This window comes from Bdellovibrionales bacterium (genome assembly GCA_018266295.1).
Taxonomy (GTDB): Bacteria; Bdellovibrionota; Bdellovibrionia; order Bdellovibrionales; family Bdellovibrionaceae; genus JACMRP01.
The window spans coordinates 800,869-916,211 of record JAFEAQ010000011.1; the positions used below are offsets into that span (position 1 = coordinate 800,869).

At 46.9% G+C, this 115,343-nt stretch carries 113 protein-coding genes, 3 tRNA genes and 3 rRNA genes (2 of these 119 only partly in view); 30 read left to right on the forward strand and 89 right to left on the reverse strand.

Annotated features, from left to right (window positions below; translation table 11 throughout):
- On the forward strand, positions 1-145 hold the final stretch of the coding sequence (locus tag JSU04_12615) for a TIGR02147 family protein (protein MBS1971148.1). It extends 605 nt beyond the left edge of the window; the window shows 145 of its 750 coding nt (coding positions 606-750); its start codon lies beyond the left edge, outside the window; its stop codon occupies positions 143-145.
- Positions 142-1,434, forward strand: a complete 1,293-nt coding sequence (locus JSU04_12620; protein ID MBS1971149.1) for a hypothetical protein — start codon at positions 142-144, stop codon at positions 1,432-1,434. The genes JSU04_12615 and JSU04_12620 overlap by 4 nt, the downstream gene beginning before the upstream one ends.
- Positions 1,435-1,623: 189 nt before the next feature.
- On the opposite strand, the gene JSU04_12625 is transcribed toward JSU04_12620, so the two are convergent.
- The 3 genes from JSU04_12625 to JSU04_12635 are packed head-to-tail and all read right to left on the reverse strand — an operon-like array spanning position 1,624 to position 4,879.
- Positions 1,624-4,020: an RNA-binding transcriptional accessory protein gene (locus JSU04_12625; GenBank protein MBS1971150.1), complete on the reverse strand. Its 2,397-nt coding sequence runs from the start codon at positions 4,018-4,020 to the stop codon at positions 1,624-1,626.
- Positions 4,021-4,062: 42 nt separating this feature from the next.
- Entirely contained in the window at positions 4,063-4,281 is a 219-nt protein-coding gene (infA, locus tag JSU04_12630; protein ID MBS1971151.1) for a translation initiation factor IF-1, read from the reverse strand.
- Positions 4,282-4,333: 52 nt separating this feature from the next.
- Entirely contained in the window at positions 4,334-4,879 is a 546-nt protein-coding gene (locus JSU04_12635) for a hypothetical protein (protein ID MBS1971152.1), read from the reverse strand.
- Positions 4,880-5,023: 144 nt separating this feature from the next.
- On the opposite strand from JSU04_12635, the gene lpxD reads away from it, so the two are divergent.
- Together lpxD and JSU04_12645 are read left to right on the forward strand one after the other, a co-directional pair.
- Positions 5,024-6,067, forward strand: a complete 1,044-nt coding sequence (gene lpxD / locus JSU04_12640) for a UDP-3-O-(3-hydroxymyristoyl)glucosamine N-acyltransferase (GenBank protein ID MBS1971153.1) — start codon at positions 5,024-5,026, stop codon at positions 6,065-6,067.
- Positions 6,068-6,089: 22 nt separating this feature from the next.
- Entirely contained in the window at positions 6,090-6,455 is a 366-nt protein-coding gene (locus tag JSU04_12645) for a hypothetical protein (protein MBS1971154.1), read from the forward strand.
- Here JSU04_12645 and JSU04_12650 read toward each other — a convergent pair.
- From JSU04_12650 to rpmB, 12 genes are all read right to left on the reverse strand, one after another.
- Entirely contained in the window at positions 6,452-7,690 is a 1,239-nt protein-coding gene (locus JSU04_12650) for a hypothetical protein (protein ID MBS1971155.1), read from the reverse strand. The two genes, JSU04_12645 and JSU04_12650, sit on opposite strands and share 4 nt — an antisense overlap.
- Positions 7,680-8,876 (reverse strand): hypothetical protein, encoded by a 1,197-nt coding sequence (locus JSU04_12655; protein MBS1971156.1) that lies wholly within the window; start codon positions 8,874-8,876, stop codon positions 7,680-7,682. The genes JSU04_12650 and JSU04_12655 overlap by 11 nt, the downstream gene beginning before the upstream one ends.
- Complete coding sequence (locus JSU04_12660) at positions 8,873-9,715, reverse strand: TIGR02147 family protein (GenBank protein ID MBS1971157.1); 843 nt, start codon at positions 9,713-9,715, stop codon at positions 8,873-8,875. Before JSU04_12660 ends, JSU04_12655 begins: the two co-directional genes overlap by 4 nt.
- A 138-nt stretch (positions 9,716-9,853) precedes the next feature.
- Positions 9,854-10,399 carry a hypothetical protein gene (locus JSU04_12665; protein MBS1971158.1) on the reverse strand — a complete coding sequence of 182 codons (546 nt, stop codon included), beginning with the start codon at positions 10,397-10,399 and terminating at the stop codon, positions 9,854-9,856.
- Entirely contained in the window at positions 10,396-10,992 is a 597-nt protein-coding gene (locus JSU04_12670; protein MBS1971159.1) for a GNAT family N-acetyltransferase, read from the reverse strand. The genes JSU04_12665 and JSU04_12670 overlap by 4 nt, the downstream gene beginning before the upstream one ends.
- Complete coding sequence (locus tag JSU04_12675) at positions 10,962-12,086, reverse strand: RNA methyltransferase (protein ID MBS1971160.1); 1,125 nt, start codon at positions 12,084-12,086, stop codon at positions 10,962-10,964. Before JSU04_12675 ends, JSU04_12670 begins: the two co-directional genes overlap by 31 nt.
- 42 nt (positions 12,087-12,128) lie before the next feature.
- Positions 12,129-13,859, reverse strand: a complete 1,731-nt coding sequence (locus JSU04_12680) for an electron transfer flavoprotein-ubiquinone oxidoreductase (protein ID MBS1971161.1) — start codon at positions 13,857-13,859, stop codon at positions 12,129-12,131.
- Between the two features lie 27 nt (positions 13,860-13,886).
- Positions 13,887-14,156 carry a hypothetical protein gene (locus tag JSU04_12685; protein MBS1971162.1) on the reverse strand — a complete coding sequence of 90 codons (270 nt, stop codon included), beginning with the start codon at positions 14,154-14,156 and terminating at the stop codon, positions 13,887-13,889.
- Positions 14,157-14,272: 116 nt separating this feature from the next.
- Complete coding sequence (locus JSU04_12690; protein MBS1971163.1) at positions 14,273-15,106, reverse strand: carbon-nitrogen hydrolase family protein; 834 nt, start codon at positions 15,104-15,106, stop codon at positions 14,273-14,275.
- A 77-nt stretch (positions 15,107-15,183) separates the two neighbouring features.
- A complete protein-coding gene (locus JSU04_12695) occupies positions 15,184-15,462 on the reverse strand; it encodes a hypothetical protein (GenBank protein MBS1971164.1) in 279 nt (92 codons plus the stop codon).
- Positions 15,463-15,537: 75 nt separating this feature from the next.
- The gene (locus tag JSU04_12700) at positions 15,538-15,798 is read right to left on the reverse strand and encodes a KOW motif-containing protein (GenBank protein MBS1971165.1); all 261 of its coding nucleotides are present in this window, start codon (positions 15,796-15,798) and stop codon (positions 15,538-15,540) included.
- Between the two features lie 18 nt (positions 15,799-15,816).
- Positions 15,817-16,107, reverse strand: coding sequence for a 50S ribosomal protein L28 (rpmB, locus tag JSU04_12705; protein ID MBS1971166.1), 291 nt, complete (start codon positions 16,105-16,107; stop codon positions 15,817-15,819).
- A 158-nt stretch (positions 16,108-16,265) separates the two neighbouring features.
- On the opposite strand from rpmB, the gene rpsR reads away from it, so the two are divergent.
- The gene (gene rpsR, locus JSU04_12710; GenBank protein MBS1971167.1) at positions 16,266-16,535 is read left to right on the forward strand and encodes a 30S ribosomal protein S18; all 270 of its coding nucleotides are present in this window, start codon (positions 16,266-16,268) and stop codon (positions 16,533-16,535) included.
- A gap of 83 nt (positions 16,536-16,618) precedes the next feature.
- Here rpsR and JSU04_12715 read toward each other — a convergent pair whose 3' ends face one another.
- Positions 16,619-16,999 (reverse strand): hypothetical protein, encoded by a 381-nt coding sequence (locus tag JSU04_12715; protein MBS1971168.1) that lies wholly within the window; start codon positions 16,997-16,999, stop codon positions 16,619-16,621.
- 140 nt (positions 17,000-17,139) lie between these two features.
- Between JSU04_12715 and JSU04_12720 the strand changes: the two genes are divergently transcribed.
- Positions 17,140-17,337 carry a hypothetical protein gene (locus tag JSU04_12720; protein ID MBS1971169.1) on the forward strand — a complete coding sequence of 66 codons (198 nt, stop codon included), beginning with the start codon at positions 17,140-17,142 and terminating at the stop codon, positions 17,335-17,337.
- Here the strand turns inward: JSU04_12720 and JSU04_12725 are convergent.
- Positions 17,334-18,002 carry a hypothetical protein gene (locus tag JSU04_12725; GenBank protein MBS1971170.1) on the reverse strand — a complete coding sequence of 223 codons (669 nt, stop codon included), beginning with the start codon at positions 18,000-18,002 and terminating at the stop codon, positions 17,334-17,336. The genes JSU04_12720 and JSU04_12725 overlap by 4 nt on opposite strands.
- Before the next feature lie 107 nt (positions 18,003-18,109).
- Here JSU04_12725 and JSU04_12730 point away from each other — a divergent pair.
- Positions 18,110-18,186, forward strand: a tRNA-Pro gene (locus JSU04_12730).
- A 79-nt stretch (positions 18,187-18,265) separates the two neighbouring features.
- Here JSU04_12730 and JSU04_12735 read toward each other — a convergent pair.
- The 4 genes from JSU04_12735 to JSU04_12750 all read right to left on the reverse strand — a co-directional run bounded on the left by JSU04_12735 (position 18,266) and on the right by JSU04_12750 (position 21,290).
- Positions 18,266-19,588, reverse strand: coding sequence for a hypothetical protein (locus JSU04_12735; GenBank protein ID MBS1971171.1), 1,323 nt, complete (start codon positions 19,586-19,588; stop codon positions 18,266-18,268).
- A 4-nt stretch (positions 19,589-19,592) separates the two neighbouring features.
- Positions 19,593-20,210 carry a YceI family protein gene (locus JSU04_12740; protein MBS1971172.1) on the reverse strand — a complete coding sequence of 206 codons (618 nt, stop codon included), beginning with the start codon at positions 20,208-20,210 and terminating at the stop codon, positions 19,593-19,595.
- A gap of 11 nt (positions 20,211-20,221) precedes the next feature.
- Positions 20,222-20,764 carry an ester cyclase gene (locus tag JSU04_12745; GenBank protein MBS1971173.1) on the reverse strand — a complete coding sequence of 181 codons (543 nt, stop codon included), beginning with the start codon at positions 20,762-20,764 and terminating at the stop codon, positions 20,222-20,224.
- 100 nt (positions 20,765-20,864) lie between these two features.
- Positions 20,865-21,290 carry a BON domain-containing protein gene (locus JSU04_12750; protein MBS1971174.1) on the reverse strand — a complete coding sequence of 142 codons (426 nt, stop codon included), beginning with the start codon at positions 21,288-21,290 and terminating at the stop codon, positions 20,865-20,867.
- Positions 21,291-21,531: 241 nt separating this feature from the next.
- Here JSU04_12750 and JSU04_12755 point away from each other — a divergent pair, with 241 nt between their 5' ends.
- The 4 genes from JSU04_12755 (at position 21,532) to JSU04_12770 (ending at position 23,714) form a co-directional block, all read left to right on the forward strand.
- Positions 21,532-21,747 (forward strand): hypothetical protein, encoded by a 216-nt coding sequence (locus JSU04_12755; GenBank protein ID MBS1971175.1) that lies wholly within the window; start codon positions 21,532-21,534, stop codon positions 21,745-21,747.
- Positions 21,748-21,782: 35 nt separating this feature from the next.
- Positions 21,783-22,421, forward strand: a complete 639-nt coding sequence (locus JSU04_12760) for a hemolysin III family protein (protein MBS1971176.1) — start codon at positions 21,783-21,785, stop codon at positions 22,419-22,421.
- 11 nt (positions 22,422-22,432) lie between these two features.
- The gene (locus JSU04_12765) at positions 22,433-22,819 is read left to right on the forward strand and encodes an OsmC family protein (protein MBS1971177.1); all 387 of its coding nucleotides are present in this window, start codon (positions 22,433-22,435) and stop codon (positions 22,817-22,819) included.
- A gap of 298 nt (positions 22,820-23,117) precedes the next feature.
- Positions 23,118-23,714 carry a YceI family protein gene (locus JSU04_12770; protein MBS1971178.1) on the forward strand — a complete coding sequence of 199 codons (597 nt, stop codon included), beginning with the start codon at positions 23,118-23,120 and terminating at the stop codon, positions 23,712-23,714.
- Positions 23,715-23,758: 44 nt separating this feature from the next.
- Here JSU04_12770 and JSU04_12775 read toward each other — a convergent pair whose 3' ends face one another.
- On the reverse strand, positions 23,759-24,442 hold the full coding sequence (locus JSU04_12775) for a lytic transglycosylase domain-containing protein (GenBank protein MBS1971179.1): 684 nt from the start codon (positions 24,440-24,442) through the stop codon (positions 23,759-23,761).
- Positions 24,443-24,802: 360 nt separating this feature from the next.
- On the opposite strand from JSU04_12775, the gene JSU04_12780 reads away from it, so the two are divergent.
- From JSU04_12780 to JSU04_12790, 3 genes are all read left to right on the forward strand, one after another.
- The gene (locus JSU04_12780) at positions 24,803-25,621 is read left to right on the forward strand and encodes a TIGR02147 family protein (protein ID MBS1971180.1); all 819 of its coding nucleotides are present in this window, start codon (positions 24,803-24,805) and stop codon (positions 25,619-25,621) included.
- Between the two features lie 321 nt (positions 25,622-25,942).
- Positions 25,943-26,818, forward strand: a complete 876-nt coding sequence (locus JSU04_12785; GenBank protein MBS1971181.1) for a VWA domain-containing protein — start codon at positions 25,943-25,945, stop codon at positions 26,816-26,818.
- A gap of 93 nt (positions 26,819-26,911) precedes the next feature.
- Entirely contained in the window at positions 26,912-29,311 is a 2,400-nt protein-coding gene (locus tag JSU04_12790; protein ID MBS1971182.1) for a hypothetical protein, read from the forward strand.
- Between the two features lie 5 nt (positions 29,312-29,316).
- On the opposite strand, the gene JSU04_12795 is transcribed toward JSU04_12790, so the two are convergent.
- Positions 29,317-29,907 carry a hypothetical protein gene (locus JSU04_12795; protein ID MBS1971183.1) on the reverse strand — a complete coding sequence of 197 codons (591 nt, stop codon included), beginning with the start codon at positions 29,905-29,907 and terminating at the stop codon, positions 29,317-29,319.
- A gap of 52 nt (positions 29,908-29,959) precedes the next feature.
- On the reverse strand, positions 29,960-30,208 hold the full coding sequence (locus JSU04_12800; GenBank protein ID MBS1971184.1) for a hypothetical protein: 249 nt from the start codon (positions 30,206-30,208) through the stop codon (positions 29,960-29,962).
- A 170-nt stretch (positions 30,209-30,378) separates the two neighbouring features.
- Between JSU04_12800 and JSU04_12805 the strand changes: the two genes are divergently transcribed.
- Positions 30,379-30,795 (forward strand): hypothetical protein, encoded by a 417-nt coding sequence (locus JSU04_12805; protein ID MBS1971185.1) that lies wholly within the window; start codon positions 30,379-30,381, stop codon positions 30,793-30,795.
- A 71-nt stretch (positions 30,796-30,866) separates the two neighbouring features.
- Here the strand turns inward: JSU04_12805 and JSU04_12810 are convergent, their stop codons facing one another.
- Complete coding sequence (locus tag JSU04_12810) at positions 30,867-31,574, reverse strand: hypothetical protein (GenBank protein MBS1971186.1); 708 nt, start codon at positions 31,572-31,574, stop codon at positions 30,867-30,869.
- Positions 31,575-31,830: 256 nt separating this feature from the next.
- A complete protein-coding gene (locus JSU04_12815) occupies positions 31,831-32,997 on the reverse strand; it encodes a hypothetical protein (protein ID MBS1971187.1) in 1,167 nt (388 codons plus the stop codon).
- A gap of 311 nt (positions 32,998-33,308) precedes the next feature.
- Between JSU04_12815 and JSU04_12820 the strand changes: the two genes are divergently transcribed.
- Entirely contained in the window at positions 33,309-33,854 is a 546-nt protein-coding gene (locus tag JSU04_12820; protein MBS1971188.1) for a hypothetical protein, read from the forward strand.
- Positions 33,855-33,911: 57 nt separating this feature from the next.
- On the opposite strand, the gene rrf is transcribed toward JSU04_12820, so the two are convergent.
- The 6 genes from rrf to JSU04_12850 form a co-directional block, all read right to left on the reverse strand.
- Positions 33,912-34,028: ribosomal RNA gene (gene rrf, locus JSU04_12825) — 5S ribosomal RNA — on the reverse strand.
- Between the two features lie 103 nt (positions 34,029-34,131).
- Positions 34,132-37,065, reverse strand: a 23S ribosomal RNA gene (locus JSU04_12830).
- A 90-nt stretch (positions 37,066-37,155) separates the two neighbouring features.
- Positions 37,156-37,232 (reverse strand) — tRNA-Ile (locus tag JSU04_12835).
- 119 nt (positions 37,233-37,351) lie between these two features.
- Positions 37,352-38,865: ribosomal RNA gene (locus JSU04_12840) — 16S ribosomal RNA — on the reverse strand.
- The 16S, 23S and 5S rRNA genes sit together here with 2 tRNA genes alongside, the layout of an rRNA operon.
- A gap of 283 nt (positions 38,866-39,148) precedes the next feature.
- Positions 39,149-39,224: transfer RNA gene (locus JSU04_12845), tRNA-Ala, on the reverse strand.
- A 164-nt stretch (positions 39,225-39,388) separates the two neighbouring features.
- Positions 39,389-39,907 (reverse strand): hypothetical protein, encoded by a 519-nt coding sequence (locus tag JSU04_12850; GenBank protein ID MBS1971189.1) that lies wholly within the window; start codon positions 39,905-39,907, stop codon positions 39,389-39,391.
- Positions 39,908-40,117: 210 nt separating this feature from the next.
- Between JSU04_12850 and JSU04_12855 the strand changes: the two genes are divergently transcribed.
- Positions 40,118-40,423, forward strand: coding sequence for a cupin domain-containing protein (locus JSU04_12855; protein MBS1971190.1), 306 nt, complete (start codon positions 40,118-40,120; stop codon positions 40,421-40,423).
- Positions 40,424-40,504: 81 nt separating this feature from the next.
- Here the strand turns inward: JSU04_12855 and JSU04_12860 are convergent, their stop codons facing one another.
- From JSU04_12860 to raiA, 20 genes are all read right to left on the reverse strand, one after another.
- Positions 40,505-41,836 (reverse strand): replication-associated recombination protein A, encoded by a 1,332-nt coding sequence (locus JSU04_12860; protein MBS1971191.1) that lies wholly within the window; start codon positions 41,834-41,836, stop codon positions 40,505-40,507.
- 38 nt (positions 41,837-41,874) lie between these two features.
- A complete protein-coding gene (locus JSU04_12865) occupies positions 41,875-42,459 on the reverse strand; it encodes a hypothetical protein (protein MBS1971192.1) in 585 nt (194 codons plus the stop codon).
- Between the two features lie 2 nt (positions 42,460-42,461).
- Positions 42,462-44,729 (reverse strand): type IV pilus secretin PilQ, encoded by a 2,268-nt coding sequence (gene pilQ / locus JSU04_12870; GenBank protein ID MBS1971193.1) that lies wholly within the window; start codon positions 44,727-44,729, stop codon positions 42,462-42,464.
- 25 nt (positions 44,730-44,754) lie between these two features.
- Entirely contained in the window at positions 44,755-45,477 is a 723-nt protein-coding gene (locus tag JSU04_12875) for a pilus assembly protein PilP (GenBank protein MBS1971194.1), read from the reverse strand.
- Between the two features lie 32 nt (positions 45,478-45,509).
- Complete coding sequence (pilO, locus tag JSU04_12880; GenBank protein ID MBS1971195.1) at positions 45,510-46,133, reverse strand: type 4a pilus biogenesis protein PilO; 624 nt, start codon at positions 46,131-46,133, stop codon at positions 45,510-45,512.
- Positions 46,130-46,744: a PilN domain-containing protein gene (locus JSU04_12885; protein MBS1971196.1), complete on the reverse strand. Its 615-nt coding sequence runs from the start codon at positions 46,742-46,744 to the stop codon at positions 46,130-46,132. The genes pilO and JSU04_12885 overlap by 4 nt, the downstream gene beginning before the upstream one ends.
- The gene (gene pilM, locus JSU04_12890) at positions 46,744-47,799 is read right to left on the reverse strand and encodes a type IV pilus assembly protein PilM (protein MBS1971197.1); all 1,056 of its coding nucleotides are present in this window, start codon (positions 47,797-47,799) and stop codon (positions 46,744-46,746) included. Before pilM ends, JSU04_12885 begins: the two co-directional genes overlap by 1 nt.
- A 132-nt stretch (positions 47,800-47,931) precedes the next feature.
- Entirely contained in the window at positions 47,932-48,723 is a 792-nt protein-coding gene (locus tag JSU04_12895; GenBank protein MBS1971198.1) for a prepilin peptidase, read from the reverse strand.
- Positions 48,716-49,435 (reverse strand): ABC transporter permease, encoded by a 720-nt coding sequence (locus JSU04_12900; protein ID MBS1971199.1) that lies wholly within the window; start codon positions 49,433-49,435, stop codon positions 48,716-48,718. The genes JSU04_12895 and JSU04_12900 overlap by 8 nt, the downstream gene beginning before the upstream one ends.
- Before the next feature lie 38 nt (positions 49,436-49,473).
- Positions 49,474-50,217, reverse strand: coding sequence for an ABC transporter ATP-binding protein (locus tag JSU04_12905; protein MBS1971200.1), 744 nt, complete (start codon positions 50,215-50,217; stop codon positions 49,474-49,476).
- 30 nt (positions 50,218-50,247) lie between these two features.
- On the reverse strand, positions 50,248-53,445 hold the full coding sequence (gene carB, locus JSU04_12910; GenBank protein MBS1971201.1) for a carbamoyl-phosphate synthase large subunit: 3,198 nt from the start codon (positions 53,443-53,445) through the stop codon (positions 50,248-50,250).
- 27 nt (positions 53,446-53,472) lie between these two features.
- Positions 53,473-54,120, reverse strand: a complete 648-nt coding sequence (locus tag JSU04_12915; GenBank protein MBS1971202.1) for a hypothetical protein — start codon at positions 54,118-54,120, stop codon at positions 53,473-53,475.
- Positions 54,117-55,184 (reverse strand): glutamine-hydrolyzing carbamoyl-phosphate synthase small subunit, encoded by a 1,068-nt coding sequence (gene carA / locus JSU04_12920; GenBank protein MBS1971203.1) that lies wholly within the window; start codon positions 55,182-55,184, stop codon positions 54,117-54,119. Before carA ends, JSU04_12915 begins: the two co-directional genes overlap by 4 nt.
- Positions 55,181-56,083 carry an aspartate carbamoyltransferase catalytic subunit gene (locus tag JSU04_12925; GenBank protein MBS1971204.1) on the reverse strand — a complete coding sequence of 301 codons (903 nt, stop codon included), beginning with the start codon at positions 56,081-56,083 and terminating at the stop codon, positions 55,181-55,183. The genes carA and JSU04_12925 overlap by 4 nt, the downstream gene beginning before the upstream one ends.
- Before the next feature lie 51 nt (positions 56,084-56,134).
- Complete coding sequence (gene lepB / locus JSU04_12930) at positions 56,135-56,821, reverse strand: signal peptidase I (protein MBS1971205.1); 687 nt, start codon at positions 56,819-56,821, stop codon at positions 56,135-56,137.
- Between the two features lie 4 nt (positions 56,822-56,825).
- Positions 56,826-57,527 (reverse strand): signal peptidase I, encoded by a 702-nt coding sequence (lepB, locus tag JSU04_12935; protein MBS1971206.1) that lies wholly within the window; start codon positions 57,525-57,527, stop codon positions 56,826-56,828.
- A 24-nt stretch (positions 57,528-57,551) separates the two neighbouring features.
- Entirely contained in the window at positions 57,552-58,319 is a 768-nt protein-coding gene (gene lepB, locus JSU04_12940; protein ID MBS1971207.1) for a signal peptidase I, read from the reverse strand.
- Positions 58,320-58,322: 3 nt separating this feature from the next.
- The gene (gene lepA, locus JSU04_12945; GenBank protein MBS1971208.1) at positions 58,323-60,122 is read right to left on the reverse strand and encodes an elongation factor 4; all 1,800 of its coding nucleotides are present in this window, start codon (positions 60,120-60,122) and stop codon (positions 58,323-58,325) included.
- Positions 60,123-60,177: 55 nt separating this feature from the next.
- Complete coding sequence (locus JSU04_12950; protein ID MBS1971209.1) at positions 60,178-61,341, reverse strand: methionine adenosyltransferase; 1,164 nt, start codon at positions 61,339-61,341, stop codon at positions 60,178-60,180.
- A gap of 177 nt (positions 61,342-61,518) precedes the next feature.
- Positions 61,519-61,893: a ribosome-associated translation inhibitor RaiA gene (raiA, locus tag JSU04_12955; GenBank protein ID MBS1971210.1), complete on the reverse strand. Its 375-nt coding sequence runs from the start codon at positions 61,891-61,893 to the stop codon at positions 61,519-61,521.
- A 387-nt stretch (positions 61,894-62,280) separates the two neighbouring features.
- Between raiA and JSU04_12960 the strand changes: the two genes are divergently transcribed.
- On the forward strand, positions 62,281-63,279 hold the full coding sequence (locus JSU04_12960) for a ketoacyl-ACP synthase III (protein ID MBS1971211.1): 999 nt from the start codon (positions 62,281-62,283) through the stop codon (positions 63,277-63,279).
- A 17-nt stretch (positions 63,280-63,296) separates the two neighbouring features.
- Here JSU04_12960 and JSU04_12965 read toward each other — a convergent pair whose 3' ends face one another.
- Entirely contained in the window at positions 63,297-64,745 is a 1,449-nt protein-coding gene (locus JSU04_12965) for a hypothetical protein (protein ID MBS1971212.1), read from the reverse strand.
- Positions 64,746-65,007: 262 nt separating this feature from the next.
- On the opposite strand from JSU04_12965, the gene JSU04_12970 reads away from it, so the two are divergent.
- Together JSU04_12970 and JSU04_12975 are read left to right on the forward strand one after the other, a co-directional pair.
- Entirely contained in the window at positions 65,008-65,448 is a 441-nt protein-coding gene (locus JSU04_12970) for a hypothetical protein (protein MBS1971213.1), read from the forward strand.
- A 74-nt stretch (positions 65,449-65,522) separates the two neighbouring features.
- Positions 65,523-66,329, forward strand: coding sequence for a hypothetical protein (locus JSU04_12975; protein MBS1971214.1), 807 nt, complete (start codon positions 65,523-65,525; stop codon positions 66,327-66,329).
- Positions 66,330-66,331: 2 nt separating this feature from the next.
- On the opposite strand, the gene JSU04_12980 is transcribed toward JSU04_12975, so the two are convergent.
- Complete coding sequence (locus JSU04_12980; GenBank protein ID MBS1971215.1) at positions 66,332-68,029, reverse strand: acyl-CoA dehydrogenase family protein; 1,698 nt, start codon at positions 68,027-68,029, stop codon at positions 66,332-66,334.
- Between the two features lie 94 nt (positions 68,030-68,123).
- On the opposite strand from JSU04_12980, the gene JSU04_12985 reads away from it, so the two are divergent.
- Positions 68,124-68,849: a transporter substrate-binding domain-containing protein gene (locus tag JSU04_12985; protein ID MBS1971216.1), complete on the forward strand. Its 726-nt coding sequence runs from the start codon at positions 68,124-68,126 to the stop codon at positions 68,847-68,849.
- Here the strand turns inward: JSU04_12985 and rpoN are convergent.
- From rpoN to JSU04_13080, 19 genes are all read right to left on the reverse strand, one after another.
- Entirely contained in the window at positions 68,846-70,267 is a 1,422-nt protein-coding gene (gene rpoN / locus JSU04_12990; protein MBS1971217.1) for an RNA polymerase factor sigma-54, read from the reverse strand. The genes JSU04_12985 and rpoN overlap by 4 nt on opposite strands.
- A gap of 30 nt (positions 70,268-70,297) precedes the next feature.
- Positions 70,298-71,020 (reverse strand): LPS export ABC transporter ATP-binding protein, encoded by a 723-nt coding sequence (gene lptB, locus JSU04_12995; GenBank protein ID MBS1971218.1) that lies wholly within the window; start codon positions 71,018-71,020, stop codon positions 70,298-70,300.
- Between the two features lie 7 nt (positions 71,021-71,027).
- Positions 71,028-72,032 carry an LPS export ABC transporter periplasmic protein LptC gene (gene lptC, locus JSU04_13000; GenBank protein ID MBS1971219.1) on the reverse strand — a complete coding sequence of 335 codons (1,005 nt, stop codon included), beginning with the start codon at positions 72,030-72,032 and terminating at the stop codon, positions 71,028-71,030.
- A gap of 85 nt (positions 72,033-72,117) precedes the next feature.
- Positions 72,118-72,708 carry a biopolymer transporter ExbD gene (locus tag JSU04_13005; protein MBS1971220.1) on the reverse strand — a complete coding sequence of 197 codons (591 nt, stop codon included), beginning with the start codon at positions 72,706-72,708 and terminating at the stop codon, positions 72,118-72,120.
- Position 72,709: 1 nt separating this feature from the next.
- On the reverse strand, positions 72,710-73,186 hold the full coding sequence (locus tag JSU04_13010) for a biopolymer transporter ExbD (GenBank protein MBS1971221.1): 477 nt from the start codon (positions 73,184-73,186) through the stop codon (positions 72,710-72,712).
- A gap of 41 nt (positions 73,187-73,227) precedes the next feature.
- Positions 73,228-73,866 carry a MotA/TolQ/ExbB proton channel family protein gene (locus JSU04_13015; GenBank protein ID MBS1971222.1) on the reverse strand — a complete coding sequence of 213 codons (639 nt, stop codon included), beginning with the start codon at positions 73,864-73,866 and terminating at the stop codon, positions 73,228-73,230.
- Between the two features lie 109 nt (positions 73,867-73,975).
- Positions 73,976-76,177, reverse strand: a complete 2,202-nt coding sequence (locus JSU04_13020) for an AgmX/PglI C-terminal domain-containing protein (GenBank protein MBS1971223.1) — start codon at positions 76,175-76,177, stop codon at positions 73,976-73,978.
- Positions 76,174-76,503: a hypothetical protein gene (locus JSU04_13025; GenBank protein ID MBS1971224.1), complete on the reverse strand. Its 330-nt coding sequence runs from the start codon at positions 76,501-76,503 to the stop codon at positions 76,174-76,176. The genes JSU04_13020 and JSU04_13025 overlap by 4 nt, the downstream gene beginning before the upstream one ends.
- A gap of 20 nt (positions 76,504-76,523) precedes the next feature.
- Entirely contained in the window at positions 76,524-77,441 is a 918-nt protein-coding gene (locus tag JSU04_13030) for a tetratricopeptide repeat protein (GenBank protein MBS1971225.1), read from the reverse strand.
- Entirely contained in the window at positions 77,438-80,662 is a 3,225-nt protein-coding gene (locus JSU04_13035) for a tetratricopeptide repeat protein (GenBank protein ID MBS1971226.1), read from the reverse strand. Before JSU04_13035 ends, JSU04_13030 begins: the two co-directional genes overlap by 4 nt.
- A gap of 51 nt (positions 80,663-80,713) precedes the next feature.
- Positions 80,714-82,303 carry a tetratricopeptide repeat protein gene (locus JSU04_13040; GenBank protein ID MBS1971227.1) on the reverse strand — a complete coding sequence of 530 codons (1,590 nt, stop codon included), beginning with the start codon at positions 82,301-82,303 and terminating at the stop codon, positions 80,714-80,716.
- Positions 82,300-83,136 carry an outer membrane beta-barrel domain-containing protein gene (locus JSU04_13045; GenBank protein ID MBS1971228.1) on the reverse strand — a complete coding sequence of 279 codons (837 nt, stop codon included), beginning with the start codon at positions 83,134-83,136 and terminating at the stop codon, positions 82,300-82,302. The genes JSU04_13040 and JSU04_13045 overlap by 4 nt, the downstream gene beginning before the upstream one ends.
- Positions 83,137-83,147: 11 nt before the next feature.
- A complete protein-coding gene (locus tag JSU04_13050) occupies positions 83,148-83,918 on the reverse strand; it encodes an outer membrane beta-barrel domain-containing protein (protein ID MBS1971229.1) in 771 nt (256 codons plus the stop codon).
- The gene (locus JSU04_13055; protein MBS1971230.1) at positions 83,919-84,431 is read right to left on the reverse strand and encodes an HAD hydrolase family protein; all 513 of its coding nucleotides are present in this window, start codon (positions 84,429-84,431) and stop codon (positions 83,919-83,921) included. It lies immediately after the preceding gene.
- Between the two features lie 76 nt (positions 84,432-84,507).
- Positions 84,508-85,491, reverse strand: coding sequence for a KpsF/GutQ family sugar-phosphate isomerase (locus tag JSU04_13060; protein ID MBS1971231.1), 984 nt, complete (start codon positions 85,489-85,491; stop codon positions 84,508-84,510).
- A complete protein-coding gene (locus JSU04_13065) occupies positions 85,491-87,152 on the reverse strand; it encodes a CTP synthase (protein ID MBS1971232.1) in 1,662 nt (553 codons plus the stop codon). The genes JSU04_13060 and JSU04_13065 overlap by 1 nt, the downstream gene beginning before the upstream one ends.
- Positions 87,152-87,889 (reverse strand): 3-deoxy-manno-octulosonate cytidylyltransferase, encoded by a 738-nt coding sequence (gene kdsB, locus JSU04_13070; GenBank protein MBS1971233.1) that lies wholly within the window; start codon positions 87,887-87,889, stop codon positions 87,152-87,154. Before kdsB ends, JSU04_13065 begins: the two co-directional genes overlap by 1 nt.
- Positions 87,886-88,464, reverse strand: coding sequence for a ribosome biogenesis GTP-binding protein YsxC (gene ysxC / locus JSU04_13075; GenBank protein MBS1971234.1), 579 nt, complete (start codon positions 88,462-88,464; stop codon positions 87,886-87,888). Before ysxC ends, kdsB begins: the two co-directional genes overlap by 4 nt.
- Before the next feature lie 17 nt (positions 88,465-88,481).
- Positions 88,482-89,891: an NAD(P)H-hydrate dehydratase gene (locus tag JSU04_13080; protein ID MBS1971235.1), complete on the reverse strand. Its 1,410-nt coding sequence runs from the start codon at positions 89,889-89,891 to the stop codon at positions 88,482-88,484.
- 164 nt (positions 89,892-90,055) lie between these two features.
- Here JSU04_13080 and JSU04_13085 point away from each other — a divergent pair, with 164 nt between their 5' ends.
- Entirely contained in the window at positions 90,056-91,084 is a 1,029-nt protein-coding gene (locus tag JSU04_13085; protein MBS1971236.1) for a sigma-54-dependent Fis family transcriptional regulator, read from the forward strand.
- On the opposite strand, the gene JSU04_13090 is transcribed toward JSU04_13085, so the two are convergent.
- On the reverse strand, positions 91,081-92,031 hold the full coding sequence (locus JSU04_13090; protein ID MBS1971237.1) for a flagellar basal body-associated FliL family protein: 951 nt from the start codon (positions 92,029-92,031) through the stop codon (positions 91,081-91,083). The two genes, JSU04_13085 and JSU04_13090, sit on opposite strands and share 4 nt — an antisense overlap.
- Before the next feature lie 107 nt (positions 92,032-92,138).
- On the opposite strand from JSU04_13090, the gene JSU04_13095 reads away from it, so the two are divergent.
- Positions 92,139-92,786, forward strand: a complete 648-nt coding sequence (locus tag JSU04_13095) for a hypothetical protein (GenBank protein ID MBS1971238.1) — start codon at positions 92,139-92,141, stop codon at positions 92,784-92,786.
- 397 nt (positions 92,787-93,183) lie between these two features.
- On the forward strand, positions 93,184-94,161 hold the full coding sequence (locus JSU04_13100) for an HNH endonuclease (GenBank protein ID MBS1971239.1): 978 nt from the start codon (positions 93,184-93,186) through the stop codon (positions 94,159-94,161).
- 148 nt (positions 94,162-94,309) lie between these two features.
- Here the strand turns inward: JSU04_13100 and polA are convergent, their stop codons facing one another.
- The 4 genes from polA to JSU04_13120 all read right to left on the reverse strand — a co-directional run bounded on the left by polA (position 94,310) and on the right by JSU04_13120 (position 98,573).
- A complete protein-coding gene (gene polA / locus JSU04_13105; GenBank protein MBS1971240.1) occupies positions 94,310-96,961 on the reverse strand; it encodes a DNA polymerase I in 2,652 nt (883 codons plus the stop codon).
- A gap of 28 nt (positions 96,962-96,989) precedes the next feature.
- Positions 96,990-97,298 carry a helix-turn-helix transcriptional regulator gene (locus JSU04_13110; protein MBS1971241.1) on the reverse strand — a complete coding sequence of 103 codons (309 nt, stop codon included), beginning with the start codon at positions 97,296-97,298 and terminating at the stop codon, positions 96,990-96,992.
- Positions 97,299-97,407: 109 nt separating this feature from the next.
- A complete protein-coding gene (locus tag JSU04_13115) occupies positions 97,408-97,713 on the reverse strand; it encodes a septum formation initiator family protein (protein MBS1971242.1) in 306 nt (101 codons plus the stop codon).
- Positions 97,714-97,760: 47 nt separating this feature from the next.
- Positions 97,761-98,573, reverse strand: a complete 813-nt coding sequence (locus JSU04_13120; GenBank protein MBS1971243.1) for an App1 family protein — start codon at positions 98,571-98,573, stop codon at positions 97,761-97,763.
- A 161-nt stretch (positions 98,574-98,734) separates the two neighbouring features.
- Between JSU04_13120 and JSU04_13125 the strand changes: the two genes are divergently transcribed.
- Entirely contained in the window at positions 98,735-99,310 is a 576-nt protein-coding gene (locus JSU04_13125; protein MBS1971244.1) for a hypothetical protein, read from the forward strand.
- 41 nt (positions 99,311-99,351) lie between these two features.
- The gene (locus JSU04_13130) at positions 99,352-100,695 is read left to right on the forward strand and encodes a chloride channel protein (GenBank protein MBS1971245.1); all 1,344 of its coding nucleotides are present in this window, start codon (positions 99,352-99,354) and stop codon (positions 100,693-100,695) included.
- Positions 100,696-100,702: 7 nt separating this feature from the next.
- On the opposite strand, the gene JSU04_13135 is transcribed toward JSU04_13130, so the two are convergent.
- A complete protein-coding gene (locus tag JSU04_13135) occupies positions 100,703-102,370 on the reverse strand; it encodes a protease-like activity factor CPAF (GenBank protein MBS1971246.1) in 1,668 nt (555 codons plus the stop codon).
- Between the two features lie 169 nt (positions 102,371-102,539).
- Between JSU04_13135 and JSU04_13140 the strand changes: the two genes are divergently transcribed.
- Positions 102,540-104,240, forward strand: a complete 1,701-nt coding sequence (locus tag JSU04_13140; protein MBS1971247.1) for a tetratricopeptide repeat protein — start codon at positions 102,540-102,542, stop codon at positions 104,238-104,240.
- Here JSU04_13140 and JSU04_13145 read toward each other — a convergent pair whose 3' ends face one another.
- Genes JSU04_13145 through JSU04_13155 form a run of 3 tightly spaced genes read right to left on the reverse strand, consistent with a single transcriptional unit; the run spans position 104,241 to position 107,009 of the window.
- Positions 104,241-104,711: a DUF421 domain-containing protein gene (locus JSU04_13145; protein ID MBS1971248.1), complete on the reverse strand. Its 471-nt coding sequence runs from the start codon at positions 104,709-104,711 to the stop codon at positions 104,241-104,243.
- Between the two features lie 20 nt (positions 104,712-104,731).
- Complete coding sequence (gene eno / locus JSU04_13150; GenBank protein ID MBS1971249.1) at positions 104,732-106,000, reverse strand: phosphopyruvate hydratase; 1,269 nt, start codon at positions 105,998-106,000, stop codon at positions 104,732-104,734.
- Entirely contained in the window at positions 105,993-107,009 is a 1,017-nt protein-coding gene (locus JSU04_13155) for a hypothetical protein (GenBank protein MBS1971250.1), read from the reverse strand. The genes eno and JSU04_13155 overlap by 8 nt, the downstream gene beginning before the upstream one ends.
- A gap of 221 nt (positions 107,010-107,230) precedes the next feature.
- Between JSU04_13155 and JSU04_13160 the strand changes: the two genes are divergently transcribed.
- Together JSU04_13160 and JSU04_13165 are read left to right on the forward strand one after the other, a co-directional pair.
- Positions 107,231-107,875, forward strand: a complete 645-nt coding sequence (locus tag JSU04_13160) for a chalcone isomerase family protein (protein MBS1971251.1) — start codon at positions 107,231-107,233, stop codon at positions 107,873-107,875.
- A 3-nt stretch (positions 107,876-107,878) separates the two neighbouring features.
- A complete protein-coding gene (locus tag JSU04_13165; GenBank protein MBS1971252.1) occupies positions 107,879-108,793 on the forward strand; it encodes a hypothetical protein in 915 nt (304 codons plus the stop codon).
- Between the two features lie 52 nt (positions 108,794-108,845).
- Here the strand turns inward: JSU04_13165 and JSU04_13170 are convergent, their stop codons facing one another.
- The 6 genes from JSU04_13170 to JSU04_13195 all read right to left on the reverse strand — a co-directional run bounded on the left by JSU04_13170 (position 108,846) and on the right by JSU04_13195 (position 113,686).
- Complete coding sequence (locus JSU04_13170; protein MBS1971253.1) at positions 108,846-109,190, reverse strand: glutaredoxin; 345 nt, start codon at positions 109,188-109,190, stop codon at positions 108,846-108,848.
- Between the two features lie 9 nt (positions 109,191-109,199).
- Entirely contained in the window at positions 109,200-110,927 is a 1,728-nt protein-coding gene (locus JSU04_13175; GenBank protein ID MBS1971254.1) for an ATP-binding cassette domain-containing protein, read from the reverse strand.
- 130 nt (positions 110,928-111,057) lie between these two features.
- Positions 111,058-112,167 carry a CpaF family protein gene (locus JSU04_13180; protein ID MBS1971255.1) on the reverse strand — a complete coding sequence of 370 codons (1,110 nt, stop codon included), beginning with the start codon at positions 112,165-112,167 and terminating at the stop codon, positions 111,058-111,060.
- A 9-nt stretch (positions 112,168-112,176) separates the two neighbouring features.
- Positions 112,177-112,632 carry a cupredoxin domain-containing protein gene (locus JSU04_13185; GenBank protein ID MBS1971256.1) on the reverse strand — a complete coding sequence of 152 codons (456 nt, stop codon included), beginning with the start codon at positions 112,630-112,632 and terminating at the stop codon, positions 112,177-112,179.
- Between the two features lie 7 nt (positions 112,633-112,639).
- Complete coding sequence (locus tag JSU04_13190) at positions 112,640-112,921, reverse strand: cytochrome (GenBank protein MBS1971257.1); 282 nt, start codon at positions 112,919-112,921, stop codon at positions 112,640-112,642.
- Positions 112,922-113,074: 153 nt separating this feature from the next.
- Complete coding sequence (locus JSU04_13195; protein MBS1971258.1) at positions 113,075-113,686, reverse strand: hypothetical protein; 612 nt, start codon at positions 113,684-113,686, stop codon at positions 113,075-113,077.
- A gap of 234 nt (positions 113,687-113,920) precedes the next feature.
- Between JSU04_13195 and JSU04_13200 the strand changes: the two genes are divergently transcribed.
- On the forward strand, positions 113,921-114,685 hold the full coding sequence (locus JSU04_13200; GenBank protein MBS1971259.1) for a thioredoxin domain-containing protein: 765 nt from the start codon (positions 113,921-113,923) through the stop codon (positions 114,683-114,685).
- A 58-nt stretch (positions 114,686-114,743) separates the two neighbouring features.
- On the opposite strand, the gene JSU04_13205 is transcribed toward JSU04_13200, so the two are convergent.
- Positions 114,744-115,343: the 3' end of a hypothetical protein gene (locus JSU04_13205; GenBank protein MBS1971260.1), read on the reverse strand. Its footprint extends 810 nt past the window's final position; the window shows 600 of its 1,410 coding nt (coding positions 811-1,410); its start codon lies off the right edge, out of view; it ends in the stop codon at positions 114,744-114,746.

Here is a 115,343-nt window from a genome sequence, read left to right on the forward strand (position 1 = left end):
CGATGACCGCAAATTGCACGAGGCGAAAATGCTCATCCGCCAATTCCGCCGCCGATTGGCTACAATGTTAACTAAGGGCAAAAACAATCAGGTCTATACATTAAATATTCAATTATTTCCTCTTTCCAAGGAGCCCGTAAAATGATGAAAGCCCTTATCGCGATTCTACTATCGGCCTCTGTCAGTCACGCTGGTGGAGACTGGTATGAAAAAGGCAACGGCGGATTCATCATTTCTTGTCCAAATAAGCCAACTCAGCTTCTCGATCTCTACGAGCTTCAGTATCGATTCAGAGATATTTCCGGCCTCCACAATATGAGTTTAGATACGACAGAGTTTAAAACTCTGGATGACCGTTTTCATTACTTGCTGAAAAAAATCTCACGCCTGAATCCCAATCGATCCAGTCTCTATGAGGGCTGGTACGAGGATTTCAAGCAAGAGGCAGAATTTCTTCCGGGTATTCACTTAAACCCGATCGGTGACGTAGGTTTGGTGACTCCAGAGCCTGACTGTGATTTGCGACAAGTTGTTTTCCAGCGCGACCCTAGTATTTTGAGCCCTCATCGCTATACAATTGATTTGGATAGCTGGAACTCCTTGACTGTCATTGATCAAGCAGCTCTTCTGATTCATGAATTTTCTTACCGCGAGTTTGCCCAGCCACCTAACTCACACGCAACTTCGGAATCAGCACGCTATTTCAATGCTCTTGTGAATTCACAAGAGCTTATCAATATGTCGACCTCTCAATATCTAAGAACTTTGCAAATGCTGAACGTCGTGCGCGCCGACTATCTGAGTAATCCAGTGTTATTAGCGGTCAAAGACAGAACGACCAGCACCTGGTATCACTTCCCTCTTAAGTTTGACTCAGACGACAATCTCGCAAGTATTACGTACGAATCCAGTGCGACTCTAGTCCAAGCCGACGTCACCATATTTTCGACTTGCTCAACAAGTAACAACGATCTTCTTGCGATGGGCGTAGCATATTACAACCCGCAAGGACTGATAATGAACCTGAGCGAAGTGCCAGATGGGATTCCTGGTTACAACCGATGCATGGTGAATATCGATACCAAACGACAATTCCTTGCCCGAGCCCACAACCTCAATTTTAATTTTGATGGAAATCTTAGAATCAGCAGTGGAACGTTTAAAATTAGCAACTACGGATTTTTCTCATACCCGCTCGTTCTCAAAAATCACAATTTTATTATCGGCTCTGACAGCATCAAAAATGTTCAGATTTCGGTTCAATACGATGCAAACCATGATATCGAATTCATCGACTACTGGGGAAAAGCCTGTCGAAATCCAAGCACAAGCGATGTTGTACTTAGCAACTGGGATGCAACCAAGACCCCAAGCACGTTCAGTGGACAAAATTTAGAGCAAGAGATTTTGGCTCTATCAGCCTGCCAAAACTAAAAGGCAAAAAAACAAAAAACCCTCTGGTTCTCAGAGGGTTTTAGCTCAGCTGAGGGCCAGCGGCCCTAAGCCTCTCCGCTATCGCGAATTATTTACGGATCTTAGCTTTGTACATTCTCTTCTTAGTAGCAAGTCTCTTAGCTTTGTGACGAGCACTTTTGTTTTTCTTTTTAGCTGCCATGTTGTCCCCTATTTTTTGTCGGTTACGTTAAGTAATGCTGCAAATGGATTATTAAATGGATTGCCGGCTGGTTTGCCGCCGCCTCCGCGCTGATCACGATCACCGCCACGGTCATGGCGAGGTTGATCACGGCGTGGACCACCACCGCCATGCTGAGGTCTGCCACCACCAGGGCCGTCCCGACGAGGACCACCGCCTTGAGCTGACTTCGTATCACGAGGTGCTCTTTGTTCAGGTGTGTCTTCCATTCTCATCGTCAAAGAGATTTGATTTTTCTCTTTATCGACCTTCAGAACTTTTACACTCACCTGATCCCCTGGATTCACCACTTTACGAGGATCATCGACGAACTTATTAGACAAAGCGCTGATATGAACCAAGCCATCTTGGTGAACACCAATATCAACGAAAGCACCGAAGTTCGTTACGTTCGTCACGATACCCGGGCATATCATGCCCTCTTTAAGGTCTTTCACTTCAAAAATATCATCGCGGAATTGGAAAACCTTGAACGGATCACGTGGATCGCGACCCGGTTTCTCAAGCTCTTTCACGATATCATCAAACGTAAAATCACCGATCAATGCGGCCCATTTTGTTCTGAGAGCCAACAATTTCTTCGCGCCATCGCCGACCACATCAGGAATAGCAACGCCAAGCTCATGAACCATGTCGCGAACCGCAGTGTAACGCTCAGGATGGATGCCTGTATTATCAAGAACAACTTTACCACCATGAATTCTCAAAAACCCAGCAGCTTGTTCGTAAACTTTTGCAGAGAACTTAGGAACCTTCAAAAGCTCCGACCGGTCTGTGAACAAACCTTTCGTCTTTCTATGCTCAACGATATTATTCGCTAGCGCCGGACCGATACCAGACACAAATGACAGCAAGGCCGTTGAAGCCGTGTTCAAATCAACGCCGACATTATTCACGCAAGACTCAACCACAGCTTCTAAAGATTTCTTCAATGAAGACTGATTCACGTCGTGCTGATACTGACCTACGCCGATCGATTTTGGATCGATCTTCACAAGCTCCGCCAAAGGATCCTGCAAACGGCGAGCAATCGAGATCGCACCTTTCACAGTGACGTCCAAATCGGGGAACTCTTGGCGAGCAACATCAGACGCAGAGTAAACAGATGCGCCAGACTCATTCACCATGACAACTGGGATCGTTGACTTCAAATCTTTCAAAATTTTTCTCAAGAAGACTTCTGTCTCGCGACCAGCAGTTCCGTTGCCGACAGCAATCGCCTCGATTTGGATTTGCTTCAAAACTTCTTTGAAAAGAACTTTCGCTTTTTCTTCAGCATTATCGCCCAAAGTATAAAGCACGGTGTGAGAAATGAAATTACCGCCCTTATCAATCAAGGCCACCTTACAGCCCGTACGCAAACCAGGGTCAACACCCAAGATGCACTTCGGACCGTACGGAGAAGCCAACAACAGCTTACGAACGTTCTCAGCGAAAACCTTGATCGCATCTTCGTCGCCTTTTTCTTTCAATAAACGATGAATTTCGTTCACCACAGAAGGAACAACGTAAACGTTCATCGCCAAACGCGCGCACTGGGACAAGAAATCACCAATCGCGTTGTCAGGATTTTTAGTCGCATAGGAAACGAAAGTTTTCAGAAGTGCTTCTTCATCACCTTTCACGTCGACAGAAAGCTCTTCTTCCTGCCAGCCACGTCTCATCGCCATGTACCGATGTGAGCTCTTAGATTCGAGCAAGCTCTTCACCGGCTCTTCGAACTCTTTGTACATTTCAAATTTTGAGTGTGGTTTAAAGCCTTTCGCTGCTTTCGCAATCACGCGGCCTTTTTCCATGTAGTTCGTGCTGACGATCTTGCGAAGATCCGCATCGTTGGCAATTTTATCAACGATGATATCTTGAGCGCCTTTAAGCGCTTCTTCGTAAGTCACGATTTTCGCCGTTGGATTGAGGAAGTTCTTCGCCTTCATCTCCATCGTCTCGGTGTCTTTCAACAGACCGTGGCCCATGTCCCAAATCCAGTTTGCCAAAGGCTCGAGCCCCGCTTCGCGCGCAATCGTCGCTTTGGTCTTTTTCTTTTTCTTGAATGGCTTGTAGATCTCCTCGAGCTCGCCAAGATCCCAAGAAAGATCGATACGTTTCTTAACTTCGGCCGTCAGATTATTCTGCTCGCCGATTTCTTTAATCAAGAACGCTTTACGCTTAACGATTTCATTGTAAGTTTCGTGCCCCTCGATCACCGCACGGATTTGAACCTCATCGAGGTTGCCAGTTTTCTCTTTGCGATAACGGGCGATGAAAGGGACGGTCGCACCTTCGGCAGCAAGTTCAATAACTGCTGCTGCAGATTTTGCGGGAACCGTTGGGACAATACGAGTTAAATAACTCTGAAGAGCTTGATCCATAATACCTCTATTTTGATGAACGAATGAGAGAGATCAAATGAATTATTTGTGACGGTACATGATAAGGCCATGGGTTGGATCGTATGGGGAAACTCCCACAGTCACGCGGTCACCAACCACAACACGGATATTGAATCGGCGCATTTTACCGCACAACTTTGCAGCAATTTCCACATTGTTGTCCAATTGAACCTTATAGATACCCCCAGCGAGGGCATCTATAACCTTACCATCTAATTGAGCTAAATCTTCTTTTGCCATGCTCCTCAATATTTAGGTGAGATTTGGAGGCTAAGCAATAAAATTTTCATGGCTACGACTTATAGTTACTGATGAGCATCTTAATCCCCTGCTCAAACAGCACTTCCAAGCGATCATTTTCATTCGACAATACATATCCCCAACCCAAAACCTTGTGTTGAATCGGTTTATTGGCTTCGAATTGAGCAGACATGTTATAAACCTGAGGTTTTTCAGACTTATATTTCTGATAAAGATCGGCCCAGCGAACTTGGCCCTCAGCCACCGCGAGTCTTTCAGCTTTTGCTTTTTTAGTTTCTTTAGGAACCTTTTCAGCTTTCGGCTCTTTTGCAGGCTTGGCTGGTTTTTCTTCCTCAACCGGTGCCGCTTTTACTGGAGCAACTGCCTTCGGAGCTTTCGGAGCCTTCTCAGCTTTTTCCGCCTTCACGGGCTTCGCAGCCGCAGCAGGTTTTGCCTTCGTAGGAGCCGGAGCGGGCTTTCCAGCCGCCTTAGCAGGAGCTTTCGCTGCTGGTTTTGCTGCAGCTTTCGCAACAGGTGTTTTAGCCTTTGCTTTTGCAGCAGGCTTTGCAGTTTCTTTTTTGGCAGCTTTCTTTGCCATCGAAAATGCCCTCCCTTTTTTCTCAAGAAGATCTACGAATGGTCAAAATACCTTAACATAAGCACACTTATACTACTTCCCCGTCCCTTGACATCAAAAAAATAATAGGATTCTCTTGTGCAAGGCATCACCAAAGAGGTGTTTATGATTAGCGCGGCAAAAATTCACGAAATTCCAGGCGGAGTTCTCACCTACGTTCAAGGTCCTCTCGGAGCGAAGGTTCTCAAAATCCTTCCACCAGAACAATCGAACGCTGAGTGTTTAGTCTTCGTCGGCAAGCAAGATCAACTGGAGCTCGCATTAAAGCAAAATGCCTCCATCATCATTGCCCACAAAAGCCTCAAAATTCCCGAGAAAGCCCACGCGTGCTTCTTTACGACACCCAATATCCAGTTGGGAATGGCGACGGTGGGACCTTTGTTTGACAAGAAGATCCAACGTTTCCAGCAAGAGGAGCACATTCACCCACGTGCCTGCGTTCATCCAACCGCGAAGCTTGGCAAAAACGTCATCGTCGGTCCTTGTGCGGTCATCGGTGCCGAGGTTCACATTGGCGACAACAGCATCATCGGCGCCAATTCCGTGATCGAGTCCCACGCCCACATTGGTCACAACACCATCATCCATCCGATTGCTTTTATCGGAGCGTACTGTGAAATTGGTTCGTTCTGCGAAATCCACCCACAGGTCACCATCGGTGCCGACGGCTTCGGCTTCGTCCCGCTTAAAGACTCCCATCCGGTGAAAATTCCGCAGATCGGCATTGTGGTGATCGAAGATCACGTCGAAATTGGCGCGGGCACAACAGTGGACCGTGCAGCTCTCACTGAGACTCGCATTCGCGCCGGAGCAAAACTCGATAAACAATGCCACATCGCTCACAATTGTGATGTCGGCAGCAACAGCTTGATCGCCGGCGGCTTCATGACCGCAGGTTCAAGTAAATTGGGCAAGAACTTTATGGCTGGCGGCAACGCAGTAGTTTCAGATCACGTGACTATCGCGGACAATGTGATGATCGCGGGGCTCTCGGGCGTCACAAATGATGTTACCGAGGCAGGTCAATATGGTGGCTATCCTTTACAACCTCTGAAAGATTCACTAAAAACTTTGGCAAGTTCGGTTCATCTCACGAACATGCGAAAGCAATTGAGCCGGATTATCAAACACCTGAATCTCGAAGATTAAAATTCTTCAGGAGGAGTCAACCATGTCCTATGAGTTCTACAAAGTTCTCCATCTCTGCGGCCTCATGCTTTTGTTTTTCGGTTTAAGCTCAGCATTGACCTTGAAAATGGCCGGCGTGCAATTCACCGGCAGCGTAAAGAAAATGGCTTTCATTACTCATGGCGTGGGTTTGTTGATCATGCTCGTTGGCGGCTTCGGTTTGCTTGCACGCATGGGCTTCATGGGCAATATGCCGAACTGGGCTATCGCCAAACTTGGCATCTGGGTTCTTTTGGGCGGAGCGATTGCTTTGGCTAAAAGAAAAGGCCAGATGGGCTGGCCTTTGATGGTTCTTTTTGTTGCTTTGGGCACAACCGCTGCATGGTTGGCCGTTACAAAGCCTTTCTAGTCTGCAGGAATATACTTCAGATTAAAGCGCGCCAGTTCCGACTGGCGCTCAGTATCGATATCGTAGCGAACTCCATATCCTAGAGCTCGTGGAAACAAAGCGAAGATAAAATCATCTGCAATCTCCACCTGTGTATCATTCGCAACATTCATTTCATGAGTTGCAACCACATTATCGAAATCATATCTTACAAAGTGACGGTTCTTCTTCGATGCATCGACATCGTTAAAGAAGAAATAGTCTGTGCGCTCTGTCGTGTCGACGAATGACCACGTGTTCTTCGTCAAATCCAAGTTCGAGCTCAAAAGATAATTCATCTCCAGCTTGCCGACGTTTGTGTAGAACGTCTTTACTTGAATCGCAGAGTTCTTTGCGTACGCCACTTTTACGACCGCTCCGGTTTGCATCACCACATGCGGATCATTGAACTTCGAAAGCTTCGTGACTGAGTCCTGAATATCATAACTTGAAACAATCGTCTTGGAGGTCAAATCCAGCAACGCAATTTTTCCGTAAGCTCTGAGCATCACTTGGCTTGGGGTCTTCGGGAGGGGCGCCAACCATTTGATGTCATTCAAGCCTGTTGCAATCGGTGTACTTGCAACCCAGCTATGGGCATCCATGCTAGCCTCAGGATCTGTGACAACCACAGAACCATCACTCAATGCTAAGATTAGCTTGCCATCAGCGTTCAAATCACCGGAAGCAATGGTGCCACCGTTTGCAATAGAGGCTCCACCAACCCATTTCTTAACAACTTCCCCGTTAGCATCTAGCTTCATCATCCCAACAGTCATCAAATCATCATAAACAATGACAAGACTCTTGCTGGGCAAAAAGGCCGCAGATACCGGCTTACCCAAGAACTTAATCGGATTGTGATTCGCCTGATTATAGCGATTGAAAATGGAGATGCCTTTTTCAGAAAGATCGACAATGTAGTTTCCAGCGTTGCCATACAAAACATAGTGAGGAATTTCAGGATTACGCACTTCGAAGGAGCGAACGTGCTTCATCTCCGTCAGATCGAACTGATGAATACGGCGAACTTTTTTATCAAAAATCACCAAGTTCTGGGACTGGCCTTCATCTGGGGTCGTCAACGCAGCGATATCTTTTGTCAGGTTACCGACATAATAATCACGGTCATCACCGAGACCCGAGTTAACCCCGCAGCCCACAAGACCTGCGCAATAGATAAATCCTAAGATGGCAAATAATTTTTTAGAATCCATAGGTCACTCCTAGAGCAAAAGTCGTTCCATTATCTTTGTATTTTAAGTCCACTTGATTATCCAAATTGTAGGTATAATTTAGTGTTGAGTAGCTTGCCCCCGCATAAGCCCAGAGACCAGAGTCGAACGGAATGAAATAGTTACAACCCACTGTAAAGCCAGTAGACGATGTTTTAGCACTGCCACCAACCCCTTGCTCGTCGTACTTGTAGGTTCCGCTCAGCAAATCAACCGTTGCACTCAAGACCAAGTGAGACTGTCCCCAACTCGTCAGAGGATTAGCGAATGGAAAGAATCGATAACTAGCGCCGAGCCCGAGCACATTTCTTTCCTCCTTTGCATTGATCGTCGACATCACGACTTTTTCGCCGCGAAGAAGCGACATCTGTCCAAGAACGCCAAACTCTGGAGTGAGTTGATAACGTACACCGAACTGCGCGCCCGTTGTTTTGTTTACATCAAAGGCCGTCGTTGTATCATTTGGCGTCGTCATTGCCGCATAACCGACACTGACATAAGTCTTTTTATAACTCTTTGAACGCTTCTGTGCGGCCGCGTATTCTCTCAGAACGCCGTAGTCATTTGCTTGCATCACAACAGTTGCAGCCATTGCATTGATAAATTGTCTGCCGCCGTCCGGTCCTTTAAACGGCCCAATCTCTCCTTCATCACTCAACGTTTTTCCTTGGTAGGTTGTCAGATGAAAAAGCTCGTGACTGAATAAAAAAAGTCTTTCGTTCTCATCCAGATCTAAGAAACGTTTCTGATTTAGTGTCATCGTCATTTTTTTAGGGTCTGTAACGGCGTCGGCTCCACGCAGACGGCCCTCTTCTTGAACTTCAATTTGATCATGAGTCCAAGACACACTGAGGTTGCCTTTTTCACTCAGAAGACGGTACAGATCACCCGCCTTCATACTCACAAAACGAGCGCAGAAACGTGTCTGTTCTTGATTTAATTTCTTTAAAATATCGCACACCGGACGCCCCTCGAATTGCGAGGAACAAGTGCAAAGATCGGCCGTGTAGTTATCTTTATTACCATCGATAAATGCCAAGCTCTTTTGCGCCTGGCCCATCGTGATTTGCATTTCGATATCGCCGGCATTTCCACCGTTTCCAACAAACGTTGATGCCATCACGTGCTGGGCTGAAATTAATCCGAAGATGAATATTAGTAATCTCATTCTACTTTTCCCCCTGTTGGGCTCAAGTTCACAATCAATTGGTACAAGCGATCTCCCGTTTCCTGATTCAGAGCTGCAAAGTTCTGCAGTTTTTCCGAGAACTCCTGGATGATCTCCAGAAGTTCGCCATAACTTTTTTCATTCAAAGGCATAATCAAAGTATTCGCCATGCGTTCTGTCGGCGGGAACATTTCCAAGGCCGTCTTTGCTACACCCAAAGCGCCCTTGTGGAACTGGCGAATTTGGCGACTTGGCACTTTCGGGTCAGCCACTGCCAAATTTGCTTCCACAACGATTTTACCGTCGAGAGTCCTGCGCAAGTGTCCTTCGCGCAGTAAGAACTCCACAGACTTTTCCAGGCGCTTTGGATGCGCGTAAGATGCTAAGTAACGATAAACGAGCTGTGGATTCTCTTGTACCTTCGGAAGCTGAAAGCAGTCCTTCACGTACACGTTAATCCAATCCGTCAGAATATGTGTGCCGACTTCCTTGCGGCGGTTCTGCGTCTGAAACTCCGGTTTTACAGGAACAGGCTCAGCACCTTCGCTATCCTCCAGGCGCGCAAGCCAGTTCTTGAAGTAGATTCTTTCCTGGGCATTCAGCTGCAACAGCTTCGCAAGCTCTTCCACGCGATCGATCGTGATCTTTCTTTTGCGCGCGATAATCAGCGACACCAAAGACGGAGACACACGACGAAGGCTCGCCGTTGCTGCGTGCACCGAGAAGCCTTTTTCAGTCTTCTTACGGTACTCGATCATCTGCTTTACAAAGTCCACTGGATCCGTGGATTCGCTGATGACCGGTCTTAATAGGGGTTTTTCTTTGTTCTCTAATTCCATAACTTGAATACAAACTTAAGATAATTATCGTCTGATTTCAATATGTTATGAATTTATTTTATTTACTTTGTAAAAATATTTAAAAGACCAATAAAAACCCTTACTTGGCTTTTACAAGGTAACAGAGGCACCACGGACCTATGGTTGGAGTTTTAAATAAGGTACAGACTCAGTACCGCGATAACGAGCAGAAACGCTCTTCCCATCTTCGCCCTGAGCCGAAGCCCCAAGATACAGAGCCACACTCTGATCAGGGTTCATTTGGAGTTTAAAATTAGAATAAAGAACTTCAGAAGCTTTCGGCACTTGAAACTCATCACACAGAAGCCCCGTCACATTTTTTTTCTCATGAGACTTCCAAGTCGTGAAACCGCAATACGCGATCATATTCAGCGCTTCGGAAACTTCATCACTCAAAGGAGTATACGAAGCCCTAGCCATCGCAAGATCTAAATCATGATCCCCGACTTTTACATTGTATTCTATTTGATAAATCAAATAAGGCGTCTTACATGCGCTGTCTTCAAAAGCGACATGGGTTTGTGTCCATTTATCCGCTTGAATATCAATGACCGATTGAAGAGTGTCGTCGTCATTTACGGTGTAACAAGAACGCAAGTAAGAACCATCCACAGGCGTCGCTGCGAAGGCCATATTTAGCAAAACTATCAAAGCTGTGGTCATTTGCGATATCTGATTTTAAAATCTTCGCAAGTTCCTGCAAAGATCAGCATGTCTTTCCACTTCTTCTGAACTAGAAGACGATGCTTACTCAGCCCTTCCTTACGAAAGCCTATGGCCTTTACAACTCGAATGGAAGCTTTATTGTGAGGCTCAATGCCAGCCTCAAGGCGATGGAGTTTCAAATCTTTGAACGCAATCTGGATAGCACCGCGGCAAGCTTCAGAAGCATAACCTTCGCCCCAGTAATTATTAAAAATGCGATAGCCCAGATAAGCATTCTGAAAAATCATGCGCGAAACGTTCATGAATCGCACAAAACCAAGAAACACGCCATCGTCTTTACGAAAGACAGCATAATCATGCAACTCATCGCTTTGTCGCATCTTCGCAAGTTTCTTCAATAATGCTTTGTATTTTGGAAGAGTCAGTTCGCTGTCTTTCCATGCACCTTCGTCCCACTCGTTTTGAGCAGGACGAAGCATAGAATAAGCCTGGCGCCAATTCTCATAGTCATGGAGCTCCAGCGGTCTGATGATCAGTCTCTTTGTCTGGCGCATAAAACCTAGAACATCGAGTACTTCAACCAACGGCATTCGATATTGCCATTGAAGACAAAGTGCTTACGAGTTGATTTCAACTTCAAATCGCCAATCAAATCTTTGTTGCCAGAAAGAATCCAGCAATCCCAACCTTTGAAACGATGCTTAAGAGTGAAGCCAAGGTCACGATAAACGTCACGAAGATTGTCCTCATCACCGATACGAGTCCCGTATGGAGGATTGACCACCGCCAAACCTTTTTCAGCTGGCGGAGCGACTGTTGCAACAGGCTCACGCTTGAATTCGATCACGTGATCTACACCGGCGCTACGAGCATTGTCTTTAGCAACAACGATCATACGGCGGTCGATATCGTAACCGTGGAATTTAAAATCAAGGTCTTCTTTTTCTTGGTCCATAGCTTCTTGAACAAGCTTTTCCCAAACTTCTTTGTCGTAGTTCAACCAACGTTGGAAACCAAAGCGTTTACGGTGCACGCCCGGAGCAATATTGAGCGCCATCATCGCGCCTTCAATCAACAAAGTCCCAGAACCCGCCATGAAATCAACAAGCGTGCTCTTGCGATCCCACTCAGTCAGAGCCAACAAGCCCGCCGCCAAGTTTTCTTTCAAAGGAGCTTCACCCACTTCTTTACGATAGCCACGCATGAAGAGACTGTCGCCAGAAAGATCGATGGCTACCATGAACTGATTTTTCATAGCGCGAACATGGATGCGAAGATCTGGATTGTTATTATCAACGTCTGGACGAACACCAAACTTGTCACGGAACTGATCCACGACAGCATCTTTGATTTTCATCGCAACAAAGCGCTGATCGCGCATCATAGATTCTTTGATCGTAGCATCGATGCAAATCGTTTGATTTGGTTTGATGTACTTCGTGAAATCGTGCTTCAGAATATTGTGATAAAGTTCATCAGGCTGATAAGCCACGAACTCAAGTACCGGCTTCAAGATACGGCTCGCAATGCGCGAATGAAGATTGGCTTTGTAAGCCCCTTCCCAGCTGCTTTCAAAGAAAACACCGCCGGCGGTTCTTTCTAGGACATGTAAATCTAATTCTTGTAGTTCTTTTTCGAGAGCCTCAACGAGGCCTTTAGGCGTGGATGCGAAAAACTCTGGCATGGGAACGTCTCCTGTCTAAGAAACGTTCCTCATCCAAAAAGATTACGTTTCTCTGTATTGTGGGCCGCCGCCTCCCTCGGGCGTCGTCCATTCGATGTTTTCGAACGGACACTTGATATCACAAGTCTTACAGTGAATACAATTCGTATAATTTACCTGGAGATCAAACTGACCCTGATGCTTTTGAGATGGCAACATCTCGTAAACACTCGCTGGGCAGAAATGATTACATGGTGATTTATACTGGGGCTCACAGATCGTGCGGCAGACGTCAGTGTCCTTCACCAAAAGGTGATTAGGAGAGTCCTCGTCGTGCATTGTTCCGGTTAAATAAACACTAGAAAGTTTGTCATAGAAAAGAGCGCCATCTGGCTTCGGAAGTTTATTCTCTGGCGCGTTCAAGCCTTCAGGTCCCCAGATCTCCACCACTTTGTGTGTCGTCTTAGAATCCTTATGAGCTTTCATATTATCAAACAAGCCACGACCACCTGTGATCTCTTGCAAAGCGATCAACGGCAAAGATTCAAAGAAGCCTTTGCTCAAAGTTTGGTGGAAGTTACGAACGCGATAAAGTTCAGACTTGATGAAGCTATTATGAACTTTCTCTTCATAAGCCTTTGTTGTCGCTGCAGAGAAATCACCTTTTACGATGCCCTCAACCGCCGCTTCAGCCGCAAGCATCCCTGACTTCATCGCCAAGTGAATACCTTTAAGCTTCTGAACATCGACCATGCTTGCAGAATCACCCGCTACCATCCAACCGTTACCAGCCAGTTTCGGCATAGAGTACCAGCCGCCCGCAGGAAGAGTCTTACCCCCGTAAGCAACGACCTTACCGCCCTTCAACATCTTCTGAATGAACGGATGAGTTTTCAATTTTTGCAATTCACGGTGTGGATCAAGCAATGGATCTTGTGTGTCCAAATACGCCACCAAACCCAATACGATCTTATCGCCAGGGATTGTGTAGATGAACGTACCACCGATTGATTTGTGCAATGGGAAGCCCATTGTGTGAATAACTTGACCAGGCTCAACAGTGCCCGCAGGCATCTGAATGATTTCTTTGACGCCTTCTTCGAAGACTTCTTCATTTTTGCCATCGCGAAGGTTGAGCTTGTTAGACACTTTTTGGAACAAAGAACCACGTGAACCTTCAGCAAAGATCACGCATTTTGTATTCAAGATAAGGCCTGGCTCGAAATTGCCTTTTGGATTGCCATTCTTGTCGCGGCCTTTATCGCCCGTGCGAACACCGACAATTTTATCGCCATCATAAAGAGCCTCAACCGCCGCAAAGCCCGGGAAGATGTTGATGCCTTTAGCTTCACACTTCTCCGCCAACCAGCGATTAAACTTCGACAATGAAATGATATGGTGACCGATATTATGGAAAGGCGGCGGAGTGATCGGAAGCTTCATCGCGCTCTCTTCACCAAGATAGTAAACCGCATCTTTCGTCACTTCAGCGTCCAGTGGACAGCCTTGTTCTTTGAAATCAGGAATCAACTCAGACAAAGCTTTTGTATTGAGAACCGCGCCCGAGAAACTGTGCGCACCGATCTCAGCACCCTTCTCCAAAACAACAATCATCTGTTCTGGAATCGGAGAACCTTGTTTTTTCCCTGAAGCCACATCTTCGTTATGTTTTTCAATTTGATTTTGTAAATGCAAGGCACAAGAAAGGCCCGCAGCTCCGCCACCCACGATCAGGACATCGACGTCCATTGTTTCACGAGTGACTCCTTCAGGGAGTTGGTCATTGATCGCCATATTTCATCTCCAAAAAACGTACAGGGACTAGTCGTCGGCCGAATTCTCAGCGCCCTCAATTTGAGGTGCCATCTTACGAGTTGGAGCCGTCAATTGCGGTTGGACCGCAAGATCCCCTTCATCACGTCCACCAACATAAGCGCGGCGGCGAGCTTTCTGGGCAATTTCGGCTTCTTTGGACTCATCAAAAACAGAACCCGCAATCACTTCTTCGGCATGAGCCACAGAAGAAAGCACGATTCCAGATGCGATGAAAATTCCAGCGAGCAATACTCCAAACTTAGGCGGCTGAGTCATCTCGGTCCTCCGTAACAAGTCGCTATTTCCATAATTAAAACAAGGGCCTCCGGCCTCTTGTCTGCTATGGGCTGATTTGAAAACATAATGAGAAAAAAGTCACTAGGAAGTATGCTCTATTTTACTGAAATCCGCCGGTGCTGAGCCATTGGGATCTGTGTTCGGACGGCCTCTATCTTGGCCTTGGAAAGTGAACAGACAGAAGTCTGTTTCTTCACCCCATCCAAATGCGTCGCTATGCCTCCCCAGGGCTCGACAACCAAAGAGTGGCCATAGGTTTCACGATGACCGCTGGCTCGCACGCTTTCGTGGCGCCCGACCTGAGCAGCGGCCACAACGTAACACTGACTCTCGATGGCTCTCGCTCGTAAAAGAACTTCCCAATGAGCCTCTCCAGTCTTAGTCAAAAAAGCCGCCGGAACCAGAATCACATCGACTTGCTCCCGAGCATATTGGGAATACAACTCAGCAAACCGAAGGTCATAACAAATCGACTGCGCAATCTTCCAACCATCAACAACAAATACACCCGTGCCTTCGCCATGGCGAAAAACGTCGGACTCGCGAATCGCCTTCTGACCCGCCAGCTGAATATCAAACAAATGAATTTTTTGATAACTCGTCTCGATCTTCCCTTCGTCAGAAATGATCACCGAAGAGTTGTATAAGAAATCCCCCATCTGCAACGGCACGGAACCGATATGCAGATAAGCTTTTCTCCGACGTGCAAGAACTGCGAGGTCTTGAAAAACATGATCCTTAAAAGTGAACGGAGGAATCGCTTCGCCTTCTTTTACTCGGAGATAGAGAGCATTTTCCGGAAAGCAGAAGAGTCGCACGCCCGAATTCTCAGGCACCTCGCCGATCAAAGCTTCGATCTGGCGCAAATTCGCCTGAACATCATCGACGGAAGTCATTTGGCAAACAGCCACTTTGAGTTCTTGAGACATACGCTCTCCCCGCATCACATAGATGTGAATTAAGTTTAGGGAGTTTTACCCTCAATGGGTATGGGATTTTCTAGGAATTACTCTGAAAGATTTGAAATGACAGCTTCTTTAACATCACGACACTTCCAAACACTGCCTTCGAGTGTCTTACGGATTCCGTCAATGATGCCATCGCAGCCGTTCGGATCACGCACTGAAGATCCAACAACCTGGTCAACACCTTGCTTTGTATAAATAGCACGGCAACCAGTCGAAGTTTTGTCAGTTCTCAGAGTGCGAACAGATTTTTCATTTTTGCAAATAATCGTCAAAGCCGGGGCCAAAGAAGCCGCCGTGCTGAGACAAAAGAAAAGCATAAAGGCCCTGAATCCAGAGCCTTTACGTGAGAATGCGAAAGAAAGAAACTTTGCTTGTTTCAACACTATCTAGAATTAAGCAGTTTTTGATTTCGCTGCTTTTTTAGAAGTTTTCTTCTCTTTAGATGGAGCATCCAAAAGCTTTACATTTGAATAATCAATGAAGCCTTCTTTTTTCAACAAGCCATCTTTTTTATCGTAGTGAGTTTGAACTTTAACGCCTTGAACTTGAATCTTCATGGCTTTTACGTTCACTGACAATACAGTGCCTTTTTTGCCTTTATCTTGGCCAGCGATCACTTGTACTGTTGCGCCTTTTTTAATTTTCAATTTAATCACGGTCTGCTCCCTTTATTACTTCTTGTTAGAGCCGATTTTCTTTTTGATTCTGAGCTTAACAGCCAATGCACGCTTAGAGAGAACTGCATCTTGTTGGTTCAAGATAAAGTTATCAAAACCGCCCATATGCTCCATGTCACGGATGGCGCTAGTAGCGATTTGCAATCTCACCATTGCGTTCAAAGAGCGGCTAAATATGCGTTTCTTTTGAACATTTGGTTGAGCTGTAGATTTAGTTTTAATGTTGGAGTGGCTCACCAAGTTCTTAACAACAGGGCCTTTTCCAGTAAGTTCGCATCTGCTCATTGTATATACTCCTCTAAACTCTCTGCTTAATATCGCCAAAATGGCGCCTAGAAAGCAATCCGGTCAAAACAAGAATCAACCGTATATGAAAAAAGACACTTGTTGGCAACTGATTTTTGTCGTATATACAGTCCCTCACTAACGAAGAGGACCAAATAATGAAAAAAGCTACAAGAAGCAAATACAGACAGGAATTCTCAGGCGACCATCTTTTCGACTATAAAGATCCGTCTTCTTTAACTCGTTTTGTTAGCGATGGTGGCAAAATTACGCCTTCTCGTATCTCTAAATTGAGCGTAGCTCAGCAAAAACAAGTTGCTGCTGCTGTTAAAAAGGCTCGTAGCCTTGGTTTGTTGCCAAACGGTATGCCTGCATACGACGTTTTCAACAGAGCTGAAGCTATCTCTCCAGTTCCTTTCGAAATCTAATTAGATTCTACAGACTTCGTTAGAAGCAAAAAAGCCAAGGCAAACACCTTGGCTTTTTGTATTTCTTACATCTCTACCGCCGATTACTTCCGGCGAATATAGCTCCATAGGGTCAAAGCCATCATAACCATATAACTGTGGTTCGCATATTGATGCAGAGTCGTTCCTGGAACTCCCATAAAAGATAATTCGTTAAATGGCACATCCCAGTTCAGCAAACGCAGTCCTAATATAGGAAGCGCAAAGAAAACCCAGAATTGCAAGAGGCCTACAAAAAAGCCGACGCGCGCGAGTTTGGATTTTTTATACTCTAGGATCCCCAAAATCAGCGGCAATAGAACAAACAACGTCCCCGCCTGTACCGACGCGAGCTTAACATCACTGTTCAATTTGAAAATAAAAACGACGGCAATAATAACGACGGCTTGTCCGGCAAGATAAGCCAGGAATCTTTTCTGTCTCATATTTAGGAACAGTATTCCAAAGAAATGGACAAAACAAGCGGCTCAGCGGCGTCAGATTGAACTAATTGCCGTTTACGCCGCCCACGCCTTGGGCATGATCTTGCAATAACCCCTTTCGCAACCATCAATCCGGAGGGGATATGTGTCAGATACAATTAAGACTTAGGAGCGAGCTCAAGAATTTCGGTTTGAATCCATCGGAATGGACGCTTCATAAGCTGACCAAGAAAAAATTCAAGATCACCCATATCGCGGATAATAGCTTCTATTTCGTGGGCGACACAAAGACGAAAGGTCTTTCACGCGAATGGAAGACCGTCCAATTGGTTTCAATCTAACGATAGTTTTCGCAGCGGACCGAGAACACGCTACGAGCCCAAATGTCTTTGTCCGTCATTGTGGCGATCGCTTTGGGCGGCTCAACACCGACACTCTCGCTTCCCGGCTTGCTCAGAGGGGGCTCGCCGGGGAGTTCTTTAAAAATATTCTCTCGAATGCCATTCCAAGTCTCTTCACCGTAGCTTTGGATGTAGACATCGCGAATCATGCAGAAGAGACTCAGCTCAGAATCCGAGAGCCAGCCGAAACGGGCCATTCCAGGCTCCGGTGGGCGGCTCCCCCAAGCCATCTTCGTCATGAGCGTGACACCATCACGCAGACCTTTATTGATTTCCGAAATACCCAGCAGATCGGTCCGGCAGTTACTAGAAAAGTTACGAATCTCACGGGCTGCTTTACGAAGGATACTAAAATACTCAAAGCAAGAGCCCGCACTGTTCCCCTGCTGACAAGACTCTTGAGCTCCAACAATCGCCGGAGGAATCTTGCGCTTTTTAGAATCCTGGGAGGGGAAGACCTGCCCCTTGAGGGACTCTTTAAGGTTGCCGGCTTGTATGTCACAAACCGTATTTGGGGGATCATTCACCATAAAAAAGATCAAAGCAGCAGCAATCACGAGGGCAGCAAGAACGGGCTTCGGCAGAGAATTGAAAAACTTTTCCATGACTCCAAGCTTAGACCCTTCTCAGCCCGGCATCAAATATCATATTGCGTTATGGTCTGGGTGAAATTGACAAATTGGCCCAAAACTAACTATTCTCGCACCTCTGTCGGGGAGTAGCGCAGTCTGGTAGCGCATCTGGTTTGGGACCAGAGGGTCGCAGGTTCGAATCCTGTCTCCCCGACCATTTTTTCTTTTTTACCCTTCATAGGGCCCTCTTAAAAAATACCTTCATAAAAACTAAGAAAGCCATCGAGAGCTCGCGATCACTCCTTAACGATATTTCCTTTGGCACCTTTTGCAGTCAGCCGATCTGGATTCGGCAACTCACAACCTTTAGCAACTCGAATAGCAACACCATGATCCGCGAGAATTTCTTTCTTCACAGACAAAGTTAAAATTTTTCCTTCGATCTCAAGCGAAGTCACATCACGACCGAGAGTGTGAACATCGCCTGCAACGATGAGCTCACGAATCTCACCACCAGGTTTTACGCTGATAGCATTGGCTGGAAGGTTCATGATGACTCCCTTCACGAGAGTCGCGCCGACAGAGCCATGGGTCTTCACTGAGCCTGTGATCTCGATACTTCCGACAGGTTTACTCACCTGCATTCCTATAGAGCCATCTCCATAGGTCGTGATAGATGCGAACTTCGCTTTACCAATCGTGCCATCGTATTGATTGAATCCTCGAGCTCCCAATCCGAAAGTTTCGATTTTATCTTGCGCCTCAAAGTTTTCGACAACACCAAAGTTCACAAACCCGATTCCGCTCGGACCATAAGATAGCAACGGCTTCTCAGCGATCCAATGATCGACTTTTCCCCAAGCATCCAAGACCATGTCGTTCACTCCATAGGTGACAACCGAGCCATGATGAACTGCTTTTTTCACGTGGGCTCCATAGACGACAAAGACGCCTCCGGTAATTATATCCGCAGTTCCATAGGGAATCATTCCTGTCGCGTGAACCTCACCAGTCGTTAGCTGATCCACTTCAACACGGCCACCGGTATCGCCAAACCCACTGATGTAAAGACCCGACCCAAAAACAGGGGCTCCCTTTCTACCAATGGAAATATTCGTGAGGGTCGCTTCGATCAAACTCTCAGAATCCCCGTTGAAATTATAAACCGTGAAAGCACCTTGATAGACGTTCACACCATACTTCTGTGGCTGTTCAGAATACTTCCGGGCATCACAGGCGATGACATCGATTTGATCGGCAAAAAGCTTGGCTTTCTTTGTTCCAACACGAGTCAGAATCTGAATCTGTCCAGTCACTGTTAGATTTTTTAATTTCAAGGTGCCCAAATCCGCCCGATCACTTAAAGCAAAGATTGCACGATGAGAGTGAGGAGCAAGGACTGTCAAATTGGCGATTTCATTGTCGGCAGTCAGTCCAATACCATCACCATTATTAAAGCTCAGAACGCACTTCTGCTGATCCACCCCGCGAAGATGGACTCCTGGAGGAAGCGTCAAAGAAAATGGCAATAGCAGCGACGTCTGCAACTCCAAAACTCGAGACGCCGGGTTGTTGATTGCAGCGAGCAACTCATTTGCCGTGTGTATCTTTTGTTTCATAGGTCTACTTCTTTTTTGGAATGATACCGTCGACAGAGATTCTGATCGTAACTTCATCACCAACGCCCGGCCCTAATTCTGACATTTCGTTATAATTAATATGGAAGTCGCGGCGATTCACCATACCTGTCATTGTCAGTGCAGAGCGCTCGTTACCCCAAGGGTCCTTCAAGCTCCCGCCGAGCTTCCCATCTAATGTCACATCCTTCGTCACATCTTTTATTGTGAGGGCCCCAACAACTTTGAACGACTCAGGGGTCCCTGTAACCGACTTTGTGACAAACTTCATCGTTGGATATTTGGCGACTTCAAAAAAATTCTTAGAGCGAAGATCATCGTCACGCTGCTGAACGCCAGTATCGACAGATTTGACATCTATAACAACGTTGGCTTTCGATGCAGCAAATGGCTCAGCAATAGTAAAGTCACCTTTGACATCGTCGAATCGGCCTTCCACTTGAGAAATCACGAAGTGTGGGATCGTAAACGACACTCGAGTATGGGCTGGGTCAATTTCGTATTTGCCTTTAACGTACTTAACTGCTGCAAATGAATTTGCAGCCCCGCTGAGTGCGCATAAAATGACGAGCGAATTCAAAACCCTCAATCTAGCTTGTTTCATGAGTTGCTTTATCATTGCTTCCCCAATCCCATTTGATTCATATACGTCTGATTATCCCAAAAGAGATATTCCTCATCCAAAGGGCCTTCCTTGGTCCAATGAGCGATTGTCGCCATCGGAATTTTAAATTTCTTTCCTGTAGGTTGAATAACTTTCCCCTCGGGAGTCGTCATCGGTTTCGTAAACGTCCCTTCCATGATGCCATAGACAGCCGTCCACTCACCTTGTCCAATTTTGATAGGGTGCTCTGAAATTCTCGTATCAGGAGCATAGCTAAACATGTACTTCATATCTTCGATATGTTTATCGAGACCTTCTGTTTTATGCCCGTCGGGCCAATAGACTTTAACGTTTTTAGTGTGAGTCGTGGCGAAGCCAGTCCAATCTTGCTTCGAGAAGAAATCAAAATCGAGCTTATCGAACGTTGCCAAATTCCCTTTGACTTGTTTTTCTAATTTTTCGAAATCGAGCTCTTTCTTGGATTTCGCAAATCCCGCACTATTGAAAAGAAACGAAACTATAATAGTAAAAATGAAGAAAATTTGCCGATGCATAAGACCTCCGAATTAGTTTTTAAACTATCGGTATTCTACGAAGCACCGTCTCTTTCGCATAATTTTATTTTGGCAGTCTATGTGAAGCATCAGCGCCTCTTCATTGAACCCGCGCGTGCTTGAGCTGATTGCTCACGGATCTAACTCCATGAATGAGCTTGATCACTTCCGCCGCCATAAACTTCATCCGCTCTTCAGGCACCGATCCAGTCAAGATCACCTCTCCTTTATCGACGCGAATTACAATCTCGGAGGCATCTATCTCGGGATGTCTGCTCAACATATAAGAAACATCATCTGCAGTGAGCTCCTCGGTGCTGACAGATTTCTTGATATCTTTTGCCGGATTCTCAATCTCTGTTTCCTCACCACTAAGCGGGACCATTGTTTCATAGTCGTCCAGTTGAGGAGCATGGAGATTCGCCTCTTGATCCACCTCTTCATCGAAATCTCTATCGACTTCAGGTTGAGGTCTTGCGGGAGGAACGATGGGTTTCTTTTGGCCTTTAGATTGTTTTGAAATCATATAAGCCCTCACTTGCCGTCATTTTACAAAATCGCTCCCATAAGCAGTAACCTTTTTCCGCTGTAAAATTGCACCAATCTTCGGACGACTATGTTTGTCAACAGCATCCCTACAAACCCCTGCGATTCGCGTTTCGTTTGAATTTGGTTTTCAGTTGTCTTTCAACCTAAGGATCCAGTTTCCAATATGGCCCCTCTTTTTGTTACGCTAAACATAGCGAACCTCAGCAAAGGAATTTGCGATGAGCTTTACAAGAATTGTTTCTCAAGATGAATGGACCAACGTGACTTTGAGTTCTGAAATTCTCAGAAAAGTGAAAATTCTTTTGTGGAAAGATCCGGGAACGGAAGAATTGCTCAAAGCTCTGTCCCACGAGAAAAAAATCTGTCCCTTGGTCACCCTATGGCGACAAATGATCGAGAATAAACGCTCTAGTCGCAGCACTGCAATTTCTTGATGTGACAGGCACTAAGTTCATAGCTATGCTTGGCCATGGTTGAAAAAACGAAACCGCTTTTGCGTGGGCATTTTCATCAAGCTGCTTTTTTTATCGCTCTAGGAGCTGGGAGTGTGCTTATTGCAACCGCTCATGAAAAAGCGGCTCGTATGGTGAGCTTGGTCTATGCACTCAGCCTTGCAGGAATGTTTGCCTGCAGTAGCCTCTACCACCGTATCAATTGGAGCGCTCAAGCCCGGATGTGGTGGCGACGTTTAGATCACTCGGCAATTTTCTTACTCATTGCGGGAACCGGCACACCGGTTTGTCTTTTAGGAATCAAAGGAGAATCAGGCAATCATCTCCTTTGGATTTTCTGGTCTCTTGCAATTGCGGGTATTTTTAAAGAGCTCTTTTGGGTCACGGCGCCGAAATGGGTTTCGGCTATTTTTTATGTTATCATGGGGTGGGCTGGAGTTTTCTATTTTACCGAAATGAGCACAGCATTAGGACCTACAAATATGGCCTTAATGTTGGCGGGTGGCATTGTTTATACAATCGGCGCCGTTATCTACGCGCTGAAACGTCCGGATCCCTTTCCAAAAATTTTTGGTTATCACGAAATTTTTCATTTACTTGTTGTCGTCGCCAGCCTCTTACATTTTATAGTGGTATATCAACTCGTTACTGCTTAAGAAAGGCCTCTATGAACACGGCGATCGCAAAATATCAGCAAGGCAAATTGAGCCATGGAATTCAAGTCGGCAACCATACCCTCGTTAGCGACGTTTCAGTTGCTGAAGGTGGCGAAGACTTAGGACCCTCACCCCATGACTATCTTGCCGTCGCCTTAGCAGCATGCACAGCGCTGACTCTGCGAATGTATGCACTTCGTAAAGGCTGGCCCCTACAAAGCGCCGATACTACGGTGATTTTGGATCACCAAAAAGCCGCTTCAAAATTTGATCGTAAAATTCATCTTGTTGGTGAACTTAATGACGAGCAGAAAGCAAGACTCCTGGATATCGCAAATCATTGTCCTATCCATCAGGCCTTAAGTGGAAAAATAGATATTGTCACAAGCCTTGTTTAGCTATTGGCAACCTCGCAAAACATAAAGCACTAACAATACCGGAAGTGGGATTCCTAAAAGCCATAAAATGGCCCAGCCCACTTTACCTTCTACATTTGTAATCAATTGAGGTAGCTTCTTCATAACCCCTCCTGCAAATTGGAACTCTATTATACTCACTCACTTGCAGTCCGAGCGTCCTATGATCACGACCAAAGGTTTGCCTATCAACACGTTTAGTTTGTCGCTTAATTGTTGCCAGGCCGTAGGTGATGTCCCAAACTTGATAAACAACAAACTTCTAAATAAAGGGAATCCTATGTTGAAATCTGTTTTCGCAACTCTCGTATTGCTTGCTTCTGTTTCTGGACACGCAGCTGATATTTACAAAATCGATACCAAAGAAAGCTCTGTCATCTGGAAAGGCTCTAAGAAAATGGGCAGTTTCCACACTGGTGGCATTTCTGTGAAAGAAGGCCAAATCGAATTGGATAAGAAAAATCAAATCACTTCCGGCACTGTTGCTATCGACATGGCAACAATCACAGATGAAGATTTGAAAGGCAGCCCTGAATATCAAAAGAAACTAGTAGGCCATCTTTCAAGCGACGATTTCTTCGGAGTTACAAAATACCCTACTTCAACTTTCAAAATCTTGAGCGTGACTCCAGGAAAAGCAAAAGATGAAGTCACAGTAAAAGGTGAGCTCACTATGATTGGAAAAACCAACCCAATCGAATTCCCTGCGAAACTAACTGTGGATAAAGGCACTGTAAAAGGTGAAGCTCAGGTAAAAGTAGACCGCACTAAATGGGGTCTTAAATATGGCTCTGGCAATTTCTTCAAGGAATTGACGGCTGATAAAGTGATCAATGATGAATTTGAGTTAAACCTCAAACTCGTAGCAAAAAAGTAATTTAGTAAGTTTAATTCGCCCGGCGAAAACCGGGCGAATTTATTCTATGGCGAGCGATCAGCAAGCGTTTGGTAAAACCCATAGTAGTTGTTCATGACACGCATTGAATAGTCTTTTGGACGAATATCTAAAGATGCTAATTTTCTGACATTCCCCGGGCCCATATTGTACGCGGCCACATACTGATAAGCAGTTCCTTCAAATTTCTCTCTTAAAAATGCTAAATACGAAACTCCGATACGAATATTCATCGCTGGGTCTCTCAGGGTTTGCTTGCCCTTCCAAGTAAAGCCATTCTTGCCAGCGATCCACTCACCAGTATCCGGCATAATTTGCATGAGCCCGATTTCTCCATGCTGACCTACAATGCGTGGGTTAAACTGGCTTTCCGTCTCAATAACGGCCAAGACGAATAAGGGATCCATACCTTCTTTGGCACTCTCTTTCAATATAGCATTACTCACGCGATCTGCGTACTTTCTCCCGTGGTTGGCTAAACGTTCACGCACCACCTTCTGAATAAACTTTTTAATCGAAGTAAGGTTGGCGTTCTGATTTACAACGCTCTGACGATAATCTTTTTTTCCGACAAGTTCCTGCGCGTGAGAGATGCGGTTCGCATTTGCACAAGTTGGTTTTTTAGGACAGCGACAAGTTTCTGTACTGGCAAAGAGATCCGAAGCAGATAGGCAAAGCAGACTGAAGATCATGATGTAGCCGAGTTTCATCTTTCCCCCTTAATTCCATTTTCGAGGGGAATCTCCAAAATTTCGACGAACAACTGAACAACGTCTCATCTTGACACAAGCTCCTCTGAACCTCTTAGACAGGTGTCAGAAGTTATTTTTCACTGCCAAAACTTACAACATTCCACGAGAGGGACAAACCACTCTGTAAGCAAAAAACGCCGTAAAAGTTTTTCAAAAAGAGCCTCTCTGCTGCACTAGGTGGAACGCCTTACCTATTCATTTTCCCCACTGATATCGCCTGGAAAGCCCCTCTGGTGGAAACTCCGGGAACATCCGTAGTCATAAACAAGCACTTTATGGATGACAGATAACAAATATTCAAAGATCTTGGACGCACTTATGACACAAGTAACGACGACAGATTACAGAGACTATATCCTTCGCGAATTTGAAAGACGCCAAAAGAAGAATCCCTCGTATTCTCTTCGCGCCTTTGCCAGAGATTTGGAAATTCCATGCTCTCGCCTCTCGGAAATTCTTAATCGCAAACGTGGCCTTTCCCAACGTCGCGCACCGGCTCTCGCAGACAAACTCTATCTTTCACCAACTGAAAAAGAGTACTTTGTTGATTTAGCACTTTGTGAACATGCTCGCAGCGGCCTCGTAAAAAACATGGCTGTAAAAAGAATTAATGCACGCAAAATGATGAGCGCTAAATACGATGAAAATGTTTTTAGTATCATCGCGGACTGGTACCACCACGTCCTGCTTGAGTACCTTCAATTGCCAAACGCCGATCAAAGCATCGATGCTATCAGTGCTCAATATGGCATCCAACCCGGCGAGGTTGAAAGAGCTCTCGAAAGACTCGAGAAAGTAAGCCTCATCCACAAAGAAGATGATGGCCGTTGGACCGTAAACAACCAGCACCGCACAGCTGCCTTCCATGCGAACTTTGATGGAATGAAACGCTATTATTCTCAATTGATGTCAAAGGTAAACGACCACATCGGCAAGGAAAGTCGCGCATGGAATATGTCCGCTTCGACAATTCAAATTAAGAAGTCCGCATTTCCACAAGTGGTTGAGAAGCTCACCAAGTTCCGCCAAGAACTCATGGCCGAATTGGAGTCCTCACCAGAGAGAGATTCCGTCTGTTGTCTGACGATGCAGTTCTTCGACTTTGCTGCTGAAACGAACCAGAACACACCAATTTAACCCATGTTCCATGAGCGAAGCGACTAAGAGATCGACAAACTTCCTCGTCGCTTCAGTCTTTTTCTTAGGTTCCCTCTGCGAACAGATCTCAAAGTTAGACATTTCCGTTTCTCTTTGAAACGTTCTCCGTCCGTACAATCCATAAATGCTTGAGATTTCAGCATTAAAATTGCTTTTGAAACCAATTGAAACGTCGATCAATCAGTCAAAAAAAACAGAACGTCATTTTTTTGAACACGGAAACGCATCTCAATGCTTCCGGCCTTAGCACGACACTTGCACTAAACTTATTTCGATACTGTAAGTAAGCAGGGGGACAGCATGAAACAGATGAAACAAGTATTCGCCATTTCCACTTTGTCAGGATTGATCTTGGCTTGCCTCATCGGCTTCCAAAACTGTTCTAAAGTTGCATTTACCGAAGATGCAGCAGCATCGTCTCTAATTAAAAACGGTATTACTGACGACTCAACCAGTAACAGTAACAATAATAATAGTGGCGACGACTCCAACTGCCGCGTAGACCTTATTAACAGCACTAAAAACGTAAAAGTTCTTTTTCTTATTGATACCTCCGGCTCCAACGCCAGCAACAATGGCGCAGCAGGAACTGATGTCGGTAAGACTTGGCGCTTAAATACTATCAATTCATTCATTACTGCTTATGGCAACAAACCGAACTTCGAATTCGCTTTTGCTTATTTCCAAGGCACGAAGGCCGATGCTTTGCTGAAGAACTCCAGCGGCCAAGGTATTTTCTCTAAAGACATGAGCGCTATTAATCAGGCAGTGATGGATCTTAAGAATATCAAAGACGAAGGTAATACTCCTTACGATGCCGCACTCAGTATCGTTCGCAGTATTATCCACTACGACCAAATGGTAACAGCAACAAAAGACGCTGGTTATGTTGTTGTCATGGTTTCGGACGGTTCACCAACAAATACATCATATACTGACAGCAAGAACGGTATAACAAATCTTACGAACGACGTGAATGCGATCCTTGCCGAAGCGCCAAAGCAAATCAGCTTAAACACTGTTTATCTTTACAACCAGGCTGTGCCTACAGCTTCCCAAAAGTCTTATCTGCAAAAGATTTCAAGCCTAGGTTCTGGCGCCTTCATCGAGGCTAGCTCGAACCAAACTCTGCAGATCTCTGACACCGTCCAGGTTCCTAAGACCGTCTGCAACTAGGTCGGAATGGATAGAAGTCTAGGTTCCCGTCCCGCTTAACGCTAAATACAACTCCTTTTGCTATCATAGAATATGACCGCAAAAGGAGTTTTTGTGCTTCGATTCTGGCTCTCCGGTATTGTCATCGCCGTTTGTCTTTCATACTTTCTGCAATTCAATGATTCTCCGAAATCTGGCGGAGCTCGCAAGCCTGCCTCGCTATCACTTTTTAAAGGCTCTGCCCTTGATGCCAAAGACATCCTCGAAGCTGCCTCTGCACCGGACTTAAAAGTCACTAAAGCCCGCGTAATGATCGATAACGACGCTGCCTTCGATAGCAAGCTCGAGGCGATCCGGTCAGCACGCCCGGGAGAGACCATTCGCCTTTCATATTACATATACTCTCAAGACGAATCCTCGGCCGTTTTCTTAGCAGAACTTCTCAAAGCGGCAGCCCGTGGCGTGCATATTCGCCTGATGGCGGATTTTATTACCAACTACGGCAACTTGGATCTCTTCTCATACTTAGAGGCTCAAGGACACGGCATGATTCAGATCAAGCTCTATGGCCGACCGACTCCTCTCATCGTACGTGATGTGATGTTCATGACTTCTCCATGTCCCTCTACATCAGATAAGGTCAAACCAACAACTTGCTCTGATGCTAAGTGGGCTACGCTTGGAAAAGCCTATCCGGATTTCTATGCTCGTCTTCTGTTAGCAGGCCTCTATGATTTAGATTTCACAGCCGTCACGACGGCGATTATCAAAGGTCAAATTTTAGACATCGATGGCCTTATGAAAAGTGGAAATGCTTCTTCTGATGACAAAAAACAGCTGCTCGAGTTCTTTAAGCTTGTCTACAAGGCAAAGGCAAAACACGATCCTATCGCCGGAGTGAAAGTGCTCCTCGCTCTTCAGCTCTACGGCGACAAGCTGAACCCGGTCCTCAACGAAATTTTGGGACGAGTCCCCCTCTCTCAAAAAGGCGACAAATCTCTGCAGGACTGGGAGCATGTGACAGACTTTACACATCACAAAGTTCTCATTGTTGAAAACCGCTTTGTTCAGCTTGGCGGCCGCAACATAGAAAACTCCTACCATATGAAGCCAAACACACTGACCACGAAGTATATCTTTATGGATACTGATATGTCAGCGGAGCTCAGTGGCGGAGGCGAGGCCATCTCCAAGGCCTACGATCGCCTTTGGAACTTTAGCACAATGACGGTGCCACTTAAAGATGTCCGCTCACTCATGCCGAACGATTATGTCGTCAATAGTGAGGCCATGAAAGCTAGTTTCGATAAGTGTGCAAATAAGAATTATCAAACGCCGGAAGATCGCATTCGCTTCGAAAAATGTGTCGAGTTTGAAATCACCCGCCACCCGAAATATGAAACCTTGCCAGCGCGAATGGCGAAAATCGCTAAAACACTCGAAAACGGAGTAAAGGCCTACAACACGCTCTACTTACCAAAGAAAGCATACACTCAATCTTGGAAGACAGGCCCCACATACTCTGACGAGCTTTCGCCAAATGATATGAATGGCCTACTCCTCGCCTATATTGAAAATCTTCCTTTCGACCGCCGAGAAAAAGAGGCAAATCTCGAGCGCCGCTTCGGTTCCATTCCTGGTCAAGAACTTAAATACGGCAAGTACATCCATCAGCTTTGGTACAAGGGACTTGAGCACGCCTGCAATACTTCTGTAAAAGAAGGAAAAGAAAAGCGCGTCATTATTCACTCTGCATACTTCCTTCCTCCGGCACTCCTGCTGAGTGGTTTTGCAAAAATGATGGACGGTACGTGGGACTGCCATAAAGTCCGTGTGACATTGCTAACGAACTCTCCGGAGACAACGGACTTGAATCACATCAATATTGCTGCCCGCTACGTTATGTCAAAGTTCTTCCAAACAGTCCAAAACCGTCGAGAGATCTTCGGTTCATACTCTGACGCTCGCGCGGCCCGCTTTGAATATTTCGAGTATGTAAAAGAGTCTGCGGGATCCGGTCTTTCTCTCCACACGAAAGCCAGCGTCTTAGGCAATGATATGATTATAGGCTCTGCAAACGCGGATGTTCGCAGTTACTATATGGATACGAACAACGGCTTTTTCGTACGTGGCGCTAAAGAGCTCACAGCTTCCTATGTAGAGTTCATTGATAGCATTACCGCAGACCGTAAGAAAACCCGCGATCTCACCGCAGAGTACAGCAACCCTGCGATGAGCACCGAGAGCATTTATGCCAGTGATAAAAAAATGTTAGAAGGGCTTTTATCTAAGAGCGACTTCACCAAGAAACTAAGTCCCGAGATGAAAGAGAAAGTCTTTAGTGCCTTTCATAGCATCGTTGGCTTTGTTTCTGATGCAACTACAAAAATTCTAATCAAGGACCGTAATAAGTTTGCAGGTGTCGCTGAAAACGACAGCGATTCACAGAGAAGACAGGAACAGGCCCAGAAGGAACAAGCGATGAAGTACGATCGCCTCCTGCAGCTTCTATAAAAACACTAATTGGCTTGAATGGATTGAACCCACATAATTTCGCATGCTCCGGCCCCGGAATCCTCCCGGGCCAAAGAACTCTTCGCATCACTGCCGTCCGGAAAATTGATTCTGACAAGAAATCCCTTGAGCTCGACAAGCTGACCACGTCGAAGCTTTTTAATCTCCTGCTCTACGTATTCTGTCGATGGAATCAAATGCATATTAGCACTGCTTTGAGTAATAAGCCGAGGTTCAGCCGGCGGATCGCCTCGCCAAGAATAAAAATAAAAACGTCCCTCTTGCCATATGTTCAGGCTCTCGATGACTTTCGTGTCAGACATAACTCCCCAGCCAAGCGCAACATCTATAGGGACGACATGAGCTAGCTTGTCGATCCAATAATGCTCTGTCGAAAGCACCCGTGCTTTGATCGAATACTCAGCCAAGGGATCTAAGACGACGTTTTTATATTTGATAGGTTTTTCAGAAATATCTTTTTGAACAGGACTCTCTGAAACGAGAACCCCATAAGGATGTGCGACTTCACGCTGGCTCCAAAACTGATAGGAGCCAATAACAAGGACTAGTATCAGGATGATGAGCGGGCGATTCATATCGTCAGCTTCCCCGAACTAGTCCTTTTCGGCAAATCAGATTTTGAAAAGTCTAGTAAGGCATTCCGTTGATGTAATCAGAACCAGTGTCGCGGTCGTTACCTTCGTAAGTGCCGCTGCCAGGAACATATGTATCGTCAGAGCTTTGATTATCCTGATCATCATTGCAGCCATAAGCCGCACAAGGCTCGGAAGCAGGACGTGGATTGACAGGCTGATTTTTAGAAGAGCCTTTACGAGCTGCTTCTGCAGTCATAGCTACCGTGAAAACCAACATAGCAACAAATGCCATTTTCTTCATTTCATCTCTCCTTAGTTGAGGTCCAAGGTATCCCCAAAGCATGGAGTCTGGTCAATGTGGAAGCCCCCCATTTCCTTTTTTTCACGAGGATGTCGCACGTAAGGTACAGCATTTGCTAAATCTACAGGGAAACGGGCCAACCAGGGCCCTCTGAAAATAAAGAGGCTTTTATGAAGAACAAGGTTCCTTATATTGTCTTGATGTTACTCTTTTCGACACTCTCAGCATGGGCGAAAAACCCGTGCTATTGTTACCCGATTCCGGAGTCTAAGACCTATCAGGGAGAGGCCCGTAAAAAGCACATAATCGGCTATACGATCGACTGGAGCTGTAAATACACCTGCCATACCGGAGAAGGCCAGGAGGCCTCCCAGGGCGCTTTGGTGACGGGATTCTACCATGAGTATTTTATGCGAGCTGAGATCGGAACTGAGGGCATTTGCGAAGGAATGGTCTATAAGTCTCAATACAATCCTTATATCAATCAAGAAGTCTATTCCTATACCGGCGAAACCTTTGGCTTCAAACCTTCGAGCTCCCACTCCGCAGACCTCCAAAAGTGGGCCCAAGCAAATAGCTGCGACTAACCCTAAAAACAAAAAAACCGCTTTAGTGAGCTACTAAAGCGGTTCTATTAAGAAATTTCTCAATCTATTTTCTAAGCAATCTTTTTGATCTGGGCCAGCTTATCTCTGAGTGTATGAACTTCTTGTTTCAGAGAGTTATTCTCCAACATGAGTTGGTTCACTTTCCTTCTCATCTGATCCATTTCCGCGCCACCGCTTCCACCACCGGAGCTTGACGGTTGCGCAGAAGAACTTGAAGAAGCAGGTTTAGAATCATCTGTATAATTAATTTCAATTTTACTCAAGAAAGCAAGACCGGAATCAGAGTGATTCAATCGCTCTTCGATGTTTTCTTCAATGAAAAGATCTGCATCGAATTTTTCAAACTTGATATAACCAGAAGCTGCAATACCACGAACTTCAGTGATGAGCTTCATTTCACAAGTTGCTTTTTCAGCAGGATTTGGATTGAGCTCACCCATTTGGTCGGTAATTTTTCTTTTCGAAATTGGCGGAAGCGGAGTCAAAATCTTCTCAATTTCCTCTGAAGAGCGACCATGTAAGCACACGCAAAGTGTGAGCGGCTGCAAGCGCGTGAGGATCTCAGACATAACATCCTGAGGCCATGTAAATACACGGTCGACTGTTAACATCTTCTTCTTCAGCTCTTGTTCCCACGCTGGGCTTTCTTGGTTGATAAGACCAAGGAACTGCTCTTGCTTCTTCCCGCCGGAAGTTTCAATGAGAGTTAAGAGTTGAACGAAGCCACCTTTTTTCTTGTAACGATCTAACATACCCATGGGAAATAAATCGGCGGTTTCTCGGAAAACTTCACCTCATTCCCGTCTCAAAGCGGGATTTAACTGAAATTTTGCGAGTCTGCGATCGGCTTCACTGTCGCTTGAAAAAGCAAAAGGCCCTCGATCACGAGAGCCTTTTCAAATTAAGAATTATTATGTTCGCTGATTAAAAGTTCTGCAAAAAATCGAAAATTCGACTGCTTTCAACTCCTACTTTTTCGAGCCAACTCGCAATTAACTTTCGAAACTTCCGATCCTACAAACTGTTACAAGTATATTTTACTTTTACAGTCGTGCCAGGAGATAGCTGAGAGCTAAACTTAATCAAAGTACCAGTCACAGAGTAAGTCACTCCTGCTTGACCAACAATTGTAACGCTCAAATCTTGCGGATTCGCGCAAGCAAGAGTCACGCTATTAATACGATCTAAAATATTCGTGCTAATTTGTCCTAACTGGCTGGTGTAGTCACTAGCACAAATGTCACCAATAACCCCTTGGGTCATCTGCGAGGCCTGCTTGTAAAGCTGACCGATACTGCCATTCACAGTTGCAGCACCATTTACAATTAACTGATTATCCTGAATTGATTTACAAGAATCAGAAGAAGTAATGATTGAATGTACTGTAAGAATTTTTCCACCGCCGTAGATACCACGCAAATTACTCAAAAGAGTTTGCGGCTGATCGAAGGACTCCAAGCTATAGCCCGGATATGCTGACGGATACATATATAATTGAGAACGCTCATCCTCATCAGACAAAACAATCACTGCTAAATGAGAGTTGCTTCTAAGAAAGCTATTTGGATTATTTTTAATAACGAGATTTGCCGCATAAATGCCACGTTCGTCACCAGACGGGCAATTTGTCGAGTAAGCAGCATCATAACCACTTTTTCCGTAGTTATTTCTAATGAAATTTTCACAAGATGTAGTCTCTGGGCGCTGCAAAGCCGCCTTAAACCAAGCGTCTTTCTGAGCAATCGAGCCCGAACTTGTCGTTAGGTAATAAGCACCGTTACCAAATTGAATCAAACGCCCATCTTGCAATGCGCCATTTTGATTGATAGCGCGAGCAGGATTATTGGAATTTGAAATATCGGTTGTCGTAATTGCGATGCGATAGTCTGCATGCTGCGCTTCAAGATTTTGAATAAACCCGCTAAGTCTAGCGGCCAGCTGTGTTTGTTCAAAAGACATAGATGCTGAATTGTCATCAACAATCAGAATATCTACTAGGCCACCGGCCACAGAAATAGTCTCATCAAAATAGTCTTTACCATTTTGAGTAAGACAGTTTTTTCCGGAGTTTTGACACTTGTTAAGTTCTTCATCCTTGGCAAAATTAACAGGTGAACATCCAACATAAATGCTGACGAGCGCCGGAACTGCTAGAAATTTAAGAGCTCTACTGATGTTCATGATGACACCTCACCTCAACAGGAAACATCCAAGCTCAGTGCCAAACGCTCACCCTCTCTATAAGATTATGAAATAACTAAGGAATTCCACATTTTCAGTCCCTTCCCCCAGGCTCCATAACTGTCTATACTGTCGACATCAATGTCCCGTACTTAAAAATATATAAGTACTTTCAATAATTTAACTAAAGGCCCTATCTCAGAAGAGCACCAACAATTTTTGTTACCGCTATTGAACTAAATACAAAACCTGGAAGTCCTGAATTTCACGGCAACATTGTCGTTCAAAGGAAAAGTGGGTGAGATCAATATATGGATACAAAAATCATCGGCATCATTCTCTTAATCTGCGCGGGTCTCGTTTTTCAATATAGCTACGATGGCTTCATGGATTCTTTCTTCTCTCCCGAAGTAAAACTCAAAAGCACTATCGAAAATGACATTAATAATTCTCTCTCCCAAGAAAGCGTTGAGAATAAAAGTAATATTCATCATGTGAAGTTCGTCTATAGATCGACGGATGCACTGAACTTCCTAAAAAAACATCCACCACAATTTCAAATTAATAAAGAAGGTAAAATCTGGCTTGAGGTTGAAGTCTTAGATCTTCAAGACAACGAAACTCCAGGCTTCATCACGCAAATTAGCGTCTTTGATTTAAAGACCAAAAATAAGATCTCTGAGTTTGGCCAAACTTACTATTACAAAGACTTCGACAAAGATTTTAAATTAAAGATCACCGGAGTCAGTCCAACCCCAGAAACCAATTCAACGAGTGAAAAGCAAAACTCAGAAAAGACATCAAAAGAGATAACTTCAGATTCTAAAAATCCATCCAAATCAGAAGTTAAAAATTGAAACTCAAACGCACAAATAAAAAAAGCCGATTGGTTTCCCAATCGGCTTACAAAAAAGAGCTGGCATCGTGCTACTCTCCCACACGGTTGCCCGTGCAATACCATCGCCGCAAGCGGACTTAACTTCTGAGTTCGGAATGGGATCAGGTGTGGCCCCGCTGCTATAAACGCCAGCAAAACATATTCTATTTTAATTAATTCAAGGACTCTTGAATGATTGATTTAATTGATTTTTAGCAAAAAGGTTAATTACCATATTAATAATATTAAAAAATTAATAAAAAAAGCCTCACGACCTATTAGTACGGATCAGCTGAATACATTACTGTACTTACACTCTCCGCCTATCAACCTCGTAGTCTCCGAGGAGTCTTTAGGGGCCCGAAGGCCCAGTGAGATCTAATCTCGCAGTTAGCTTCCCGCTTAGATGCTTTCAGCGGTTATCTATTCCGAACATAGCTACCCTGCATTGCCGCTGGCGCGACAACAGGAACACCAGAGGTTCGTCCATCCCGGTCCTCTCGTACTAAGGACAGGTCTGCTCAAATCTCATACGCCCACAGAAGATAAGGACCAAACTGTCTCACGACGTTCTGAACCCAGCTCGCGTACCACTTTAATTAGCGAACAGCTAAACCCTTGGGACCTGCTCCAGCCCCAGGATGTGATGAGCCGACATCGAGGTGCCAAACTCCATCGTCGATATGGACTCTTGGATGGAATAAGCCTGTTATCCCCGGAGTACCTTTTATCCGTTGAGCGATGGCCCTTCCACGCGGGACCACCGGATCACTTTGGCCTGCTTTCGCACCTGCTCGACTTGTAGGTCTCGCAGTCAAGCCCCCTTATGCCAATGCACTCGACGCCTGGTTTCCGATCAGGCTGAGGGGACCATCGCGCGCCTCCGTTACTTTTTGGGAGGCGACCGCCCCAGTCAAACTGCCCACCAGACAGTGTCCTTCGCCCTGATAATGAGCGCAAGTTAGATGTCAAAGTTTCCAAGGGTGGTATTTCAAGGTTGCCTCCACCGGATCTAGCGACCCGGCTTCAAAGGCTCCCACCTATCCTACACATGAAAACTCTAAAATCACTGCCAAGCTACAGTAAAGGTTCACGGGGTCTTTCCGTCTTTCTGCGGGTACTCGGCATTTTCACCGAGAATTCAATTTCGCGAGGCATTTGGTTGAGACACCGGAGAAGTCGTTACGCCATTCGTGCAGGTCGGAACTTACCCGACAAGGAATTTCGCTACCTTAGGACCGTTATAGTTACGGCCGCCGTTTACTGGGGCTTCAATTCTCGGCTTCGCTTGCGCTAACCAATCCTTTTAACCTTCCAGCACCGGGCAGGCGTCAGCATGTATACTTCGTCTTGAGACTTTGCACATGCCTGTGTTTTTGATAAACAGTCGCTACTCCCATTTCTCTGCGACCCACAAAAGCTTGGGGAGCAAGTCCTTACACTCTCGTGGGCACACCTTTTCCCGAAGTTACGGTGTTAAGTTGCCGAGTTCCTTAACCAAAATTCACCCCATCGCCTTAGGATATTCACCCCACTCACCTGAGTCGGTTTACGGTACGGGCGATCTCTTAAACTATCGAAACTTTTCTTGAAAACATGGCTTTTCTCGCTTCCGGGACAAAGTCCCTCGCATTCACGCCTCAGTGTTATGTGCCGCGGATTTGCCTACGACACCACCTACACGCTTACACCTCAATCCAATAAGAGGCCGAGATATCCTATTCTGTCATTCCTATAGCAATCCGAGATCGGTAACGGAATATTAACCGTTTTGCCATCGACTACGCCACTTGGCCTCGTCTTAGGACCCGACTAACCCTGGGAGGATTATCCTTGCCCAGGAATCCTTGAGTTTTCGGCGCCCGGGTTTTTCACCCGAGTTCAACGCTACTTATGTCAGCATGATCACTTCTAGTTCGTCCAGCTGTCCTACCGGTCAACCTTCATCCTATACTAGAACGCTCCCCTACCCCTGTACTTACGTACAAGCCATAGCTTCGGTACTACACTTAGCCCCGTTGTATCTTCCGCGCAGAGTCACTAGACTAGTGAGCTATTACGCTTTCTTTAAAGGATTGCTGCTTCTAAGCCAACCTCCTAGTTGTCAAAGTAACTCCACAACGTTCTCCACTTAGTGTAGATTTTGGGACCTTAGCTGATGGTCTGGGCTCTTTCCCTCTCGTCACAGGACCTTATCACCCTATGACTGCCTTCCAGGGTACATATCAACGGCATTCGGAGTTTATTTGGGTTTGGTAATCTGGTAAAGACCCCTAGCCCATTCAGTGCTCTACCTCCGTGATACAATTTACCTGAAGCTATACCTAAATATATTTCGGGGAGAACCAGCTATCACCCAGTTTGATTGGCCTTTCACCCCTAATCACAGATCATCAAAAGAATTTTCAACTTCAACTTGTTCGGTCCTCCACGAGGTGTTACCCTCGCTTCAACCTGTCCATGATTAGATCACCGGGTTTCGGGTCTATCCCTGCAGACTAAATCGCCCTATTCAGACTCGCTTTCGCTACGGCTACACCTGTCACGGCTTAACCTTGCCTGCAAAGATAACTCGCTGACTCATTATGCAAAAGGTACGCGGTCGCTCATATAAAGAGCTTCCACTGCTTGTAGACTTACGGTTTCAGGTTCTATTTCACTCCCCTCTCGGGGTTCTTTTCACCTTTCCCTCACGGTACTTGTCCTCTATCGGTCACTAAGGAATATTTAGGCTTAGAAGGTGGTCCTCCTAGATTCCCACAGGATTTCACGTGTCCTGTGGTACTCGGGATGCCACTAGCGCTCTCGACTTTTTCGGTTACGGGGCTATCACCCTGTTTTGCCAGTCTTTCCAGACTGTTCACCTAAAATCTTAAGTCGCACATTATGGTCCCACGACCCCTCATTCAAAAAATGAATAAGGTTTAGCCTGATCCCCGTTCGCTCGCCACTACTGGGGGAATCTCGTATTTGATTTATTTTCCTGAGGGTACTGAGATGTTTCACTTCCCCTCGTTCGCTTCTTGCAGTTATGTATTCACTGCAAGATACCAATAATTGGTGAGTTGCCTCATTCGGAAATCTCCGGATCAAAGTGTGTGTGCCACTCCCCGAAGCTTATCGCAGCTTACCACGTCCTTCATCGCTTCTTAGTGCCAAGGCATCCACCGTAAGCCCTTTGTAGCTTTAAAATGGTAATTAACCTCGCTAAAAATCAATTAAATCAATCTATTCAATTGTCAAAGAACTAAAAACACATAAACATTCGAGCGGCTTTCAATTGGTGGGCCTGAGAAGACTTGAACTTCTGACCCCACGCTTATCAAGCGTGTGCTCTAACCAACTGAGCTACAGGCCCTTAAAGCCTTCACTCTTTCAAAACTAAATAGCTAGAAAAATTTTTTGGGACTCACTCTCGATCCGAAGATCGGAGTTGACCTAAGAATGTCTCAACCGAAGTTGAGAAAAATTCCTTAGAAAGGAGGTGATCCAGCCGCAGGTTCCCCTACGGCTACCTTGTTACGACTTCACCCCAATCATCGACCATACCTTGGGCGCCTGCCTCCTTGCGGTTAGCGCAGCGACTTCTGGTACAGCCGACTTTCATGGTGTGACGGGCGGTGTGTACAAGGCCCGGGAACGTATTCACCGCGGCGTTCTGATCCGCGATTACTAGCGATTCCACCTTCATGGGGTCGAGTTGCAGACCCCAATCTGAACTTAGATAACTTTTGTAGGATTAGCACCATCTTGCGATTTAGCATCCGTCTGTAGTTACCATTGTAGCACGTGTGTAGCCCTAGGCATAAGGGCCATGAGGACTTGACGTCATCCCCACCTTCCTCCGGTTTAACACCGGCAGTCCATCTAGAGTGCCCAACTGAATGCTGGCAACTAAATGCAGGGGTTGCGCTCGTTGCGGGACTTAACCCAACATCTCACGACACGAGCTGACGACAGCCATGCAGCACCTGTGTACCGACCCTTGCGGGCGACGACATTTCTGCCAGTCTTCCAGTACATGTCAAGCCTAGGTAAGGTTCTTCGCGTTGCATCGAATTAAACCACATGCTCCACCGCTTGTGCGGGCCCCCGTCAATTTCTTTGAGTTTTAATCTTGCGACCGTACTCCCCAGGCGGGATACTTAACGCGTTAGCTTCGTCACTGAAGGGGTCAATACCTCCAACAACAAGTATCCATCGTTTATGGTGCGGACTACCAGGGTATCTAATCCTGTTTGATCCCCGCACTTTCGGGTCTGAGTGTCAGTGTTAGGCCAGTTACCCGCCTTCGCCACCGGTATTCCTCTTGATATCTACGTATTTCACCACTACACCAAGAATTCTAGTAACCTCTCCTACACTCAAGCTTCGCAGTATCAAGTGCACTTCCAGGGTTGAGCCCTGGGCTTTCACACCTGACTTACAAAGCCACCTGCACCCGCTTTACGCCCAATGATTCCGAACAACGCTAGGATCCCTCGTCTTACCGCGGCTGCTGGCACGAAGTTAGCCGATCCTTTCTTACAGGGTACATTCATTGTGTTATTCCCCTGCGACAGAGCTTTACGACCCGAAGGCCTTCATCACTCACGCGGCGTCGCTGCATCAGAGTTTCCTCCATTGTGCAATATTCCCTACTGCTGCCTCCCGTAGGAGTCTGGACCGTGTCTCAGTTCCAGTGTGACTGATCATCCTCTCAGACCAGTTAGAGATCGTCGCCTTGGTGAGCCATTACCTCACCAACTAGCTAATCTCACGCGGACTCATCTTCAAGCGAAAAACCTTTAACCCCTAGATCCTCAGATCCTGTGGTCTTATTCGGTATTAGCTAATCTTTCGACTAGTTATCCCCAACTCGAAGGCAGATTATCCACGCATTACTCACCCGTGCGCCACTAGTACTCATATTGCTACTTTCCCCGTTCGACTTGCATGTATTAGGCACGCCGCCAGCGTTTGTTCTGAGCCAGAATCAAACTCTCCAGTTATAATTCTGTTTAGAATAAACACTAGCTTACGCTATTGTTTGTTCGAATATATTTTGAAATTGTGAGCTATACATTACTGTATGCTCAAAGAGCCCAAAAAATTTTCTATCTAGCTATTCAGTTTTCAAAGAGCGAAATCTCTTAACAATTTTCTTTTTCATCGTTGCGAGAGGTAATGTTTTTATTCGCTTACCTTTCGTCCGTCAACATCTTTTTTTCTTTTTTTTCGATTTTTTTTCTTATCGAAAAACTTTACTTCAAAAACGTCTACTTTGAACATGCTTGGTGGAGGCAACAGGGATCGAACCTGCGACCTTCTGAATGCAAATCAGATGCTCTCCCAGCTGAGCTATGCCCCCGTTCAAAGTTCGGCTGTTTTCCTTCATTCGGTGCCAAAGGTCAATAGCAATTTTAAAATTATTTTCGAGCAGAAAAACTGCCTAAAAGACATACAAAAATACCTGCCCTATATTTGGCAGGTATTTTAATTTAAGTATTTGATATCACTAATTTATATTAAAAATTAGGCGCAAGCCTTGGATCTTGATGCGATTAGTCGATTTAGCCACTTTCTTTCAAAAGCTAGGTCAAACCCCACCTGTTCGCCACCAGATAAAATCGAAAAATAGACCTTTTTGAGGATTTCAACCTCTCCATCGGCTCCAGATTCAGCCCCCATAGACTCTTCGATAGCCTCAAAGACGCTTAAAAGGTCCGGAGTCGTTACTACCTTAGGGATGCGAGTGATATCGAGACCTAAAGTCTCTACAGGTTTAAAGCCAATAAGAGTGTCTGTGAAAAGAACCTTATGGCCGCCTTTAAGATTCAACTGAATGAATGGCTTCCCATCTGCATCCATACGGTGAAGGATCTCTCCAATGTCTTGCACAGAGAAGGTAAAGATCTTTCCGTCGAGATCTTGGAAGATTTGAACCTTGCCGCCTTCGCCAACTTTAGCCTTTAAGCCACGTGATGAATCGACGTAATTCAGGATGCTGTCCAAATCAGTGGTGGTCGATTTGTGTTTATTGGAGCTACTCAACTAACCCTCCCAGAATAGCACTCTAATTTCTACACTTCTCCTATCGTCGATCGATTTGTGGGACTTTATGTTTTTCTTCATTTTCCTCTGAATCCGGTCTTGTATCGGGCTCAGGTGTCTCAAAGCTGAACGCAGAGAGCCTTGTGAGAAGTGTCTACATTTGAGATAAATAGAGGCAGGAATAGTAATCGCTCATTGTCCGGAGAAGACATGTTAATCACACGCTGGCAGGCCCCACTAACGCCGAATAAATCTCAAGCTCACATGATCCTCGAGTCAGAAGGGCTTGAACCTTACGAAGAAATCTATGATCCACAAATGAAAGTGCATGAGCACCGTCACCCCTTCTGCGAAGTTCGTCTTATCGTAGAAGGCGAACTTCTTTTTAATATCTCGGGGAATCAGTTCCTACTGAGACCGGGGGATCGCGTGGAAGTACCGGCGAATACAAAGCACTCCCATACAGCCCAAGGCAACGGGACCTGCGTTTGCGTCTGCGCCCAAAGGGCTATCTAAAAACAACATATATAGTAAATAAAAAGGCCAGGGTTTCCTGGCCTTTTTATTTTTTCGTCAACGCTTCGGGGGCGAAATATATTATGGCTTCTTCTCTTTTCGCACCCACTGAAGATATTCCTTCAATGATTTTTCAAATCCACGCGTAGATGGGTCGTAGAACCTCTTATCCTCTAGTCCCTCTGGTAAATAGCTTTGTTCTACCCAGGCATTTTCAAAATTATGTGGGTATTTGTACTCCTTGCCGTAGCCCAGCTCTTTTGAAAGTGCTGTTTTTGAGGAGCGTAAATGCAATGGAATGGGCAGTGTCTTTGTTTCCTTTACGATCTCACGGGCATCATTCAACGCCATATAAGAACGATTTGATTTTGGGCAAGACGCCAAATAGGTGGTGACCTGCGCCAGGGTAATGGCCGCTTCTGGAAGGCCGATAGCCTCTACTGCCTGGAGGCCTGCGACCGCGAGCGAGAGGCCTCGAGGGTCGGCGTTTCCGATATCTTCTGAAGCGAGGATAATTAACCGACGGGCAATAAAAACGGGGTCTTCTCCACCTTCTAGCATACGAGCCATGTAGTAAATGGCGGCATCGGGATCGCTTCCGCGGACACTCTTAATAAATGCTGAGATCACATCGTAGTGCATTTCAGAAGATTTGTCGTAGCCAAGCGGGCTCATTTGAAGGAGCTCCCGCAGGGACTCGAGATCTAGCGGGAAACTCGGCTGCTCGACCTGCGAATCTGGGCTTTTTTCAAATCGGTAGTAATCAAAAATGATCTCCAGTGAGTTGATAAGGCGGCGAGCATCGCCATCGGCGATCTCTAGGAGATTCTTGCGGGCCTCGGGTTTCAAGAGGTTTTCGCATGTCACCTCATAGAAACGGCAGACCTTATCAACGATGGATTGCAACTGATCCGTAGTTAGTCGCTCAAACACCACAACACGGCTTCGACTGAGAAGGGCTTTGTTCAGCTCATAGCTCGGATTTTCCGTCGTTGCTCCAATGAGGATAAGATCGCCTTTTTCCACATAGGGAAGAAGGACGTCTTGCTGGCCTTTATTAAAACGATGGATTTCATCGACAAAAAGAAGTGTTTTCTGGTTGTACTGAAGGCGGCGCTCGCGACCGGCCTCGCCGACTTCACGAAGTGCCTTGGCGCCTGAATCTACGGCGTTGAGATTTACGAAGTGTGCCTGGATATGTTGAGCCAGGGCGAGAGCGAATGTCGTTTTACCGGTTCCAGGAGGCCCCCAAATAATGAGGCTTGGGACCATGCCCTTGCGAAGCATTTGGCCGAGCTTGGAGCGAGGACCAATAGTTTTTTCTTGGCCAATGATTTCATCAAGGTTCTTGGGGCGCAAGACCTCGGAAAGCGGAGCGGACGTTTGAGATTGAGCGGCTGAAAAAAGATCCATGCGGGAAGAAATAGTCCAGGTCTTCCCGCTTGGCAAATCTATTGATAGAGAAGTCTGAGTTGCGTTTTCGCTTTAAACGGTGTTTCGTCGCCGTTTGGAGACTTTTGGAAGCCCTTCACCGTCATTGTACCAGAAGCAGTAAAGGTTTTCTTAGGATCTGGAACTGCAGCTCCACCACAACGGATACGACAGAGAGAAGCTGTCTGCCTCAGTGTTGGAGTCGTCGCGTTCGAAGCGGGCGCGAGCGAACCATCCCAACTAGTTCCATCTGTAAAGTTATAGAAGAGAGCTAATAACTCATCCCCTGAGATCGAGCAATTATACGCAAATGCACCACTCGCAAATTCGAAATCGATAGATACAACATACGCCGTATCCGTCAAATTCTTCCAGGCAAGTGTCGCTCCTTGGTAATTGAAATAATACCCAGTGATATCTTGCGTAACAGTAGTCTGCGGGTTCTTAGAGACAGCAACAATATTTGTACAAGACTGTGCAGAGGCATTGATTAGATAAGAGGTCGTTCCTGTTGGCGTGACCACAAGATCGCTGTCCTGAGCCTTACTACAACTCAATGCAGATAAAAGCATACAGGAGATGGCAATGAATTTTAAGCTATTCATAATTATTCTCCTCCTGCATGAGTTCCGCCGCCCTCAGCTTGCGCCAAGATTCTCGGAGTTAAGAAAATTAAAAGCTCCGAGCGCTGCTTATCTGTGCTAGTTCCTTTGAACAATGCGCCTAGAACTGGAATATCTTTTAACCAAGGAACACCCGTAATACCCTCAGTAACGTCAGAGCGATAGATACCGCCAATCACTGCCGTTTGACCGTTCTTCACGATCACACGAGTATTCGCTTCGCGGCTATTCACTGAGAAAGTATCATCTGTTGTGCTCACCGCAGCCCCTTTGATCTGACGGTTTACGCCCACTTTCATTATAACAGTTCCTTCGCCTGTTACCTGTGGAGTTACCTCAAGTTTCAGGGTTAGTGGCTTAAATTGATACGTTACAATCGGCTGACCATTTGGTTGTGGCGTCAGTGTCTTAACCGGCAACTCATTGGTTTGGCTGATATCCGCTTTTTCATTTGAAAGCGTTACGATTCTTGGCGAGGAAAGAACCTTTACCTTCTCCTCTTTCTCAAAAAGAGCCAATGAGGCAGAGATATCACCAAAGACGTCCAAGGTACCCACATTCAAGCCGAAGCCTAAACCGCCCGGTGTATTTGTCGCCGAACCTACAGACAAGTTGGGACGGAGGTTTACTGGGCCATTAGCACCATTACCAATTTGTACATCAGAACCGGTAAAGCTCCACTGAACACCAACAGTTCTTTGGAAGCTATCCAAAGCTTCTACAATCTTACCCTCGATCAATACTTGAGGCGGAGCTGCATCCAACCCTTGGATGAGCTTCATAACACGATTGAGACTCTCTTCAACGTCCGTTACAACAATAGTACTCGTACGCATATCACTAACGACTTTTCCTCTTTCTGTGAGGAAGTCTTTAATTTTTTTATCGAGCTCATCAACCTTTGCGTATGAAATGTTGAATGCACGAACTTTGAGGGGCTCGATATTCTTACGAGCCAATGCAAGTTTCGTTGCATCGTCCTCTTCCTTACGAAGTTCTTCAAGAGGGACAATACGCAAAACGTTTCCTTGGCGGCTGTATCCAAGTTTACGCGCTTTCATGATGACTACGAGCGCTTGGTCCCATGGAACCTGACGGAGCTTCAGGCTGATATTGCCCTTCACGTCGTCTGTGATAACCATGTTCACGCCGCTCTCTTCAGTGATGAACTTCAAGGCATCACGAACATCGATATTGCTAGTTTCGATAGAGATTTTGCGCCCGTAGAATTTTGTATTACCTGACAAGAATTCTTCGAGAGATTGGCTCGCGAGGATCTTATTACTATTAAGATCTACGTTCACTTCACCTTCACCCTTTGTCATAGAAGACTGCTCACCATCATCGTCACCGTGATGAGCTGCACCGGCGTCTGCCACCATTTCACCACCATGACCGGAGCTCACGATAAGAAGAGCGTTGCCTTCTTGCTGAACTGTCGGCTCGCCGAAACCATCACGCATTTGAATAACAATGCGAGAAGTTTTTGAGCCCGGGCTCTGATAAGCGTCAACAGCACCGACGGCACCTTTGATATCTTTAGTATTCAAAGTTCTCTTCAGACGCTTTGGCAGATTTGAATTTTGAATTTCAACAATGTACTGCTTCAGATCTGGATTGACACGAGTTGTGTAGTTGAGCGGACCATTTCCTTCAACAATGACGGTACCACCATTGTCGTTTGCCTTGAATTTCAAACCTGTGATATCCACAGCGCGCTCGCCTGAAGATTGAACTACCGGCTGCTCAGGCGCTGGAACCGGAGCAGTTTCTTCCACAACCGCTGGAGGAGGAGGCTCTTCAGCTGCTGGCGGAGCCATCGGCTCTTCGATAGCCGGAGGCGGTGGCTCCTGTGCCACTTGTTTTTCCTCGACAGGTGGCATTTCCGGTGGCGGAGCCTGCTCTGCTGGAGCCTGAGGCTGCAGCTCATTCTTGGCCTGTGCATCCAAATCATCATTGGCAAACTGCTTATCTGCGGAGCTTGCCTGATTCATCTCTTCTTCAAGAGCGAGATCTGGATCTTTGCTAGAGGACGATGATTGAGCTTGAGACCCGCCCTTATTACTGCTTCCATTGTCAGCATTATCAAAGTCCGCGAAATCATCCGAAGAGGATGAGCCGGAGCTTGAAGAGCCGTTATTAGAGTAGGACTCGGTCGTAAGAGAATCGTCTTCTTCAGTTTGCTGAGACGCGCAGCTCAACAACGACGATGCCAAAGCCCCTATGATCATCAGTCTAATGAATCCTTTCATTAGTTCCTCCTGATTCTATGCGAACCTATTTCTTAAGTTCGAGTATCTTAACTTCTTTAGTCTGGACGCCTTCATTTTCAATAGTCTCAACAACTACGATCTCGCCCTCACGGATGGCGACAACCTGCCCTGAGTTACGTCCAATTTTTGTACTTTTACCAATCATATACATCTTGCCATCCGGGTCTTTAACCATCGCTTTTGGATGGCGGATCTCCCACATGATGGCGACGACATTAAAACGGTCTAGATCCCATCTTTGAAGAGGATCTGACATATCCACCATTTTCGCCGGTCCCGTATTCGTCGGAGTCGGGCGATAAGTACGGTATGGCTTAAATGGATCACGACGGCCCGTCGGATCGTAAGTGTACTGATCGTCCGAAGCAAACTGCGGAACTATAGGCACGCTAGACTCCATAGGAGGCGGAGGTGCTACACTTCCCGGCGCGGTCGCCGGCACCATCGGCGGAGTGCCCCCGGCAGCCGGCGGAACATTTGGCGGAGGAGGAGGCGGTGCGGCCTCTGCGTTTGCCGGTACCTGTGGCGGCTGAGTTGGTGGAGGCGGAATATTTCCTCCCCCTTGAGGCGCCTGCTGTGTCTCCTGCATAAACTCAGGTGGCAAATCCCCCGGAGATGGCGGTTCCATCTTCTGAGCTCCGGCACCTGCTGGTGGGGTTTGCGTATGCCCCGGAGTCATGAATTTCAAACTCATAAAGAAGGCCACCCACAGACCTACCGAAGCCATCACAATGTATGTAATCACCCAGCGTGTTGACTTCACTCAGCCTGCCCTTGTGGATTTGCGGGAGCTGCAGCAGCTCCTTCTTTTGCTTTCTCTGGCTCAGGTGCAAGTTTGTAACTTACGACTTGGCCTTCGAAACGCAGAGGTTTTTCTTTCGCATCATCTTGCGCTACCACGGAAAAGTTTAATACGCGTGTTAAGCGTTCAAGATTCGAGGTTAAAAATACAAACTGCGCTATTTGTGAATAACTGCCCTCTAAAGTCACATCGACAGGCAACTCTTCGACGACTTCTTTTTTTGTCACCGTGCCCGGCTTCTTAAGCTTAACACTGACTCCCGCCATTTTTGCGACGCTATCGATACCCCGAATCATTTCAGAGGATTTCAAATCGGAAGGAAGCTTTTTTGCGATAAAAGCATACTGTTCACTCAGTTTACCGACAGCATCCTTCATACGCGCTTCTTCTGCCAAAGTTGCTTCCGTATCTTTTTTCTTTGTTTCCGCTTGTTGAAGCTGACCAGACAATGCTGCAATCTGCGCCTCAAGAGCCGAACCATCGTCATACATCATAAAGTAGTAAGCCAGCCCCACCATCAATCCGATGACAAGTGCTTTTCCATTCGACAGCCCTGCTAGTTTTTCAAATAGCTGATTCATGGACGTGGCCCCATCTTTTCTAAGACACAACTAATTTCAAACTTTTTTAACGTCATACCTTCTTGGATATGCTCGCTGGAGCTTACAAGAACCACTTCCTGCAAGAAAACGCTTTTAGACAAGGAATCCATAAAGGTAGAAATATCGATATCACTGGTAGAAAATCCCGCGAGAAGAACTTTGCCTTCTTTAATGTCTACGCGAGTAAACCAAACTCTCTCTGGAATAACCTGCTGGAAAAGATCAAGAACTTTAACCTCGCGGAAGCGATCCTTAGCAAGCTTTTCGAGAACTGTGATGCGTGCTTGGATTTTCTTTTCATCTTCTTTAAATTTTTTTATCTCTTGAACTGAGTTTTCTGCTTTTGCATTAAAGGCTTGAAGCTCAGTGAGAGCGTTCTGCTTACGAGCAAGCTCGGTTCGAATATTTGGGATATTTTGCTGTTCGTAAAAATAAAGGCCAATGGGAGCTAGCAAAATAACTAGCAACTTGACCAGCGCATCCTTGCGGACTTGTTCTGTGACGACGATTTCACCGCCGCCCTCGGCGGAGCCGCCGCCTCCGCCACCGCTGGAAATTGGTCTTGAGGTTGCTAAGTTAATACGAATCATTAGCCATCCCCCAGCTTGCGCATACCTAGGCCGGTCGCAATAGCGGCAAAATGACTGATTTGACTCAAGTATTCACGAGAGAATTTTTTTGGATTCGCTTTTATTTTTGCAAACGGATTAAATGGCTCAAACGGGATCCCCGTCACACGTGAGACGTTGTCGATCAAGCCCGTGGTCGATGAACTGCCACCTGTGTAAAAACAGCGGGTCAAAGTAAGGCCGTTTGTTGTCGCACTCAAGAAGTCGAGACTGTTACGAACCTCTTCTGTTACCATGTCATTCGTAGATGTAATAATACTATGAACTTCCGCCGGAACCTCTCCGCGACGAGAGACCGCACTCAATTTCAAGGCCTCGGCTTCTTGAGAGGAAATACCAAGGCTCTTGTGAATCTCGTTCGTGTAGTTCAAGCCGCCCACAGGAATATCGCGGCAAAAAACCACATCGCCGTTATGGATCACCACAAAGTTAGTGATCGAAGCACCAAAATTTAAAATGCCGACGACATCACGAGTGAATTTTCCGTAATTCGCTTCAAAACAGTTTGCGAGGGCAAAACCGCTCACATCCAAAACGCTGCATTTTAGGCCTGTGGCTTCAACCACTGCAGAGTATTGAAATACGAGTTCGTTCTGAGCGGCGATCAACAATAAATCAATGGTGTCCTCGGAAGAGCTTGTTCCAAGAACGTGGTGGGCAAGACTGATGTTATTGATATCGAAAGGAATATATTGTTCAGCTTCGAAACGGATCTGATCTTGAATGAGTTTCGGATCCATTTTAGGAATGGTGATTTTCTTAACGATAACCGCTGTTCCCCACATGCCGGTAGAGACATGCTTTCTCTTGGTACCGATCTCGCCAATGAGACCTTGTACAGCGATACCCACTGAAGTGATGTCAGAGATCTCGCCGGCCGCGACAGAATTAGCAGGCGTCGGCGCAAATCCAAAAGAATTGAGCTGAGCCCCGCCACGCGAGACATCGAGTTCTGCAATTTTGATAGAACTCGTTCCAATGTCGAGTCCTAAAACTTTTTTAGACGGAAAAAGCATGTTTTATAGCCACCACTTCAGACTCTGGTCTAAAAAATAAAATACTTAGTTAAGGCCTATAACCAAATATTTAGACGCAGGTCTAATAGTAAAATTATTTCTGTACGGAGCACGAATGTCAAACGAGTGGGTCTAGCTAAAGGCTGGAAGAAACAGATTAAAATACCACAGGGCTATAGTCTGGCCGCCAAACATGTAGATAACTGCACCAAGGGCTAGATACGGACCGAAGGGAATCATCGTTTTCAAACCTTCTTTTTGTTTTCTCGCGAGAATAAGCCCTACGACACTACCGATAATCGCAGAAGTCATAATCACAAATGGGACTGCCTTCCATCCCATGACAGCTCCGATCCAAGCTAAAAGCTTAATATCGCCGCCGCCCATGCCCTCTTGCTTGGTGAAAACATAATACAGATAGGCCATCGCCCAAAGAAATCCGCCCCCCATAAGAACTCCAAGAAGTGCGTCTAAAAATTCTCGGTGAGGATTCAGCCACGCTCCAATGAGCCCTATCACAATGCCAGACAATGTAAATTCATCCGGAAGAATCATGTGATCAAAATCAATGAAAACGCAACAAACGAGAGGGAATATGAACAGCAACGCTTCCAGCAAATTCCAAGTAAGGCCTAGATAAAAATAAGCCAAAGTAAATAAACTGGCTGTCAGCAGCTCGACAAAAAAGTAGCGGAAAGAAAATTTAGCGCCACAGTGGCGGCATTTGCCGCGCAGAATGAGCCATGAAATCATAGGAATATTGTCGTACCAAGCCACATTTTTTCCGCAGTTTTGACAATGACTGCGCGGAGTAACGATACTCTCGCCTTTCGGCATACGATAGATAATGACATTGGCAAAACTGCCAAAGCAGGCCCCGAAAAGAAAGAATACGACGTAGAAAAATCCGTCTAAATCAGACAATGTCTCTTCTCCTAAAAATAAGGCAGGCGAAGACAAAGACAATCAATGCCCAGCCAAAAGAATGTGCAATCATCCACAGAACATCCTGGCTATCAAAACCGAGCTCGAGGAAGTAATAACTTTTCCAATTGAAACGGAAAAGATTTGGCGTCACCCAAGTCACAACTTTCACGGCATTAATAAAGATCATGTCCTTACTTTTTTCAGCAAAAAACTGCAAATCAGGAATCCACTGACCGAGCATCAGAATACCGAAGGCCATCAAAAGGGCTAAAACTGGGCGTACAACTGTGCTAAAAAAGATAACGAGCGATAAGGCGATGGCGGCCTCAAACCAAATCGAAGAGAGTATAACGAAAAAACTGCTGAAACTAGGACTCGCACCCAAAAGAAGGTACAGGACGATCCCCAAAGCCAAAACCATTAACGTGTTTAAGACAAGAATACCGGTTACTTTTCCCATGATAAATTGATCTCGGGAGATAGGGCGCGCCAATACCAGCAACAACGTCTGCTTCTCGATTTCTTTTGAAATCAAAAAGGCACCTGCAAAAAGCGAAATACCGACAGAGGCTACTTCAATCGCAGTAAATCCAAGATTGGCTAAAATTCGTTGCTGTTCACTAAAAGAGAGTGCCCCCAGCAGAAGGCTAATTCCAAAAAGAACCGCCGCCATAAAGACAATCACGATGAACAAGCGCTCACGAATCATCTCTTGAAGGGTCGTCTTAGCAATTACTAAAACCTTTTTCACGACACCCCTCCCTCTTTAACCTCTTTGGCAAAGCGGAAAGCGTCCTCAAGACTCGTGTACTGCTTCATAAATGGCGTGAGATCGCCGTCGTATATAACGATTCCCTTATTAATGACAACCAAGTGAGAGCAAAGCTCTTCCATGTCCTGCAATAAGTGGCTACTAAAAAACAAGCTAGTTCCGCGCTTGGCCTCATCACGGAGAATATCTTTTACCAAGCCACGACCGTCGGGATCTAGACCTGACATTGGCTCATCCAAAATAAGCAAATCAGGCTTATTGAGAATCGCTTGTGCGATCCCTACCCTTTGCAACATCCCTTTGGAGTATTGACGAAGTTTTTTATCTCGAGCCTCGAACAGATCGACCCGTTTCAAGGCCTCATGGGCGCGGTCGATAAAATCTTTCTCGGAGTCCTGTACGAGATTCCAATGCAGACGAAGAAACTCCATCCCGCTCAAAAATTCGTACAAATAGGGGCGCTCTGGCAAATAGCCAATACGTCGTTTGGCATCGAGGTCCAGGGGTTTACCGAAAAAGAGGATTTCCCCGGAGTCTGGCCGCATGAAATCAAGCATGCACTTAATTGAAGTTGTTTTCCCGGAGCCATTGCTTCCAACAAAACCTGTGGTCTCGCCGGAGGGGAGGGAAAAGGTTACGTCCTTCAGAACATGGCGGGGCTTTTCAAACAACCCGCCAGGAAATGTTTTATTTAACTTCTTCACTTCTAGAATAGCCATGAAGCTATTTTAGACAGATTCGATAGATTTTCAAATAAAGACTTCTGTAGCCCTCAAAGGCTGGACATCGCTTTGACCTGTTCTTGCTTTTCTAAGGGCTAGAACAAAGGCTTCAGCGGCATCACTTTCGGTCAAGCACGGAATGCTATAGTCCGTACATGCCCGACGGATATCGAAACTTGCTTCGATCGCACGACGGCCGGCTGTCGTATTGATAACCAAACTGACATGACCTGAGCGAATTCTATCCACACAGTGAGGACGGCCTTCATCGACTTTACGAAGCGCCAGACATTGAACGCCTTTCTGATTAAAGTAGGCGGCTGTCCCTGACGTTGCTGAAATCGTGTAGCCCATCTTCACCAAAATACGGGCCAAGCCAAGCAAGCTCTCTTTATCTTTATCACGCAAGGAGAAGAAGACTTCGCCTTTTTGCGGAAGAGAAACATTGCTCGAAATAAAGGCTTTCATAAGAGCTTCGGCATAGTCATTACCACGCCCCATGCTCTCGCCCGTCGATTTCATTTCTGGACCAAGAATAGAATCGGCCTCTGGGAATTTCTTGAATGGGAAGACAACACCCTTCACAGAAACCGTCGAAGTGTCTCGCCATTGGAGATTCTCAAGTTTCAACTGTGATTTGGTCACTCCACAGACGGCAGCAACACCCAAGTCAATCAACGGAATGCCCGTCGCTTTTGCAATAAACGGAACCGAACGGGAACTACGCGGATTGGCTTCTAGAACGTAGATCAAATCGTTTTTAATCGCCAACTGCAGATTCAGATGGCCGATGACTTTCAAGCGTTCAGCGAGCTGAATACTTAAGAGCTCAATGCGCTCACACGTAGACTCTTTCAAACGCTGTGGAGGCAAAACCCCCATACTATCGCCAGAGTGTACGCCGGCCGCTTCGATATGTTCAACGATGCCGCCGATCAGAGTCCAATCCAGGCCACGAACCAAGTCCACGTCCACTTCAAGAGCTCCAACCAAGAACTGATCAATCAGGCAAGGACGCTCAGCGGAGATAAAGTCACGATGACGTTCAAAGTAGCTTTGCAGCTCTTCACGATTCTCAACTACTTCCATGCGACGACCACCAAGAACATAGCTTGGGCGAAGAATCATCGGATAGCCGACAAGAGTTTCTTTTGCCAGGGCCTCGTCGAGGTTTGCTGCCATTGCCGAATTTGGAATTTTCAAATCAAGTTCGCGGCAGATTTTGCTGAAAAGACCGCGGTCTTCAGCCAACTCAATGGTCTCGAGGTTTGAACCCAAGACTGTGAAACCGGCCTTTTGCAGCTCCGGCGCCAAGTTGATTGGAGTTTGACCACCCAACTGAGTGACAAAGCCCATGGGCTTCGCGTAGCGCATAATCTCGATCAAGCTCTCCGCAGTGAGAGGTTCGAAGAACAAAACGTCCGAAGTATCGTAGTCTGTCGACACAGTCTCAGGATTCGAATTCACCATGATGACCGGATAGCCGGCTTTTTGGAATGCCTTCACCCCACGAACACAAGAGTAATCGAACTCAATCCCCTGCCCGATGCGATTTGGCCCGCTACCGATAAGTACAACCGGATTTTTGCCTTTCAAAGGCACGCTCTTATTGAACCAGTAGGAAGAGTAAAAATAAGGTGTTGAAGATTCAAACTCGCCTGCGCAAGTATCCACCTGCTGGAAGCGAGGATGAAGATCGTGCTTATCACGCAGATCGCGAAGATCTTGCTCTGTTTTGCCAACAAGAGCCGCTAAACGCGCGTCACTAAAACCTTTGCGTTTTGCTTCAAGCAAGAGGTCTTTATTTGCAGGACTGAATTCGGTTTTAAATTTCTTTTCAAACAACACCAACGCTTCGATTTGTTCGAGGAACCAAGGGTTGATCTGAGTCAAATCCTGCACTTCAGCGACCGTCTTACCTTCACGGAAGCTCTGGAAGAGATGATAAATACGCTGACTGTTCGGATAAGAAAGTTTATCGATAGAAAGAGTCACATCAGGGACGCCCTGCGGAGTTTTCTCCATCGAGCAAAGAGCCTTCATCAAAGACTCTTGTAAAGTGCGGCCGATCCCCATGACTTCGCCGACGCTCTTCATTTGTGTATTCAAAGTATCTTTTGAGCCAGGGAACTTCTCGAAAGCAAAGCGAGGAATCTTAGTAACAACGTAATCCAACGCCGGCTCATAGCAAGAAGGCGTCGTCTTTGTGATATCGTTGCGGATCTCATCTAAGCGGTAGCCAATTGCCAACATCGCTGCAATCTTGGCAATCGGAAAGCCCGTTGCTTTACTCGCAAGCGCAGAAGAGCGACTCACGCGCGGATTCATTTCAATCACCACGCGTTCACCCGTCGTCGGATGAGTCGCGAATTGAATATTCGCGCCACCTGTCGCCAGACCGACTTCATTGATGATTTTGTAAGCTTCATCACGCATGGATTGATATTCTTGATCGCTCAACGTCTGCTGAGGTGCTACGGTGATGCTGTCACCCGTGTGAACTCCACATGGATCCAGATTTTCAATCGTACAAACAACAACGAAAGAGCCCGCAGCATCGCGCATGACTTCAAGTTCATACTCTTTCCAACCGAGAATGCTTTCTTCAACAAGAACTTCCGATGTGGGACTTTCATGGAGAGCGCCTACCAACATTTTTTGGTAAGCTTCAGGCGTGTAAGCGATACCGCCGCCGCCCCCACCCAATGTGTAGTTCGGACGCAAAATGAGAGGGTAACCGAGCTCATCAGCTACCTGCTGACCTTGCTCGTAAGTGCGAACCATGTGGCTCTTTGGATACTTCGCACCGACTTTGTCGAGGATGCCGCGGAAAATTTCGCGGTCTTCGGCAGCTTCAATCACCGTCGGAGTCGCACCCAAAAGTTCTACTTTGTACTTTTCAAGAATTCCCTGCTTGTGCAACGCAAGCGCAAGATTCAAGGCAGTTTGACCACCAAGAGTCGGGATCACCGCATCCGGCTTTTCTTTAGCGATAATTTTTTCGAGGAAATCGACTTTAAGTGGTTCAACATAAACACGTGTTGCCACTTCGGGGTCTGTCATGATCGTCGCAGGGTTCGAGTTCACCAGGATGACTTCGAGTCCTTCTTTCATGAGCGCCTTACAGGCTTGGGTTCCGGAATAGTCAAATTCACAGGCTTGGCCGATAACAATGGGGCCGCTACCGATAATCAAGACTCTTTTAATATCAGCTCTGCGAGGCAAGGAAGACTCCTATGGTGCTTGCGAGCTCTACAAACCTAGCTTTCCGTCGTTGGTGTAAATCATCTCCGGGTTCACGTGTCTGTACTGCTCGTATTTAAAACGCATTTTAATCAGGCGAAGCATCATCACATCCGGATCCAAATCCGGATCCTTACGGTGACGCTTCACTTCGTCCAGAATGAACTTTTTCGCCAGTTCTGGATGAAAGCAAAATCCACGGGTGAATATAAAAGTATCCCCGTGCGGGATCAGGCGGGCCTCAAAGAGCTCTTCTTCGGCAAATCCAAAAATCCATGGAGAGGATTTCACGACAAGCTTCTTATTTGCCAAAAGATCTTTGATGTAAACGTCGCTGCCCTTGATCTTAATAAATTCAAAAATAGAATGACGGTTTTGTTTCAAAACCTCGAGCTGCTGCACCTCTTCCGGAGAAAAACGCAACTCACGCTCGAGCATGCAGGCTTCTAAGGGAGTTTGCCCATAGCCGCTGAGCTCGCGAGTAAAGAAATACCAGTCATAGAATTGCGACATGCGCAGTTCATAATACTCTGAATGCTCATCCAAAGTGCCGGAGTTCTCGAAGAATTCCTTTTTGGCACGAGCCAATTCGATTTTGAACATATCCCCAGCAAAGTGGTTGAGGATTTTTTCTATGAGCTTTTCGTACTCGTTCATAAAACTTTCTCTATAAAAAACTTAAACAAGTTCTTGGCCTCGTGAGGCCCAGGACATGCTTCAGGATGGTACTGAATTCCAAGATATTTCTTCTCAGGATTATAGAACCCCGCCACCGTTCCATCATTCAAATTTATCTGGGTGACGCGGGCCTCAACCGGCAAAGTTTTCGGATCCACGGCATAACCGTGGTTTTGGCTCGTTACGTAGATCTGCTCCAGGAGGTCATCCTTAATCGGATGGTTGGCCCCACGGTGACCGAACTTCAATTTATAGGTTTTAGCCCCCAAAGCGAGCGACAAAACCTGATGACCCATGCAAATCCCGAAAACCGGCTTTTTGCCAATCAAATCTCGAATGGTCTGTGGCGCCACCTGCACGTCCGCAGGATCCCCAGGGCCGTTTGTCAGCATCACAAAATCAGGATTTGTAGAGAGAACTTCCTGTGTCGTAGCACGGCTCGGATAAATCGTGAGCTCCGAACAGTATTTCTGCAACTCACGCAAAATGTTCTCTTTGGAGCCAAAATCTAAGACAGCCACTTTGGGTCCGCCCAAGAAATCGCCACGGCGAGTTTCTTTAGTTTTGCGGCTCGCAAGATAAACCCAGTCTTTGTCGAGTTTTTTCTTTTCAGCAATCAGAGCGGACGCCTTTTTCTTAGCATCTGCTTCATTCTCGGCCTGAACAAGGGCGCCCCAAGGGGTTCCTCCTGAACGAAGGCGCAAAACCAGTTCGCGCGTATCGAGCTCAGAAACTGCTGGAATGCCATTTTCATTGAGACGTTGAATCCAAGTTTTATCGCGGCCAGATTCTTGAAGCTGGAGAGCGATAAAGCCTTCGATCCACAACCGGCCTGACTCCCAAACTTGGTTATCAACACCGTAGTTCCCCATCATCGGAGCGGTCATCACCACAATCTGGCTGAAGTAAGATGGATCTGTGGCAATCTCCTCATACCCAGAGTGAGAAGTATTAAAGACAACCTCTCCCGCGCGGTCTTCACCACCGTGCCATTTTCCAAAATAAACTTCACCAGTTTCTAAAACGAGAAAAGCTTTTTTCATGACACCACCTTTTGGGACAAAACATTTGCAAGCAAAGCCTGGCGCACATAAGTGCCCCATTTTACCTGCTCGAGAATCTTACAGCGCGGATCCTGATTCACATCGAGATCTAATTCTACTCCGTAGTTGACCGGGCCTGGATGCATGACCAAGCCATCGGACTTCCAGGATTTTAGCTTTTGCAAATTCAAACCAAACTGTTCGCGATAACTTGCCACAGAGAACTTCTCGACGTGACGTTCGTGTTGCACTCTCAAGGCCATGATAGACGTAGCCCACGAAAGGCCTTCGTCTAAGCGAGAGAAATACTTACCTTGATAGCCTTCAGGCAAAAACTCTTTTGGCCCACAAACAGCGATTTCATAACCGAGAATCTTCGCAAGCTGAAAGTGAGAGCCGATCACACGGCTATGCTTCACATCACCAATCACGAGCAGCTTTTCTTTTGTAAAATCGCGGCCGTTAGCTTTCAAGGTCATCGCATCTAGCAAAGCTTGAGTTGGATGAGCCTTCTTGCCCCAACCTGCATTCAAAATCGGCATTTTGATCTTCTTTTGCAGATCATAGAGATCGACATCGTCCCCGCAGCGAATAATAACTGCAGCGGGCTCCATCGCCGCGATATTGAGAACCGTGTCCTCAATACTTTCACCTTTTTCCAAACTTGTGCCCGCAGCACCGTCTAACAACAGCGGATGGACTCCTAAGCGTCCTGCCGCGGCTTCGAAGCTGAAACGCGTGCGAGTGCTGGGCTCAAAAAATAACAACGCCGCGGTTTTCGCGGCGAAATTTTGAGAGCCCGGGTGCTTGGAAAACTCCAAGGCCGAGAGAAAAATAGACTCAATTTTTGGAAAATCTAGATTTGAAATTTCAATCAGTGCCGAGGAAGAATAAGACATCTGAGATAAGAGAATATTGGCTGGGCCTAGAGTGTGTCAATGGCCGTGAGACTAATGCACGCCAGAAAAAACGCGTTGCCAACGCACGCTCGGATACCGATCACCGCCCCAACGTTTTTGCCAGTCTAAAGAAAGCCAAACAAAGAGGACTTTGCCATAAATTTGACCAGTTGGCACAGTGCCCCAGTAGCGGGAATCATCGCTCGCATCACGATTATCGCCCAAAAGAAAGATTTCTCCAGGCGGAACCACCAGGGGGCCGAAATTCTGCTCTTCACGATTTCTTTGGAAAATCACTCGGCGAAAAGTGCCAAGATCACGTTCAACATAGATATCAAACGCTTCTGGATTTGGGTTGTCTTCGGGACGGGGCGGATTCTCGATTTCGTAATCGAGCGGAGTTTCGTTAATCACCAGTTTGCCATTCGTGATTTGGATTTTATCTCCTGGCAGACCGATCACGCGCTTCACATAGCTCGTATCCGGCTGATTAGGATATGAAAACACCACCAAGTCGCCTCTTTCCGGCGTTTTTTCATTCAGAGCAGAGCTCGCCCAGGGAAAACGGAAACCGTAGGCAAGACGATAAGAAAAAATAAAATCGCCAGCTTTAAGGGTGGGCTGCATAGAGCCCGTCGGTACTTTGTAAGCAGTCATGATGAAGCTTCTGACAAAAAGTGCCAGCAATACCGAAATCAGAATTGTTACGAGGTAGTCCTTCCATTGACCGCTCAACATGGGACTATTGTACTGAATTAAATAGCCTTTGCCAGCGAATTTGTCTCGGGTCGCAAATATATGAGACGGAAGTGAGGGTGTTTTCGCAGCTCAACCAGATAATAGAAGCTGGACCTACGAGATATTTTTCAGGCACAAAGCCCCAGACGCGACCGTCACTCGACTGATCACGATTGTCGCCCATAAAGAAATACTCATGGTCTGGAACTTTATACTCTTTACTTTCACTACTTGCTGTTGGTGATCCATAGAAGCGCACAACATGCTTTTGTTCGCCGACAGACTCGACGTAATATCTAAAGCCGTCGTCATCAAGCGGCGCATGCTCTTTGAGCGTCCACTCTTCACCATTCACAGTGATTTTCCCGCTCCCTTGCACGACGACAGTATCTCCAGGCAGGCCGATCAAACGCTTGATATAGAAAACATCCGGATTTTCTGGGTAACGGAAGACAAGGACCTCTCCACGTTTTGGCGTTCGCCAGCGCGCCAGCCAGTAGTCAGAAAATGGAATCTTGAGGCCTAAAGAGTATTTTTTAACGAAGATATGATCGTGAACCAGTAGGTTGGGAATCATGCTTCCCGAGGGAATCACAAACGGTTCAATAATAATCCAGCGAATCCCGAACACAACAAGCAGAGGTAAAAGAAAAGTCCCTATGGCCTGAGGCCAAGTTCCTTTAAGACTTTTCTTTGCTTGATCCATGGTTCACTCGACTCGCTATTGCGATTAATTTACAGAGTGGAAGAAACGTCCCCAACGAATCGTCAGAGGGTTGCACAGGACTGGCACCATCGGAATGGTCTCTTCACAGCTGAGCCAAATAAACATCGCACGTCCGAGGATGTTTTGCTCTGGCAAAAAGCCCCAGACGCGGCTGTCGGCAGAGTTATTACGATTATCTCCCATTACAAACAGCTGACCATCAGGAACGGTCACAGGGCCATAGCTTTCGTAGACATCGCCACGGCGAAGAAGAATGCTGTGGTCTTTTGAACCGAGAGCTTCAGTGAAGAAAACATAGTTGTTCTTGTCGTCACCGAGGTTGCCGTCACGCTGGAAATCCGCATCGCGAAGCCAGTTGAAATCATCTTGGCTGACCGGAACTTTCTTCTCTTGAGGTTTATCATTAATGAACAAAGTACCGTTTTCGTAATAAATCTTATCACCTGGCTCACCGACCACGCGCTTAATGAAGAACGTGCTCATGTCTTTAGGATATTTGAAAACGATCACTTCACCGCGTTTTGGCGTCCCGAACTTGATCAACCAGTTTTCGCTAAAAGGAACACGGATACCGTAAACGAGCTTGTTCACGAAGATATGATCGTGGATCAACAAAGATGGCAGCATAGAGCCAGATGGAATCACATAAGCTTCAATGAAGCCCCAACGGATGAACAAGGCGATGAAAACGGCCAAAAAGAGCGAGCCCCATCCATCTGTCCAAAAGTGCTTCGTACGGAAATCCCAGCTGTTTTTATTTTCGCCGCTCATGCTTTAGTCCTCAACCTTCAAAATGGCCAAAAAGGCTTCTTGAGGCACATCGACAGTACCGATCTGCTTCATGCGCTTCTTACCTTCTTTTTGCTTCTCGAGAAGCTTACGCTTACGAGAAATATCACCACCATAACACTTCGCCGTCACGTCTTTTCTGAGGGCCCCGAGGGTCTCACGCGCGACGATCTTAGCACCAATCGCTGCTTGAATAGCGACTTGGTATTGTTGTCGTGGGATCAATTCTTTCATCTTCTCAGCCAAAGCACGACCGCGAGTCACTGCCTTAGACCGATGGATGATCAAAGAAAGCGCGTCAATCGGCTCGCCGTTGATCAAAATATCCATCTTCACAAGGTCAGCCTCTTCGAAATCCATGAATTCATATTCCAAGGAAGCATAACCCTTGGAGATGGACTTCAAACGGTCATAGAAATCCATCACCATCTCATTCATCGGAAGTTTGTATTCGATGATGACCTTGGTTTCATTCACGTAGTCCATTTTTTGCTGAATGCCACGTTTGTCTTCGCACAATTTCAGGATGCCACCGATATACTCCGTCGGAGTATGGACAGTCACCTTCACGAAGGGCTCTTCGAACTTGGCAATCGCTGTTTCTGCCGGCATTTGCGATGGGTTCTCGAGCATCATTGTCGTGCCGTCGGTTTTTGTGATTCTGTACACAACCGTTGGCGCCGTCGTGATGAGATCGAGATTAAACTCACGTTCGAGACGCTCTTGCACGATCTCCATATGCAGAAGACCCAAGAAACCGCAGCGGTAACCGAAGCCCAAGGCCATGGATTTTTCTACTTCGAATGTCAAAGACGAGTCGTTCAAGCAGAGCTTATCCAAAGCATCGCGCAAGCTTTCGTACTCCGAAGCTACGACAGGAAAGATCCCCGCGAAAACCATGGGCTTGATTTTTTGGAAACCAGGCAATGGCTCTAAAGCACCATGCTTTGCCGCCGTCACAGTATCGCCGACTTTGACGTCGCGAATATCTTTGATACCACAGATGATAAAACCCACTTCACCGGCCTCAAGCACGTCGAGCATATCGGGGAATGGAGTGTATTTACCCATACGCAAAACTTCATAGTCACGGTCTGTGGCCATGAACTTAATGCGGTCGCCTTTTTTGATCACGCCGTCGACCATGCGGACCAGGACGACAACGCCTTGGTAAGCGTCGAACCAAGAGTCAAAGATCAACGCACGTGGCGTTTTGCTGCGGTCAGCGTCTGGTGGCGGAACTTTTTGAACGATCGACTCGAGAATATCAGTGATACCGATTTTCTCTTTTGCCGATGCGTGAATGATATCCGTACAGTCCAAACCAACAGTGTCTTCGATTTGCTTCTTTACTCCTTCTGGATCCGCAGAAGGAAGATCGATTTTATTTAATACAGGAATGATCTCGAGATCATTTTCGATCGCAAGATAAACGTTCGCCAAAGTTTGAGCCTCAACACCTTGAGCGGCATCGACCACAAGGATCGCGCCTTCACAAGCGGCAAGGGAACGCGAAACTTCATAAGAGAAATCCACGTGCCCCGGTGTATCGATCAAGTTGATCTGATACGTGTTGCCGTCTTTGGATTTAAACTTCAGACAAACGGTCTGAGCTTTAATGGTGATCCCGCGTTCGCGTTCGAGTTCCATGTTATCCAGGAACTGATCTTTCTTTTCACGGTCAGAAAGCGCTCCCGTCGCTTGAAGAAGCCCATCTGCTAGAGTGGACTTCCCGTGGTCGATGTGGGCGATGATAGAGAAATTTCGAATAAACTTGGGATCCATTAAATTCCAGTTCCGCCCGCGAGGGCCGAAGAGTTCCCTCCCTCAAGGGGAAGGATTAAGCCAAACCTTTGACAGCTTCTTTGAGTTGATCAACCTTGTTCAGTTTTTCCCAAGTGAAGCCTTCTTCGTTACGGCCGAAGTGACCGTACGCCGAAGTCGCGCTGTAGATGGGGCGAAGAAGATCGAATTCTTTCGTGATTCTTGCAGGACGCAAGTCCCACACTTTACGAACCGCTTTTTCCAAAACTTCTGCACCGACTTTGCTTGTGCCGTAGTCATTCACAGTGATGCTCACTGGTTCAGCCACGCCGATTGCGTAAGCAACTTGGATCAAGCAACGGTCCGCAAGGCCCGCACCGACGATATTCTTAGCGATGTGGCGAGCTGCATAGGCTGCAGAACGGTCCACTTTTGAAGGATCTTTACCAGAGAATGCGCCACCACCGTGAGCACCGTGACCACCATAGGTATCAACGATGATTTTACGGCCCGTCAAACCGGCGTCACCCATAGGACCACCCGTTACGAAACGGCCGGTTGGGTTCACGTGGAACTTAGTGTTGTTGTCGATCCATTTTGAAGGAATATGCTTTTTGATAAGTTCGTTCACAACGAATTCTTTGATCGTTGCATTGTTCACGTCTTCAGCGTGCTGAGTAGAAATAACGATGGTGTCGATACGCTTTGCAAGACCGTTTTCATACTGAACCGTGACCTGTGACTTAGCGTCTGGGCGAAGCCAGTTCACTTTGTTTGCTTTTCTCAAAGCTGCCAACTCACGCACGAGAGTGTGTGACATCGCGATTGAAAGTGGCATCAACTCAGGAGTTTCATTCACAGCGTAACCGAACATCAAGCCTTGGTCGCCCGCGCCTTGATCATCGCTCAAAGTTTCTTTCACGCCGACAGCGATGTCTGGGCTCTGTTGGCCAACTGCAACCATCACGCCGCAAGTTTTGTAGTCGAAGCCTTTGTCAGTGTCATCGTAACCGATGCGCTTAACAACGTTACGAGCCACTTCTGCGAAATTCACTTTCGCGCCCGTCGAGATTTCACCAGCAACAACAACTAAGCCGGTCGTCAGCAAAGTTTCACAAGCAACGCGCCCTTTTGGGTCTTGAGCCAGGATAGCATCTAAGATGCCATCACTGATTTGATCCGCCATTTTATCTGGGTGGCCTTCAGAAACAGATTCGCTTGTAAAAAGATAGTTTTTCAATTTCGTGTCCTCGTTTGGTAAGCCGACGTAACCATTCTTGTGCTTTGGCCGCCGTGTTGACGATTCTATGACTTTTCCTGTAACGGCGCAAATTAACGCAAACCGAGGTAGGGGTCAATAAAAAGCCCCCGGTTTTTAAGGCCGGGGGCTCCAAAGATTTGCTCTATTTTTAAAGACTTAGCCCGCCTTTTTGGCAGTCTTCGCCTCAAACTCCAAACGAGAGTTTAATTGATCCATTTTACCCTCGCGGCTGAGTTCAGGCTTCTTATGGTGCTGCATGATTTTGCGGGTTTTTAAGAACTGCTTTTCAAGCTTTTCCACAACCAAGTCCACCGCCGTATAAGCGTCCATATTGTACGAAGTGGCTTTAAAATATTTTTCGCGGGTATTTACCGTAACCTCCACACAGAATTCATTTTTAATTTTACTGAAATAGACATTTCCGTAGCCCTCTTTAAGCAGGAACTTACCGATCTCTTCCATCTTCTCTTCAGTGTAAGTGACCAGCGCATCTGAGTGATCAAGGTGCTTAAAGGTATAATTGAGTTTCATGTCTTCTCCTCTGGACGGTTGGGGCCCCTTCTCCAGGGCCTTGGTCTTAGTTTCTTATCGGTCAAGCTCGACTAAAGATGAGTGGAACTTGGTGGTTTTTATTCGAACATAAAAATGATGCTCTGCCTCCTGTCATGAGTTGAGATCCCGGGGGAGGGGTCTTCTCATTTTGAGACAGGTCCAGGGTGTAAAAAGGTTAAAACATCACCGCTTTTCCTGAGCGGTGTTTTGGCGTTGGCCCGAGGAGGCCCACGAAATAGTTTTCATTCGAGAAATATTTGAAGATGCTGTGTGTTTTTTGTAAACAGCAATTAATCTATAACACTTGGCTTTCAACAAAGTCCGGAGTAGAAACGCCCTCATCATCTGCAATGAAAGGTCGTGGCTATGAATCTGTCTTTCGAAGCAAAAATTTCTGGCGTGGGGTCTTACCTTCCACCGCAAACTCTGAGCAATGCTGATCTTGAAAAAATCGTCGATACCACTGATGCCTGGATTATTGAGCGCACGGGTATTCAGCAGCGTCACGTCTGCCCTCCCGAAGAGGCAACTTCGGATCTCGCGTACCGTGCGGCACTAATGGCGCTGGATCGCGCCGGCCTTGAAGCAAACGATCTCGATGCGATCATCGTTGCGACGGTGACTCCGGATCAACCGCTTCCGAGCACTGCGTGCTTTTTGCAGAATCGCCTTGGCTGTCGCCAAATCATGGCATTTGACCTCACCGCCGCTTGTTCGGGTTTTTTGTATGCAATGAATATCGCGCATGACTTCATTCGCGCAGGCAGCGCCAAGCATGTTTTGATTGTCGGCGCTGAAACGCTGACTCGCTTAGTGAACTATGAAGACCGCGGTTCTTGCATTTTGTTTGGTGACGGCGCCGGAGCTGCGGTGATTTCTCAGACTCAGCATCAAGATGCGGGTTCACAGATTCTTTCTTCGAAAATGCTGAGCAGTGGAGATTTCACTTCGATGCTGCAAGTTCCAGCGGGAGCTTCACGCCACCCGGTTTCGGTTTCAAATATCGAAAACAAGCGTCACCTTATTGAGATGCAAGGACGCGAAGTTTTTAAAACGGCCGTGCAGTTCTTGCGCGACACGTGTGCGGAGGCGCTTGAAAAAGCCCAGCTTACAGTGGATGAAATCGACTACTTCTTTATCCATCAGGCAAACCTAAGAATTATTGAAGCCGTTGCCAAACAACTAAAAATTCCTGCAGAAAAAATTCCGACAAACATTGCCGATGTTGGCAACACCTCGAGCGCGTCGATTCCGATTTTGCTCACTGAAAAAATCGAAGACGGGACTCTGAAACGCGGCCACACGGTTTTGCTTGCGGCGTTCGGGGCAGGTCTCACGAGCGGGGCCACGGTCCTTCGTTACTAGGGTTCCGGTCAAGCACCCTACTGCGTGCGATTGAGATACTGAACCATCAAGCTCTTTTCATCCTCGGTCAGAGTGCGGAACCGGCTTGGTGGCATGACATAGAGACTCTCCTGCGGCAACGCCAGTCGTTCCATGACAGCGTTCTTTTGAGCCGCACTCATCTGATCCATTTTTTCAACATTGAACCTAGCTCTCGAGATGGTTTGATCCAGGCTCGAGTTATGGCATTGCATGCACATATTGGCGAAAAGCGTTTTTCCATCGAGCCCTGGCTTTGCGCGGAAACCCATTTCAGAAAGCGACTTCGCGTCGTCAGGGAAAATCTCGCGAATATCCGGCAGCTGCTGCGACTGAATACTGCCGCTGCGGAAACTTTGATAAGCGGCCGTCATCGAAGCAAGCTTACTCGGATCGCTAATTCTATTTTTATAGTAAGGTGGTGCAATGGCTTGCCCACGGACATAGTTGATAAATAATCCATCCCATGTCGGACTGAAGCCGCGACTTTTCACCTCAGCCTCGACTGTTGCACTCGGAAAGGCGTTCGGTTGATTCCCGAAGCCCGCGTTCTGTACAAGACTTGAAAGCAAACGCGGATCTGACTTTGTAATGAGGTTTGCAGGAACTCCGCCGTAGTCCTCGGTACTCCCGTGAGCATTGATGTAATCAGAAATCATCGCACTGCCTGACTCACTTGCTGTCCAGAAGAAATGCGTAAAAGGAGCCGCAATCTCTTGCATACGCAGGCCCGGGGCCTGATCCGGCCCCTTCGGCTGATGGCACTGGCGGCAATCCAAAATAGTATTTGCGAGATCCCCGTCTTCGTAGATTTGAAAGCCCGTCCAATTCTTTTCAACCGCCGGAGTCAATAAATCCCCGGGTGTACAGGAGTGAGTTTCGTTACAAGCTTGGTCAAATTTGACGACATAGAAATTGAGTTCTCCAGTGTCATCATCCGTCGTTGCAATCTCGACAAATTGCTCGCCCCGCGAGTACGACATCACCGTATATGGACTGCCGGGAAAGCTAACATTAGGAGTAAAGATAACCGCGCGCGGATTAATAGATGAAACATTCTTTGCAACCAGCGAACTTGAATGCCCCGTCAGTACAAAGCCCGGATTTCCGCCACGGCCGTTTTGGCCCGTACGACTGGCGTTCGTAAAACCCAAACCCAAAGCGTTCTGGAGATCACGAAGACTTGTAACTTGAGGAACGTTGCCTTGGCAAAAGACGCGGCTGATGATGTCATTCCCCAGCGGCGGCGCGCAGAGATTATCCATGGCAGCTTGGCCTTGCGGGAAGCTATCGAAAATGTCTTCGGCTTTGCTTTGTGTATAAGAGGAAGGTACGAACGCGTAGGCATTCTGATCTTGAGGTAATACACCGCCATAGCGACCGCAATTCTGACAAATCACAGCCACCAAAAGAGTTACTTTGAGATAAGTGAAATACCTTCGCATCAATCCGTTGTCCCCCGCCCTCAGAGTATGGATGCAAAAGGCGCTCCCGCTCAGAAGCAATTAACAGAGAACCCATGTCAGGATTTTTATCACTGTCTGACTAGTCTTGACAGGGACGTTCCCACGCCAGTCAGGAGCCTTCCTCAATTTGAGACACTGACTTTCAACATAAGTGATCCTGCGTTCCTTTGCTTTTTCTCAGTAACACACTTTCAAACATAGAAAAGAAGTCCGAGACCTCTTACTCTCTCGGCCTGGAGGAATCATGAAAAGAATTTTATTAAGCACCTTGGTGCTATTGGGTATCAGTTTGCAAACCATGGCCGCGGAGCTAAGCCCCGGCAATATCGTAGGACACTATAAGGTCTCCGCGAGCGTTGGATTTCAAAAAGTTTATTTGAAGTTCCACATTATCGACTCTAATGATTTTGAAATTCAAAGAGTTTATCCCAGCGGCAAAGAGGACGAAGTTTGCAATGGCACTTATAATTTGAACACTCAACTGGCGTGGAATATGGACACCTTCGCGAATAACACAGTTTTCAAAGGCGTCTTTACTTGTCCTTCAAATCGACAAAAGCGTATCGACTTTGATATCGACTTTAAAAACAAAACCATTGAAGACCTTTTGAAAGGCACAAATGTCACTGTGACCAGCTCTCTGGCCCCAGGCTATGCAATCGATGCCTTCGTTAAGAAACAGTAGAAACGTCTCGATTTGAGAGTGTCTATTGGTTTATATCCCCATGATTCCATGGTTTGTTTTATAATTATGGAATCATGTCACTCAGTCAGCTCTTACGAAATTCAAGAATAGCCGCCGTCAAGAAGGCCGCCGCAGTCACCGTCGTTGCTGGAGCTATTGGCTTCGGTGCCATGACTAAAATGGTGGATTCTAACGGCAATGTAGTGAACTCCCCTGCCAGTAGTAACAGCAACACCGCTTCGCCTTCTAATTCCGGAGCCACAGGTTTCGCGAGTTCTAATCCGGTCATTAAACCTGCTTCTGGCGACTCTTTGGGAGCCTCTGCCAGTTACAGCGCAGAAAACTGCGTAAAGAATCCAACGGTAGAAAACTGCAATTACGGCACAATCACGCAAAAGGACTGGGACGAGTTCTTGCCACCGAACGGAATCGTCGTGCGTGATGCTCGCGGCAATGTGGTGTTTAAAAAATGCCGTAGCTTGACTGAGGGGGCTGCGGCCGCCAAAACTGAAATGGACCAAGAAAAGGTCCGCTTCGATAAATTTACGACAGCGATGAATCTGAACACCAGTAGCTATCGTGGTGGCGGTGATTCATCATACGGTGACAACTATGAATGCCGAGTTCAGCCAACAGCTGCCGCCCCTAGAGAAGAGCCTTGCCCGACTCTGAAAAACTACACGGAACTGAAAGATTACTATCGTCAGCAATACTATCAAATGTCGAATGAGCTGCAAAGCAAGGCCGCTAAGAACTACGATTGTCGTGGAGTGCGAGATACCGTCATGGCTGCTGCAGATCCGAATTGGAAAAGCGACCGCGGTGTCGCCAGTGAAGTCAAATCCGCGAATGCCGCTTCCGGCAATCGCGGTGTTCAATAAGCTTACAAACCTTTGATAATTTCCGCGTTCGAGAAGCGGTGGCTTGAAGAAGTCTCAGGCACCACAAACAGCGGCGTCCGCGTGCACCAGCGGCGCGCGGTTTCAATATCGCGCAGATCCTTCGTGTGCAGTGCAAACTCCGTCATCAAAGTCGCCGAGAAAATATTCCCGAGGCTATAGGCAAAGTAACGGGCGCCTGTCTGCAGATCCTCCAACCCCGCGGGGCCGGCTGAAATCACCTTATGAAAATAAGCCTCAAGGTCTTTGAGTGCTTTTTCAATGGCCAGAACTTCGCCTTTGAGCTGCTGCCCGGCCATAGGCTCTTTCATGATGTGTTGCAAACGCATGCCGATTTCTTTCATGAAAGGCACAAAGGCATTTTCCTTCTCGATGGCGCGAAGAACATCAAGACTGAGGACGTTGGTTGTTCCTTCCCAGATTGAAAACACCTGAGCGTCACGAAGCATGCGAGGCATTTTGGTGTCTTCGACATAACCCGCACCGCCGAAAACCTCCATCACTTCACTAGTGACCGACATGACCCTTTTTCCCGCAAACAACTTAATCACCGGAGTCAGCAACCGAAGCAAGGCGCTTTCTTCCGGAGTGGCCTTACCGTTTTCTTCTTTACCGAGAAGCTCAACCGCTCTCATCACGATGTGAAAGCTGGCTGCATAATCCACGTACTGGTCCATCAGCGTTTCAACGTGAAGTGCATGATCGATGATCTTTTTACCGAAGGCCACACGACGAGTGGAATAGTCCTTCGCCAAAGCAAGGCCCCGGCGCATATGGCCGATCGAACAGATTGAGTTATACACACGGGTAATATTGAATAAGCTTGCGATTTTTTTAACGCCGCCACCTTCTCCGCCGACAAGACGAGCCGGAGTTCCTTGAAGGCTGAGTTCTGCGGTGGGCAGTGGTTTGGTGCCGAGCTTGTCTTTCAAGCGATGGACCATTATTTTGTTGAGTTCATTTTTGTCATTGCGAAGCTCGAGATAGAAAAGACTTAAACCACGGCTTCCCGGATCAGAGCCTTCGATACGCGCCAAAGTCATCGCCATTTGCGAAGTCGTCGCAGAAGTAAACCATTTCGTGCCATGAAGCTCGTAATGATCACCGACTTTTTTTGCGATTGTCGAAGTGCCGCTGACGTCAGAGCCTCCGGTTCTTTCTGTCATCCATTGGCCTGATGTCCAAAAGCTGTTTGGATCACGGCTTGTGAGATGCTTGTAAGCTTTGTTTTTTAAATAGTCGTCACCATAGAGTTCAATTGCGCGAGCCGCCCCATCAGTCATTGCCAACGGGCAAGAGTAAATCGCCGATGACGGATGATAAAGATAGAGCAACGCCATTTGATAGATGCGGGAGTATTCAGCGTATTTACGCTCATAGCCTGCAGCAATGATTCCCTCTTCAGCGGCGACTCTTTCAAGGCTCTTCCAGCCCTGACAAGTTTCGATGTCGTCGATACGGCGGCCCCATGGATCATACGGAATATGCTTTGGCGGATTGCGCTCGGCTTCGTCGGCCCATTCGAGCATCTCAGACACCACTCGTTGCCCGAGGTGCTTCAAGTGAGGCGTGAGATTTGACATAATTTGCGCCGGAATTCTCCAGTGCAAATAAGCTTGTAGCAAACGATCTTCCGTATACTGATTTTTCAACTGCGGAGCTTCTTGAAAGAATTCAGACATTCTGTCCCCCTGAGGCTGCAATTCTATTCTGATCCGATCCGGTTCCGAGATCAATCATTTGCCTAGTCACAAGGCAAGTTGCAGAATGAGAGCTGTGAAAGCATTGCTTCTATTCCTGACGACCATCATGTTGCTTCCTGCGGCCCCTGCGGCTGAGTCGATTCACATTTCTCTGGCGGCCCAGGAAAGCTTTGTTGCGCTCCCGGTCATTATCGACCTCAAAGAATTCATCACCAATGCACTCAAGAAAGAAAATATCGTTGTGACCTTTGTCCCGCTGCCGGTCACTCGCGGAACCAGTTTAGCGGACAAAGGCGAACTCGATGGAGAAATGATTCGTGATAAGGAGTCGATTGAAGGCTTCTCAAATCTCATCACCAGCACTCACCCTTTAGCCGTCGTTCACTTTAAGGCCGTCTATCTCAAGAGTAATACGAAATTTAAGCATGAAAACATGAAAGACTTCCGCTGCGGTACTTTGCTGAATAATCGTCAGGTACAGGCGAAGCTAGAAGCCGACAAAATCAAATGTCTGGAATTCAAAAGCCCAATGCAAACATTTCAACTCGTGAAAGCAGGACGGATAGATTATGTGCTCCTCGCGAATGAAATCATCGATGGATTTTTTGAGAGAAACCCAAGCTGGAAAGAAATTTATGTTATCGATGAAAAACCCTACACCGACATGCGGCTTTATCTCGTGCTAAATAAAAAACGTGCCGATTTGATCCCGGTGATTGAAAAGGCGCTCAGGGCCGCCATTAAAAGTGAACTACCTAAATATAAGCGCCTACAACAGGGAATTAATAAGAATTTCTAGAAGAATTTTTTACGTTGGCTCGAAGGTAAGATCTTCAGCATATCGCGATATTTTGCCACTGTCCGGCGGGCGATTTGAATGCCTTCGACTTTGAGCATCTCCACGATCTTTTGGTCAGACAATGGATTCTTTGGATCTTCTTTAGCAACCAGATCTTTGATTTTCAATTTCACTGATTCGCTCGCAAGCGCATCACCATCCGATGAACTAATGCCGGAATTGAAGAAGTATTTAAGTTCGTAGATACCTTGCGGTGTATGAACATACTTCGCAGTCGTTACACGGCTGACGGTGGATTCATGCATACCGATATCATTTGCGATGTCTCTGAGGATCATCGGCTTCAAGAATGCCGCGCCTTTTTCAAAGAACTCGCGTTGATGCTTCACGATACTTTCAGCCACTTTGTAGATCGTTCTTTGTCTTTGATGGATCGACTTGATCAACCAAACCGCAGAACGAAGCTTTTCTTGGATATAGTCATGGGTCTTATCTTCAGACTTTTTATCGCCCGATTTTAAAACGTTTTTATAGAAATTTGAAATCTTTAGCCGTGGGAGACCGTCTTCGTTCAAAGAAACAACGAAGTCTTCACCGACTTTATAGACATAAACGTCCGGAGTTACATACTGGGTCTCGTTACTGACGAAGGCGCGGCCCGGCTTCGGATCCATGGAGTAGATGATCTTACACATCTCAACCACTTCTTCGATATCTCGGCCCATTGCTTTCGCAATCGCATCGTAGTTTTTCTTTTCGAGATCTTTCAGGTGATTATTAATCAAAGTCACAAGATCTTGAGTGTCCTCTTCAAGGTGCTTCGCCTGAATCAGCAAGCACTCTTTGAGGTCACGGGCACCAACCCCCGGAGGATCGAACTCGTGAATGAGGCTCAATGTATCTTCGAGGTCAGCGATATCGAGCTTTTCTTCAGCTGCAATTTGCTCAAGCGGAGTTTTGATATAGCCATCGTCGTCCATGAAGTTCAACAACAAGTCAGCGACTTTTTCTTCGTGCTCGCTGAAGCCATTCATTTTGACCTGCCAATAGAGATGATCATGCAACGTCTGAGACGCGGAAATCGCATTCTCATAGTTCATAATCTCTTCACTGCCAGCCATGCCCGACTGCGGAGGCTTTTGATTCTGCTCGAAATAGCTTTCCCATTCGAACTCATCTTGTTTTTGCGGGTCTTGGGTGTTGTTATCCACCACTTCAGCACTGCCACCATCTACTTCGGTCGCAGCATCTTTGGTTCTTTGCAGATCCTCTTCTTTTAGAACTTCAGCTTCTTCGAGAATCGGGTTCTCTTCGAGCTCAGAACGAACTGCGGACTCAAGCTCCATACGCGACATCTGCAACAGTTTAATAGCCTGTTGCAGCTGCGGTGTGATCACCAAGGATTGGCTTAAGTTCATCGTCTGGCGAAGAGCCACTAGTTATATCTCCTAAAGTCTGAAGTTTTCGCCGAGGTAGAATTTGCGGGCCAGTTCGGAATTAGCGATTTCATCGGTGCTTCCGCTGACCTGAATTTTACCGTCTTTCAATATATAAGCATAATCGCAAATGCCCAGAGTCTCACGCACGTTATGATCTGTAATCAAAACTCCTATACCTTTGGCCTTAAGTTCGCGAATAATACTCTGGATATCATTGACGGCAATCGGGTCAATCCCGGCGAAAGGCTCGTCGAGGAGCAAGAATTTCGGTGATCCTGCGAGGGCTCGGGCGATCTCGACACGGCGTCGCTCTCCCCCGGAAAGAGCATAACCGTAACTGTCGCGGATATGAGTAATGCGGAAGTCAGAGAGCAACGCCTCAAGCTTCTCGGCGCGCTGAGCTCCACTGTAACCGTGAGCTTCAAGTGCCACGATAATATTATCGCTTACTGTCAGCTTACGGAAAATACTTGGCTCCTGAGCGAGATAGCTCAAACCAATACGAGCACGACGGTACATGGGCTCTTTGGAAATATCCTGGGCATCAAGCTCGATAAGGCCCGAATCCGGCTTCACGAGTCCCACCACCATATAGAACGATGTCGTTTTACCGGCACCGTTGGGTCCGAGCAAGCCGACGACTTGACCGGACTCTACAGAAAAAGAGGCTCCATCCACCACTTGGCGTTTTTTGTATGCTTTTGAGATTTCTTTAATCTGTAAGTAGCTCACTCTGTTACTAATCTTTCTTTTCGAGTCTTGCTCGCACTTTCTCTACTTTAACCTTTTTTCCGCCATCAAGAAAGATGATTTCCTCGCCAGAGAGCTCATCGTTGTTTTGTATGACCTTCGGTTTTCCGCGGAAAGTAAAAATATTCTTAAAAAGGTCCAAATTCACCGTCTCGGCGGTCGCCACTTTGTCCATGTCATTAACGCGAACGCCACCCTGCATCTGAATATAGTTGATCAAATCTGTTTTGCCTTTGTACTGGAAAATCGCGGCTGGACCTTGCATACGCAAGTTATCGTATTTTACCTCGACATTTCCGGTAAACTTCGCCTGGCGGGATTGTCCCGAGAAATCCGCTTTGTCACTCACAATAAAGAACTCTTTACCATCTTTGAACTTCTTTGAGCCGCGAACATTTTGAGTCATCGTCATACGATTTTCGTCGACTAAAACGAGCATATTCACGCCATCCAACACGAAACCGTCGCCCATCTCATCCTTCGGTCCCTGCATATTCACTTTCTCTGGGCTTTGAATCTGGCGCTTCTTGGCATTGTAGAAAATTGATGGGGTTTTAAAAATGTAGCCATTTTCAGATTTAGTCACAACATTGCCGCGGATATGCAAATCTTTCGACTTTCCATCAATCGAACCGCGGTCCCCCGTCACTGTAAAGCTCAGCTTTTCTTTATTATAGAAAAGGACCCGCACATTGCGAAGCTCCCAGCTCGAGGCCTGATCGCCTTCAGCGGTCTCCGAAAAAAGCTCCCAGTCACGGCTGCCAAGCTGAGTTTCAACAAGATGAACGCCCTTCGCCTTTTGCGACGCCGAAACAATCTTGCTCTTATCAGGTTCTTTATTTTTATCTTTGTCTTTATCTTCCGCGTTTTCATCGCGGGTCAGCTCGATAGGAGCATCGTCTTTTTTATGTTCGAGTCTGTTAGGGAAAATAACTAGAACTTCAACGAAGAGAGCGACGAGGAGAATAACGAATAATGTATTTTTGAGGTTCATAATCAGCCACGTACCGCGTCTTTGACCTCAAGCTGTTAGAACGGTTTCCAATTTAAAAAGGGCTTCTTTCGAAGCCCCTGGAAAACTAATTCGAGGTCTGCTCGTTAGAGCGCTTCATTACGGCGAAGTTAATCTCACCAGCGCCAGCTTCAGTCACTGTAAACATGACCTTTTTCACCGTCAAGAAGTCCACGTCTTTATCACTTTGAATTGTGACTTTTCTCCACGCGTTTTGGTCTTCTTCTTCTTGACCACGAGCATTGTCGACCGCTGTTTTAACTTTGTTCTTCAGGCCGGTCTCATATTCTGCCTTCTTTTTATCCAAGGCAACCTTGAGAGGTTCATAAAGGTTCTTGATCATCCACTCTTCGTTGCCTTTGACTTCGTCAAAAGTAGCAACGCGCGTCTTATCGATAAGAACTTCTTTATTCGAAACCGTCACAACGATCGACGGCTTCAACTCTTTTACGATGGCAGCCTTCGGCAGAACCACTTCTTTAGGGATGTAAAGGATCTCACCCGTAGAGTTGTAGTTTTGCAGAAGAAAGATCACGAGAACCGTGAACATATCCACCATGGCAGTCAGGGAGAGCAAAGCAGTTACGCCACGCTTGCCCCGTTGCTTCTTCAAAATATTATGATAGCGGTGTCTCTCACCAGGTCTAAAAATCGCCATATTAAATCGGCGCTCCTGTCGCCACTGAGATCGCAGGGAATCCAGACTGCAAGCAGTCATCCATTCCGCGGATAAGTTGTTCGTATGGCAAGTCGTCAGCCATTGTTACAACTGCATCCGTTTTCTCTGGATAAAGCTGCTTCACTCTTTGTAACTGAGCCATCAAACCAGCGTCATCGAACTCACCGCCTTTAACAGGCAAACTGATTACCTGTTTACCGACAGTCAGAACATAACCGGTCTCTTTAATATCGATTTTCAAAACCACATCCGATTTTGGTGGCGGAGTTGGCTTCTTATCATCGAGCTGCTTTCCGTAGAGAGAGCTACCGATTTGCATCATATTGACCTGCGTCCATACGGCGGTGATCAAAAGGAACGTGATCAACACGGACATCAAGTCGATCACGGGAACGAGATTCAACTCTACGTTCTTCGCGCGACCTTTCTTTTTACCACCCTCTTCTACATGTGCCATGACTCAATCCTTAAATAAAAATTAGAAATCTAGAGTAAAAATTAGTCTTTAATTTTGTCTCTGTTAGCTACTACAAGGTTCAAAAGACTCATGCTAGTTTCTACAACTTCATTTTCTGTCTTTTGAATTTGGTGCTGGAACAAACCGTAAGTAATGATCGCCAAGATCGCTACTGAAAGACCAAAAGCCGTACAATTCAAGGCATGCGAGATACCTTCAGAGAGCTTTTGAGCTTTAGTTGCTGGATCGGCTGCAGATACCGCACGGAAGGAACCGATCATACCGATGATCGTACCCAAAAGACCCGCGAGTACGGCGATGTTACCGAATACCGCCAAGAAAGAAGTCCAACCTTCTACTTTTGGCATTTCTCTCATGACTGCCGCATCCATCGCCACTTGAATTTCTTCATCTGGGCGTTTGTTCATAGCTTGAACAAGACCGGCTTTTACAGTGTTCGTCAAAGGAGCTGGACGAGCATCGCAGAACGAAATCGCCTGGCGAAGGTCACCGCTCACAACCATACGGAAGATTTGATCCGTAAAGTCTTTCTTATCAACCGCAAGCGCTTTGAATTTCATTACGCGCTCAACGATCAAGAAGATCGAGATGATCGCGATCAACGCGATCACGTACATCACAAATCCACCTTCAGTGAAGGCTCTTTGGATGAAGTTCATGTTTTCAGTTGCTGCTGCGGCTTGCATAGCTGCCGCTGCGGCTGCATCGATAGGTGTTGCTGTAGGGTTCACGACTTTCTCCTCCTTAAGGATTTTATAAACTTAAAAATTAATTTTCTGCTCTAAAGTAGAATGGGTAGTTAACTTCTGCCACTGTGCCCGCCGGCGGATCCGGGAATCTCCATGTAGACAGACGATCTCTTACGCAGTTTTCAACCGCACGATTGTTCAGAGATGAACTCACAACTTTGGCATTCAAAGCGCGTCCATGATCTGCAATCGTCCAACCGATAACCACCTTACCCTCAAGACGTTGTGTCTTGTTCAACTTATTCAACTCACGCTCGTAACAACCGCGGATCTCACGAAGACCTGCACGGATCACACGGCGAACGGCTTCACGGTCGATAGTACCTACGAAGTCTTCTTCGGCACCACCAGGCTCAATCGCCACAGAGTTTTTATCTCCGAGACCATCACCCGTTCCGTAACCAGTTCCACGGCCTTTTGTTCCGACACCGGCGATACCCACAGTGGCAGTTCCCTTACCACCGGCACCTGTATCTTTGAACTTACCGCCGATATCATCACCCGCACGGTCTGAGTTGGAACCTGCAGTACCTGTTGCACTTGCAGCCGTACCGAGGATTTCACCCGCACCAGAATATGCTTTATCAAGATTCTTTCTGATACCGCCACCACCGAGGGCCGCGAACATACCCACTTTACTGACGTCTTTGTTTTTGCTTTGCGCATTTGCAGACTCAGTAGCACCTTGCTTAACCGCGCCACCTTGTTGGTGAACGGAAGTGTAGATCTTAGGTTTGTTTTGCGAGTTCGGCTTCGGAGCAACTTCGGAAGCTGCACCAGCTTTAGAGTTTTTAGACGCTTGAGCTGGATCCGGCTTCTTCGCCTTGTTCACCACTTCCTGCTGCTTGTCAGCCATCACGACTTTTTTAGGAGTCGGCGTTGGCTTCGGAGGCGCTGGAGTTGGCGTTTCGATAGGCTTTTCCTCAACCACTTTAATTGGCGGTGGAGTTGGTTTTGGCTTATCGAAGATAACTTGCGCGACGATCTCTTCCTTCTTCTCTTCTTCCATCATTGAAGGCGATGTTGCGTAAACATACAACGCGAGCAATGCCACAAGAATCAAAGACATCACCATACCAGTCAGCTCGGAACTGCTGAGGAACCAAGGCGGAACTGGAATTACTGGAGGCTGAGGTACGAAGCGAACATATAGTTGCAAATCACTGTATGGCAAACCGATGAAGAAGACTTCTTCTTGATCAAGTTTCATAGTGACAGAATTACCCGTGCGTTGAGCTTTCCCCGAACGCATGAGTTCATCGACACCTTTTTTGCCGGCCTTAGTGATGACTTCAACATTCATTTCAGAAGTCGCAGCAACGCGAGTTTCTGGGCCAACCTCTACAAGCGGCCAACCAGTTGGGCAAACACCATCTGGCATGTTGATTTCGTACTGATCGCCCGGGCCTAAACGCACGATGCCTGGAGTGCGATAGTGGTAAGTCGTCAAGACGCGCTCGCGCCAGCTGACAATAACCTCTACGACATTCCCTTTACCTGGGCGAAGATGATCACGAAGATCTTTGATCTCGCTGACAGGAGCATATGTTTTTCTATTCTTTTCTTTTCTAAATTTAGAACCTTTGCCTGGAGCACGAGTCTCAACCTTCGCAGGACCAACAACCGGAGTCGTTGCAATACGAGGTTTCTGCTCCTCTCTTACGACGGCAATCGGCTCATGCTTCACTTCTGCTTTTGGCGTTTCAAAAACCGGAGTTGCAGCCGGAATGCTCGGAGCGACACTCTTAGGCGCTGCATCCGGAATCGAAATCGGCTGAGCCGAAGTCGGCGGAGGAGCTACTACAACCGCAGGTTCTTCATGCTTCGGAGCCTCTGGAATCACTGCTGCTGCCGGAGCAACAGGAGTTGGAGCCGGCGCTGCTGGAGCTTCGACTTTTCCTGGAGGTGCCGCTTTTGGCTTAGGAATACCTACAAAGAAATTAATTTTGAATGGCCCGATTCCGATTTCATCACCGGAAGTCAGCGCTTCATCAAGAATCGATTGGCCGTTCTTGAAAGTTCCTGTGGTTGAGCCAAGATCGCAGACGTAGTAGCCGGCATCTCTCATTTCAATCAAACAGTGAATCGGTGAAACCTCATCGGCTTCCAGATTCAAACCGACATCGGCGTTACGGCCGATCACGATTTGATCCAGATCGAACTGCTTCACTTCGATCAGTTGAGTACCTTTAAAAACTCTAAGTATGACAGGAGATTTCAAGTGCCACCCCGAATGCGCTGAATGTCTTCAGATGTCTTTCTCATTTCAGGAATGAAATTTTGTCTCAACTTAATCAAACGCTTATAGTTGAAATTTTTCTTCTGAAAGAGATAAAACAATTCTGGTTTTTGCGTTCCCCCCTCGACCAACTCATCCTCGAAGTTCAACTTCTGAGTACGAGTGCCTTTAGGGCGGGATTTTGAGCCCCCTGAGGAAGGAGCCGCTGCGGGAGCGTCGCCACCACCTTCTTCTTGTGCGAACGCAGACGGCGCACTCAAGAAGATAACTAAGCTGCATGTGATCACCGACAGTAAAAGACGTTTCATGATCTTTATTCCCCCTCTTCCTATTTTAAACCAGCTTTTGCTTTGTTTTCCAAAGCAATTATGCGGTTACGGGACTCTGAAGGAGGACCTACGAACTTAAGTCTGTTCAGAGCGTCCATGCCCTCTTTGTACTTGTTCATGTGATCTATAAGAAGAATAGCATAATTCAAGAGCAACTCTCGATTATTATTTTGTTCCTTCATCGCCGCTTGGTAGATCGAGCTTGCCTCGTCGAACTTTCCGACAGCTGTCAAAGCCACAGCGTAGTTGTTCATAGTTTTAGCATCACGGACACCACCGTTATAAGCGACTGAAAGAACAGAGGCCGCTTTGTTGTAGTCCTTCTCCGCGACGTAAATCGAGCCCGCGTTCGCAGCGGCGATACTGTCGTTAGAGTTGATATCTAAAGCCTTACGGAAAGCCATGATTGCATCACGTGGCTCATTATTAGCCAAGTGTACTAAACCCATATTGCTGTAGGCTTCACCGGCATTTGGATTCGCTGCGATTGCCTTGTTCAACAAATACTTCGTGGCATCGATCTTACCTTTTTTGAAGTAGTACATTGCCATCGCGTTGATTGCTTTCACATCATTCGGATTTTGCGTTAAAAGCTGACCGGCAACTCTAAAGATCTGCTCGTCATTTTGACTCTTAATTGCGTCAACCAAAGCACCTTGGCTAACAGCTTGGCCTTGAGCCGCTGTCGTTGGCGGGGCTGCTTTTGCAGACTGAGCAAAATTTTGAGAAGCTTTAGCCGGAGCCGCCGCCGCACCGCTATCGTCACCCATATCAAAGCTGCCAGAAGAGCCAGATCCGCCACTACCGGAAGCGACAGGGCTATAGCCTTCTTCACCGCCATCTTTTTGTTTTGGCGAAGATCCGCAGGCTGCCAGCAAACCACTTATTGCTAAAGTTAGGACAATCTTTTTCATCATTGTGCCATCCAGTTAATAATTCTTACGTCAGAAGCCTGTTCACCGTTGTTGTAGTACGCACCCGGTTGCAGTCTTGAATATTGGTCCATCGCAATATGGTAACCATCGTTATAAACCTGAAGTTCCCAGCCGCGATCGACAGCAAGCTTAAAGCTCTCTTTCGCCTTTTGTACGAACGGCGAAGACATCTGCTCAACACCCGCTTTATATTGCTTCGTCTCTTCAGCATTCAAACCGGATGGAACAGGTACGGCCATGATAGCTTCGTACATGTGCAAGTTCGACTCACCCAAGAGTGACAATGAGCTGACGATCTCTTCAGCCGCATCGTACTTGATCACATCAGCAAGTTCTTTATTGAGCTTACCGAGCAATGCGATCTTCTTATCCAGAGTTTCCTTTTGCTTTGCTGGATTTGCAGAAATACGAGCTTGCTTGTATTCAGCAAATGTTTTCAAAGCGTCTGCGAACTTCAACTTAGCAGCCCATTGAGCGCCCAGTTTCTTTTCGCCGCCAAGACGTCTTTGAACCGCGATCGTCTTATTAGCCCAAGCTTCAGATTCAGAGATTTGGCGCTTACGCTTCATCATGTCTGAAATCCAATAGTGAGCCTCGATCACTTTCTCTGGGTTTGCAGCGCCAGAGCTCAAGTAATCTTTGTATTTATCAATTGCGATGCTTAAGTGGTTTGCCTTACGGTGCATTGTCGCCACCGAGTAAAGAGCATCACTGGTCTCACTCTTTCTCTTAGCCATCTTGATGAACTCTTCATAAGAATGAATAGCTGCATCGTTCTTACCCAAGGCTTCGTTTAAGAGAGCCGTATTGTAAATAAAGTTAGGAGCCAATGGATCTTTTGGATTCTCGGTCGCAGCTTGTTTGTACAATCTTGCTGCTTCTTCAAAGTTTCCAGTGTCCTGATAAAGTTTCGCGAGCAATCGACGTACTTTCGGTTTATTAGACTCCATTTTAGGATCGCCGGACTTCAAAACTTGGTTGTACATCGCGATCGCTGCCGGAATCATACCTGCACGCTCATAGTTGACGCCGGCATTGAAGATCGCCGTTGTTGCCAACTCAGAACGTGGGTTGGTCTTCGCAAAAGTTTCGAAAGCTTGAGCGGATTCACCGTACTTCTTCTCAACCTCGAGATCCTGACCTTTTTTGAAGCTTGCTTTCTCCATCACGTTTTTGATGTCGGCGCCCACTTTAGAGCTAGCGATCGACTGAACCGCGAGGAGCTCCGCACCGGCTTTCTCGAGACCCGCGTAGTCTTTACGCAAGTTGTAGGTATCGAGCAAAAGATTGGCAGAGTATTCCGCGTACTTCGTCTTTGGATAGATCTGAACGATTTCGCGGAAAACTTTCGTCGATTCATCGAACTGATTGTGCATGTAGTACAAGCGGCCGATACGGAACTTGATCTCTGGAGCCTTTTCAGACTTAGGGAACTTCGTAATGTACCATTGGCTGGCTTTAATGAAGCGCTCTACCTTAGGATCCAACGGTTGTGGTTCCAAAGTATTTGCGACACGTTTTTGCAACTCAGCATCGGAAGGAACCGATTTTTCAAGAGCCAAGATCAAATTGGCGGCCGCTTTATCAGCAAACTTGCTCTGAGGCGAGTTATCAACGAGCCACTTATACTGTACTGCAGCTTCGTCATAACGTTTCATATCGTAGAGCAACTCACCAAAGTAGAAGTGCATATCTGCACCCTGCGGAGAAGCACCGAATTCTTCGAGATAGAATCCGTAACCTTCATACGCGGCCTTCATAGGGCCCGCTGCGTGAGAGTTCTGCGCAGTCTGATGTTGTTGCAAAACATAGTTACGCAAAGTTGTTTCGCGCATTTTGAAAGAGTTATCGATCAGCTCTTTATTGGCTTTATTCGCTTCGTACCAAGGACTATTAGGTGCGAAGTTCTTAATCCAGATGTAGAGCTCTTCACGGAACTTCGGAGAGTTCTTCGCGTAGAAGTAGTTCTGAACAATCTGATATTGCCAGTCGAAAGCTTTTGGACTGTCCGGACGCTCGCCGATCAACATCTTAAAGACGTCGCGGGCATCATCTTTACCACCCTTGTCAGAGTAGTAGTACGCGAGCTTTTCAAGATAAGGAACAATATCAGCGTCGCCCAAGAGTCCGCGGAAATATGCCGTCGCATCAGACGCAGGTCTTGCTTCGGCGTAGAAGATCACGATGTCACGAAGTGCTTCTTGCTCAAGACGGTTTTTGTTAACCGCGCGACGGCTTTGAGAACTTGCTTCTTGCTCGTATTTCGCAGACTTGATGATGTACTCGAGATAAGACAACGATTGTTGCGTTTTACCCAAACGGAATAAACACCATGCACCTTTGTACAACGCGAACGTGTTCAAGCGGTGCTTCTTGTCTTTGATTACGTAAGTATATTCTTTGTAAGCATCCGCCCATTTCTCGTTCTCGAAGTGGTATTCACCCAGCGAGAAATGCGACTCGCCCACGAAGGGGCTATTCGGGAATTGCTTATTTAAGCGCTGATAATACTCAGCACCTTTATGCGTATCGCCCATTTCGAAATAATTGTAACCAAGGAAGAACAACGCTTGGTCCATCTTTTCGTCTTTAGGGAAGTCACGCTCGAACCACTCATACAATTGAATTGCACGACGATTGAAGTCTTTTGCTTCAGCTGTGTTCAAAACAGGTTTGATTTTAGTTTTGCCGGCTTTGAAATCAGCCAACTGCTGATCGTACGCATCTTGTTTACGCGCATCAACGATACCCGCTTTTTCTACGTACAACTCAGCCAAACGAAGCCACAATTCACCGCGGTTCGGGCTGTTTTTAAATCTTTGAGTTAACTTATAAAGCTCTTGGATCTGCTGATCCAAAACACGCTCGTACTCAGCCTTTGTACCACCGCCACGGCTTTGCAAGATCTCGGATGAACGAGGTGGCTTGACCGCTTCAAGGTTGTGAGTGTTTTGGCTTGGTTTAAAGCTATAACCGAACTCAGGAAGTGCCGTATCACCCTTTTGCATTTGTACGTTCGCACCACGGCTCTCAGTACTGATCTGATTCAGCAACTGACCGACGGTTTTCTTGCCGGCCGCTTGCGAAGCTGAAGCAGCGGCAGGGGCCACTCGGCGAGTCGTTGTCGTTTGTACGACTTTCTTCTTTTTCTTATTATTGGTACTAGTCTGTGCAAGCGCACCCTGAGCGGCACCCAGGGTCATGCTAAGAACTAAGGACGAAATAACAAGTCGGTTCTTTTTATTCATCATAAATTACTCGCAACTTTGTTTACCTAAATAATGGTAGTTTCCGATTTCATCCAACCAGTACTCACCCTGGAATGGGTAGTATTCATAGCCGTTCTGCACGTAGAAAGTACGGTCGATTTTGTCGTCAATTTGTTCTGCTGGAAGGTCCTTACCCGCCAACTTCATTTTCAAGCCTTCTTTTTTACCGTTGATCATCTCGTAACGGATGAAGCCGGCTTGTTCGTACAAGTCACGCAACTCAACACGCATGTTCAGCATGTGAGCCTTCGCCATATCGCCCACTGCGAGTTTAGCGTTGCGTTGACGGTTATTAACAACTTTCAAAGCGTATTGGCCAACCGGAGTATTTCTGAAACCAGGGTTCGCATCAATTTTCGCCTTTTCATCATTCAGACGCTTGATGTAGTAGAGGGAACGTTTCACGTTACCTTCTTCAGAGATGCTCTTAATCACGTTGTAAGGGAGTCTCAAAGGCACGTTCTTGTCGGTTTTCTTTATCTGTTGGCCTTTTTCGATTTCCACATAGTATTCCATCGCATCTGTATTGGCGCGGATAAAATCACCAATCTTCGCACGAACCGGACCATACGTGTTCTCAAACAGACTTAAGACCTTTTCCATCTCGTCGTATTTGCAGATGTACAAATAAACAATTGAGCGAAGGAGCAAGGACTCAGGAATGTAGAAGTCATCATAGTAGCTTGAATGCAATGACTGGAAGTTACTAAGCACGGAACGGAAGCGAGCCGCACGCAACATAGCCCATGAAGATTCAAACAAAGCATCATGCCACAAGAAGTGGTCACGAGGGACCTGTGCATAGGCCTCGATCGCGCCATCCCAATCTTGCTTTTGATACAAAGCACGAGCGATTGCGATTTGCGCAGCAACGCGGTTGGTATCCGTTACCGGCGCATTGTCACGAGAAGCGAGCAAAGCCTGGAAGGTTTGAAGAGCCATATCAACTTGATTACCTTCAAGCTCCGCCAAACCACGTTGGAATAGAGCTTGATTGTAGTAACGACTGCCAGAGCTTACTTTCGAGAACAACTCAGCGGCTTTCGCGAACTCACGGGATTTCATTTTGATCTCACCGATACGGAAGTACAACATGTCACGGCTGCCCGCTGGGAAGTCATTCAAGTCCACTTTCGAAACTGCGTAATTCAACAAAGTATCATCGCCGAGGTTATCGGCCACAATTGAAAGCTTCTCGATCGCGTTCTTCACATAGCGGCTGTTACCCATACGGATGACATCCACGAACTGGAAGGCCGCAACTTGATTCAGCTTCATTTCCATCAACATCAAACCAAGTACGTACTTGAGTTGTGGACGTTCTGCTTGAAGCTCCGAGCGGCGAGCCAGCTGGAACAAAGCATTTGAAGCCGCTTCATACTGCCCGCCTTTTGCGAGAGCCAAAGCTTGATTCACTTGCTGACGAAGCGGCGAGTTCTTCGCTTGCGGGGCTGCCACCACTGAAGGAGATCCGCCACGACGCTGCTGAGGAGCCGCACGTCTGACTGGCTGGGCTGCGTAAGCTGCTGGAGCCAAAATACCTACTGCTAAGATAGTTGTGATAAATTTTCTCATCGGTAAGTAGCCTCCGGATAGAAGAAACTCATGCCCACAGTCAGAAGCAAATCGCTAAAGCTTTGTGTTGTTCCGTCTGTAGATTTCGCTGAATAGTTCATCATGCTAAAGTCCCAGTTCACAGAGAAGCGCTTAGAAAGAGCGAAGTTCTCGCCCGTTCCAACGTGAATCGTGAAGCCGCTGCCGCCTGTGCTGACAGATGTATTACCGCCGCCGAAGGTGAAGTAATGCTCAAAAGGAACGATCTTCTTATTTTGCCAAGTCATCTTGCCGTAGAACGGAGTGTACTTCGCATCAAGGCCGATATAATTTTTCGGGAAACCGAAGCTGTCGGCGCTGACGGCGTTGTTATCATGGAGTTCTTGAGCAGACTGTCTTTGAGAACTTGTCATTGTTGTGTAAGTTCCCTCAACACCCCAAGCTTCCGTCAGGTAGTATGCCGCTTTCAAAGACACACCCGCCGTCAAGAACCAAGGATTGTTCGTGATCGTCGTGAATGCGCCTGTGAACTGGAAACGACCTGTTTTAGGCAAGAAACGTTTTTGGATTACCGAGATCTCGCTGAACGGCTGCAACTTCGTCAAACCCGAGAAGTCCGTCAGCTTGTTGTTCTGCTGAGCTTCCGCGCGATCTTCAGCGGCATCCATTTTTTGAGTTTGCGCGCCCGGAGCGTAACTCGGTTGGGCTTTCGGAGCTGTTTTATCCAACTCCATCTCGATTACGTTCAAATCGTCACCGATCCCTGCGCCGCCGCCATCTTGCGCCCATGCGGAGTGACTTGCCAGGAGGCCCATCATTGCTGTCATGAAAAGTGTTTTAAAGTGCATCTTCATCGGCTCCATCCTTAAAACATGTAAGCAAGACCAATATCTAAATTGGTCGTGTAAGTGATACGTTCAGCAAACTGATCATATGGAGGTGCTTTTTTGCCGCCCGGATTGTTCGGATTCAAAGTGTACTGAGCACTGTCTTGATAGAACGGGATCGGCGCATTGTTGATGAACATGCGAAGGTCCCAACGCAAGCTGAGCTGTCTTGTCAGATAAAACTTCTGACCGAGACCCGCTGCAACCCCTGGATAAGTTTTGTTCTGATATTTTACAAACCCAGCAGAAGCCGAACCGAACGTGCTCAAGTTGAACACGATGCTCTTACTCAAACTCATTTTGCCGTAGAAAGCTTTGAAGTTGTAGTCAGCCATGAAAGTCGACTGAGGAGCTGGCGCACGAGTGAAATCAAGATGAATGTTACCGCCGGAAGATCCCGGAACGTCTTTCAACTGCTCACCGTACTTGCTCAAACCCGAAGCGTTGCTTTCAAAGAGAACACCGATCGCATGCTCCTCAGACCAGTGATAGTAACCGGCAAAGCCGAATTTGCTGACGTTGAAGATCGGCTCCGTCAAAGCATTACCGTAGTATGCGCCAATTTCAAAGTGGCCGGCAGTGTTGACGTTTCTGTTCTTCACGCTGACTGGTTTATCAAAAACCGGATAGACCGATTCCTGCGCGAGTTCTTCCGTTGGAAGCTCTACGACTTCAGCTGCAAAAGCGACTCTCTGTAAGAGAAAGGCCGCTAAGAATAGACTCAATCCTTTGAGTGCGTTCTTAATCATTTATGACCGTCCTGATGATGAAAAGGCTCCGTGTTTATAAATCAAATCACATACCTCGCGGACAGCTCCGTTGCCGCCAGGCCTTTTTGTTACGTAATCTGCTTCTTCAATAACTTCTTCTACGGCCTCTGGAACTGTCGCTCCGAAAGCCACCGCCTGAATCAGAGGAATGTCGAAAATGTCGTCGCCGACACAAGCCATTTCCTCTGGCTTCAAACCAGATTGTTTTTGCAAATCAATGAATGATGGGACTTTGTCTCCGGCACCTTCGTAGAAGTATTGGATGCCGAGATTCTTCACACGCTGACGAATATCTTCAGCTTTGCTGCCAGTGATCACTGCAAGTTTGTAGCCGGATTCAATAAGACGCTTGATACCGACACCATCACGAATAGAAAAAAATCTTTTCCATTCACCATTGGAGTCCATCCAAAGTCGACAATCTGTCAACACGCCGTCCACATCAAGGACGAGCATCTTAATGTTTTGCAAACTACTGAGTTTTGAAGCCATCTGTGTCATTGTGAAAAAAATTCAACAAGACGGCAAGGTTATCAATGACTTAACTCGACCTTCGTCACCCGGGTGTTTATCGAACTTTCGTTCTCAACAGGTCTTGGAAATTCAACATTCCGACTGGACGTTTTGGATGTTCGCTATTCTTATCAAAGACAAAAAGAATCTGAATGCGAAATTGCTCCATCAAGAAGAGCGCTTTTTCAGCAAGTTCGTTGGCATCAACTCCGCGCGGATTCGTTGTCATCAAGTCTTTCGCGGTTCCTGTGAATGGATCAGGACTTTTATCGAGGCGACGGCGAATATCACCGTCCGTGATCACACCAAGAAGATCGCCGTTGTTATCCAAGACCCCAGCAGTTCCGCGAACATTTCTATGAGTCATGATAGAAAATACTTCGCGCATTGGAGTGTCCAGCTGGACTAAAGGCAAGGCATCACCAGTGTGCATGACATCTTTCACTCTGGTCAAAAGTCTGTATCCCAGACTTCCGCCCGGATGATACTCAGCGAACTCTTCCGGAGAAAAACCTTTTTCATTCAAAACTGCCATTGCCATCGCGTCACCCATGGCAAGAGATGCAGTGCTACTTGCCGTCGGTGCAAGGTTCAAAGGACACGCTTCCGTTGACACTGACACATTCAAAACAACCTTCGCCGCTTTTGCCAAAGTCGAATTCACATTACCGGTAATCGCAATGACTGCGATATCCTTACGAAGGGCGAATGCCAATATAGGAGCAAGTTCTGGAGCCTCGCCACCATAACTCAAAGCTAAAATCACATCGCCATTTTGAATGATCCCAAGATCACCGTGAGCACTCTCTGCAGGGTGCAAAAAAACTGCGGGAGTTCCCGTCGAAGAAAAGGTGCTGGCGAGCTTGCGCGCGATCTGTCCGGACTTTCCCATACCCGTGACGATCAATTTACCTTCGCAGGCTTGAATCGTTTTAACAGCGGTTTCAAATCCGTCTTTCAAACGCTCTTTCAAAGCCAAAATAGCATTGGCTTCGATTTCCAAAACTTGCAGACCTTGCTCGATGATCTTAGAACTCATTATTCAGAACCTCTTTTTAACGCCGCTTTCACGAAATGAGTGAAGAGCGGATGCGGAGCCAACGGCTTCGACTTAAATTCAGGGTGGAATTGAACCCCAACAAACCAAGGATGATCCACCAACTCGACGATCTCAACCAGATTTCTCTCTTTGCAAATCCCGGTGGCATTCATACCCTTTTTCTCGAATAAAGCACGATATTTGTTATTGTACTCGTAACGATGGCGGTGGCGTTCATAAATCAGGGAACTTTTATACACATCATAGGCCGTACTGCCCTTTGCCAACGAGCATGAGAACGCCCCTAAGCGCATCGTTCCGCCCTTATTCACATTTCCACGCTGCTCAACCATGGTGTCGATCACATAATTACGAGTCTTATCGTCAGTAAAGAATTCGTGGCTTGTGGCATCCTGGATTCCGCACACGTTGCGCGCAAACTCGATCGACGCCAGCTGCATACCGAAGCAGATACCGAAGAATGGAACCTGTCTTTCGCGCGCAAACTTAATCGCCGAGATCTTGCCTTCAACTCCACGCGCGCCGAAGCCGCCTGGAACAAGCACGCCGTCAACATCACCCAAATATTGAACCACATTTTTATCTGTGATCTTTTCAGAGTCGACATACACAATGTTCACTTTGCAGTTATTGGCAATCCCCGCATGAACGATCGCCTCATTCAAAGACTTATACGATTCTTTCAAATCCACATACTTACCAACAACACCGATCGTGACGTTCTTCTTTGGATTTTGCAGAACTTTCACAATCTTCTTCCAACCGCTCAAATCAGGACGGGCTGAAGAGAGCTGCAGCTTTTCGACAATCAGCTGATCAAGACCTTCTGCATGCAAAGCCAGCGGAACTTCGTAGATAAATTTAGAATCTTGAGCGGCAATAACGTTTTGAGGCTCTACGCTGCAGAACAAACCGATTTTTTTCTTAAGTCCGTCATCAATCGGCTTTTCACTACGACAAACCAAGAAGTCAGGTTGCAAACCGATCATACGCAACTCTTTCACCGAGTGCTGAGTCGGCTTGCTTTTCAACTCACCGGCAGCGGCGATGTACGGAACGTAAGTGACGTGCACCAACACGGAATTATCTTCGCCGAGTTCACTGCGCATCTGTCTGATAGCTTCAAGGAACGGCTGACCTTCGATATCCCCGACAGTTCCGCCGATTTCGACGATAATAACTTCTGTACCTTGAGCGGCTTCTTGAGCACGGGCTTTGATTTCATCAGTAATATGCGGAATGACCTGCACAGTTCCACCGAGGTAATCACCACGGCGTTCGCGACTCAAAACCGTGTCGTAAATCTGACCGGTTGAAACGCTGTTTGAGCGTGACATCACCGCACTGGTAAAGCGTTCATAGTGACCCAAGTCCAAATCTGTCTCAGCACCGTCATCTGTTACATACACTTCACCGTGTTGTAGCGGAGACATGGTACCTGGATCCACATTCAAGTAAGGGTCAAATTTCATGATCGTTACGCGCACGCCGCGCGCTTCCAGCAAAGAGCCCAAGCTCGCCGCCGTCAAACCCTTACCGATAGAGGAAACCACACCACCTGTTACAAAAATGAACTTCTGTTGAAGTCTCTTTTTCGTCGACTTGGTCGTTGAAATCTTTTTTGTGGTTTTAACAGCCATTAGTTCCCCCTCATTATTTTTTCCAGTTTCGCCAGATCCTCTGGCGTATCCACTCCAAGGCTTGCTTCTTTGACACGTAAAACTTTGATTTTTGCACCGAGATAAAGCGCACGCAATTGCTCGAGACTTTCCGCCACTTCGATTTCCGCAGGCATTGCCTCACAGAAAGTTTTCAGGAATTTTTTAGTATAAGCATACATTCCGATATGCTTGAGACAACCCGTCAGCGCCGGAGCCTGAGCTCCCCTCACACGAGAATACGGAATCGCATAGCGGCTAAAATACAAAGCTTCGTCTTTATGATTTAAAACCACTTTCACGGCATTTGGTGATTCCAACTCTTCCAAAGAAATCGGATGAGCCAGTGTCGCCATATCCAATGTAGAATCTGTTTTAAACAGCCCCGCGAGTTTATCAATCAATTCACCGCTCACCAAAGGCTCATCACCTTGAATGTTCACGACGACATCGAAATCCAACGCTTTCGTGGCAGCATGAATACGATCTGAGCCTGACGGTAAATCTGAATCCGTCATCGCGACCTTACAACCAATCGCCTCGACCACCTTGCGGATATCGTCGTGATCAGTGGCAACGATAATGTCAGAGAGGAGTTTGCTTTTTCTCGCGCCTTCAACCACCCATTGGATCATGGGTTTTCCTTGAAGAAGAGCGAGTGGTTTTGCTGGGAATCGAGTCGAGGCGTAACGAGCAGGAATAACACCTATAAACTTCATTGATTCTTCACCCAGTTTTCGTAGAGATACTCTTCGACTTCCTCTTGGCCGATATTCTTCAGCGCCGAGGTCATAAACACGGCTTCAGTTCCCGCCGCTTTTTTCATTTTAGAAATCGCTTGATTGATTTCATTACGAGTGAGTTTATCCGATTTCGTCAGCACAACCGCCATCGGAAGACCGCGGGAATCGGTGTAAGCTTTCAAAAGCTCTTCGTCCTCGGTCCATTCACGGCGGGAATCCATCACGAGCACCAAGCCCGCAAGCTCTTCACGCATGCTGAGGTAGTTTTCAATCATCGTATGCCATTCGCGCATTTCGTCGCCCGAACGAGCCGCAAAACCATAACCCGGCATATCCACCAAAACATAGCTGTCACCACGGCTAAAGAAATTCAGCAAACGCGTTTTTCCAGGAGTATTACTGACTTTCGCAATTTTGCTTCTGGCAATGGCATTGAGGAAGGAACTCTTACCCGCATTGGATCTGCCAGCGATGGCGATCTCTTTTTTACCGGTTTTTGGGTAATCTTGGGGAAGAACAGCACTTTTGATGAATTTGACGGCTCCAGGCATGATCAGATCCTAGTCTATCAGCGTCCCTTTTTCAAACTTGTCAGACTCGCATCAATCAATTCTGGAAGATCTGAGGCCATTAAAGTGCGGCTGGAGTGACCTCGACGGAGCCAGTCATCAGCTATTCTGCCATGGAGATAGGCCCCGAGGACACCTGCTCGATCCGTAGGCAGGCCTTGAGCCATCAAAGAGCCTATAAAACCGCTTAAAACATCGCCGCTTCCGGCTTTGGCGAGCGCCACATTTCCTGAGCCGATAATGTATTTTCCAACCGCAGTCCCGAGAACCGTGCGAAAGCCTTTGAGCAAGACCATGCCGCCCAGCTGTTTTTGTGCGCTTGCAACCGCCTGCAATCGATCGGCTTCAAGCTCTTTTGCAGGAGTTCCCACAAAACGCGAGAGTTCCCCCGCATGCGGAGTCAGAATCCAGCCCTCCGGCAACAGGCCCAGAGGCTTTTGCGCAAGCACAGTGAGCGCGCCGGCATCCACCAGCACCTTGTCATGATGTTTATAGAGGTGCACGAGGATCTGCTCGGTCTGTTTGTTAACACCGAGGCCGGGCCCTACAACGACCGCTTTATATTTTTTCAAATCGCTCTTAAAAAAATCCGTCAGCGAAAGATTTAAGAAATCCGGACGTGCCTTCTGCCAGACGCTTTTGCTAGGTGAGCACAACGTCACATAGCCGCATCCCATGCGTGCCGCAGCCTCGCTGGTTAAAAGTGCCGCGCCCTCCATCCCTTGCGACCCTGCGATCACGAGCAGATGCCCGAAACTGGTTTTATTTGAAGTCAGTCTCCGCGATGGCAAAAGCTTCTTGGCACTGGCAGAACCGATCAAAAAAACACTCGAAGCTTTAGCTCGTAATAGCTCTGGCGGAAAGCCGATCTGAAGACTGCGAATACGCCCGCTCTGCGCCGGCCCCTCTTGCAAAAATAAACCCGGTTTTGCCGGCGCGACAGTCAAAGTCCATGCTGCCTTTACACACGCACCCAAAATAACACCGCGATTGGCATCAAGACCACTCGGAATATCCAAAGCAATCACCGTGCAATCGGCCTGATTGAGTTCTTCAATTTTCTTTGCCAGCTCGCCTTCAATCGGGCGATTCAGTCCCACACCAAAAAGGGCATCGACAATAATGTCGTAATCAGTTGTTTTCCATGCAGTTCCTTGAAGAACTTCGACGCGAAAATCCTTCTCACGCAAAAGATGCGCCATCACCCGGCCGTCCGCTCCGTTATTGCCAGGGCCACACCACACACCGATGCGCAAAACCCGTAGCCACCCTCGCTGTCGAAAAATATTTTCAAAAGCTCCGGCCAAGGCAGCCCCGGCCTTTTCAATCAGAAGAGACGAACTCAGTCCGTACTCGTCGGCGGCGGCTTTATCGATGCTGTAGATTTCTTCTCGGGTGGCGAGTCGCATACAGGTATCCTGCCTGAACTCGGAAATGATTCCAAATTCTAAATTTTAAGACGATGCGTTCTCGAAAATAAGAATCCCGTGTCCGGAGCGAGCTCAAATCAAAATTATCGCACTCTGCAATTGGTCCACTTTTTGGAAAAGCCTTTCCAAATCAAGGAGAACGTATGTTAGAAAACTCAACGATAACAAACCCACCCGACCAAGAGGAGCTTCCTCACAACAACTCACCGGATTTCTTTCCTTTGACCAGCCGCAATCCTTTATGGAATGCCGAGCTGCAAAGTCTGAAAAATGTCGCCCAAACCGATTTTCCGGTTCTCTTACTGGGACCTTCCGGAACCGGCAAAGATGTCTTAGCTCAGGCTCTTCATCAATGCTCTTCACGCCAGCACGCCGCCTTTGTCAGTGTCAACTGCAGCGCTCTGACAGAAACACTGATTGAAAGCGAGCTCTTCGGCCATGTGAAAGGAGCCTTCACCGGTGCTATTAATGACCGCAAAGGGGCTTTCGAAAGCGCCCGCTTCGGCACTCTGTTCTTAGATGAAATCGGCGACCTGCCTTTCAACTTACAGGCAAAGCTCCTCCGAGCGCTTGAGAACAATGAAATTCGTCCCGTCGGCAGTGATCGAATCGTGAATACAAATATTCGCGTGATTGCGGCGACCCATCAGAATCTGTCGCTCAAAATCAGCGACGGCACTTTCCGCTCAGATCTCTTCTTTCGCTTGAACGTCGTTTCTGTTTCAGTGCCGCAACTCAAAGATCGCTCTGAAGACTTTGAAGATTTACTGAACTGCTTTGCCAAGCAAATGCGTGTGCGCTTTTCTTTTGATGCGATTCAAAAACTGAAGATGCATTCTTGGCCTGGCAATGTTCGCGAGCTCAGAAACCTGGTCTCTCGCGCGGCGGCTGTCTTTCCACAACAGCAAATTGATCTTGATCGGGCCGCTAAACTTCTTAGAAGCTCTACGGTGCATACGCCTATGACTGAGGAATACGGTGCCTCACGACTTTCTGTCATTAAAGAAGTCGAAAAGCAGATCATTTTAAAAAAACTGCAGGAAAATAGAGGCAATCAAAGAAAGACCGCGATGGATCTAAAAATGCCGAAAAGCACTCTCAACGATCGCCTTCGTCAGTATAAAGTCGATCCAAAACTGTATAGGAATAAAGTGGATGAGATCTTTAACTAAGGTTTCAAAACCAGTTCTTTGATGAAAACACGGCGGATTTTCCCCTTCGTCAGATTCATATTCAGAGTCTGCCGTAGTTTTTCAGTCAACTGCTGCTTGCCTTCAGCCGAATCAAGATCGCTATAGCTCATCTCTTCCAAAGTTCTTTGAAAAAGATCGCGAATCTCGGTTTCGCGGTCTTTCACCTCGACAATGGCTTCTGGACTAAGACCTTCTAAAAAAAACTCCATGGCGGCCATGGGGTTCGGGCCCGATCCTTGCGAAGGCCGAATATTCACAATCATTTTTGGCAACGACATGATGTTTTGAATCGTGCGCGGAGAATCGTAGAAAGAATCCATCTCCGTTTCAGGATCATACTTGTAAGCTTGCGCCGACCACTCTTCGAGGCTCGCTATCAAGAACTCTTCGTCACCCGGTAAAACCCCGTGAGTTGCGCTTCGATAAACAAAGAACACCGTAAATCCGCAGGCGATGATCAAGCAAATGGCGACGATCTTTAACGGCCAAGTCAGGCTTTTAAAGCTTGTGATTTTTTGCTTAGAAATTTCAACAGTCGCTTTACCGCCGGATTTTAACCCCTGCACAGTTCGTGGCCCCAGTTCGCGAACGAAGGCCTGCGTGCGGGTGCGATACAAATACAAATTCGAGAAAAAATGATGCTGAAAATCCCAAAGCTTCGGTAGAAACGGCATGATCATTACAAGGAACTTGCGCAGCCCGATCGGGTGATGCCATGGATTTTCATCCGAAGGGATCAGCTGACCATTGTCGACGACATCCAAATCGATGCTGCCGTCGGAGGGCAATGACTTAACGCTTTTCAAGTCTTCGGCAAAATCCGGCGCCTCAGCCAAGATCATGCTTTCGAGTTGTTCTAAACTCAAATCGCCTTCTTGGTCTTCCGCCTGGTCCTTTGTCGGGCTTTGATCTGTCGGGTTAGCCATTTTTTTCCTTGTAGATACCTGACTATTGTAAGGAATGGAGGTTGCCACTCGCAAGAATATTCTAATCCAGCCCTACCACGGTTAAACTATCTAAGAGGAGAAATCTCATGAAGTCCTACTCTTTGCTGGTTATTTTGCCATTGGCCTTGGGCGCTTGCGCTCAATTTCAGAGATCCGTGAACAGCGGTTATGCGAACCGCACGCCTAAAGTGGTGACGACTTACAGTTCCACTCAGGTTTCTAGTGGCGGCACGGATTCAGAAACAACTCGAACGGCTTATGAAATGGGTTTTAATCCTTCAAATATGTCGGGCGAAGAAGCTCTGCAGGTTCAACAACGCCGGCAATTGCGCGAACTCGAAAAGACTCTCGATTCACGTCAGGCAAAAGAGCAGTACTCTAAAGTTCTGCCGTGGCTCAAAGACGACTCGGAAAAAATCGATTTGCTGAATATTCCGTCCCTCGAAGGACGCCAAGCATGGATTAATCGTAACAATATCTGGAGCCGTGCCCGCGTTCCGGCATCGCGGATGAAAGAGCTGATTGATTCACAAGATATCGCTGTGGGCATGCCGATGGAATATGTTCGCCGCGCTTGGGGCGACCCGATCGCCGTCGAAGTTTCAGGCAACCCGGTTTACAAAAACGAGCGCTGGAGATACCTGCGCAACGTCCCTGGCTCTGACGGCTTCCATCAGCAAAAGCGTTTGGTGTACTTCGAAGGTGGCCGCGTTGTCGGCTGGGATACAGAGTAACCGCGTCTGACTCCGCCATAGTATAATCTCTTCGCCTTCGCGTTGTTACCTCCGGCGCCGCTACTTTATGAAACCAGCCCATCACCTCCGGCGCCGATGGCGGTGATGCATTATTTTATAAACGAGAAATAATTCATTTGACAGGGTTTTGGGTGAGTTTTCATTCGATAAATTGCAGATGTAGTTAGACGATTTCTGAAGCCTGTATTGAACTCTATTTTCTCTATAAAAGGTTTTTACGCTTGTAGTGAGATCGGACTTGTCTAGTTTGCAATTTCCTCTATAAACGAGTTTTAGAGAGAAAAATCTCATCTATAAAACCCATGTTATCTTCCTTTACAAGAAGGCTTTTGTCGCAAGAAGCAAATAGCCTTTCTTATGAAAGGAAAGAAATATAATGAAACACATCAGCTACCAGATTGATGAAGATATTAAAAAGCTTTCAGATAAAAACCTCCTTGCACAAATAGACCTCTTAGCAAGTGAGCATCGTAAAAATTCAGTTTTGCTACTTCGGCATTTGCGTGAAGTGGAAGTGCGAAGACTCTTTGTTGATTTAGGCTTTTCCTCAATGCATAAGTACTGCGTTCAAAAGCTTAAATTCTCTGAAGGGGAAACTCAGCGACGGCTCACGTCTGCAAGACTTCTCACAGAGCTTCCTGAAATTGAAAACAAACTTGAATCGGGTGCTTTAAATGTTACGAATCTCTCTAAGATTCAGAGCTTTTTACGCCTGGAAAAAGCGGCCTCGCATCCGCTCACAAAAGAGCAGAAGCTTGAGATGATTTCAGAGCTTACGGATAAATCCACCCGCGAAGTTGAAAAGGAGCTTGTGGGGAGGTCCCATCAGCCAGCTCTTTTGACTGAGAATTTTCACGGACCTCAGGCCTCTAGTTTATTAGGAGAAGAGTTTCAAAAATTTGAAGTAAATTTATCTAAAGAGCATCAGGAACTGTTAGCGGAATTTAGAAATCTCTATGCCCATGAACTAAAAGATTCTAGCAATGGCTCAGTCTTAGTGTTCTTACTAGAAAAAGCGGTTCAGTATAAAAAGAAAAAACTCGGGCTCTTGGAAACTACGCCAAAAGACAAAACCAATGCTGCACCACCACCATCGGCGCCGAAGGTAGTGGCACAAAGAAAATACATCAAAGTCTCAATTAAAAAAGCGATTTGGCAAAGAGCCGAAGCTTGCTGTGAGTATCAGGATCCTCAAAGTCAAAAGCGTTGTCGGTCTAAGCAGGCTTTGGAATTAGATCATATTAATCCCGTGGCACTTGGTGGAAATGATGATCTAGGGAATCTGCAGCTGCTTTGCAGAGCGCATAACTCGCGTCGGGCGGTGAAGACGTTTGGGGTTAGCAACGTTCATTAAGTAATGACGGACAGAAGCACGTATCCCGTCCCCTCAAAGCTTTCCCGAAAATTTCAGTCCCTGCAAGGGGCCGAGGGCAGGAGGCCCGAGTTTTCGGGAAACACAGCCACGGAGGGCTGATCCGAACGGCAGACGAGGATAAAGCGCTTTAGTGCGCCTCGTCCCAATTATTGCCAATCGCGTAGTTCACTTTGAGCGGAACTTTCAACTGCATCACATTCTCCATGATCGTAACCAACGCAGAAACATTCTCCTGAAGAACAGACTCTGTTCCCTCAAAAATCAATTCATCATGTACTTGTAAAAGCATATCAACTGGCACATTCGCGCCAATGTCGATCATCGCTTTTTTCACAAGATCACTCGCCGTCCCCTGGATGGGCGCATTGATGGCAGCGCGCTCTCCGAACTTCTTAAGCATTGGGTTCTTCGAGTTCAGCTCTTCGATATAACGACGGCGTCCAAACAAAGTTTCAACGTAGCCGTTTTCATGCGCAAGCTTCACAGTGTTATTGATGTACTCACGCACTCCTGCAAACTTTGCGAAGTAACGCTCGATGATCTCTTTTGCTTCTTTATTCGGAATGCCGAGGTTTTCCGCCAAACCGAAAGCCCCTTGGCCGTATGCAATACCAAAGTTCACCGCTTTGGCACTTCGGCGCTGATCGCTTGTCACATTTTTGAGGTCAACGTTAAAAATCTCAGCCGCTGTTGCCGCATGGATGTCCAAATCTTCGCGGAACGCCTTTTGCAAGCCTGGATCATCCGAAATATGCGCCAAAATACGCAATTCAATTTGTGAATAGTCCATCGAAAGCAGCTTCTTACCTTTATCGGCAATAAAAGCCTGACGAACACGCTGACCGCGCTCAGTGCGAATTGGAATGTTCTGCAAATTCGGCTGTGTGCTTGAAAGGCGACCCGTCGTTGTCAGAGCTTGATTGAAGCTCGTATGCACACGTCCATCCGGCATCATGATTTCCGGTAATGCATCTACATAGGTCGATTTCAATTTCGAAAGCTCGCGCCATTGCAAAATCTTTTTTGCAATCGGATGCTCGATCTTTTCCAGCACCTCTTCACCGGTTGAATAACCGGTTTTAGTTTTCTTTCCCGATGGCAGACTCATTTTTTCAAACAGAATCACACCGAGCTGTTTCGGGCTACCGACATTGAAGGATTCACCAGCTAAATGATGAATCTCTTTCTCCAGGGCGGCGATTTCTTCTGTGAGTTCCGCCGATTGAATTTGCAAAGCTTCGACGTCGATACGAATGCCTTTGTTTTCCATACGCAAAAGCACGGGCACTAATGGCAACTCGAGCTCTTTTACGATTTTCTCGCCGCCAAAAAGTCCCAAGCGGTCTTGCAAGACATGCTGTAACTCGACGTGAGCTTTATAAAGCTGCGCAGGTGTTGCGAACTCAGGCAAAGCCGCGCCGATAAATTTCTTATAGATATCACCGAAGTCCGTGCTGTCACCGGCGCGCACAACGTACGCTGCCAACGAAGAATCCCATGCAACCTTCGGATGCTCTGCTTTAATTTGATGGAAGAATGTTTTCAGATCAAAACCGGACCACTGAATTTGTTTTGCATCCGTGCCAGGACCGAGCGTTTCATAACTGCCCTCGACAGCCCAAAGCTCAAGATCACGGCCGATGAATAAGCCGCGCTCATCCGCAAAACCCCACAGAGAATCTTTACTGTGAAGCTTCTCTAACAAAGCGTCCGCACTGATCGCAGTTTCTTTAAGATGAAGATACTTTTCAACCTTCTCCATGACTTCAGAGTTCAACGTAGAGATCTTGATCTCGCCTGGAACTTCAACTTCTTGGTTTTTCTTAGGATGAGCCACAGGCTCTTTCACCTCAACAGGCTCGCCCGTTGCAGCAGCACTGGGCTTATTGCCGTGAATGCTGTCGTGCAAGTTGCCGGAGCCACCATTATCACCGAGCAAAGTCTTTTCAAATGATTTGAAATTCAGCTCCTGTAAAAGCGCACGAAGATTGTCGGCTTGAATTTGCTTCAAGTGGTAGTCTTCAAAGTTGTCACTCAGAGGTACATCTGTCGCAATCGTCACGAGCTTCTTAGACAAGAATGCATTGTCTTTCGACTTGATCAACTTCTCACGGATGCCTTTGGGCTCGACCTTGTCGATATTTTCGTAGATGTCTTCAACCGACTCGAATTGTTGCAAAAGCTTTTGTGCGCCCTTCGGACCGATACCGTCCACACCAGGCACATTGTCCGAGGTATCACCCATAATCGCGAGATAATCGATGAACTTCTCTGGTGGAACTCCCCACTTTTCAAGAACGCCGGCCTCGTCGTACTTCACGTCTTTCATCGTATCAAATAGCACAACATGCTTTTGAATCAGCTGACCAAAATCTTTATCACCGCTGACAATCACCACTTCGTTGTGGTGTTTCAAACCAAGGTGAACAAGTGTTCCGATAATATCATCGGCCTCGTAGTCAGGAACTTCGAGGGCTGGAATCCCAAGATAGTCTGCGAGTTTTTTGATGTAAGGAATTTGCACGGCCAAATCATCGGGCATCGCTGTGCGATTGGCTTTGTATTCGGCATAAAGATTTTTACGGAAAGAAGGCTCTTTACGATCGTAAGTAAAAACCATGTAATCCGGTTTTTCCTCTTTAAAGAGCTTTGTCACCATCGACAAGAAACCGTAGACGGCGTTAACTGGAACTCCCGCTGGAGTTGTGAGTGGACGAATAGCGTAGTAAGCGCGAAAGAACATCGAGCTCACATCAACGAGGTAAATCTTCTTTTTCATGGATTTACCTATATTGGACTCTTAGAGGCTATTCAATATCTTCTTTGATTTCAGAGAATTCAATCTGACCAAGTGCTTTTTTATCGCACAGAGTTTCAGCAAGTGGTGAAGCATGAACTTCGTGGCTGCAAGCATCGGCTTGTTTTTCGATCAAAAATAATTCGCTAAGGAATTTCGCTGCTGGAGAACCCGAACCGTTTTCCCACAACTCTACTTCTGTTGAAGCACAAGAAAGACGACGAGCCAAATCCGCTTGGCTCCAGCCAAGACGGAGGCGAAGAGACTTAATCGCATCCTTGTTAAACGTGCTAGAAACGTCGGTTGTATTCGAAGCCATCTGTATAACCTCCCTGATTTCATTCAAAAAATCAGAAAATTTAGAGCTCACATCCTAGTTTTATAGGAGGTCTCTGGCACGTGACGCTGCAATAAAAATGCTGCAGCGCTTACTGCTCTGGGAATACGAAGACGAGGTCCTTTTCGCTCACAAGATCTAATTTATCGCGAGCTTGGCGTTCGATAAAGCTTGGGTCTTTCGCTTGCTTAAGCTGTCCATTGAGTTTTTCGATATCAGATTTTGTTCCGGTGATTTCAACCGTCAATCTTTCGAAATCTCGGTGCAGTCCCCACAAACGCCACAACAACCCATTCATCATCAACGTTGTCGCGAAAAAGACCATACAGACGACGGCGACTTTTCCAGGGTGATTCAGAAAACTGCGAAATGAGATAGCCATTTTACGAACAGACATACTTTAAAGGTACGCCCGCAAAACCCTGGAATCAACGCGCTGAAGGTCTAGTACTCGAACGGAGCAATCGTACAGCGCTCTTCAATTCTCCCTTTTGCAGCAATATATCCCGGAGTTAAACGTGCTTCGGAGTCCGGTGCTGTCCATTTAAAATCACGACAGTCAGACCATCCTGGGAAGGCCTGACTCCCATCAACATTCGTTTCAACTTCAGTGGCGTAAACTGTTACGAAATCACTTACAAAATTTGCAGCATCTGCAGGAGCGACAAAACCCTCGTGACGTAATTGAAGCATCAGGTCCAGCGCGGTCACAAAACCTGTTTGACCAGGCCGGAGCGCTACCCCCCTCTCATCGCTACTCCACACAGAATAGGCAATGCGAATGTAAGTCAGGAACAAAGTATTCGGAAATTCTTTAACAATTTGTTCATACACGTAAACATCTTTCTCGCCGTTATCACCGACAAGAATCGCGAACTCCGGCTTTTCTGCCTTCAAGATTTTACGAATCTCGGTCACTTTAAAATCTGATTGAAAAAGGCTTTCACGCAACCGGAGGCTCCCCTTTGGGAAACGATTGTACTTCAAGAAGTCGCGATGATTTGTTTCCATGAAAGACTTCGGTGCATTGGTCACATAATAGAACTTTATATCAGGCTCCGTATGTGAGACAGCCTCATATAGTGCATTCATCCCGAGTACGAGGTTTTGAATTTTTCCAGCATTAAAAAGAGAATCCGTCGTATTTAAAACGTGAGAATTCTTTATTGAATCATCGATATCTGAGATCAGAATCGTTTTAGCTTGAGCCTGACCCAGTCCGAGCAGCAAAACTATTAAGAATCCATACAGTTTCATAATCTCTCCCGAGAATTGAATCTTTTACTTCGGTGCCCAAGAGTTTGACAGCGTAGGACCCTATGATAATCCCTAGGGTGGGCCTGGCAATAGCCGGTTATCTTAATAGCAATGCTTAGGCCAAAGCTAGAGGTAATGGTCTCACTCGAGGAGTTTAGTAAATGGTTCAAGTCGACATCTTTTGGTCGTATGGTTTGAGTGCCGGTTTGGCTCTGGCCGCGGGCAACAAGCTCAAAAAAGAAACCTCTTTTTGGAATAACAAGTTCTTTACACTGAGCCTTTTATGGACCGCCATTATCTTTGCACCCTCAGGCTTGTATCTCCTGTGGGCTTTCCCTGGCTGGGAAACAATGTTCGTTGCAGAAACCCACACCTCGATTCCCGCCTGGCTCGTGTGCTTATTCGGAGTCACCAATGTGACCCAAGGAATTTTAGGTTTCTATGTCACTTGGTACTTCCTCCGCAAAGGAAAGCAGACCGCCGCCCTCCTGCAAACAGTGTGGAGTCATTTTGCGATGTTGTTTGTGTTAGTTGTTGGCTGGGATGGCACCGGCTACAAACGTTTCTTCTATGCAGGTACGGGCCCCGATTGGCATCAAGGTGTAGAATACCCAATCAGTGCCTTCTTCTCTGCCCCGATCTTTTTCACATTGCTCGGTCTAGGGGTTGCCTTCATCCCCACTTACTTCGGGCTTGTGAAGCACTTTCGTAAACCTGTCTCATCGTCGAGCAAATAAGTTTGAAAGTGTGTTAACGCACTGTTTCGATGCGCAGGGCTATGCGCATCGATTTGGTCAGTGATATTCTCATTCGAATGCTGACACCTCATCAAATCCTGCAGAATCCTCGCGTTCTCTCTGCTCGAGAGAAACTTGCTCTCAACTTCCCATTCTGGTTCGCAGCCGGCCTTACGGCGATCGTTTCAGTTTTTTATAACAAGCTTTTTAAAGTTTGCGAGGAGTGGGCGCTTGCCCATGCTTCTGATCCGATTTTGCTTTGGACAGCTCCCCTCGCCATCATGGCGTCATTTCTGATAGGATATTTTATTTCACGTGAAGCCATCGGCAGTGGGATTCCTCAGGTCATCGCCGCCGTAGAGTCCTCCTCGCCATCACACACTCACGAAAGCCTGCTTAAAAAATTTCTCAGTATTCCAATGATCTTAGCCAAAATTGCGGGCTCTTGCGTATGTGTCCTTGGCGGCGGCGTTACGGGACGAGAAGGCCCCACCCTACAAGTTGCGGCGGGCATTTTCTATCAAGTTTCTAAATTTTGGCCGAAACGTTTTTCCAAACCTCAATTGCAAGGCATGATTCTCGCCGGAGGTGCCGCGGGGCTGGCCTCGGCGTTCAACACTCCCTTGGGCGGAATTGTATTTGCCATTGAAGAACTTTCGAAATCTCACGTCAGCGCGGTTCGTACAGCGGTATTTCAATCGGTGATTATTGCCGGTATTCTGGCGCAACTTTTTCTCGGTAATTACCTTTATCTCGGCGACACAAAGTTCGGAAGCTTTCCGCTGGAAGTGCTTTTACAAACAATTCTAGTCGCAGGCATTGTCGGAATCGTCGGTTCGGGTTTTGCTGAAGCCCTCTATCGAGTCACCAAATGGCGTGGCAAAAAGAGTTTCGCCTTTAAGCTGAGTATGACGATTATTTGCGGCCTTTTGATGAGTCTGACAATTTATCTTTTGGGTCCTGCGACGGTCGGAGCAGGTAAAAGCTTTATGACGGATCTGCTTCACAATCCGGAAGCGGTCAGCAGTCCGCTGATTCCGCTAGCTAGAATCTTGGGTAACTTCTTTACTTACATTGGCGGCGTGATCGGCGGGGTTTTTGCTCCGGCTCTGGCTAGTGGCGCCGCTCTTGGCCAGTTTCTCGCCCAGGTTATGGGCTTTGCAAGTGTGAAACTGATGATCCTGGTCGGCATGGTGGCTTTCCTGACGGGAATCACACGAACCCCGTTTACATCGTTTATTCTCGTGCTCGAGATGAGCAACTCGCATGAAGTGATTTTGTATTTGATGCTGGCGTCAGTGATTGCCAATGTCTGCTCACGTATCGTGAATAGCCAGGGCTTCTATGAACAGGCGGCTCACGACATTATCGAAGCCGCCAAATAGGATTCAACTACTTAATGACTGATTTCAAAACAGCTTGTACTTGGCTGATGTAAGACTTGTAACCGCTGCGAATGTCATCAACTGTGATTGGCAATGAAACATCCGGAGTCACGCCAAGGTTCTCAATCGGATTCTTATCCACACGCTCCGCGATAGAACCTGTGAATGTCACCATCTCAAGGCCAAAGCTATTCGGGAAGTTCGACTGAAGAACGAAACCACCAGCACCCGCCGTACGAGTTCCAACGACCGTTACGCGCTTATTATCCTGCAAAGTCGCCGGCATGAAATCACCGCCAGAAAAATCCAGCTGATTCACGAGGAACACGATTGGCTTCGTGTAGTGAGTCGGATTTGGATTTACTTTATCAACGCCCCACAAATAAAGGGGGCTTGAAAGGTTCACACCTTGATGGAACTCGCTTAAGAACTCGCGGCAATGGTTCTGCATTCCGATGGCCAACTGGTAAGTCGCTGGAAGACCGCTCAAGTCTTTCATTTTCTCAACAGCGTCTGCATCCGTCTTGATCGATTTCATCTGCTCGATCATATCGAGGCACTCTTTCGCGCCCCCTGGAGACAAAGCAATGCGATGACGAGGCACCGTCAAAGGCTGGTCCGAAAGCATTGAAGACAAAGCATAGAGATAGAACACCGAACCGCCAGGATTGTTATTTTGATCAATCACCAAAGCCGACGTGTTCTTTTCTAAATGGGCAATGATACCCGCGAAGTCTTTCACTGCTTTATCGTAATCTGCAACAATATAGCCTGGGATACGAACAACACCGATCAATTTGCCGTCGTTATTCAAATAAATATAAGCATCGAACTCATTGTCATCCGCCGTTTGCCAAATACGCGTACCGAAATCAGGCAAGAAAGATTTTTTACCGCCAAGGCCATATGGATTTGCCGCAGTTTCTGAAGCAAGCTCAGAATAAACCGGGCCAAACATTGGCGAAGTCACCAGTGGTTGCTGTTGTTGTTTCAAAGCAAATGGCTGGAACTGAGCCGGCACGAGTTGTTCTGGAGTGTATTCCCACGCCAAAGAAATGCTGCCGACAGTATCGTCTGCCGCGCGCTTAATCGACAACGTCACCGGGCCATGGGGCACGATCAAGTTCGAGCGAGCTCCACGGCGAGTCAGCATCAAATCAGCAACTGCCAAATCTGTTTCTGGAATATTTGGGCCGCCGTCTTGGATCAACTCTTTAAGAACCTGAGCCACTGGAGTTTGTTCCAAAGTCAGAACTTCATCACCGACTTCAAACGGGAATGCCGTCTCAGAAAGCTTATCGCGATCGATGTATACGATCAGAGTTTTGCCTTCAACAGTCTTGACTTGAAAAGGCAAAGTCGCTTTTTCAGTGGAATAGAACGAAAAAGAAACATGGTAGTCCTTCGTCGACTTAATCAAGCCCGCAACCGCGGCGCGAGCTTCGTGCATGTTTTGCGCCATCGCAAGCTTCGTTTGAGCCGTTGCGATCTCCGCAGGAAGATTCCAGCCGAGGTGGGATTCCTTCCACGCTTTAGGAGCATAAACGCTGCCATAGAGCGAACCGATATAATCAATCTCTTGCTTCAAGCGAACTTTTTGATTGGCATCCAAAGTCTGAGCAAACACGTGAGTGCTCAGGAAAGCCGTAGCTAAAATAATAACAAAAGACTTCATGGTATCCCCCTATACGTACTGATACTTAGACCCAAAGTTCTATTATCAAAAAACCGGCACGGTCATCATCATACTCACGTTGCCGCAGTGTCAAAACACCCGAACAGACCATGCTCCGGGAGCCCACGAAAAGGTTGAAGAATCACAGTCTTTCCTCAAAAATGATTATATGAGATCTAGAAACAGTCTTTGCCTGCTAGCCATCTTCATCTGCGGTACCTTGTTTTATAGCTTGATCAGCTGGAGCAATCCCTTTGTTTTCGACGACATTCTCAAACTCCAGGAAAACAGTGATCTCAAGCCCGGCTCGAGCATTGCCGAAACATTGCTTTACCCATACACCCAGAACGCCACCAATTTACTTCGTAATGATCCCTCACGTCCGCTGACGTTCTTGATTTACCGCCTGTGCTATCAGATCGGCGACGGCCAGCCTTGGCCTTTTCACGTGACCAGCAGCTTGTTTCATAGCTTAAATGCCATGCTCGTCTTTTTACTGGTGGGCCTTTTTACTCGCAGAGTTTTTAAAAGCGAATCCGTTGTACCAGGCGTGCTGGCAGCTTTTTTCTTTTTGATGGTGCCGATCAATAGCGGCACGGTTCTATATGCATTTGCGTTTTCAGATGTGATTGCCGCTTTCTTTGTGCTCTCAGCGGTGTACATCTTTGTTCGCGAGCCCAGCACAAAACCGGCGGCTTATGCGGCCTCAATGGTTCTGTTCTTTTGCGCGCTCTTTTCAAAGCAAAGCGCGATTGTCCTGCCGGCCTTAATCCTGGTGACAGACTTCTTACTGAATCAAGTCCACCGCAAGCGCGTTTATCAGTACGCGGGCTTTGCAACACTTGCAGTCGTTTACGTCGTGTTCCGCTACGTATTCTTTGGCGGTATTGGCGACCTCGAGGGGACTGGCAATACATACGCGGCTCTCGACTATTTAAAGCTTCAGGGCCCCATGATTTTAAAATATGTGATGCTGACGCTGATCCCGACGGGACTGGCTCTCGATCACGCACCGATCCCCTCCGCTTATCAACTATGGGTGATCGCGCTTTCATGGCTTCTCATTACGAGTCTCGCACTCGTGGCGCTTAAGTTCCTATATAAAAAGAACATCCCCTGGATTGCGAAACTGAGTGCATGGTTCTGGATTTTCTTTTTAATCACTCTATCGCCGACCAGCAGTTTTGTTCCAACGGTGGATCTCTTTGTCGAAAGACGCGTTTATATGGGAAGTGTCGCTTTCGCCGCTCTTTTTGGTTTGTTACTCACACGCATCCCGAAAAAGCATCTCGGCGTGATTGTGGGCTCGGTGATCCTTGTTCTTCTGACGGCGGTCAGCTGGGGCCGCAGCGAGGTCTACGCAAACCCCGAGCTACTGTGGCTCGAGTCTGTTCACCAATATCCGCACAGCAAACGGGCGCGAGCGAACATTGCCTATACGTATGATCAGCAAGGCCGCTACGAAGAAGCACGAAAAATCTATGAAGACATTTTGCTTCAATATCCGGACGACGCCTTTATTCACACGAAGCTGGCTCTGATTTTTCAAAACCCGCGCTACCAGGGGCATAGCCCACAAAAGGCTTTTGAATCATATAAGAAGGCTTTGGAGATAAATCCCAACGACATCGTCACTTTGTACAATATGGGGTTGTTATTGCTGGATGCGGGCAGCTACGATCAGGCAGAAGCTCTCTTCCGTCGCAGTTTAGAAATTAATCCGCGATTTGTGCATGGAGTTTTTGGCTTAGGCATGACTCTGGTGAAAAAAGGCCAAACTGCTGAAGGTAAAGCTGCGCTTGAAAAAGCCCTCGAGATCGACCCACAATTCCAAGGCGCCCGCGAACAGCTTCAGCTTTTGCAGGAGTAATTAGCTATTTTCTTTTTTGATTACAGAAATCTGGCCATTGCTTTCAAGAATCGCAAAGCGAACCGTGGCCGTGTCCATGACACCTTCTTGACGAAGAGCGAGCTCAAGATCACGCATCGTGACCTTTTCATGATCCAACATCTCATGATTTACTTTGCCGTTATGAATGAGCACCTTCGGGCTGCCCTCGACGACCTGCTGGATTTTCTTTGAAGCAAAGGTTAAACGATCAACTCCCACGTTCAAAGCCACCAGGGTGATGGAAAGAATCAACCCGCCCGTGATGGAGTTATCACCGGCATTCATCGAGTTTTGAACGGCATTACCAATCAGGAGTAAAAGAACGAGATCGAAGGGAGTCAGCTGACCTACTTGGCGTTTGCCGGTCAGTCTAAAGAGAATAAAAACGAAAGTGTAAATGACGGCACCACGAAAAACGAATTCCCACCAAGGTTGCGAGAGTCCCCACATGGCGCCTCCGAGAGCCTTCCCTAGCGGAAGGCTGCTTTATCCCAGTAAATACCCATGCCCGCGAGATCTTCTTCGATTCTGAGCAATTGGTTGTACTTCGCGATACGTTCAGAACGGCACAAGCTGCCCGTTTTGATTTGTTGGCAGTTCAAAGCCACTGCCAAGTCCGCGATCGTTGTATCTTCTGTTTCACCAGAACGGTGAGACATCACAGTTTTATACTTATTTCTTTGCGCGAGATTCACGGCTTCGAAAGTCTCTGTGAGCGTTCCGATTTGGTTTACTTTCACGAGCAATGCATTTGCCGTTTTCTTTTCAATCCCCATACGCAGACGTTTTGGATTGGTTACGAACAAATCGTCGCCCACCAATTGCAAGTGCGAGCCCAGCTCAGCAGTCGTCGCTGCCCAACCGTCCCAGTCGTCTTCAGAGAAACCGTCTTCGATAGAAACGAGCGGATATTTTTCAGACCAAGATTTGTAAACAGCTTGCAATTCTTTCGCAGTGATCAAATTGCCCTGCCATTGGTATTTACCGTCTTTGTACATTTCAGTCGCAGCAACGTCCAAAGCCAAGAACACGTTCTGACCTGGCTCATAGCCTGCTTCGTGAATCGCTTCAACCAACAGGTCCAAAGCTTCTTGGTTCGTACCGAGCTTAGGAGCGAAACCACCTTCGTCACCGACTGCCGTTGAAAGACCTTTTTTACCAAGGATTTTTTTGAGCGTGTGGAAGATCTCAGCGCCTGCACGGAGAGATTCCGCGTAAGAGTTATTCACCGTCGGCACGATCATGAACTCTTGAACGTCCATGCCGTTATTGGCGTGAGCACCGCCGTTGATGAGATTCATCAAAGGAACCGGAAGGCGGCAAGCTTGTGAGCCACCGACATAACGGTACAAAGGAAGTTTCACGTCCAAAGCCGCCGCTTTCGCCACCGCCAAAGACACACCCAGGATCGCGTTCGCCCCCAAGTTTGATTTATTTTCAGTGCCGTCCACTTCGCGCAAGATTTTGTCGATGTAAACTTGGTCCGTCACTGGCAAGCCCATGATTTCTGGAGCAAGCTTCTCGCGAACGTTATCTACGGCTTTGAAAACACCTTTGCCTTGAAAACGTTTTTTGTCGCCATCGCGAAGCTCGCAAGCTTCGTGAGCACCCGTTGATGCACCTGATGGAACAGCGGCACGGCCGATGTTGCCAAGGCTCGTGTGAACCTCAACCTCAACTGTTGGGTTTCCACGGCTATCTAAAATCTCACGGGAGACGACATTCGTAATCTCAGACATTGGTAACTTCCTCTTTGTTATTTTTTTGTATGAGTTGTGATTGCAAACCTCTCAGAGAATCCATGATGTCTGAGATAGTTTTTGGGTACTGGGTTTTTACGTGTTCCCAGTCGACACGTCTCATGGCCTCTTTCACTCCAGGGGTCATTTTCCCTTGAGCGGCGAGCATCGTCACGAGCTGTTGCGCACGCACCATGTAGTCATGCAAGCGCGCGGTGTTTTGGCCGATCACATAGCCCGGGCCTTGGCTATCGAAATCCATATTCGATAACGGACCGATTTGTGGCAACAGTGACGGCGCCTTTTCACGCAAGTGAGCCTGCAGATCCATGTGAGCCTGCAAGAGCTCCTCATTTTTCTTTTGCAGTTCACAGTTGCGTTCTTCCAACTCGCGTTGGTGTTTTTGCAACTCCTCGATCACCGAGTGCATCAGCTGTGGGCTGATCTGGTGACCGGGATCAATTTCAAAAATCGATTTTTGCGACTCAGACCAATGGAGCTCCAAATGGATTCCAGTCCATTCACACGTCGCCAGGTTTTGTCCCACGTAAACTGGCAACGACTCGAAGGCCGCTTTCAGGTAAGTGGTGACGTGAGGATATTGCTCTGCTGGCAGAGGTAGATCAAAGGAGATCGAACTCTCATCTCTGCGAAGATTTTCTACAGGCGGTTCCGGAGAGATAAAGTGTGATAGGAATCTCTCGGGTTGGTTGAAAATTTCCTGAGGTCTCGGCATCATTCTCAACACAGAATCGAGAACTCCCCACGCGCGAATCTCAGGGCCGCTATGGCCTACTTTCTGAAGCAAATTGCTGTCGCTGCTTTTCAGCGGCATACGCAACAAAGACTCCAAGAAAGACTCCATATCGGGCGCACTCATCCAGTAGGACGGGTCCCGCATCAGCTCCAATGGGAGCGGCGTCTGCTGTTCATAAAGACCAGACAGATCCTCACCTTGATCTTCAAGGTAAGTCAAAATGGAGTTAGAAATTTTACAACTAAAGTGCACGGAAAAACTTGTAGCTTAAAAGGTTTTGGATTGCGAATAGAAAATGGCGACCCTTGGAATGTAAGGGGTTTTCATATTCTCTCCGCATCGCGCAAATTTTAGCCGCTCTGCTTAATTTTCGAACATTTTACGGAGTTATGTGTTCCGAGTGACGCTTTACTCATTTGACTTCCCTAGTCGAGAAGCCTAGATCCATGCGAGCTAAAACTCTAGGAGGTTTTATGAAATCAGCTTTGATCGCTTTGACGGCTATTTTGTCTCTTGGTCTCTCTGCAAACGCAGCTCTTTTGAAACTCGATCCGGGTCAAAAATCTAATAACGGTGTCACTATCTCCACCGGCGGCACAGCCACAATTGATGGCAAGGATTTCCAACTGACGACGGTCGGTTCGGGACTTCGCAGCAAAAAAGTTCTCGTAGCGAACGTAAAAGTTTATGTGGCGCAACTATTGGTGAGCAATCCGAACTCATTTGTCCGCAAAGACGCTGATGCCCTGAAATCCTTAGAGGACAGCCAAACCGTGGCAATGCAGCTTTCTTTCTTGCGCTCTGTGGAGGCTGATAAAGTGAAGGTTTCTTTCCGTGATGCTTTTGATGCAAACAACGTCGACATCAACAATCCAGCCATCAAGCAACTCTTGGCTGCGGTTGAAAAAGGTGGCGATGCGACTGCAAACGGCACTTTGACTTTCGTTGCGAACAAACACTCTGACGGCACTGAAACTTTGATCTACGAAGACACCGCGGGCAAGCAAGTGACTGTTAAAGGCGATAAAGGTCTGACTCACGATGTGTTCTCTATGTGGCTCGGTAACCCAGCTGACGACGGCATCGCTGCTTTGAAAAAATCTCTTCTTCAGGAATAAAAAATGAAACAAGTATTATGTATCGCTGTTTTTGGTTTGTTGTTCTCGGGTTGTGGCATGATCGACATGCCATCGAAGATGGACAAGACAAACGAGAACATGGAAAAGATGATCGACAACATGAACCACACAAATGACGGAATTGATCAGCAAAAACAGCTGATCCCTTTCGAAAATTTGTTGAAGCCTGAAAACACCGCGAATCTTTTCCCGATTCCGACTCGTATGATGCCTTATGGAAAGAAACTTGCTGAAGCGATTCCTTCTCAGGATTTCGTCGAGCTTGCTTACCTATGGCTCAAAGAAATCGACGAAGTTCTTCCGGCTCATAAAGTCGATGCGAGCGGTAACGAAATTCCTTACACTCAAGATGAGATCCTCGACATCAATCACGACAAGACGGCCGTTTTGATGGCGTTGCAGGTTGTGGCGGGTTTCTTGCCTCAGAAAGCGATCCAAGAAATGATCGAGAGCCAGGTTTACAACTCTGGCCGCTACGAGAACACAGTTTACTCGATCTTGATGTTGCGTGTGCAATTCACTCGCGACGTTTTGCTCGATGCAAGCTTGCTGTCGAAGCCCCTCGATAATTCCGGCAAAGTGGCTCAGGCTGTGGAGTACAATAAAAACATCGATTTCATCGCGAAGTTGCCATTTGCTGGCAAGATTGCCTTGAAAACGACAGGTTTTATTCCGACAGAAGACAGCCCCGTTGAGCAACTCGATACAGGTGTCGCTTTGAAAAACTGGCAGCGCATTCAGCGTTCTGCAGAACGTGATTGCGATGTAACTACTCGTGGTGTTGAACCAAAGACCGGCGACGCTGCAAAAGATCAGCAGCTACATCAAGCAGAAGTGAATCAGTACAATCAAGCGTTGTCTGATATTCACACGTTCATTAATTCTTGGTCGCACTAGTTTTTTAGAATCGAAAAATGAAACCCGCGTGATGAACGCGGGTTTTTTTATTTTAATTCGCTGGCGGGTTGTATTTTTTCAAATCAGCAAAGCCCCCGATGAGTTTTCCCCTGTGGAAAACTTGCGGAAAGGTCGGCCAGCCGGACCAGAGTTTGATCGCTAAGCGCTGTTTCCATTTAGAAAAATAACTGCCGTGCTCGATGTAGTGAAATGGAATGCCTTTATCGAAAAGATATTTACGGGCTTTCTTTACGACCGGGTTTTGAGCCATGCCGACGATCACCCACTCGTGAGTCGCAATAGCTTTTTCAACTTCTGCAACGATCTCAGTGTGAAAGCCTTCAATGGCTTTGAGGGCGTTGCTGTCGATGCGGTTTTCGCTCATGATGTTTCTCATAGTACTCCCCTACTGAAATTGTCTTTGTAATAGTTGATAGTAAAGCCCTTCCGGCTTGGCGACAAGCTCGTCATGGGTGCCTCTCTGCACAATACGGCCTTCGTGGACAACGAAAATCACATCCGCGTTCTTCACGGTGGCCAGACGATGGGCAATGACAAGTGTGGTGCGATTCACCATGAGTCTTTGCAAGGCTTCTTGGACCAGATACTCGCTCGCCGTATCGAGATTGCTGGTCGCTTCATCGAGGATCAGCATCTTTGGGTTCTTCAAAACCGCGCGCGCGATGGCCACGCGCTGCTTTTGCCCGCCGGAAAGCTGCAGACCTTTTTCGCCGACACGGGTTTGGAATCCTTCAGGGAAACGCTCTATGAATTCGAGAGCGTTCGCGGCTTTTGCGGCTTCTTCAACCTCTTGCTTCGTCGCATTTGGTTTTCCGTAGCGGATGTTTTCTTCGATGGTGGATGAAATCAGAATCGGCTCTTGTGAAACCATCCCGATCTGCTCGCGCAGCCAGCCTGGTTTCAACGAGCTGAGCTTCTCACCGTCCAAAAGAATTTCTCCGGAGCTGGGTTCATAGAACCTTGGCAAAAGACTCGCGATCGTGGTTTTACCGCTGCCTGAAGAGCCGACCAGAGCCACCACTTGCCCCGGATGAATTTGCAGATCAATCCCTTTGAGCACTTCAATATCTTGACGAGAAGGATACTTAAATCCGACGCTATTAAAACTCACTTCACCGCGGAATGTGTCGAGCGTGCGGCCCTCGTCAACAACGGCCGGAGTTCTCTCCAGGATTTCAAACACGCGCTGACTGGCTCCGATGCCGGCCATCATGTCACCCCAAAGACTCGCAAGACTGCCGACACCGATTGCAACGAGCATCAAGTATAACAAGAACTGAGTAATATCCCCGATCGACAAGTGATCGAGAACGACCTCACGGCCTCCATACCACAACACGAAAGAAATCGCGCCCAAGCCCACGATCATCGCGATTGTCATGAAAATAGCAATCGCACGAATACGGAGGCGAACAAATTTGAGTGCCACTTCCATCGCTTCGTTGTAGCGGCTCGTTTCGTTGGCTTCTTGAACAAAGGACTTCACCGTACGTACACCCGAGATCGTCTCATCAGCGACGATGCTGGCATCTGCAAGGGCTGCCTGGGATTCTTTCGAGTACTTACGAATGTTTTTACCAAAGATCGCCGTCACGAGCGCGATTGGCGGAATCAATACCAGCATCAGCGACGACAGCTTCCATGAAGTATAAAACATAAATGCGAGTCCGCCGACGACTTGGCCCAAGTTGCGCAAACCTTGCGATACATTCACGCTCACGGTGTTTTGCAAAGTCGTGCAGTCCGAAGACAGGCGGCTCATTAGGTCCCCGGTGCGGTTAAAATCAAAGAATGACACTTCTTGTGAAAGGATTTGGCTGTAAAGGCGTTTGCGCAGGCGGATCACCATGCGCTCACCGCTCAGGGTGAAAAGATAATAGCGCGCACTCGAAGCAATGCCTTGCAATGTGAACGCGGCAAAGAGTCCCAGCACCACCGGCAAAAGCAAATCCATGCGCTTCGGCTGAAGAACATTGTCGACCATCCAGCGCACCATCTGCGGATACGCAAGCCCAGCACCACTGGAAAGGATCAGGAAAATCAAACCCCAGATCAGAAATTTAATTTCAGGTTTCGCAATAGAATAGAGTCGGTTCCAAGTGGTATTCTTCATACCTGCATCGTCCTGCTAAAAGGCTGACGAGACAACGCCTTTAACCGACGCCTATCGTAAATATATTTAAGACAAAGCGCAGCTTAGTCCGAATCTCGGAAGTCAATTCTGAAAAGCGACCTGGTACCTTTTAGGCGGCTTTATTGAATTTGGATTGGGGGAATGGGAGCTTGTTGTCGATGATCTCGCTCATGAAGGACGGGATATAGCCCGTTGGCTCGAGTTTGCCATCGAGAGTGCCGTCTGCTCTGCGAGTCATGCGGGACATCTGGAAGATGTGGCGCACGTCATAGTTTCCATCTGGCAAGATTCCCAAAACTTCACTGATCGCGCCGATACGGCGTGAACCGTCTGAGTAACGAGACACTTGAATAATGATTTCAATCGCGCTCACCACTTGTGAGCGCAAAGCCTTTTCGCTGATCTGCGAATCCCCGCCCTGAGCGAGAGCTTCAATGCGCACGATACCGTCTTCTGGTGAATTCGCGTGGACTGTGCCCATGCAACCTTTATGGCCGGTGTTCATTGCGTTCAGCAATTCCAAAGCTTCGGAAGAACGAACCTCACCAACGATGATGCGGTCCGGGCGGAGACGTAAAGAGCTCTTTAAAAGATCTTTGATCGTCACTTCACCCTTACCGAGTTCATTGCCTTGGCGAGTTTCAAACATCACAACGTGATCGTAGTCCACTTGCAATTCGCTCGAGTCCTCGATCACGATGATACGCTGACCTTTTGGAATGCGCGTGCAGAGAAGGCTCAGCAACGTAGTTTTACCAGAACCGGTACCACCGCTGACGATAATGTTTTTACCCAGGAACATGCAGATATCCAAGAAACGCGCGCCATCTTCACTGATTGCGCCGAATTTAATGTAGTCTGCGAATGAAATTTTATTGTTGGTGAATTTACGGATGCTCACCGTCGTGCCCTTACGGGAAACCGGCGGAATCACCGCTGCGATACGCGAGCCATCCGGCAAGCGTGCATCGAGGCGCGGATTTTCGTCGTTGATACGACGGCCGACACTTTGAGCGATACTGTTCACAGCGGCACGAAGGGCATCTTCGTCGGTGAAACTCACAGGAACTCTTTCGAGTTTGCCTTTGCGCTCAACGAAAATTTCTTTGTGACCGTTGATGAGGATCTCAGACACCGTCTTGTCTTCCAAATACGGCAAAACCGGACCCAAATTGTTCCGGATTGCATCTTTGAATACGTTTGACGGCTCCATCGACATTGAAAACCTCTAGTTCGAAGCGGGTTTACGCTCGGAATCTGAAGAATTAGAAATCACAATTACGCGGCCTTGAACCGCAGTTTCTGGACACTGATACGAGAACACACCATCCGCTTTTGGATTCAAATTGAAAACGCGTTCTTGGCCATACACGGTATTGTGATGTTCAGAGAAAGCATCCAAAACGAAGCTGACGTTTTTATCTTTTTGGTTCACGTTCACAACGTGAATGCGGTAGCTATTACCCTTCTTCACGCGGATTGTGTCTGGCACGAAACCTTTTTCAGTATTAAGAATCACGATATCCTGAGTCGGCTCAACGCTGTCGAAAACCTGGCCAAAGAGGCTTTGGGTTTCATCCGTCGTTGTGCTTGCAGGCAAACGGCTTTGATCTGTCACGCGATTGAAATCGAGTTGTCGGCGAGACAAATCCACTTCCCAGGCGCGAGTCACTGGAGTGATCAGCAATAAACTAGTGCAAATCGCTGCTGCGATCTTGGAATTCAACGAATTCACGAGCAACCTCCATTGCAATGTAGTTAACAGCTCTTGAGTCCATCATGTGAAGTTTTTGAACAAGGAGAGATTGATTCCCCTGACAAGAATTAACGACTTCCATGGCTTCAATGACCAATTGAGGATTTTCTGCCATTTCATTAGTGACTTGTTCCCAGTCCATTTTTAAAACCGGATCAATCGCACCAATTGTATAAAGAGCATCAAATACCGCTTGAAGATCACCTTGTAAGAACATAAGAGCCTCTCTTTCCAAAATCCATTTCGGAATCTGAGGAACTTATCGGTGTGTGCGTGGAGAACTTGAGCCATTCTGAGACGAAAAACAGCTGCACAAAATAAAAAGGCCGGAGAGCTCCGGCCTTTGATCTAGCTATTGTGTTTTAGCAAATTACTTTTTCTTTTTAGCGTCTTCTTCCGCTTTTTTCGCCTCGGCTTCAGCCTTGGCAACATCGCTCAGGACTCTCGACGCGAGCTCTGAAGGTGACTTGTGCACACTCATAGTACGGAGCTTACGCTCATTGATCGCCTCTTTGCTCATCTCGATCTTAGCATCGGCGATGGTCTTGATCACTCGACGTTCGTGCCCCTCTTTTTCAGCAAACGGCTTAAAGTCGGCAACTACGTTTTCAAGGAAGATCGCATAGGTGTTCTGAACGACTGGCTTAAAGGCCTTAGGGTTTTTCAACGCACCAATAGCCTCTTGCACCAGAGCGTCCATCGTCGTCTCCCATTGGTCATTTTCATCCAACTCATTGCGCAGCGGAGTGATGACTTTTTCTACCATTCCGTCATCATTTGGGCGCGAGTAGACGGCCTGAACTGCCTCTTTTAAGATTTCGACAGATCCGTCTTTTTTGAACTCTTTCACTTTCTTTTTGGCCAGATCGTTCATTTGATCTAGGTCCTTCAAAGTCAATTGAGAGTACGTAAACAGCAATCCCGCTGAAGAAACGGATGTCCACAATAAGCCTGTAAGAATAAATAGGAATAAATTTTTCATGCTTCTAGTGTAAGCAGACTCATTCGGAGTGAAAAGAAAGAAACTCTCTTCCGGACCTGGACCTTAGTCCTTCCTTTTGCCCTAACGCAGTATCTCAAAAACTGCGTTTTTTGATTCAGAGCCCCTTGAGTTTATGTAAGAATCAGAGTGTTTTAACGAAATAACAATTTATGTAATTTCATTTAATCGTGGAGGATTCCTTTGAACAAATTAGCATTGATCGCACTTTCTGCGATGGCATTCGTACTCACTAACTGTGCCCCATCTGCAAAACAAATTAAGGACGCTGTCGAAAAAGATCCAAGCATCGTTTTCGTTGCGATCGAAAAGTACCCAGACCAATTCATCGAAGTGGTGAATAAAGCTGCTCAAGAAGCTCAAAGAAAATCTCAAGACAAAGCCATCGCCGAAGAAACTAAAAAACGTGACGAAGAGTTCGCAAATCCTTTGAAGCCAGTGATCGAAGACGGCCGCGTTATCTTTGGTAACAAAGACGCGAAAGTAACAATCGTTGAATACTCTGATTTCGAGTGCCCATACTGCTCAAAAGGTTTCCAAACTATTAAGCAAGTTCGCAGCGAATATCCAAATGATGTTCGTATCGTATTCAAGCACTTGCCTTTGGATTTCCATCCTCAAGCAATGCCAGCTGCTAAGTACTTCGAAGCGGTTGCAAGACAAGATGCTGCTAAAGCAGAAAAGTTCCATGACGCTGTTTTCGAAAACCAAGGCGAACTTCGCGCTAAAGGTGAAGAGTTCTTGAAAAACACTGCTAAAAAAGTTGGCGCCGACATGAAGAAATTGGATAAAGATCTGAAAGATCCAAGCCTCATGACTCGTATCAACGCTGATATGGAAGAAGCTAAGAAGTTCAACTTCTCTGGAACTCCAGGCTTCTTGATCAACGGTGTTTCTCTCCGTGGCGCTTATCCTTACCCAGAATTCAAAACGATCATCGATCGTCACTTGGGTAAAACTGACGAGACTAAGAAACAGTAATTCGGCCCAAAGCTGAAAAATAAAAAACCCGGTGATGAACCGGGTTTTTTTATGTCTTTTACTTACAAGCTGCCGTTCCTTTATCGGGCTGACACTTCAAAGCCTTCTGCACTTCTGGCTCAGCGAGGTACACTTTATTCACCCGCTTGGCCCAGCCCGGATGCTTCTCACTATCCGCGCTTTGATCCAAGCTAAAGAGTGCTTCGGTGGAAACCGTTTCACAGCCTGCGGCCTTCATCTGCTTTAAAACCATTTCTTTCTGATCTGCTTGATAAGAAGGACATTCAGATTGCAAACCTAGCAGCTGGGCCTCAAAGGCCTGCTTCTGTGCCTTCGCCGGATCTTTTTCCTCAGCGAGTTTTCCAGACATAATCTGCGCCGACATCCAATCGGCAAAGGCCTCTTGCATAAAATGAGCCTGATCATCACCGTCGTTTTCAGCGCAAAGATTTTCCTCTTGCCCGTCTTCATAATCACGCACTGTATTTTTCAAGCGAAGCAGCTCTCCATTGTCCGGGTCCGCCCCTTCTCTTTCCAGGCCGGCAATATAATTTTCAAGGTCCGCTCTTTTATCGGCATTCGTGCGCAGCTTAAGCCCCATAGATTGAGGTTTCTGCAAACATTGAATCGCTTCAGCAAAGGGATTTTTCGAAGCAGG

Excerpts from the sequence above, each read along its gene's own strand:
- JSU04_12620 (MBS1971149.1), top strand. The coding sequence starts at position 142 with ATGATGAAAGCCCTTATCGCGATTCTACTATCGGCCTCTGTCAGTCAC.
- JSU04_12625 (MBS1971150.1), bottom strand. The coding sequence starts at position 4,020 with ATGGATCAAGCTCTTCAGAGTTATTTAACTCGTATTGTCCCAACGGTT.
- infA (MBS1971151.1), bottom strand. The coding sequence starts at position 4,281 with ATGGCAAAAGAAGATTTAGCTCAATTAGATGGTAAGGTTATAGATGCC.
- JSU04_12635 (MBS1971152.1), bottom strand. The coding sequence starts at position 4,879 with ATGGCAAAGAAAGCTGCCAAAAAAGAAACTGCAAAGCCTGCTGCAAAA.
- lpxD (MBS1971153.1), top strand. The coding sequence starts at position 5,024 with ATGATTAGCGCGGCAAAAATTCACGAAATTCCAGGCGGAGTTCTCACC.
- JSU04_12645 (MBS1971154.1), top strand. The coding sequence starts at position 6,090 with ATGTCCTATGAGTTCTACAAAGTTCTCCATCTCTGCGGCCTCATGCTT.
- JSU04_12650 (MBS1971155.1), bottom strand. The coding sequence starts at position 7,690 with ATGGATTCTAAAAAATTATTTGCCATCTTAGGATTTATCTATTGCGCA.
- JSU04_12655 (MBS1971156.1), bottom strand. The coding sequence starts at position 8,876 with ATGAGATTACTAATATTCATCTTCGGATTAATTTCAGCCCAGCACGTG.
- JSU04_12660 (MBS1971157.1), bottom strand. The coding sequence starts at position 9,715 with ATGGAATTAGAGAACAAAGAAAAACCCCTATTAAGACCGGTCATCAGC.
- JSU04_12665 (MBS1971158.1), bottom strand. The coding sequence starts at position 10,399 with ATGACCACAGCTTTGATAGTTTTGCTAAATATGGCCTTCGCAGCGACG.
- JSU04_12670 (MBS1971159.1), bottom strand. The coding sequence starts at position 10,992 with ATGCCGTTGGTTGAAGTACTCGATGTTCTAGGTTTTATGCGCCAGACA.
- JSU04_12675 (MBS1971160.1), bottom strand. The coding sequence starts at position 12,086 with ATGCCAGAGTTTTTCGCATCCACGCCTAAAGGCCTCGTTGAGGCTCTC.
- JSU04_12680 (MBS1971161.1), bottom strand. The coding sequence starts at position 13,859 with ATGGCGATCAATGACCAACTCCCTGAAGGAGTCACTCGTGAAACAATG.
- JSU04_12685 (MBS1971162.1), bottom strand. The coding sequence starts at position 14,156 with ATGACTCAGCCGCCTAAGTTTGGAGTATTGCTCGCTGGAATTTTCATC.
- JSU04_12690 (MBS1971163.1), bottom strand. The coding sequence starts at position 15,106 with ATGTCTCAAGAACTCAAAGTGGCTGTTTGCCAAATGACTTCCGTCGAT.
- JSU04_12695 (MBS1971164.1), bottom strand. The coding sequence starts at position 15,462 with ATGCTTTTCTTTTGTCTCAGCACGGCGGCTTCTTTGGCCCCGGCTTTG.
- rpmB (MBS1971166.1), bottom strand. The coding sequence starts at position 16,107 with ATGAGCAGATGCGAACTTACTGGAAAAGGCCCTGTTGTTAAGAACTTG.
- rpsR (MBS1971167.1), top strand. The coding sequence starts at position 16,266 with ATGAAAAAAGCTACAAGAAGCAAATACAGACAGGAATTCTCAGGCGAC.
- JSU04_12715 (MBS1971168.1), bottom strand. The coding sequence starts at position 16,999 with ATGAGACAGAAAAGATTCCTGGCTTATCTTGCCGGACAAGCCGTCGTT.
- JSU04_12720 (MBS1971169.1), top strand. The coding sequence starts at position 17,140 with ATGTGTCAGATACAATTAAGACTTAGGAGCGAGCTCAAGAATTTCGGT.
- JSU04_12725 (MBS1971170.1), bottom strand. The coding sequence starts at position 18,002 with ATGGAAAAGTTTTTCAATTCTCTGCCGAAGCCCGTTCTTGCTGCCCTC.
- JSU04_12735 (MBS1971171.1), bottom strand. The coding sequence starts at position 19,588 with ATGAAACAAAAGATACACACGGCAAATGAGTTGCTCGCTGCAATCAAC.
- JSU04_12740 (MBS1971172.1), bottom strand. The coding sequence starts at position 20,210 with ATGAAACAAGCTAGATTGAGGGTTTTGAATTCGCTCGTCATTTTATGC.
- JSU04_12745 (MBS1971173.1), bottom strand. The coding sequence starts at position 20,764 with ATGCATCGGCAAATTTTCTTCATTTTTACTATTATAGTTTCGTTTCTT.
- JSU04_12750 (MBS1971174.1), bottom strand. The coding sequence starts at position 21,290 with ATGATTTCAAAACAATCTAAAGGCCAAAAGAAACCCATCGTTCCTCCC.
- JSU04_12755 (MBS1971175.1), top strand. The coding sequence starts at position 21,532 with ATGAGCTTTACAAGAATTGTTTCTCAAGATGAATGGACCAACGTGACT.
- JSU04_12760 (MBS1971176.1), top strand. The coding sequence starts at position 21,783 with ATGGTTGAAAAAACGAAACCGCTTTTGCGTGGGCATTTTCATCAAGCT.
- JSU04_12765 (MBS1971177.1), top strand. The coding sequence starts at position 22,433 with ATGAACACGGCGATCGCAAAATATCAGCAAGGCAAATTGAGCCATGGA.
- JSU04_12770 (MBS1971178.1), top strand. The coding sequence starts at position 23,118 with ATGTTGAAATCTGTTTTCGCAACTCTCGTATTGCTTGCTTCTGTTTCT.
- JSU04_12775 (MBS1971179.1), bottom strand. The coding sequence starts at position 24,442 with ATGAAACTCGGCTACATCATGATCTTCAGTCTGCTTTGCCTATCTGCT.
- JSU04_12780 (MBS1971180.1), top strand. The coding sequence starts at position 24,803 with ATGACACAAGTAACGACGACAGATTACAGAGACTATATCCTTCGCGAA.
- JSU04_12785 (MBS1971181.1), top strand. The coding sequence starts at position 25,943 with ATGAAACAGATGAAACAAGTATTCGCCATTTCCACTTTGTCAGGATTG.
- JSU04_12795 (MBS1971183.1), bottom strand. The coding sequence starts at position 29,907 with ATGAATCGCCCGCTCATCATCCTGATACTAGTCCTTGTTATTGGCTCC.
- JSU04_12800 (MBS1971184.1), bottom strand. The coding sequence starts at position 30,208 with ATGAAGAAAATGGCATTTGTTGCTATGTTGGTTTTCACGGTAGCTATG.
- JSU04_12805 (MBS1971185.1), top strand. The coding sequence starts at position 30,379 with ATGAAGAACAAGGTTCCTTATATTGTCTTGATGTTACTCTTTTCGACA.
- JSU04_12810 (MBS1971186.1), bottom strand. The coding sequence starts at position 31,574 with ATGGGTATGTTAGATCGTTACAAGAAAAAAGGTGGCTTCGTTCAACTC.
- JSU04_12815 (MBS1971187.1), bottom strand. The coding sequence starts at position 32,997 with ATGAACATCAGTAGAGCTCTTAAATTTCTAGCAGTTCCGGCGCTCGTC.
- JSU04_12820 (MBS1971188.1), top strand. The coding sequence starts at position 33,309 with ATGGATACAAAAATCATCGGCATCATTCTCTTAATCTGCGCGGGTCTC.
- JSU04_12855 (MBS1971190.1), top strand. The coding sequence starts at position 40,118 with ATGTTAATCACACGCTGGCAGGCCCCACTAACGCCGAATAAATCTCAA.
- JSU04_12860 (MBS1971191.1), bottom strand. The coding sequence starts at position 41,836 with ATGGATCTTTTTTCAGCCGCTCAATCTCAAACGTCCGCTCCGCTTTCC.
- JSU04_12865 (MBS1971192.1), bottom strand. The coding sequence starts at position 42,459 with ATGAATAGCTTAAAATTCATTGCCATCTCCTGTATGCTTTTATCTGCA.
- pilQ (MBS1971193.1), bottom strand. The coding sequence starts at position 44,729 with ATGAAAGGATTCATTAGACTGATGATCATAGGGGCTTTGGCATCGTCG.
- JSU04_12875 (MBS1971194.1), bottom strand. The coding sequence starts at position 45,477 with ATGGCTTCGGTAGGTCTGTGGGTGGCCTTCTTTATGAGTTTGAAATTC.
- pilO (MBS1971195.1), bottom strand. The coding sequence starts at position 46,133 with ATGAATCAGCTATTTGAAAAACTAGCAGGGCTGTCGAATGGAAAAGCA.
- JSU04_12885 (MBS1971196.1), bottom strand. The coding sequence starts at position 46,744 with ATGATTCGTATTAACTTAGCAACCTCAAGACCAATTTCCAGCGGTGGC.
- pilM (MBS1971197.1), bottom strand. The coding sequence starts at position 47,799 with ATGCTTTTTCCGTCTAAAAAAGTTTTAGGACTCGACATTGGAACGAGT.
- JSU04_12900 (MBS1971199.1), bottom strand. The coding sequence starts at position 49,435 with ATGATTCGTGAGCGCTTGTTCATCGTGATTGTCTTTATGGCGGCGGTT.
- JSU04_12905 (MBS1971200.1), bottom strand. The coding sequence starts at position 50,217 with ATGGCTATTCTAGAAGTGAAGAAGTTAAATAAAACATTTCCTGGCGGG.
- JSU04_12915 (MBS1971202.1), bottom strand. The coding sequence starts at position 54,120 with ATGAACGAGTACGAAAAGCTCATAGAAAAAATCCTCAACCACTTTGCT.
- carA (MBS1971203.1), bottom strand. The coding sequence starts at position 55,184 with ATGAAAAAAGCTTTTCTCGTTTTAGAAACTGGTGAAGTTTATTTTGGA.
- JSU04_12925 (MBS1971204.1), bottom strand. The coding sequence starts at position 56,083 with ATGTCTTATTCTTCCTCGGCACTGATTGAAATTTCAAATCTAGATTTT.
- lepB (MBS1971205.1), bottom strand. The coding sequence starts at position 56,821 with ATGTTGAGCGGTCAATGGAAGGACTACCTCGTAACAATTCTGATTTCG.
- lepB (MBS1971206.1), bottom strand. The coding sequence starts at position 57,527 with ATGGATCAAGCAAAGAAAAGTCTTAAAGGAACTTGGCCTCAGGCCATA.
- lepB (MBS1971207.1), bottom strand. The coding sequence starts at position 58,319 with ATGAGCGGCGAAAATAAAAACAGCTGGGATTTCCGTACGAAGCACTTT.
- lepA (MBS1971208.1), bottom strand. The coding sequence starts at position 60,122 with ATGGATCCCAAGTTTATTCGAAATTTCTCTATCATCGCCCACATCGAC.
- raiA (MBS1971210.1), bottom strand. The coding sequence starts at position 61,893 with ATGAAACTCAATTATACCTTTAAGCACCTTGATCACTCAGATGCGCTG.
- JSU04_12960 (MBS1971211.1), top strand. The coding sequence starts at position 62,281 with ATGAATCTGTCTTTCGAAGCAAAAATTTCTGGCGTGGGGTCTTACCTT.
- JSU04_12970 (MBS1971213.1), top strand. The coding sequence starts at position 65,008 with ATGAAAAGAATTTTATTAAGCACCTTGGTGCTATTGGGTATCAGTTTG.
- JSU04_12975 (MBS1971214.1), top strand. The coding sequence starts at position 65,523 with ATGTCACTCAGTCAGCTCTTACGAAATTCAAGAATAGCCGCCGTCAAG.
- JSU04_12980 (MBS1971215.1), bottom strand. The coding sequence starts at position 68,029 with ATGTCTGAATTCTTTCAAGAAGCTCCGCAGTTGAAAAATCAGTATACG.
- rpoN (MBS1971217.1), bottom strand. The coding sequence starts at position 70,267 with ATGAACTTAAGCCAATCCTTGGTGATCACACCGCAGCTGCAACAGGCT.
- lptC (MBS1971219.1), bottom strand. The coding sequence starts at position 72,032 with ATGAACCTCAAAAATACATTATTCGTTATTCTCCTCGTCGCTCTCTTC.
- JSU04_13005 (MBS1971220.1), bottom strand. The coding sequence starts at position 72,708 with ATGGCGATTTTTAGACCTGGTGAGAGACACCGCTATCATAATATTTTG.
- JSU04_13010 (MBS1971221.1), bottom strand. The coding sequence starts at position 73,186 with ATGGCACATGTAGAAGAGGGTGGTAAAAAGAAAGGTCGCGCGAAGAAC.
- JSU04_13015 (MBS1971222.1), bottom strand. The coding sequence starts at position 73,866 with ATGAACTTCATCCAAAGAGCCTTCACTGAAGGTGGATTTGTGATGTAC.
- JSU04_13025 (MBS1971224.1), bottom strand. The coding sequence starts at position 76,503 with ATGAAACGTCTTTTACTGTCGGTGATCACATGCAGCTTAGTTATCTTC.
- JSU04_13030 (MBS1971225.1), bottom strand. The coding sequence starts at position 77,441 with ATGATGAAAAAGATTGTCCTAACTTTAGCAATAAGTGGTTTGCTGGCA.
- JSU04_13035 (MBS1971226.1), bottom strand. The coding sequence starts at position 80,662 with ATGACCCTGGGTGCCGCTCAGGGTGCGCTTGCACAGACTAGTACCAAT.
- JSU04_13040 (MBS1971227.1), bottom strand. The coding sequence starts at position 82,303 with ATGAGAAAATTTATCACAACTATCTTAGCAGTAGGTATTTTGGCTCCA.
- JSU04_13045 (MBS1971228.1), bottom strand. The coding sequence starts at position 83,136 with ATGAAGATGCACTTTAAAACACTTTTCATGACAGCAATGATGGGCCTC.
- JSU04_13050 (MBS1971229.1), bottom strand. The coding sequence starts at position 83,918 with ATGATTAAGAACGCACTCAAAGGATTGAGTCTATTCTTAGCGGCCTTT.
- JSU04_13055 (MBS1971230.1), bottom strand. The coding sequence starts at position 84,431 with ATGGCTTCAAAACTCAGTAGTTTGCAAAACATTAAGATGCTCGTCCTT.
- JSU04_13060 (MBS1971231.1), bottom strand. The coding sequence starts at position 85,491 with ATGAGTTCTAAGATCATCGAGCAAGGTCTGCAAGTTTTGGAAATCGAA.
- JSU04_13065 (MBS1971232.1), bottom strand. The coding sequence starts at position 87,152 with ATGGCTGTTAAAACCACAAAAAAGATTTCAACGACCAAGTCGACGAAA.
- kdsB (MBS1971233.1), bottom strand. The coding sequence starts at position 87,889 with ATGAAGTTTATAGGTGTTATTCCTGCTCGTTACGCCTCGACTCGATTC.
- ysxC (MBS1971234.1), bottom strand. The coding sequence starts at position 88,464 with ATGCCTGGAGCCGTCAAATTCATCAAAAGTGCTGTTCTTCCCCAAGAT.
- JSU04_13080 (MBS1971235.1), bottom strand. The coding sequence starts at position 89,891 with ATGCGACTCGCCACCCGAGAAGAAATCTACAGCATCGATAAAGCCGCC.
- JSU04_13085 (MBS1971236.1), top strand. The coding sequence starts at position 90,056 with ATGTTAGAAAACTCAACGATAACAAACCCACCCGACCAAGAGGAGCTT.
- JSU04_13090 (MBS1971237.1), bottom strand. The coding sequence starts at position 92,031 with ATGGCTAACCCGACAGATCAAAGCCCGACAAAGGACCAGGCGGAAGAC.
- JSU04_13095 (MBS1971238.1), top strand. The coding sequence starts at position 92,139 with ATGAAGTCCTACTCTTTGCTGGTTATTTTGCCATTGGCCTTGGGCGCT.
- JSU04_13100 (MBS1971239.1), top strand. The coding sequence starts at position 93,184 with ATGAAACACATCAGCTACCAGATTGATGAAGATATTAAAAAGCTTTCA.
- polA (MBS1971240.1), bottom strand. The coding sequence starts at position 96,961 with ATGAAAAAGAAGATTTACCTCGTTGATGTGAGCTCGATGTTCTTTCGC.
- JSU04_13110 (MBS1971241.1), bottom strand. The coding sequence starts at position 97,298 with ATGGCTTCGAATACAACCGACGTTTCTAGCACGTTTAACAAGGATGCG.
- JSU04_13115 (MBS1971242.1), bottom strand. The coding sequence starts at position 97,713 with ATGTCTGTTCGTAAAATGGCTATCTCATTTCGCAGTTTTCTGAATCAC.
- JSU04_13120 (MBS1971243.1), bottom strand. The coding sequence starts at position 98,573 with ATGAAACTGTATGGATTCTTAATAGTTTTGCTGCTCGGACTGGGTCAG.
- JSU04_13125 (MBS1971244.1), top strand. The coding sequence starts at position 98,735 with ATGGTTCAAGTCGACATCTTTTGGTCGTATGGTTTGAGTGCCGGTTTG.
- JSU04_13130 (MBS1971245.1), top strand. The coding sequence starts at position 99,352 with ATGCGCATCGATTTGGTCAGTGATATTCTCATTCGAATGCTGACACCT.
- JSU04_13135 (MBS1971246.1), bottom strand. The coding sequence starts at position 102,370 with ATGAAGTCTTTTGTTATTATTTTAGCTACGGCTTTCCTGAGCACTCAC.
- JSU04_13140 (MBS1971247.1), top strand. The coding sequence starts at position 102,540 with ATGAGATCTAGAAACAGTCTTTGCCTGCTAGCCATCTTCATCTGCGGT.
- JSU04_13145 (MBS1971248.1), bottom strand. The coding sequence starts at position 104,711 with ATGTGGGGACTCTCGCAACCTTGGTGGGAATTCGTTTTTCGTGGTGCC.
- eno (MBS1971249.1), bottom strand. The coding sequence starts at position 106,000 with ATGTCTGAGATTACGAATGTCGTCTCCCGTGAGATTTTAGATAGCCGT.
- JSU04_13160 (MBS1971251.1), top strand. The coding sequence starts at position 107,231 with ATGAAATCAGCTTTGATCGCTTTGACGGCTATTTTGTCTCTTGGTCTC.
- JSU04_13165 (MBS1971252.1), top strand. The coding sequence starts at position 107,879 with ATGAAACAAGTATTATGTATCGCTGTTTTTGGTTTGTTGTTCTCGGGT.
- JSU04_13170 (MBS1971253.1), bottom strand. The coding sequence starts at position 109,190 with ATGAGAAACATCATGAGCGAAAACCGCATCGACAGCAACGCCCTCAAA.
- JSU04_13175 (MBS1971254.1), bottom strand. The coding sequence starts at position 110,927 with ATGAAGAATACCACTTGGAACCGACTCTATTCTATTGCGAAACCTGAA.
- JSU04_13180 (MBS1971255.1), bottom strand. The coding sequence starts at position 112,167 with ATGTCGATGGAGCCGTCAAACGTATTCAAAGATGCAATCCGGAACAAT.
- JSU04_13190 (MBS1971257.1), bottom strand. The coding sequence starts at position 112,921 with ATGTTCTTACAAGGTGATCTTCAAGCGGTATTTGATGCTCTTTATACA.
- JSU04_13195 (MBS1971258.1), bottom strand. The coding sequence starts at position 113,686 with ATGAAAAATTTATTCCTATTTATTCTTACAGGCTTATTGTGGACATCC.
- JSU04_13200 (MBS1971259.1), top strand. The coding sequence starts at position 113,921 with ATGGCATTCGTACTCACTAACTGTGCCCCATCTGCAAAACAAATTAAG.